Here is a 102,672-nt window from a genome sequence, read left to right on the forward strand (position 1 = left end):
GGCGTGGCTTTGCCGTGGTCGCCGACGAGGTGCGCGGCCTGGCGCAACGTACCGCGCAATCGACCGGCGAAATCCAGCGGATGATCCATGTCTTGCAGAACGGCGCCCGCGATGCGGTGCAGGCCATGCAGCAGAGCAGTGCCCATGCCGGGCAGAGCGTCGAGCAGGCGCAACGCGCTGCCAGTGCGCTGGACGGCATCAGCCAGCGGGTCAACCAGATCAGCGAGATGAGTTTGCAGATTGCTGCGGCGGTCGAGCAGCAGAGTCTGGTCAGCGAGGACATCAACCGCAATATCATCAGTATTCGTCAGGCCAGCGAGTTCAGCGTCAGTGCTGGCCAGCAGGGGCATTCCAGCGCCAGCGATGTCGCCGGGCTGGCCGAGGATCTGCGCCGCCTGGCCGAGGAGTTCTGGCAGCGGCGTCAGGGGTGAGCGGGCTCAGAAAGCAATAAAGGTGTAGTGCTCGGCGGCGCTGCTGTGGACTTGGGCGCCGGCGGCCTGCAACTGTTCGACCAGGCTCGGTTCAACCACGTGCAGGGTCCAGGGGGCCAGTGTCGCCTCGGGCTGTGCGGCGGTTTCGTCGATGACCCTCAGCAGCGCCTCGCCCAGCGGCAGATAGGCGGTGAAACCGTTGCCCTTGAGCGCGCTGGTGGTGATGCCCAGGCGTTGGCAGATCAGCGTTTTGCTGCGGATGTCTTCGCGATCGGCACGGCGCGACTGCTCGATCAGTTCGGCCAGGTGCGGGTCGACCAGTTGCCGGCCGTGGATCAATTGCGGGCCGTTGTCCCAGGCTTCGCTCGGGCAGTCCTTGGTCTCGGGGCGCAATGGGATGTGCGGGTTGATTTCCATGGGGTAGATGCGACACACCAGCGGCCGGCGTTCATAGATGCCGCAGAGGTTGTCGGCATTGAGGTTGCGGCAGGCGCCGGGGTTGAATGCGGCGAAGGTGATCGCGACAAAGGCTTCGCTGCTGCCACACGGTACGGCGCAGGAGCGGCGCAGGGCATGCTCGCGCTGTTCGGCGGGGAGGCCCAGGCCGTTGGCGAGGAAGGCCTCGACCAGGACGATGACCTGGCCGCCGTCGGCGGTCCACTGCCGCGCTTCGTGGAGGGTCAGCGGCACGTGGTGGCCGTTGCAGCATTTGCCGCAGCCGGTGCAGTTGAACTGGAGGTGCTCGGGGGCTGGGTTGCTCACGGTCGGGCGGGTGTCCATTCGGTGACGAAGGCAGCCTGGCGCTGTTTGTCGAACAGGCAGAGTTCGGTGCCTTTGCGGTTGTTCATGTGTTTTTCTGGGTAGCGGCCCTGGATGAGCAGGGCGGAGTAGCCGACCCGGTCGTCGAATTCGGCGGGCTTGCCCAGGGGCTTGGCGTCCTTGAGCTGGCTGGCGGCGACGCAGGCACGGCTCAGGCTTTTCTCGTGCTCGGCCCAGGCCTGTTCGCTGGAGGCATGGGCCGCGCTGCCGAGCAGCAGGCAGCTAAGCAGGCTGAAGGTCAGGGGTTTCATGGCAGGGGCCTCGGGCATGGGATGGGTTGAAAGGTGCCGCAACATACAAGGAGCAGGCAAGCCAGCTCCTACAGGGTGAGTGTCGTTTTAGTGCTCGGCGTACGCCACTGCGCGTGCCGCGACGATCAGGCAGTCGGTCAGTTCCGGCGAGGAGAACTTGGTCAGCACCGCATTCGCCCCCGCTGCCTTGGCCTTCTCGCTGTTCATCGCGCTGTCCAGCGAGGTGTGCAGCAATACATACAAATGCTTGAAGTCCGGCGTCTCGCGCAGCGTTCGGGTGAACGCATAGCCGTCCATCTCCGACATCTCGATGTCCGACACGACTACGTTGATTTCCTGTGCCGTGCCCTGCAGCTCCAGCAAGGTATTGATCGCATCCTTGGCACTGCGCGCGGTATGGCACTCGATGCCCAGGTTACGCAAGGTATGTACCGACTGCTGCAACGCCACCTGGCTGTCATCGACCACCAGGATATTGGTCGCCGCCAGCACCGCGGCATCCTCGCTGTTCAATTCGTTGGCCGGCACTTCATGCGCCGGCGGCGCAATGCCGTGGATCACTTTCTCGATGTCCAGCACCTGCACCAGGTTGTTGTCCACCCGCGTCACGCCGGTAATGAACGACTTGGTCCCGGCCCCATACGGTGGCGGTTTGATGTCGGTGCTCAGGCAGTGCACGATCTTGCTCACCGCCTGCACATGCAGGCCCTGCTTGGAGCGGCTGATGTCGGTAACGATCAGGCAACCGCCGGCCGGGTCGGCCAACGGCATCTCGCCAATCGCCCGCGACAGGTCGATGACCGACAGCGAATTGCCACGCAAGGTGGCCACGCCTTTGACGTGCGGGTGCGACTCGGGCAGCCGGGTAAGGGGCGGGCAAGGGATGATTTCACTGACCTTGAGCAGGTTGATCGCCATCAGCTTGCCGCTGCGCAGGGTGAAGAGCAGCAGGGACAGCGAGTCCGCGCGAGCGTTTTGCGAGGCCATAAGCAACCTTCGAGGCAAATGTATTTAGGGGAGATGCCGGGTTATCGACCCCGGCGCCCCGGTCTTTAATCGCCAACTGCAATCAGCGTAGACCGAGGCGTCGCGCCAGGCGACTGAGGTTGGCGCGGTCCAGGCCCAGCTCGCGGGCGGCACTGGCCCAGTTCTGCCCATGCCGGGCCAGGCTCGCCTCGATCAGTTGGCGCTGGTACAGGTCCAGCGCCTGGCGCAGGTCGCCGCCCGCCTCGGGCAACGTCGGCGCCGGGCTGACCGCTGGCGCCTGCGGCGTGCTGCCGGGGGCGGGCAGGTCGAGGTCGTGGGCTTCCAGGCTGAGAATCTTCGGCCGTTGCCGGTGCTGACCAAGCGCCTTGAGCGACGAACGGCCAATCAGGTGTTCCAGCTCCCGGACGTTGCCCGGCCAGTCGTAGGCGAGCAGTGCGGCCTGCGCTTCGGGGCTCAGGCGCAAGCTGTTCAGGCCCATCCGCGAACGGTTCTGTTCGAGGAAGTAACCGCTGAGCAGCAATACGTCGCGGCCACGCTCGCGTAACGCTGGCACCAGCAGCGGGTATACGCTCAGGCGATGGTAGACGTCGGCGCGGTAGCGTCCGGCGCGCACTTCTTCGGCCAGGTCGCGGTTGGTCGCGGCAATCAGGCGTACGTCGACGCGGTGTTCCTGGTCCGAGCCCAGGCGTTGCAGTTGGCCGCTTTGCAGCACCCGCAGGAGCTTGGCCTGCACGGTCAGCGACAGCTCGCCGACTTCGTCGAGGAACAGCGTGCCGCCGTTGGCCAGCTCGAACTTGCCGCGCCGCTCGCCGACTGCGCCGGTGAAGGCGCCGCGCACATGGCCGAACAGCTCGCTTTCGACCAGGGTGTCGGGCAGCGCCGCGCAGTTCAGGCTGATCATCGGCTGGTCGGCGCGGGCCGAGGCCTGATGGATGGCCTGGGCCACCAGTTCCTTGCCAACCCCGGTTTCACCGGTAATCAGTACGGTCAGGTCGCTGCTGCCAACCAGGCGGATCTCTTCCAGCAGGCGTTTGTGCACCGGGCTCTGGCCGATCAGTTCCTTATGCTGCTGGCCGCTGGCCTGGCGGTAGATCTCGGCGCGCTGGTGTTCGTCCTCGGCGCGCAGGGCCAGGTGCTCGATGCGCGCGGCCACGGTGACAGTGGCTGCCGCCAGGCTGGCAAACGCCTGCAGGGCATCCAGTTCGGCCGGCTGGAACTGCTCGGGGTCGAGCGCGTCGAGGGTAATCAGGCCCCACGGGCGCTCGTCGACGAACAGCGGGCAGCCCATGCAGTCGTGTACTTCCAGTTGCTGGTGCAGGCCTTCGACCAGGCCGTCGTAAGGGTCGGGCAGGTCGCTGTCGCTGGCGAAGCGAGTCGGCCCGGGGCGGCTGAGGATGGCAGCAAAACGCGGGTGGTCGCTGACCTTGAAACGGCGGCCGAGGGTGTCGGCGCTCAGGCCGTCGACCGCCAGCGGCACCAGCCACTCGCCGTCCAGGCGCAACAGCGCGGCGGCGTCGCACGGCAACAGGGCACGCATCGCTTCGAGCAGACGCCGATATCGCTCACGCTCTGGCAGATCGCGTGACAGATCTTTTACCAGTGCAAGTAGGGCATTGAGCAGTGTTTGTGTAGTCATAATGACCTCTTCATGTCGTTATGACTCTATCAGGTCTGTAGTCATTATGACTTTTAAAATTATAAGTTATTGATTTATATAGGTTTAATAGTTGGCACGAAAGCTGAAGTGCATAAGCCAGTCATTCAAGAAGCCGCAGGCTCTGGAGTTCGTAATGCTTAATGCCCAAGACCGTGCCATCGTCAAAGCCACTGTGCCGCTGCTGGAAAGCGGTGGTGAAGCGCTGACCACGCATTTCTACACGATGATGCTCAGCGAGTACCCAGAAGTGCGTCCGCTGTTCAACCAGGCCCACCAGGCCAGCGGTGACCAGCCCCGCGCACTGGCCAACGGCGTGCTGATGTACGCCCGGCACATCGACCAGCTGGAGCAACTCGGCGGGCTGGTCAGCACCATCATCAACAAGCATGTGGCCTTGCAGATCCTGCCGGAGCATTACCCGATCGTCGGTCGCTGCCTGCTGCGGGCCATCGAGGAGGTGCTGGGCAAGGACATCGCCACCGCTGAAGTGCTGGCGGCCTGGGGGGCTGCCTATCAGCAACTGGCCGATATCCTGATTGGTGCCGAAGAGGGCATGTACCAGCAGAAGGCCGAGGCCGTTGGTGGCTGGCGCGGGGCGCGGGCGTTCAAGCTGGCCAAGCGGGTCGAGGAGAGCAGCGAGATCGTCTCGTTCTACTTCACGCCGGTCGACGGCGAGGCGATCCTCCAGGCCGAACCGGGCCAGTACATCGGTTTGCAGCTGTTTATCGACGGTGTCGAGCAGCGCCGCAACTATTCGCTGTCGGCCCTGAGCGACGGTGGCGAGTACCGCATCAGCGTCAAGCGCGAGCCGCAAGGCCAAGTGTCCAACTACCTGCATGAGCAGTTGCAGGTCGGCGACACGCTGAACCTGTTCCCGCCTTCGGGTGAGTTCACCCTGGCGGCCAGCAGCAAGCCACTGGTGCTGATCAGCGGCGGCGTGGGGATCACGCCGACCCTGGCGATGGCCGAGGCGGCACTGGCGAGCGGGCGGCTGGTGCACTTCATCCATTGTGCGCGCAACGGTGCGGTGCATGCGTTCCGCGACTGGGCCGACGGGGTGGCGGCGCGCAACCCGCGATTCAAGCGCTTCTATTGCTACGCCGAGGATGACGGCGTAAGCCCGGCGGCCGATGCGCTGGGCATGCTCAGCCGCGACCAGCTCGGCCAGTGGCTGCCGCAAGAGCGCGATGTGGATGCTTACTTCCTCGGGCCGAAAGGCTTCATGGCCGCGGTCAAGAAGCACCTGAAGGGGCTGGGCGTGCCGGAAGGGCAGAGCCGCTATGAGTTCTTCGGCCCGGCCGCGGCACTCGAATAAGGCTGGGCGGCGACGCTGTTAATGCTCTTTTAATGGTCCTGGCCTTCACTGCCTGCTTTGGGCAACGTGTAAACTGCGCCCGATCACTATCGGCGGTTGTTTACCACTAGACGAAGGACACAGGAATGAATGAGCAAACACAGCGCCTGAACAGGGAACGGCGCTTTCTGGTACTGCTGGGCATCATCTGCCTGGCACTGATCGGCGGCGCGCTGTACATGCAGATCGTTCTCGGCGAGGCGCCATGCCCGCTGTGTATCCTGCAACGTTATGCGCTGCTGCTGATCGCCGTGTTTGCCTTCATCGGTGCGGCCATGCCCGGCAAGCGCAGCCTGACTGTGCTCGAAGGCCTGGTGGTGCTCAGCGCTATCGGTGGTATTGCCGCTGCCGGCAACCATGTCTATATCCTCGCCAACCCCGCGATAAGCTGCGGTATCGACACCTTGCAACCGATTGTCGACGGCCTGCCGCTGGCCTCGGTGTTGCCGCTGGTGTTCCAGGTCGACGGGTTCTGCTCGACGCCCTACCCACCGGTACTCGGGCTGTCGCTGGCGCAATGGGCGCTGCTGGCCTTTATAATGACCGCCGTTCTGGTACCGCTGGGTATCTGGCGCAACCGTCGTCAGCCTTAGACAAAAGTCCTGCGTCAATGCAAGCCAATGGGGTAACGGAATTTTCACATCGGCTCGCACCGAGACCTCTTCGGGAATGCTCGCAGCCCTTGTAGTACGTGCGTTCCAGGGGGGTGGCAAAGGGTGCGACAAACTGTCGCGAAATTGATTTTCAGCGGCTTATTGTTACCGATCCTGTAAAGGACTGTTGCGCAATAAGTCATAGTCAATGGGGGGCGACCTATCTACAATCGCCCCCAATTTCCGCTCGGCGCCGCTTGTGAGTCGCAGGATAAAAGGAGCTTCTGGCTCTTTTCGCTGACTTTGACGAGCATCGCCTGCGGCGATGCCGGGCTGACCCCCCTCCGTGATTTCCCGCACCAAATGGAATTGGTCTGAACGCAGGCCTGTTGCCTACTGAAATCAAAACAATAAACACCGCATGACCGGTTTTGCCGAGCAGCCCAGCTGGACGCAAGGCACGACCGCATTCGATCCCAAAATGCTAACGCTTGGCAGGACGAAGTGTTGGCGACCAAAACACAAATTGCATTGAAGCAAGCTGCTCTAGAGGTCGTGAGATGAGTAAAAAGCGTTACCCCAGACTGTTTGGCATTCTGCCCTTTTTAGGCATGCTTTTACTCAGTGGGTGCAACTGGACCCTGATCGACGCGAAGGGCCAAGTCGGCATTGAGCAAAAGAACCTGATCCTGATCGCTACCGGCCTGATGTTGCTGGTGGTGATTCCTGTCATTTTCATGACCATCGCGTTCGCCTGGAAGTATCGCGCCTCCAACAAGGCCGCTACCTACACGCCTGACTGGTCGCACTCGACCAAGATCGAAGTCGCGGTCTGGACCATTCCAGTACTCATCATCATTGCCCTGGGCTGGGTCACCTACAAGACCACCCACGAGCTGGATCCGTATCGTCCGCTGGTGTCCGACGTGAAGCCGGTGCAGATCGACGTGGTCGCGCTGGACTGGAAATGGCTGTTCATCTACCCGGAACAAGGCATTGCCACGGTCAACAAGATCGTCTTCCCGGCCAACACCCCGGTTAACTTCCGTGTTACCTCCGACGCTGTGATGAACTCGTTCTTCATCCCGGGTCTGGGCGGGCAGATCTACGCAATGGCTGGCATGACCACCAAACTGCACCTGATCGCCAACGAGAACGGTGAGTTCGACGGTATCTCCGCGAACTACAGCGGCGCCGGTTTCACCGGTATGAAGTTCAAGGCAATTGCTACGTCCCAGGCCGATTTCGAGGCGTGGGTCAGTGAAGTCAAACAGGCCCCGAAACAGCTCGACAAAGCCGAGTACGACGCCTTGGCCAAACCTAGCGAAAACAACCCGGTTGCGCTCTACAGCGTCGCCCCGGAAAACCTGTTCCAGACCATCGTCGACAAGTACGAAGGGATGAACCGTGGCAAGCCGGTGGTGCACGAGAAGAAAGAGCACAAAGAAGAAGCGGCCGGTACCGAAGGGATGGACGTGAGTATGCATTCAGCTGCTGGGGCAGAGGAGTAAAAGATGTTCGGTAAATTAACGCTGGATGCGATTCCGTATCACGAGCCGATTGTCATGGTGACGCTTGCCATGATCGCGCTCGGCGGTATCGCATTGGTTGGTCTGATCACCTATTTCCGCAAGTGGACCTACTTGTGGACCGAGTGGTTGACTTCGGTCGACCACAAGAAAATCGGGGTGATGTACATCATCGTCGCGATGATCATGCTGCTGCGCGGCTTTGCCGACGCCATCATGATGCGTACCCAGCTGGCTGCGGCCACTGGCGGCGCCGAAGGCTACCTGCCGCCTGAACACTATGACCAGATCTTCACCGCTCACGGTGTGATCATGATCATCTTCATGGCGATGCCGTTCTTCACCGGCCTGATGAACCTTGCGGTTCCGCTGCAGATCGGTGCACGTGACGTTGCCTTCCCGTTCCTGAACTCCCTGAGCTTCTGGCTGCTGGTTTCCGGCGTGGTGCTGGTGAACGTGTCCCTGGGTGTTGGTGAATTCGCCAAGACCGGCTGGGTTGCGTATCCACCGCTGTCGGGTATTCAGTACAGCCCTGGCGTAGGTATGGACTACTACATCTGGGCGCTACAGATCTCCGGTCTGGGTACAACGCTGACCGGCGTCAACTTCCTTGCCACCGTGCTGAAAATGCGCGCGCCAGGCATGAAGCTGATGGACATGCCGATCTTCACCTGGACCTGCACCTGGGCAAACGTTCTGATCGTGGCGTCGTTCCCGATCCTGACCGCTACCCTGGCGCTGCTGACTGTTGACCGTTATCTGGACTTCCACATCTTCACCAACGAGCTTGGTGGGAACCCGATGATGTACGTCAACCTGTTCTGGGCCTGGGGTCACCCTGAGGTTTACATCCTGATCCTGCCGGCCTTCGGTGTGTTCTCGGAAGTCACCTCGACCTTCACCGGCAAGCGCCTGTTCGGTCACAACTCGATGATCTACGCATCGGGTGCGATCGCGGTACTGGGCTTTGCGGTATGGCTGCACCACTTCTTCACCATGGGTTCTGGCGCCAGCGTCAACACCTTCTTCGGTCTGGCAACGATGCTGATTTCGATCCCGACCGGGGTAAAGCTATTCAACTGGCTGTTCACGATCTACCAGGGCCGTCTGCGCTTCACCGCGCCGATCATGTGGACCCTGGGCTTCATGGTTACCTTCTCGATCGGTGGTATGACCGGCGTTCTGCTGGCTGTTCCAGGTGCTGACTTCGTTCTGCACAACAGCCTGTTCGTGATTGCCCACTTCCACAACGTGATCATCGGTGGTGCGGTGTTCGGCTACATCGCCGGCTTCGCCTTCTGGTTCCCGAAAGCCTTCGGTTTCACCCTGAACGAGAAGTGGGGCAAAGCTGCCTTCTGGTTCTGGATCTCCGGCTTCTATGTGGCCTTCATGCCGCTGTACGCGCTGGGCTTCATGGGTATGACCCGTCGTCTGAACCACTCGGACAACCCGGCCTGGGAACCGTACCTGTACGTTGCCGTCGTCGGCGCCGTGCTGATCCTGTTCGGTATCGCTTGCCAGCTGATCCAGCTGTACGTTTCGATCCGCGACCGCGAGCAGAACCGCGACGTGACCGGCGACCCATGGGGCGGCCGTACCCTGGAATGGTCGACTTCGTCGCCACCACCGTTCTACAACTTCGCCACCATGCCGGAAAAAGTCGGCCTGGACGCCTGGCACGAAGCTAAAGAAGCCGGTGTTGCGTACAAGGTTCCGGCCAAGTACTCGGCGATCCACATGCCTAACAACACTGCCACTGGCGTGTACATGGGCGCACTGATCACCGTGTTCGGCTTCGCTTTCATCTGGCACATCTGGTGGCTGGTAGCTGTCGGCCTGATTGGCACCATCGCGGTCTTCGTTGCTCACGCTGCGCGTGACGACCAGGGCTACATGGTTCCTGCCGAGGAAGTGGCGCGCATCGAAGGTGAGCGCATGAAGTCCCTCGGTCTGGCCACCGGCTCGCCAACTGGCGCGCGTGTCGAATCGTTTGAACGGGTTTAATCAATGTCCAGTCATGTAATTAATGCTGATGCTGCTCATGGTCACGACCATGGGCACGAGGAACACCACGACGCCGGCGAGATGACCGTATTCGGTTTCTGGCTGTACCTGATGACCGACTGCATCCTGTTTGCATCGATCTTCGCAGCCTACGCGGTGCTGTCCGGCAACTTTGCCGGCGGCCCGTCGGGTCACGACATCTTCGAACTGAACTACGTACTGGCCGAGACGGCGCTGCTGCTGTTCTCCAGTATCACCTTCGGCTTCGCCATGCTGCAGATGTACAAGGGCAACAAGAAGGGTGTACTGGCCTGGCTGGCAGTCACCTTCCTGTTGGGCGCCGGCTTTATCGCGATGGAGGTCAACGAGTTCCATCTGCTGATCTCCGAGGGCTACGGCCCTCAGCGTAGCGGCTTCCTCTCGGCCTTCTTCGCCCTGGTCGGCACCCACGGTCTGCACGTGACCGGCGGTCTGATCTGGATGGCGGTGATGATGTACCAGATCAACAAGCACGGCATCACCGGGACTGCCAAGACCCGCATGAGCTGCCTGAGCCTGTTCTGGCACTTCCTGGACGTGGTCTGGATCTGCGTGTTCACCGTTGTTTACCTGCTGGGGGTTCTGTAAATGGCAAACGCTCATAACGGCCACGCCGAAGCCAACCACGGCAGCGTGAAGTCCTACGCGATCGGTTTCATCCTGTCGGTAATCCTGACGGTGATCCCGTTCGGCCTGGTGATGTTCCCAACCCTGCCGAAGGACACCACGATCATGATCGTGGTTGCCTTCGCGGTTATCCAGGTCATGGTTCACCTGTACTACTTCCTGCACCTCGACACTTCGCCTGCACAACGGTCGAACGTCAGTGCAGGTCTGTTCACCGCAGTGGTTATCGCCCTGCTGGTCGGCCTGTCGCTGTGGATCATGTTCAGCATCCACACCAACATGATGGCGAAGTGAGGTAAGTCTGCATGTCCGTTAAGCACTTTATCCAAATCACCAAACCGGGGATCATTTTCGGTAACGTGCTTTCTGTGGCAGGCGGTTTCTTCCTTGCCGCGCAAGGGCATGTCGACTTCCTGCTGTTCCTGGCCACGGTCATTGGTACTTCGCTGGTGGTGGCGTCCGGTTGCGTGTTCAACAACTGCATCGACCGCGACATCGACATCAAGATGGAGCGCACCAAGAACCGTGCGATGGTGCAGGGGCAGATCTCGCTGAACGTCGCGCTGGTCTACGCCACCCTGCTCGGGGTGGCCGGGCTTGGCCTGCTGTATGTGCAGGCCAATGCCCTGGCGGCGTTGTTCGGCCTGATCGGCTTTGTCATCTACGTCGGTTTCTACAGCCTGTACCTGAAGCGTAAATCGGTGCACGGCACCCTGGTTGGCAGCCTGTCCGGTGCCATGCCTCCGGTGATCGGTTATTGTGCCGTGAGCGGTACCTTCGACCTGGCTGCACTGACCCTGCTGGTGATGTTCAGCCTGTGGCAGATGCCGCATTCCTACGCCATTGCGATCTTCCGCTTCAACGATTACCTGGCGGCATCGATTCCGGTGCTGCCGGTGAAGCGCGGGATCCTGGTGGCCAAGAAGCATATCCTCTGGTACATCGTGGCCTTCCTCGTGGCGACCCTGATGCTCACCTTCGGCGGTTACGCCGGCATGAGCTACCTGGCCGTTGCTGCGGCGATGGGCATGTACTGGCTGTACATGGCCTGGACCGGCTACAAGGCAGTGGACGATCGTCTGTGGGCACGCAAGCTGTTCGTGTTCTCGATCTTTACCATCACCGCGCTGAGCGTGATGATGTCGCTGGACACCAAGGTGCCCGCCGAGCTGCTGCTGACCTACGCACACTGAGTGTGACGGTCTGACGAAAACGCCCCGCGCCGCAAGGTTCGGGGCGTTTTTGTTTGTGTGCAGGTAGCGCTCCCCTCTGATCCCGAGCGTGCTGGCGCTTGTAGCGTGACGCCCTTCACTGAGCAAGGGAGAGCGCCATGAGCGTATTGACGGTTTATTTCTGTGGCACCGGTTCGCACCGCTTCGACGTTCGCAACCCCAACTTCTGGAACGGCGAACTGATCTCGACGCTGGCCGATAACGACCAGGGCAAGGAGTTCGCCGACTGGGTGGCCATCGATGGCCCTGGCAGCGGCAACCTGCAGGCCGACGAGCTGTTCGTGCGCAGTGCGGTGTATGGCTTGATGGGCACGCTGTTCGGCACGGGCTGGGAAGAGAACGTCAGTCATGCGCTGCACATGATCAAGGGGCGCTGCGACTGGCAGCGCATCGAGTTGAGCGAACAGGCGTACAACCGCCTCAAGGACGCCGGGGTGCCGATTGCCGACCTGGAGCAATCTGGCAGTTGGCTGTGGCGGCGCTACAGCTACGGCAAGCGCGGGGTCACGCCGCAGCAGTTGCAGGAGCAGATCATCAAGATCTTCCGCAAGGACGGCGTGATTCCGACGCAGGTCAATATCGTTGGCTGGAGCCGGGGCGGGATCAGTTGCCACATGCTCGCCAATGCGATGTTCAAGGACCCGCAGCTCAAGCACATTCCGGTGAATATCTTTGTTGTGGATCCGGTGCCGGGGGTGCTGAACCTGCAGCAGCATCGGGTTGAGTTGGCAGCGAACGTCAAGGAATACGTTGGCTTCTATTCGCGTGACGAGCGTTCCAAGGGGTTTGCCTGTGTGGTTCCGCGAACGCAGGCCAGCACCCGCGTGCATGTGTATCCGCTGCCGGGGCGGCATGCCACGCTGGTGGGCAACGCGTCGCTGGACGGGGCCGGGGAGGGCCAGGCGCTGACCCACCCAGGTCTGCTTGTGCGGCACTTTGCCGAGGTGTGCTTGAGTCGCTGGGGGGTGAAGCTGGAGAAGAAGTTGAACCTGAGCGACAAGCAACTGATGGAATATCACCTGGCAATGTCGCGTGATGACGGGCGCTATCAGGCGATGCGCGGGCAGTCGTATACGCTGCTGACCGAAGGTGAGCCCTCCGAGCGCTTTGTTCATCAGGGGAGCCAGGGGACTGGGTTTGGCCAAGTGAAGGGCACGCGGTTTCAGCCTGAGGCCGGGCTGGCGCTGAATGCCTGGGATGTAGGGTCGTATCGGCACCTTCGGTAGTCGAGGGCCGGGGCCGGACTTGGGGACTGACATGTTTCTCTGGGGGCCGGCTCCCGCACGCTCCAAGCAGAACCCCGGCCAATCGGGGTTGCCTCTTTACAGCCCGCCCCGCAAAGCACTATCTTCTGCTTCGGCCACCGCAGTGGCCAACGTCGCTCGGACGGTTCCGGGCGCTTACGTCTTCGAGGAAGCCATGGCTGACCAAGGTTCGCCGCGCCGCTTTGCGCGCATTGATCGTCTCCCCCCTTACGTCTTCAACATCACCGCCGAACTCAAGATGGCCGCGCGCCGTCGTGGCGAGGACATCATCGACCTGAGCATGGGCAACCCCGACGGGGCCACCCCACCGCACATCGTCGAAAAACTGGTGCAGGTCGCCCAGCGTGAAGACACCCACGGCTACTCCACCTCGCGCGGCATCCCACGCCTGCGTCGGGCCATCTCGCGTTGGTACAAGGAGCGCTACGAGGTCGACATCGACCCGGAAAGCGAAGCCATCGTCACCATCGGCTCCAAAGAGGGCCTGGCCCACCTGATGCTCGCCACCCTCGACCACGGCGACACCGTGCTGGTACCCAACCCGAGCTACCCGATCCATATCTACGGCGCCGTCATCGCCGGTGCCCAGGTGCGTTCGGTGCCACTGGTACCCGGCGTGGACTTCTTCAACGAGCTGGAGCGGGCGATCCGCGAGTCGATTCCCAAGCCGAAAATGATGATCCTCGGCTTCCCGTCGAACCCGACCGCACAGTGCGTGGAACTCGACTTCTTCGAGCGCGTCGTGGCCCTGGCCAAGCAATACGACGTGCTGGTCATCCACGACCTGGCCTACGCCGACATTGTCTACGACGGCTGGAAAGCCCCGTCAATCATGCAGGTGCCGGGCGCCAAGGACATTGCGGTGGAGTTTTTCACCCTGTCCAAGAGCTACAACATGGCCGGCTGGCGGATCGGTTTCATGGTCGGCAACCCGGAGCTGGTCAGTGCCCTGGCACGGATCAAGAGCTACCACGACTACGGCACCTTCACCCCGTTGCAGGTCGCGGCGATTGCCGCGCTGGAGGGCGACCAGCAGTGTGTGCGCGACATCGCCGAGCAGTACCGGCAACGCCGTAACGTACTGGTCAAGGGCCTGCATGAGTTGGGCTGGATGGTCGAGAATCCGAAAGCATCGATGTATGTCTGGGCAAAAATTCCCGAGCAGTACGCACACCTTGGCTCGCTGGAGTTCGCCAAGAAGATGCTGGCCGAGGCCAAGGTCTGTGTGTCGCCGGGGATCGGTTTCGGCGATTACGGCGACGACCATGTGCGCTTCGCCCTGATCGAGAACCAGGACCGGATCCGCCAGGCCGTACGTGGCATTCGCCAGATGTTCCGGGCGGATGGCATCGGCAAAGGCCAGTGAATGCCATCGCGGGACCAGCCCGCTCCCACAAGGCGTAGTGCAACACCTGTGGGCGTGGGCTGGTCCCGCGATGAGGCCTGTGGCCGGTGCAGGTCATGGTTTACATGCAGGAGTGATACCCGGCGCCGGGAATCCGCCCGGTGACTTTGTCGGCCTGGGCGTAGCTCACCGTATGCGAATCCTCGTTCGCGTCCAGGATGCGGAAGCTATCTTGCGTCCCCCAGCTACCGGCGCCAGTGCCTGCCGCGTCCCAGCCGAACAATAGGCAGATGCCACTCCGACCGTCGGCCTCATTAAATTTCGCGCGGGCATCTTTCATGGCCTGGTCAGCGGGTTCGCCGCGATCATTCTTGCCAATTGGCAGCAATGAACAGTCGTAACCTTCAATCAGGGTTCGGCCGCCATTGCAAATTTGCCCATTGGGCGTCGCTGCGGCCAGGGTCTGGCCGACGAAGCAGGCAGCCAGCAGGCCAATAGCCAGTTTTTTCTTCATGCTTTCACCTTTGCTGATATTGAGTGGGAGAGTCAGGTGACGTTGCCCTGAGCACTACAGCTAGATGGTGATGCAGGCCTTAAAAGCTGACTACTGGCAGAAATATCAGGTCGCCCCTGCACGCTGCAGTGGACCCTGGCGTTGCTGCTATCCGCGATATGCCGCACACGCTCTAGGTGAGTGCTGCCGGGGGCGTCGGCCCAGACGCCTGACACAACTCCTTCCGTCGCCGCCCCGATTTTTCTTTCTTTCCCCCTCTTCTCAATACCCGGCGCTTGCATAAGAATAGCCACCGGGTTCTCCCAATAACGATAACTCCCCCCTCCCTCCCTAGATCCCCGTAGATCATGTCTGATAACAATCCGTGTATGAGTTGTGGCGCCTGCTGCGCGCATTTTCGTGTGTCTTTTTTCTGGGGTGAATGCACATCGTCCGGGGGAATTGTGCCCGATGACCTGGTGGTGCAGATCAATCCGACCCGCGTGGCGATGATCGGCACCGATGCCAAGCCAGCGCGCTGCATCGCCCTGGCCGGCGAAGTCGGTAGCTGCGTCAGTTGCACTATTTATGAACAACGCAGCTCGCCGTGCCGCGAGTTCGACGCCGCCTGGGTCAATGGCCAGCCCAACCCCAGCTGCGACGCCGCACGCGCCGCCCACGGGCTCCCGCCGCTGGAGGCCAACGAGCCGTTGTGGCCGTTGGAGGAGGACAACGCGGTCGCCTGAAAAAGATCGTTCGGCGGCCCCCCTCAGCAACCAGCTGTTCCTCAGCTCGCAACTGAACCAGGCGCCAAGGATGTCAGCCTGTCGCTGGGGCGCAGTCAGTTGGCCTTTGCCGATGCCGCGAGCCTCCGCACCCGGCGCGGTGTGACGGTGTTCGACGCATCGCCGGCAAGGCCGACGATAGGGCCCTTGCAGACACACCGCAGCCCATACGGTATCGTCGCCACCTCATCCGCCCCGAGGTCGCCGCATGGCGCGTTACTACGTTTCCATCACCCTGTTGGTCTACCTGCTGGCCCTGTGTTTCGTTGGGGTCCGGCTGGAGGGCGATGGCAGCATGCTGGCCTTGCAGATCTTGCTGCTGGGCCCATGGGGCATCGTCATGGGGCTGTTTGGCTGGTTCGCCAACCCCTTGCTCGGCCTGGCCGTGCTGTTGCGTCGGCGGCTGCGCTGGTTATCCCTGGCACTCGGCGGCTGGGCGCTGTACCTGGCCCTGGCCTGCCTGAACATCGATACCCTGCCGGACAACCACAGCTACAACTTCCTTGCCGTAACCCGCTTCGACGTCGGCTACTACCTGTGGGCGCTGGCCATCGCCATTTTCTGCGCCGGCCAGGCCTGGTGGTGCGGCCGTGGGCGCAGCGTCGAGATACCGCGCTGGCAATGGCCCGATGCAGGGCTGGGGCTGTTGCTGGTGGCCGTGGTGGTGATTGCCAGCCAGCAGGAAAGCCTGCACTTCAAGGTCGAGCGGGTTTTTGAAATGCCGCCGCCGATCGAGGCCCCGCGCCACGACGAGGCGATCTAGCGTTGGCTGCGGGTGCCCCATTGCACCACCAGCATGCCGACCACGATCAGTACCACCCCGCTCACCCGCAAGCCGTTGACCGGGCGTACCGGCAAGCCCATCAGCCCCCACTGGTCGATCAGCAGCGACGACAGCACCTGCCCGGCAATCACGCAGACGATGAAGCCGGCTGCGCCCAGGCGTGGGGTGAGGATCAGCGCGGCGGTGATATACGCGACCCCGGCCACCCCACCAAACCATACCCACCACGGCGCCTGTCCGAGGTTCGAGAGTTGTGGCGCCGGCGCGCGCATCAGCAGCAGGGCCGGCAGCACCATCAGTACGCTGACGCTGAGCGAGACCAGCGTCGCCCATAACGGGTGACCCAGCAGCCGGCCCAGCGCAGCATTGCTGCCGGCCTGGAAGGGCACGGCAGCGCCGGCCAGCAGGGCGACGATCAGCGGCAGGACAACGGCGGGGGCGAGGCTCAGGTTCATGACAACTCCTTGCAGTGAATGACGCACCGGTGCAGTCTTGGCTATTCGCTGGGATGATGGAAATTCAAACTCTGCACATGGGCTATTCGTCTGATGGATGATCTGCGCCGTATCGATCTCAACCTGCTGCTGACCTTGCACGCCTTGCTGGCCGAGCAGCACGTGTCGCGCGCGGCGGTGCGCCTGCACCGCAGCCAGCCGGCCGTGAGCCATGCGCTGGCGCAGTTGCGCGAGCTGTTCGGCGACCCGTTGCTGGTGCGTCGGGGCGGGCGCCTGCAGCCGACCAGCCGGGCGCTGGAATTGGTGCAGCCGCTGCAGGAGGCATTGCAGCAACTGGATGCCCTGCTCAGCAGCCCCGGCTTCGATCCGGTGCGGGCGCAGCGCAGTTTTCGTCTGGCCATGTCCGACTATGGCGCGCGTGTTGTGCTGCCGGGCTTGCTGCGCGGTTTGCGCGAGGAGGCGCCGGGGGTGGATCTGGTGGTGACCCAGGGCAGCCGCGAGGCGATGCTCAGCCAGCTGTTCGACGGTGAGATCGACCTGGCCCTGGGGGTGTTTCCCAGCCTGGCCGGGCCGTTGCGCGCCGATGCGTTGTTCGAGGAGCGCTTCGCCTGCCTGGCCGACCGCGACAGCCTGCCGCCCAGCGGTGTCCTGAACCTGGCGCAGTGGCTGGCGCGACCGCATGTGCTGGTGGCCGTGCGTCCGGGGGCCGACAACGAGATCGACCTCGCCTTGAGCGCGCTGGGGCAGGTGCGGCGGGTCGCCTTGGCGCTGCCACACTGGACCGCAGCGACCGAGGTGATTGCGGGCACCGATCTGGTATTGACGGTGGCCCGGCGCAGTTTGCCGGGGCTGGCGCAGTTGCCGCAGCTACGCTGCTTCGAGCCGCCCCTGGCGATCCGGCCTTTCGAGTTTCAGCAGGCCTGGCACGAGCGCCGCGAGGGCGATGCGGCGCATCGCTGGTTGCGTGGGCGGGTGATGCAGGCGTGCCGTCATGAACAATCAATAGAGGGAGAGTGCTGATGAAGGTTGCAATGAGTGGCTTGCTGTTGCTGTTGGGTTCGACGCTGGTGCACGCCGAATCGGCGGCGTTCGGTAGTTGCATGAAAGCGGCGCAGACCACGGCGAGCATGAGCGAATGTTCGCAGGCCGAGCTCAAGCGCGAGGACGCGCGCTTGAACCAGGCCTACAAGCAGGCCATGGCCAGCCTGGAGCCGGCGCAGCAGGGCAAGCTGCGCGATGCACAGCGGCTGTGGCTGAAATACCGCGATGCCAACTGCGCGCTGTATTACACGCTGACCGGTGGGACCCTGGACATCCTCAATGGCGGTGCCTGCACCCTGGACATGACCAAGGCGCGGGCCGACGAACTGGCAGGCTTGCCGGAGCACTGAGCCGGCGATGCGCCGCCGCGGATCGGGAACACGCCTACCAAGCCTGTCGATATTCTCCGGCATTACTGACGATCAGGCTTGCCCATCGTATCCAGCCAGCCTTCCGGGGGGGCTGGTTTACCGACCAGGCTGCAAGCGGTTACCCGTCATCTGCCGCTTGCCAGTCTGTATCTCAAAGGATACAGTGAGCGCGTCCTATGACTTGCACCACCGAGCCAACGCCCAGCTTCAGGCGCTGGCTTGGGTCGATGCTAGCGGGGTTGTCGGGGTTGTCATCATCTTGTTGGCAGGCGCTGACACGTCGTCCCAGGCGGTCGATAGTCGACAGGCCAGGCAGTTGGCCAAAGAGGTTTGAACATGAGCGAAGTACTTATCCCCTTCGACATGGCCGCACTGCTCGATAGCGACGCGGCCATCAGCGCGTACCTGTCCCAGGTGCTCGAAGACGGTGACACCGAAGAACTCCTGCGTGCCATTGGTCATGTGGCCCGGGCCCGTGGCATGGGCCAGGTGGCCCGCGACACCGGGCTGGGCCGTGAAAGCCTGTACAAGGCCTTCGCCCCCGGCGCCAAACCGCGTTTCGATACCGTGCTCAAAGTGCTTCGCGCGCTCGGCATCGGCTTGCGTGCGCAGCCTCACGCCACTGCCCATGCGCCCGCCTGAGCCGGCGCCTTCATGATCGCTCACGTTCTGCTGTTTCTCGGCACCCTGGTTGCCATGGAAGGTGTCGGCTACCTGGCGCACAGGTATGTGATGCACGGCTGGGGCTGGTTCCTGCACCGTTCGCACCATGAGCCGCAACTAGGGGTGGTAGAAACCAACGACGTGTACCTGCTGGTGCTGGCGCTGGTCGCGATCTGCCTGATCGTGCTGGGTAACGCTGGGCATGATCCGTTGCAGTGGGTCGGCGCCGGGGTAGCGGCATTCGGCATCATCTATGTGTTCGTCCACGACGGCATCGTGCACCGGCACTGGCCGCTGCGCCCCAAGCCGCGCAACCCTTACCTGCGGCGTCTGTATCAGGCGCATTTGCTGCATCACGCGGTGAAGGGGCGGCGCAACAGTGTGTCGTTCGGCTTTCTGTATGCGCCGCCGATCTGGGTATTGAAGCGGCAACTGAAGGCCAGGCGTGCGCCGGTAAAGGCCGCGGTGGAGCACGCTGTGGAAGCTGGCCTGGCGGGTGATGGGGCCGCGTGATCGTTAGCCGGTCAATTGTCGGCATTCCGGCACCCGCAGGCTATTTCCGTTGTACACCGGCAAATGTCGACTCGTTGCGTGCCTCCTCCTGTGGTGGCGCCACCGCCCCGACCCTTCCGCGTCGGGCCGTGTGACATGGCATGCGCTCTTCGCGTGGTGGAATGCCGAAGTGCTCCCGATAACATTTGGAAAAATGCGGCGTCGACACAAACCCGCACACCGCTGCCAGCTCGACGATCGACATCGACGTCTCTTTAAGCAACTGCCGCGCCCGCGTCAGCCGCAGCTTCAGGTGATAATGCGAGGGCGAACACTGCAGGTATTTCTGGAATAGTCGCTCCAGCTGACACCGCGGCACCGCCACCTGCAATACCAGTTCGTCCAGGTCCAGCGGCTCTTCCAGGTTCGCCGCCATCAACGCCAACAGTGCCTGCAGCGGGGGCAGCATTCTGTCCAGCGGTGCCGTACCGCCGGAGCGGGGCGGGCGCTTACGCACCAGCAGCAGAATGCCCATGGGCTGCGGCGCAGCGGTGTCATCTTGAGCCATCGCGGAGTCTCCCTATACCAGGTGCAGGTGCCTAACCGAGGGTGTGGGCCCGTGCCGGTTGACCCTTCGAATCCCTGGCGATCCCCTCGATCATGCTGCTTGTTCTCATGGTTTGGCGGGTGGCCACCTCACCTTACTCGGGGTCGTACCCGAACAAATTGCTTGAGAACGTCCTCCCTTCGCTTCAATGCGACAGGTGACCGAGCACGAATTGGCCCTTAAATCGAATCAGTGATTCCGTATTTTGCCGGATTGTCTGGTTTTAGGGCTCGCTCCAAAATGGCCCCATACCGCGACAACAACGCAAACCCACACACACATACACGTCAAAAGGAAATGACCATGTCCAGGCGCGAACTGCTGAACCCGAGCAACGCCGCCCTGGTCCTCATCGACCACCGGCCCCTGAAGAACAACACCGTCAAACAGCTGGGAAGACGCCAAGCTGGTCGAGGCGGTGAAGGCCACCGGGCGCAAGAAGCTGATTATTGCCGCCCTGTGGACCGAGCTCTGCCTGACCTTCCCGGCGCTGGAAGCGATGGACGAAGGCTTCGAGGTGTACATCGTCACCGACGCCTCGGGCGGTACCACCCAGCAAGCGCACGACATGGCCGTGCAGCGTATGGTGCAGGTCGGCGCGATTCCGGTCACCTGGCAGCAAGTGCTGCTCGAGTTCCAGCGCGACTGGGCGCACAAGGACACCTACGAGGCGGTGATGGGCCAGGTGCTGGAACACAGTGGCGTCTATGGCATGGGGAGTGGATTACGCTTGCACCATGCTGCACAAGGCGCCGCAACGCACCCTGGCGTGAATGCCTGAACGCTTCAGGCTGTGAACAAGCCGGCCTGGCGCACGTCTGGCGGGCTTTGTGATGTGCAAACTGCTTTCAGTATGTATGGAGAATGAGCGATGCCAGATGAAGGCAGTCTGCTACAAAGCGCGGTGATATTTCTCTGCGCCGCAGTGTTTGCCGTGCCACTGGCCAAGCGCCTGAAGCTGGGCGCGGTGCTCGGTTATCTACTCGCCGGTGTGCTGATCGGGCCACAGGTGCGTGTTCGTATGCACGGTTGCCTGATGCAATGTCTTGCCCAGGTATGACGGCTTCTTCTGTGGGCTGAGCGCACTGCCAAGTACGTGTCGATGGCCCTGGGCATGGCGGCGGCCAAGGTCTCTAGTGCCAGTCTGGCGAGCCTGGTTTTCTGGGTAACAGGCTTCGAGGCAAACCATGGAGATTCGGCCGATCCTTCACCGCTCAGTTTCGCAGCAGGTGTACAGTCAGGCCGAGCAGCGCGCAGCCCACCAGCACCTGGATCACGCCACGTTTGAAGCGAAACAGGGCGATGGCAGCCGCCAGTGCGATCAGCGCCGATGGCCAGTCGAAATGATCATTGAAGCCTTGCGGCCAGAGCACGTGATAGCCGAAGAACAGCGCCAGGTTGAGGATCACCCCGACCACCGCTGCCGTGATGGCGGTCAGCGGTGCAGTGAACTTCACCTCGTTGTGGGTCGATTCCACCAGCGGGCCGCCGGCCAGAATGAACAAAAACGACGGTAGGAAGGTGAACCAGGTGACCAGGCTGGCCGCAACCGCGCCGGCCAGGAAGGCCTGGTCGGCACCGAATACGTGCTGTACATAGCCGCCGACAAAGCCAACGAAGGCAACCACCATGATCAACGGCCCTGGTGTGGTCTCGCCCAAGGCCAGGCCATCAATCATCTGCGTAGGGGTCAGCCAGCCATAGTGGCCGACTGCGCCCTGGTAGACATAGGGCAGCACCGCATAGGCTCCGCCAAAGGTCATCAGCGCGGCTTTGGTGAAGAACCAGCCCATCTGCGTCAGTGTGCCTTCCCAGCCGAACAGGGCGGTCAGCAAGCCCATCGGCAATGCCCACAGCGCCACGCCGATCAGCGCCAGCAAGGGCAGGCGCAGCCAGCGCAAGCGCGCATGCTCCGGTGTCGGGGTGTCGTCATCGATCAGCGCCGGGCCGAAGGACGGCGTGGCGGCGCTGTGGCCGCCACCGACACTGAATTTCTCTGGAGCGAATCGTCCACCGAAGTAACCGATCACCGCTGCGCCCAGCACGATCAGCGGGAATGGCAGGTTGAGAGCGAAGATGGCCACGAAGGAGGCAGCGGCAATTGCCCACAGCCAGTTGTTTTTCAGCGCACGTGAGCCGATGCGGTGCGCGGCCTGGACCACAATGGCGGTCACGGCGGGCTTGATTCCGTAGAACAGTCCGGCCACCACCGGCACCTCGCCGAAGGCGATATACAACCAGGACAAGCCGATCAGGATGAACAGCGACGGCAGCACGAACAGCACACCAGCAACCACCCCACCCCACGTGCGATGTAGCAGCCAGCCAATGTAGGTGGCCAACTGCTGGGCCTCTGGGCCGGGCAGCAGCATGCAGTAGTTGAGCGCATGCAGAAAGCGTCGCTCAGAGATCCAGCGCCGCCGCTCCACCAACTCCTGGTGCATGATCGAAATTTGCCCGGCCGGGCCGCCGAAACTGATAAAGCCCAATTTGAGCCAGAAGGCGAAGGCCTGCCAGAAGCTGATCGGCTGTGGCGCTTTCGCCGGTGTTTCCGCATTCGGTTCGGCGGTTTGCGTCACGTCGTTGGTACTCCTTTGTCGAAGCTGTACAGCAAGCCGTCGAAAATGACGGAAGCGGCGGTCGGTCGTTGATCGTCCTGGCTCAGGTGGGGGCGCAGGCCGGCGATGGCGTGAGACTCATCCGGGGAAAGGGCCCGGGTGCGGGCCGGCTCCCGTGCTTGCACGGCTTCATTCTGTAGCGATTCATTCAGTTGTGAATAAGTGTCTACATATTGGTCGTCGGGTAAGGCGATCGCAAGCGTTTACGCGGCACGGGCGTTTTTGGGGGGAAGTACTTCGCTGAAGGTAGAACACAGGCGCCCGTTCGTTGCATGCAAACCCATTCGGTTCTTATGGGAATAGTCAAGCGTCTTGTTAATTCAAGCGCTAATGGGTATTTATTGAAGACAAGCAAAGGCGAGGAGTATGAAACAAAATCAAAAGGCTTGGGTAATCAGTTCTCGACTTTCAAAACAGCGCTGGGCGTTGATGAATGATGTGTTTTCCATCGCATACGGAAAACTGTAATCACTACATTAGCGCGTGCAGACGTGAAGAGCCTTGTTGTTTTTCCTTGATAGGCCATAAAGCAGATGGCTTTTTGCGGATGACTTTTGATGGGTATCCCGCAGGGCCGGCCCCAGTGGCAAAGTTGAAAGCATTTGAAGGGCTTACGTATAATTTACAGTTTGAATGCCGTGCTCTCTGGAGGTTGGAGTGATGAGGTTTAACTGTTGCTGGTGTTGTGATAGCATTTTGCCTTGGTGGCAGGACTTGGCTCCCGCGATTTAACTGAATGGATAAGTAAAAATGGATAAAATTAAAAGCGTTGTGCTTGCATCGTTGATTGCCGCTTTTTCGTTCGCAGCATCAGCAGAAACCTTTGAGCACGTCGAGCTTGATAAGGACAGAAGAAGTGTTGAGTATTCTGGTCCTATCAATAAGACAATCAATGCTATTAAGGAACGTAAATGGCTAGGTCAAACCAAGGACATGAATGGTGGAGTCGTATTCACCCCTTATGTGAACCCCCAGTTTGGTAAGAATAATACTGAATCCGGTGGTGCTATTATGGTAACTGCTACATTCTATCTCTATGACAAACCTGTAAAAGAAGCTTTGATGGTTGCACGTCAAAGTCAAATTCCCGGTTTTGTTGAATTTTATGGTTATGATTCAAGAGAGCTTCAGTTGCACATAAGAATGATTGATGATGATACGTTTCAAGCTTTCTCAAGTGATAAGCAGTATCGGTCTCCTGAGGAGTTGAATACTTACAGGAAGGTTGAAGGTTTCAGTGAAAACCCATATAAAAGTCAATTGAAGTCGGCTAGTGATAGCGGGATGGTGTTCTAAGACTTTTAAAATTCAAAAGGGCTGTTTAGGTGGTCTTTTTGTTTTGTTGTGGGTTGAGTTGTGGGGGAGCAATGAAAAAAGTTATCGGTTTGGCATGTTCATTAGTGTTGGCTGCTTCCGCTATGGTTGCTAGTGCGGAAGTTTTTAATCATGTTGATTTGGATAAAGATAGGCGAAGTGTTGAGTATTCTGGCCCTATCAATAAGACAATCAGTGCGATTAAAGAGCGTAAGTGGTTAGGCCAAACCAAGGATATGAATGGTGGCGTTGTATTTACGCCTTATGTAAACCCCCAGTTTGGTAAGAACAATACTGAATCAGGTGGGGCGATTATGGTCACTGCTACATTCTATCTCTATGATGAACCAGTCAAAGAAGCTTTGATGGTTGCACGCCAAAGTGAAATTCCTGGATTTGTTGAATTTTATGGCTATGATTCAAGAGAGCTTCAAATGCATATAAGAGTGATAGATGATGAAACATTTCAATCTTTCACAAGCGATAAGCAATATAGGTCTCCTGAAGAGCTGAATACTTACAAAATCGTTAAAGATTTTAATAAGGGCAGTTATAAGAGTGAATTGAAGTCTGCGCTAGATGATGGCACCGTTTTTTGATGGGTGTAAGCGGCAATAAGGATGCGTCAGTGTTTTTATTTTGAGGTCAATGAGGAAGTGATAGACCGCGTTCGTAGCATGTATTGGTGAATGTCAGGCTGCCTTCAGGGTGGCCTTTTTAATGCCTGCTATACACTGTTGTACGTTGCAGCACAACGTTGCCGCTTGCTTGCTATGCCGTTACCAGGCTTGTTGTTTTTGCTCGTTTTTTCGCACTGCGTTTGAAAGGCTAAAGTCAACAGCCATGAGGCGTGTATGGGTGATAATAAAAGCCAGGGTGGATGTAAGTGTGTTCTGGCGTGGTTGCGAAAAAATGAGCGCTAAAGAAAGGTGGTGCACAAAAGCCCGTCTGGCTTTCTTTTTCATATTATCAATGATGGCATCAGTTCAATTATTGAAATCACCAATCCTAAGCTTGGATAAGACATTGTTAAATCAGGTCTCGTAACGGCCTTTATCGTGCCGTGAGGCACCCTTTGTGAATATCTTCTGCCCATTAGCCCCATCACTAAAATGGTGCCAAGGATCGTTTGCAATGAAGTCTTGAACATTAGAAGGGACGGCAGCTAACGCTAGGGGGGAAGCGGCAGCCATGATGAGTGTAAACCTTATTTGGTTAGCAGTTCCCCGACCTCTTTTTTCAATTGTTCAACCACCACGTCAAGCAGTTGTGGGAACGTTTCACCGTAGAATTTCGCTTCGGTCTTGAATGGGTGACCCCTTGATGCTTTGTTGACACCGAAGGCTTCACCCTGCTCGGTAAGTTTTCTGAACGACTTCATCACACCATTACCCGTGGTGCTCGCATACTCAAAATTCTCTGCATAACCAGCTTTCAAGAGAGCATTCATGATGGTGCTTGCCTCGAATGAGACGCCATGGTCAGCAATCAAGGCTTTTAGCGATTTGGCTTGCAGGGGGGCTTTCCTTGCGTGATGGCTATGTGCTTAGGCTGATGGTCGCCTGAGCAACGCACGCTATGCAAGGGATGGTTGGCCTTCGGTCGCAGTGCAACGAACGGTCAGGGTCAACAAGGATGGCTTGAACGGAAAGCAAGGCCGGTGTTAGAGGCCGCTGTTCGCGCCAAAAATGGGCGCGGGAGGGTAGATGTTCTGAATAGAAAAAGGGGTAGAAATTTCTTTCTACCCCTTTTCTAAATCCTTGGTTTACAAGGAAAATTTTGGTGCCCGAGGGAGACTGAAACACATGTAATATGGGGCAATGGTTATGGGGTTTCAGTGGTTTGTGGTTTTTTATCTACTCACAAATCTACTCGCTTTTTCTCGCGTGACTCCCATAGACGGCTCCAGATTAGGTAAATCGGCCCAGCCTCCTAGAGGTGGCAGGTATGCCGCTTCAGGTGGTGCGATGACAGCAATCCCTTTGTTTAGGTTGCCTGAGGATCGATGGCGTAGCACCATAGTTACGACCCTAGCACTCGTTAGTACAGATATATCGTGCTGGACAACTTTTGACGGCGATGTAGTAAAACTTGAGCTGCAATCGGTCAAGCGCTACCCTATTTCGGGTAGCACTCCTATGAACCGTTAAAGGCACTCATATTTTAATTGAAATTTCAGGCATGCGCTTAGTCTAAGACGCCGATTCAATCTCCCTCTGAAGTGCAAGCAATAGCCTATCTAAAAGGCGCTGCTGCAAGAGAAAATATGGCTCCGATATTTGTGAAAACTGCTTACCCTCAAAATCCGAATCCAAGAACTCAAAAAAATTCTTGGTAGTAGCATTGTTCAAGTGGAGATGATCAACGTCATTCCTATAAACCTTAATTCTATGCAAAACAGGCCACAAGCTTTCATAGGCAGCTTTAACATCATTCCAAAAATACTGTTTATTGCCCAAGTCAACCCCGTATTTTTCGACTGACTCGACGAAACACCTGTTCAAGGTGTTGATGAACACTGAAAAACTATCCTTGTCCCGAACAACTTTCGACTCGTGAAGTCTAACACCCTCAGGGAAGGAATTAGCCCCGAAAAGTTTGCATGACTTTGCACCTTGGCTTATCAGTCGCTCTAGCACGCCAAAGTCTGTTGAAATTTCCTCGATCCTACGCTGCAACCAACTGTTTCGATTAGGAATATCAATCAGAGGGTAAAGGAGTTCTCGGCCATCTTTTTTCATGGAATCGAGCGCCACTCTCTGAGCGATCACTGGGATATTCACCTCATAGCCGTACTCGCTCTTCCTAATTAGCTGATAACTGCAAAGATGAGAAATGAAAGCAGATTCCCTGGAAAGCTCTTTGAACTCTAGCTCCCTGCCTGTTGCCAGCAACTCAAACAAATAGTACTCATCGGGGTAGAATTCGCGTATTTCGGAAATCGCGTGATTACTGTAAAAAGTTAATTCTTGATCGATTCGTGACTTTAACCCTTCAAAGGACTGAACATCCACCTTGAATGGATGATCCATATTTTCTGCCATGAATGAGTTCAAAGTGCTGCAAGCTTGACGAATGAGCAGCGGATGCCCACCGTACCAGTCACGAATGTAGTTGCATGCATCAAACTCAAAAGCCATACCCATCCGCTTGCCAAGTTTGCGAAGCATCATTCGCGATTCTTCTTGACTAAAGCCGGTGAGATACTTGTGAGGTACAATTCCAAACAGTGGATTCTGAACTCCATCAACCAAGTCTGATTCAACGACACTGGGGTTCACACCTGCTATTATAAAACTCAAGCACTTGAATTGGCTTTGCGAGGACCACAAAGTCTGCCAGAGCTCTATGTAATCATCTCTCCAGTGCTTATCTCTCGGCGATATAAACGAAATATACTCAATTTCGTCGAACATTATAGAGATTCTATGACCAGCATCTTTACAGCTTTTTATTAAGTCCACGAAACTTCTGGAGGCATGCCGCTCAGTATAATTACTTGCAGTTAGAGCGTTAAGTTTTTGAGATATCTCTGCAGCCAAGTCCTCAAGCAATTCAAACCAGCGCGCCTTTCGGATATGAGGCTGTTTACAGTCTACGTAAAAAACCGCTGCTACTTTTTCTGATTCACACAATCGCTTTATTTTAAACAGAAGCGAAGTCTTACCAGTTTTTCGAAGCCCGAATATCGCTTTGTTCTCACTACGTCTGATGGAGTCGTAATACTCCATCACTGTACTCTGGCGTCCAAAAAAGTAAGTATCCTCAACGAGGGGTAGTGAATAGTTGAACAGGTCTCTCCCGAAAAATTTTTGATTAAGCCGATTCCTTACAAACCAGTTATCTCCCTTTGCAGCATCCAGTTCGGAAATTGAAAAAGGTACAATTATTCGAGCTTCTTGCCGTGACGATAGGAAGGAGTCAAGCCATTCGGCGACATTTTCATCGTCTGATACTAGAAAATAGTTTAATGTTTCAACTCTTCCTTTGGCTGGAGCAGCAGAAAATATCTGCTCTACCGCCTGAAGCGTTCTAGGCTCCATAGTTTGGAATGGGGAGTAGATAAGTAATATTTCATTTTCAAAACCATAAGACTCTTTGTAGTGGGGCTCTGGTGAAAGGAAGAAAATCGAGACCTCTGTATTGAATCCCCTAGTTCTTCTTCCCCATGTAACATCAAATCCATCTAGAAAAGGCAGTAGAATATCTTTTTCTTTAGGATGACTTTTCAAATGCTGCTCTAGCACTTCAGTGCGTATGACCCCCACAGTACCTCCTTGTAAACCGCTTTGTTAAAAGCTACATGAGCCTAACCTGTTTATTGACGTTAGGGTCTCCCCCAGCCTTAAGACTGTAAATATACAGTGGATTCTCAAGTTGGAAAGCGGTATTGGCCGCTACCAGCGGCGGGCCGAGGCGGTGAGTACCCTTGGAGATGTAATCTCACAGTGGATCGTGTCGAGTCTATCGACATTGGTAGATTCGCCAAGGCTGGCCGGACTAATCTACAGGGCTATCGGATGCTCGCCGCCACCAATTCCGCGATGCCCTGTCGCACGGCGTCGATGTTGTCATCCATGGTCGCCAACGCGCCATTGACGTTACCCACCACCGCATCCGATCCGCGCTCGCCAACCCACTTGGCCAGTTCCTCTACTGAGGCCCGCAGTGCCTCCTGGTTGTGACTGAGGCGCTCAAGTACCTCCGCGACGGTCCGTAGCTCTTTCATCCATGCCTCTCCGTTGGTTTGTCGATGAACCATAGTCGGCCGGCAGCGGCTGGCAAATGCACTGGGAATCTCCGCCGCAATGGTGTGGTGATCTTCACCATTCCCCGTGCGTGGTGGTGACCCAAGTTCGCACTTCCACGGGATACGCCCTCGGATTGAGGGCGGGTCACTTTGGTCACCCCCTTCCAGGCTTTCCATGTCAGGTTTTGTCAGGTCCAGAGCGCCCGAATTTCCCTTGACGAGCCTGCGCGGAAATTTTTGACGGCGGCCGCTCCCACAGAGCCACCAGACCTCGCGTCAGCCCTTGTACAGCAAGGCTTACAGCCGATCATGCTCAAGCGCCAGCGGTCCAATCCGTCAAGAAGGGTCAAGAATTTCTGTCAAGGATGGTCAAGGGCAGGTCAAGGCTGGCGCCATTCTGGACGGGCATTCGCTCGACGCTCGACCCCACCGACCCGCACCCCGCTCTCGACGTGCTCCCCAGCCCGGCTGGCCACCTGCTGGCGCCCTGAATCCGTCCAGAGCCTGTCCAGAATAGGCGGCCGGCAATATTTGACGAGGCGTAGCCATGTTTATGCAACGGAAAGAGCTGTAGCCCAGGCCTGCTGAGGGATTCATCGATTGAGCCGCCAGGCGACCTGTCTGATTTCGTCTAATGCCTGTCTAATATTTTCGCGGATTCTTGACGGCAATCAGACCGAAGCATGCTCGGCACCAGGCTGAATGTTCAACACCGCCAGGCTTCGCCGCAATAGTCCCTATCCACTGCTGCCGCTCGACCCGTCTAGTGCCTGTCTAGAATCCGTCAGGGGTCTGTCAGGGGTATGAGACGGCAAAAGCCCTTACTTTGACGGCCTCCCGCATAGGCCGGGCCTCTGACGCCCACCCGGTGCTGGTTCCGTATCATGCCTGTCTCACATTCCGTCAAAGCGTGGTCAAAGTGCTGGCTGGCGCTGGGCAGCGAGCACTGTGGTTTTCATGTGGTCGTTCGATGCTCGGAGCACTGGACCGGTTGCCACTGGCAAGGCTCCATTACCGTGGAAACCAGGGTGGAAACCGCCGGCTGGCAACCTCAACATTTCTCACCAGGCGGGCCGCCCAGGTTCGCACGGAAGGTTCGCGCATAGGGGGTTGCGAACCCCGCGTGCGAACCACCGATATGAACTTGCAGCGCCAGCTACATAATCGACTTGAGCAGGCGTTGGCATCGGATTTGACCAATAAACTGGGCAGTCATGACCGGGAAAGCGCTGAAGGTGGTGGACGATAATCGGGGTGCCCCTCAGTGCGCTCACCGTGGGCAGACGCCCAGAAGAATTTTGCGTGATGCTTGTAGACATTGGCGGCTTCCGATAGATCGTAGGCCATGCCATTAACCACGCTCAACAGCAGACATATTATTTCGAGATTGTCTTGATAAAACGCTTCGATCTCATCATCGGTCGCCCAGACTGCTGACTCACCTTCAACGTTTTTCTGCGCCTGCGTATCCGACCCTGCCACAGCCGCTGGGGCATCTGGCAGTTGTCGGTGAGCCAGATGCTGGTGACGCAACGTCTTCAGTTTCTTCAGAACGTCAAAGGCAACCCCACCCGCGCTATACTTTCCAATCAAATCCAATATCTGATCACGCCTAGGAATCAGCTCTTCCCTCATACGATCCGGGACGAATACTGAGCTGAGACCTAGCCGCCTAGCCCTGAACTGTACCAGTGCTTCAAAAAAATTCTTATCACGCAGACGGTCCGCAATCAGGCTCATCCTCACAGCTTGGGTGTTCGTATCCCATAAGCGCGTCAGAGCTAGAAGCAGCTCGCGACGCAGAGACAATCGGATGATCTGAAAAGTATGAGTAGCATAAGAAGTGCCTATACGTGAATGAAGATCCGCATCATATGCAGTAGGTCGCCATGTTTCGTGGAACATGATCGCCAACTCGATCTCCTGTCGAGCCGTCTCAACCATATTTCGTATTTTCTCGATCTCTTGTCGGAGGTTTTCCATTTATGCCGCCTATTAACCAAGTTGACTCTGTAATCCGCAGATATCAATGGGGCCGAGAGGTTCGCGCATTGGAGGTTGCGAACCTGTACGGTGCGAACTGGACCAGCACCAGCGCCATAATGCGTACCGGCAGCGCGTACCTGGCTTCGTAACGCGCGGCGGGTTCACGCACTCCAACTGCGTGACGATAGTGCGTGAAGCGCTGCGCGAAGCTCTGTTACACCCGCTAGCAGGCTGGAATGATGGCAAACCGTGGATACCGTAGTGGATACCGAGCAATCTGGTCAGCGCTCCAGCCGGTTAACAATTATCAAGGTTGGGCGCTGGCGCTGGGAGTATCGGCACCGCGGCCAGTTGGTTACCAAGCGCGGTTACCACCAATGGTTACCACTACGCATGGCCAGCTCAACGAGACAGACGATATGGTCTGAGTCAGACGTTTAGGTCTTTCTCGCGCCACGATTTCGTGAGGTCGCATTTCGTGGCACGGTGTAGAGGGAGGCCATGGCAGGCTAGAACGCTGTCGGCGAGAGGTCCATGCTCATGCTGGTATCAATAGAGATCCGATATTTTTTGGTTGCGCCAGCATCCATCACAAACGACCTCTCCTTAAGCCCGCCTCCGCATAAGGACGTTGAGTTAACTCCGATAATGCGCTCACCAGCAGGCAGGTAAAACTTCGCGGTCTCTCCAGAACCAATTTCTGCAGATTGTTTGCCATCGATGTAAACCAGCGTATTGCATGCAGACCCCGTAAACCCGGTATCCCTGGTAACAACTAGCGTTCCATGACCAGTCGTTGGCTTGACCTGATATCCAGTCAACCTGGAAGTTGGTACTGGGTCAGCCTGGTTAGAAGGGATCGGGGAGGTGGCGCAACCGGCCAGCGAAGTAGCGGCAGCCAAAATTAATCCTGCAAGACGCATCATGCTTCATCCATTCTTAGCGCGGAAAGGAGCATGAAATTATCACGCTCCCGCCGCGAATGAACACCCGCTACATTTGGTCTTCAGCGTAAATACCAGCACTGATGATAGCTCCGCCCCATCGCCTACGGCCGATGCAGATAGGCACCGGGTTTCCGCTAGCGGTGGTGTTTTTTGCACTACCAAACGCGTAGCTCGGGGTGTTTTCTGGGGCAGCGCTGTTGCTCAAGCCTCTTACCTGTGGGCTGAGCATCTGTACAACCCCACCAGCCGCCAATGCGATACCTGGTGCCATTGTGGCACCTCCGGTGAACGGGCTCGCGATAATCAAGGCGATCCCGATGATGGTCTGAAGGAGGCCGGCGCGCTTGCTTCCATGGATGACTGGCACAAACTTGAGCTCTTTCGCTCCGCCCAGATCGAGCTCGTCCTCGCCGATGTTTTTACCATTCTTGAAAACCGCGAATCGAAGCCCCTTTAGTTGGGCATCGGCAATGTCTTTGGCGAGCCCGGGGAAGTTCGCATCTAGCGCGCGTACGGCCTCCCTTGGGTCGCCTCGTCCGAGAAGCAAGTTGTACTCTTTGCCATATTTTTTACCCAAAAAACCGCCGAGTATGATTCTTGTTTTTGGGGTGTAGTTGATAGCTAAAGTAGACATTAGACAGCCTCCTGAGCTGGGTTAGTGGGAGACGGAACATTGAGCCGGCAAGCCAGCAGAGAGCGCGACATGCGAGCTTGGTCGCGGATCAGTTGCTCCCGCTTCGGATCTGGATTCCATGTCGCGCAGTGGCAGACGGAATAGGCCCTAGCGCCGCTGAATGTGCCGCGGAGCAAATCAGCAGAAATTCGGGCTTCGTCCTCGGTGAAGAAGGGACCGTCGATTTCGACGTGCTTACCATCCCGGACATAGCGCACATCCCACACGTCGTAACCGCTGATGGCCTTCGAATTGTCGGCGAAGTCGGTGGCCTTGCAGGCCTCTGTGAATCGTTCTTGGAACGTGGTCATAGATTGCTTTCTCCTTGGTATTGATCGTTCATGGATATCTCTTTCGCATGGGCGCCACTGGCGCTGGTCATGGGCTGGTGCCCGGTGGGGTTGCTCTATGTCGCGCCACGTTTTCGCGCAGTTGCGTTTCGTGGCGCGGCTTATCCAATCAGGTTGCAAAGAATTGCCTCAGACTCCGCCATGTCATCGCGCTGGCTGGCGATCAGGTAACGGAACACGGCCAGCGCTTCGGCCTTGTCGCGGGGCCGGATCTGCGCCAGCAGGCCGAACACGAACCAGTCACGCGCCGTCGCTTCTGGCGGCCCCTCGCTGGCGTCCCGGTCCACGGCGTTGCGCAGCCGGTAGAGCTGGTCCCAGTAGCCCAACTCGTATAGGCAATCCGCCAAGGTGTGAGGCAGCAGGTCAGGGTGTGTGTTGAATCGGGCAGCTATCTGGGCCTTGTCGAAGTCCAGCAGGGGGCCGCTTTGCTCCAGGCCGCGCAACGCCTCGATGCAGAACGATTCCGCCTCGGTGTCGGCCAGCAGGTCGTCACCGAAGCGGGCGGCACCCTCCTGTCGTAGGTGGTGCTGCTCGATGGCCCGGCTGGCCAGCGCCTCGAGGTCAGCGAAGCCGAACGACGACATGGCAGCGAACAGGTGACCGGGGTTGGCGGCCACCAGGTAATCGCGGTAACGCTTCTCCAGCACATCGAGCGGCGTCCTGATCTTCTTGGCGCCCTCCATGGCCCGGTCAATCAGAGCGGTTTGGCCGGTACTGATGATCGAACGCAGCCAGAGCACCGCATCCACCTCCTTGTCCCCGGTCACGACCTCCTGCGGCGGCAGCTCGGGCACGCTCGGCAGGGTCTCGGTGCTGGCGCTAATCAGTGGCAGGGTGAACATGGCGCGGTGCTGCTCGTTATCGCGGAATATCCCGGAGCGTGAAACCAGGGTCTTCACCGTTCCCAGCGGCAGGCCGGTCGCTTCGGCCACTTCGCGCAGCGAGTGACGGCGGCGCAACTCCAGCACCAGGTGCCGCTGCTCGTCTGAAACCCGTTGTTTCGTCTTGGCGGCTGAATCCGCCTGTTTCATTGGCGTGGTCATGGCTCACACCACGCTCAGCTTGGGTGGCAGCTTCGGCCCGAACGGTGCCCCGGGTGCGAAGGGATCGGGCAGCAGATGCTTGGGGCACTCTCTGATGAAGTTCGCCATCGCCGCATGGCAGGCGTTGAACAGCGGCGCGTCATTCCACCCTTGCTCCCGGCGTTCTGCGCTGTCCTCCAGGGCATGGGTGAACACCAGGCAATCCAAGCTGGTGGAGCAATCCCGCCTGGCCCGTTCGCGCTCCACCGTGTTTACACTCAGCAGGTCGCACAAGCGATCGAACCCCAGGGTTTGGGCCAGTCCTTCATGGTCGAACAGCAGCGACCGGCCAAACCCGGCCAGCGCCACCAGCGCCTTGGCGCGCTCAAGCGATCGGTGCTTCTGCGCCTGCTGCTCCAGATCGGCAATGGCCTTGAGCGTGAACGGCAGGAACGCTTTCAGCTTGCCCGCCTGGCGGCGCATGGCACGTCGCTCAGCGTGGATCGCATCGAGGTTGCGGCTGATGTTGCGGCAGATGCGCCGGGTGGTGATGAGTTGCGTGCTGGCGCTGATACCCGGCTTCGAGGCGATATCGCACAGGCGCATGGTCGGGGTGAGCGTCATGGGTGGGCCTCCATGGGCGTGTTGTCGTAGGTGGCGCGCAGCTCGGCACCGATCAGGCAATGGCGACCACCAGGCGCATAGCAGCCCCGGCAGGTCATAACGTGGTTGATGTACCGGTCACGGGCCTGGCGCCACTCGGGCGTGGCATTGGCGGCGTTGGTGTAAGGGCTGAACGGCAATTGCGCAGGCTCAACCAGCATCAGGCGTGGGCGATCCTGGGCGCGTTTCGCCACGGATGATTTGCCAGCGCCAGCAACGTTCGGCGGCATGTGATTGAGCAGGTCAGCAAGGAGGCTCATGGCGTCACCTCTCCCTGATTTCCATAACTCCCAAATGTGTCTGTGAAAAAAAATCGGGGGAACGGGGGAACGCGGGGAACACCCAGTGTTTCCGGGGCCTCCAGCGGGGGTACGTGTTCCCCACGCGAAAAACGGGGGAACAGTGATAACCAAACATCAGGAAAGGCACAGGCGCTTATATTCAAAAACATGTTTGTGTTCCCCCTGTTCCCCAACACTTCAATAAGGGGGAACGGCTACAGCCCGCGTATTTACTGGCTGTTCCCCCGTTCCCCCTGTTCCCCACGTTTTTAGGTTCCTGTGGATTCGGGCATTGGCGTTGGATGGTGATGACGGTCATAGGCCACCGCCTTCGCTATCCATGGCGTCGGGATCGATCACATACAGGCGGGCAGACCCACCAGCAGGCAGGCGGTATTTCTTGGTTCTGCGGCTGTCACGGTCGGTATCGTGCTTGGCGAGAGCGGCAGCGCCTTCCAGCGCCTTCACGACACGCGCCAGCCCGTGCCCATGAGCGGCCTCAGTCAGTGCGGACTTGTTGAACAGGTACAGGCGCTTGGCGCCCACCACCTCCCAGTACCCGGCCCGGTTGAACACCTTGGTGTCCGGTGTCTGGTCTTCTACGTCCGAAAACCGGCTGGTGCCGTGCTTGTCGATGAAGTCGAGGATGCCGGCCAAGATCTGGCGGTCCTCGGCATTACCACCGCCCACCCGACTCAGCCACTCGCCGTACAGCAGTTGGCAGTCGGCCAGAGCGGCGCCCGGCGTCCACGGCAAGAGGCCGTAGGCAATGGCCATTTCGCCGGCCAGGGCAATCACCGCGAAGCGATCGGCCACCCGCCCGGCTTGGGCGTTGTCCTCAGCAAACTGGGCGCGGATACCGGCGAAGTCCTCGAGTAGGCCGGGGCGGTCATCGCTGGCCAGCAGCTTCTCCACGAATGCCGGCCCGATATGCCCATGGTTTGCTCCCACGGCTACAGTGAGCTGGCGGTGGAAGTCGGCGCCCTCCAGTCCGTGCAATTCATCGAAGGCCCGGTGCGTGCGGGTGCCGGCGTTCACGTCCACCATGCGTAGCTCGGCGCCAGCGTGGGCAGCGTTACCACTGATGGCCGCGTGCTCAGATAGGGAGCGCTCGCCGCTGGAAAGCGCCAGCAGGCGCCAGCTCAGTTTCCCGCGGGCCTCCCGGTCACGGGTCATGGTGCCCTTGCCCTGGCCGTTGGCGAGCGAGTAGGCCATCTCCTGTACGCGCTTGGGGTCGGCCCGCTTGATTTCGTCCAAGGGCAGCATGGTGTCGTTACGGCTGGATGCCTCGATCTCCAGGCCGCCTTTGGTCATGTCCCACGACGCGGCGAATATGCCTGGGTCACCCCATACGGACGAGCCGATCAGCTGCGCCAGCGACTTGCCGCTGGAACTGTCGCCGACCAGGTGAACACCACCACCCAGCACGCCCACCAGGCTCAGCAGCGGGCCAGCGAGGGCGCAGCCAATGGCCAAGGTCAATACTGGGTTGCCCTCGCACTTGGCCGCTACTTCGGCCTTCCAGCCCTCTAGGCTGCCGCGCACGCTGAACAGGTTCTGCCCCTTGGCGCTGGCCTGATAGCGCACCTTGTCGCTGCCGATGGTGCGCCCTGGCAGCACAAAGGCACCTGACTCGTGCCAGCCGGGCCGGCAGGTGGTGGCGAACACCTCTGCAGGACGCTGGTCCAGCAGGTACTCCATGAACTGGCCGCGCTTCTTCAACGCGATGATGACGCCCATGCCGAACAGCGTCCGCCTGGCGTCCTCTCCGCTACCGCCGAACACCTCCATGGGAATGATCCACTCCTTGGGCCCGCTGTCGGTGAGCAGGCGCAGAAACCGGCCCTCGCTGCCGTCGTCGCTGTTGGTGGTGCGAGCGGCGACAGTCACGGGCGTGGATATCCACTCGTCAGTGATCGGGCGGTCGGCCTTGTCGTCGTCGCCGTCATCGTCGCTGGCGCTGCGCTTAAAGCCGTGCCAGTACACGCCAGGCTTGAGCCTGCGGCCTTTCTCGTTCGTGACCCAGTGCTCGTATACGCCCCAGCTCGGGCGATCAGGCTCGACCTTGGGCGCCTCTGGGCGCAGGTTGATGACGTTGGTATCAGGCGGGCGCATGGCGGCACCTCCAGGCGGCGAGGTCGTTGAAGTCGGAAAGGGTCAGCGGCGCATCGGCTGGCCACTCGGGGGAGGTCACCAGGCCACCGCATGCGGCTGCGGCGTCATGGGCTGCGGCGCGCCCCGGGTTGCCCTTGCCTTCGGCTTCGGTCTGGCGGTCGTCGTCGCCGGCGATGATGATTTCGGTGTTGGGGTAGTCGGCCCGTAGCGCCAGCGCCACCGGTTTGAGGTTTCCGGCGTTCATCGCGCAGGCGACGGTGTAACCGCTTTCGTGAAGCGTGGCGCCCGTTGCCCAGCCTTCGCAGATGCAAAGCGGCTTGCCCGGTGTAATGCGCCCCAGTGGCGAGTAGACGCCCTTGATCCGCCCGCCATACAGGAAGCGCTTGTCGCCGTCCGCAGCGATCCGTTGCAGGTTCACCAACACACCACGGGCATACAGCGGGATCAGCAGGTCGTCACCGCGCTGGCGCAGGCCGTGAGCACGAATGCCCTTGGCGACCAGGTAGGGGTGGGCCGGGTCAGCACGGCGAGCGTCACGCCACCAGCGTTGTGCCAGGCCCGCGGCCTTGAGCTGGCGCCGTTGCCGTTCGGCCTCCCGCTGGCGCCGGGCCTGCTCGATGCGCTGGCGCACCTGCTCGGCTTCGCGGGCGTCCACCGGTTCGCGGCTACACCATGTACTGGTGCCGCCCGTCTTCCAGCTCCCGAACGCGCCTGAGGCGATGCCATCGGCAAACAGGCAGTACCAGCCATTGAACGTGCCGGACTTGTCGCCGGGGATGTGGAAGCGGTGAATGTCGCCATCGTCCAAGGGCAGCCAGTCGAGCGGCCCATAGACCGACTGGAGCGCGTCACGGAAAAGGATCGTGGCATCGGTCATGCGTCCTCCTTGTCGAAGAAATCGATGACTTGCTCGGCACTGAGCTCGTAACGCTCGCCGGCCTCAACGCAGTTGGTCGAGACCTCCACCAGCATGAAGCCACCGCGGTTGTCGGCAGACAGGCTGCGCTTGCGACTCTTGGTGGCCAGGAAGCCATGGCGGGCCGCCACGCGCCGGGCGCGGGCCTCCAGGGCGCTATGCTTCACCGGTGACAAACTGTTCATGGGCTTAGCCATTTGTTGAAGGTGAGTCATGCGGCCCCCTGTGGTGGCGTAAAGCGCTTGGCCAGCCCTTCCAGTTGATTGGTCAGGCGCTCCAATTCGGGGCAGTGGCGGCCCGCGTCGCCCTCGGCAATGCGTAGTTCGAGAAAGCCCACCAGGGTTTGCACCAGCAGCGCATAGCTGGCGCTGTCGATGTAGGCGCCAGCAGTCGGCGGGCCACCGGCGCACTTGCGGCGAATGGGCGTGACCTTACTCATGGTCCACCCCTTGGCGATCAGCGCCAGCAAAGGCCCGGCTAACCTGGCCGTTGTTCACTGCGTGCCAGTAGGTCAGCTCGTCCAGCGACTCAACGAGGCAGGCCGTCACCACCGCATCAGCGCTACGCAAAACTACGCGCCCGCACTCGGCGTCGGACTGGCTTAGGAAAGGCCCCAGCAAGGCCCGCTTGGCCTTCGGATGGCTCACGTAAAACAACTCGGTGGCTTTCTTCGGGCAAGCCGATCCCGTCAGCGCTTGCGCACTGTTTTGAAGTTTCATCGTCTTTATCCTTAGGCTATTGGCTTACGCCGGGATGCCTAGATCGGTTGCAAGGTCGCAAAAATCGCTATGGGCCATTCGAGCAATGATGTTGATTGCAGACTGAATACCTGACTCACCACGGTCATTGATCTGAGCAGGAACATCCCCACTATCCGGGTCGCCTTTGTACCCGCCGTTGTTCAGCAGAACCTCAGCCAGGATTCCAATGGCATCCAGCGATTCCTCGACGCGCTTGGCGATCAGTTTGTGATTCAGCTGGTTGGCTTTCAGATTGGCGCTCACAGGTCACCCCCTTGTTCGGCGATCACGCCGTCCAGCATTTCGGCCCAGGCCATGGCGGTGTGCTGCGCCATCACGGCGGTGACGCGGGCGACGATGACTGGCGTAGTGGGTGCGGCGATCAGCGCCAGAGCCATGCTCAGTAGTACCAGCACGCCTTGTACGTCGCGCAGATCGTCTTGGGTGTCCTCAGCCATGTGAGTAAGGGAAGTCATACAAGACCTCCATCAGCAGCGGGCTGCCCAACAATTCCGTGTGAGGCGCCAAGGTGACGGTGGCGCCAGCAGTAATTGCCACTGAACGACTGGATTTGCTCGAGGTGCCGGGCAATGTCGCAGGCCAGCTCGTTGTCATATCCGCCCATCGCAGGGATCACCAGCGTCAGCAGGATTTTCTCCAGCTTCTTGTGCTCTTCGCGGGCGAAATTCATGTAGCACATCTCGCGAGCATCCAGCACTGCCTCAGACAGAACCTCACCATCAAGAGCCGCTACTGCCAGGAAGCTAGTCATTGGGCACCTCCGACTTGGGCTGCGGCCTTGAAATGCTCCACCAGCGCAGCGCCTGGGCGCAGCTGGCGCTGGCATTCCACAAACGTGGTGTGGACCTCATCAGACATGCGCAAGGCGTCGTCCAAGCCTGCCAGGGAGTCACGACAACGACCTTGAATGCTGATCGAAGCGTGCGGGAACTCGGTTCTCACCAAGGTGGCGATGCCACCGGCAAGGCTGCGACCGACCACCGGAGGAAGGCAGATCGATTGCTGGCCGGGGATGGTGAGCACGACCTGAGATTGGATGAAGCCCTGTACCGCTTCGGCGTTGCGTTGAGCCGGAGTCATTGAGCACCGCCTTGCCCTTCCAGGGCGCGGGCGATATCGGTGTTATGGTTGTAGCGGGCGAGGCGGACGGACAGGGAAGAGTTTGCGCGAAGAGCGGCCAGGGCCAGGCGCCTGTGAGCGTATGCGCGAACTTTGGACGGATTGAGGGCGTGCATGGGTGTAGCTCCTAACGTAATGAGGGAGCTACCACGTTCGTTACCAAGCGAATGGGTGGTAGCTGTGCGCAGGTTGGTAAACCGGGACGTTAGGAACCCGGCAGGCACGAGTGCCTCCCACGCACAGCCACCATAAAACGGATTTGCGGGCGTAAAAAAAGCGCCTGCAATCGTAATGGGGGCGCTGTTGCGCCTAACGTTCAGCGGGTTACCAAGCCCGGTCGCTGAATTTGCAGCGACGGGCGAACCATACCGAGCATCACGATTGCCTGCAACCAGAAATATCGACCGTTCATCGTCGGTCTTGAGCGCCAGCGTCATTGGCCGCCCCCTTCCAGATCGAGCGGGAGTTTCAACTGCTCCCGCAAGTGGGCGACGTGCTGGTAAGCACCTGGCTTGTCATAGCGCCAGTGGGCCAAGCGACGGCCGCATTCGCTGACCTGCTGCTGGCGAACTTCCAGAGCCTGGCGGGCGTACCCGTACCGGGCTTCGCGGAATGCCATTATGAGGTCGGCTTTCAGACCGACCACGCGGTCACTGTTGCGGGACAGCGCCAGCAGGAAAAACGCCTGGTCCTCATTCAGTAGGGCGAAGCGCTCCGGCCTACCGCCAGTAGTGCCGGCCAAGGGTTTCTCCGTTTGAAACGGAACAACCCCTAACTCTTCGAACTTGGCCAGGTAGCGGTCGATCAGCGCCATGGAGTTCTTGTGCTTGTTCTCCAGCTGTTCAGCCAGCAGGCGGCTATCCACGCGCGGCTCACCGTTGTACTGGGTCAGGGTAACAGGGAGCTTGTCGTTGCCAGGCTCTGCCGGTGGCATAGTCGTCTTTTTCATGCGGCCACCCGCTGGCGCTGCTTCAAGGGCGAGCACAATATCTCCAGCACGGCGCTGGCGCGGTGGCGTTCGCCGGCAGGAAGTGTGTACCGGGTCACGGTGCAAGGCTCACCCCAGTGATTCGGCACGCGCTCGAGCTGGCGCTGGAATTTCAAGCCGTAGCCGTTGGCCAGACTGCTGATAGTCGAATGCAGGCAGTGGTCGCCCAGGCGCTCTGCCTCGAAGCGTTGCAAGCTGCCATCATTGAGCATGTACGCCAGCACTCGGGCGATCTTGCTTGGTGGCTTGCCGGTGGTAGTATCGCCTTGCGACTGGCTGCGTTTCTCTTCGGGGATCGTGGCCTTTTTCATTTCAGGCCACCGCTCGGCATTCGGCGATGCGGGCGTCCATCCAAGCGATAATTTCGCTCTCGTCCCACACCACGGATTTAGGGCCAAGCGTGATTTGGGGTGGGAAACGCCCATCGGCAATACGGCGGTAAATTTCTGTGGTGGAAAGACCGGTACGGTCTTTAACTTTGGGGAGTTTGATGAAGCGGCGGGGGGGCTGGGTTGGGCTGGTTTGCATTGCCATCGTCGGCGCCTCCTAGGGCGGTTTGGGTAATCGACGATGAAAAGGTTGGCAGGGAGTGCGCGCAGTTAAAATTGCTGAGCGGCGCCGGATATTCTGTTATCCGGTCGGATGTGTGATTTATTCTTTTATTTTTCATTACGAGGGCGACCAGGCCGCCTTGCAAACTCCGGCGCAGAACTTGAAATCCACCTGGCTAGCACCGCATCATTTTTCGGCAAATTCCAATCGGGTTCCGAGTCAGCAAGTCGCCTGATAACGTTAACCATATCCGTGGTTCTATGCTTGGCGTAATCGTCATGCAGCCATAGGGATGTAGCCCGCTCCTTTACCTGCGCCTGGCACGCCCTGGCTTTTTCGTTTCGCACCTCCACATTGGATAGCTTTCTGGGCTTAGTGTCTGGCCTTCTGGTCGCGATAGACGCTGGGGGTAACTGCGTGCTGGACCGCTCCTTACGTAGCTGGTCGTTCTCGCGGGTGAGTATTTTTATCGCTTTGTCGGACGCGTCGACTGTAGCAGCAAGGTATTTTTCCCTCACAGAAGACGCATCCAATTGGATTCGTAGGCGCTCAATTTCGGCGTCTCGCTCGTCGTCTGGGCGTATTACCAAGCTCCGCTCTATGCGGATATTTAGTTTGCGAAGCTCTGCGCGTGCCGCTTTCGGGTCTTGATCCTCAAGCTGTCGCTGAATAGGGCTAACAGTTGCGCCTTTCGATACGCGGTATCGCATGGCTATTTCTTTAGCCACCTCTGGCTGCCGTACTGCGTGCTCGCGTTGGCGAGCCAACCAATCTCGGTTGACGACTACATAGGCAGATTCAACTACGCCCATTTCGGTTTCGATGAGGACGGAAGCGTACTTGCTCACAGCTAGGTTCAGGTAAGCGCCAAGCTGCCCATAAGTGATAGCGAAGCCAGGAATACTGTCTCCGTGCTTTGAGGCGGTGATTGTTTCGCGGTTGAACTCGGCGTTAGGATCGGCCGAGTTGATGGTGTTGGCGATGCCCTTCAGTACTTCCGGGGATTCGCGCCTGAGCGATGCTATGGCGCCCTCAAGCGATACGTATTCTCCCTTTGAAATCATTAGTCAGTTCCGTCCGCTCATTCTTGGGGGAGGCGGTCTGGAAGGGAAGCCGCCTTGCTGGAACACCCGGTGGATACGCAGGCTGTATGAATATCCAGCGATGAGGCGATGTTACCAGCAGGAACCAGCAATAACCAAGCGCACAAATCTGTGGATAACTCTTAGGCGTGACGTTTGATAGTCGCCACGTTCACGCCAGCACACAGGGCGTCTACCGAGTCTGCCCACGTTTGCATCATTTCCCGGCGTTGCTCCAGGTAGTGCGCGTGGTTGTAGGTATGGCGGATCGAGTCTTGATCGCCGTGGGCAAGCTGTCGCTCGATCCAGTCGCGGTTGTAACCCCGGCTGTTGAGGCTGGTGCTCAGCAAGTGGCGGAACCCGTGGCCCGTCTGGCGTCCCTCGTAGCCAATCGTGGACAGGGCCTTGTTCACGGTGTTCTCGCTCATCGGCCTGGATCGATCATTGCGACCAGGGAAGGCGAGGGGGTACGTGCCGGTAAGCTCATACAGGGTGCGCAGCAGCACCACGGCCTGACGTGGTAGCGGGACGATGTGAGGGCGCCGTGCCTTCATCCGTGCTGCTGGGATCGTCCAGGTCGCGGCATCCAGGTCGAACTCATCCCAGGGCGCCAGTCGTAGTTCACCAGGGCGTACCGCTGTCAGCAGCAGCAGACGAATGGCGATCTTGCTGGTGATATCGCATTGCGCTGCCTCCAGCCTTTCCAGCAGTCCGGGTAGCTCGGCTTCGGATACGTGCGGGTGATGGCGAGTGCGCGGGGCGTGCGCGGCAACCACGTCCAGATCGGTGGCGGGGTTGCCCGGCACCACACCCTTGGCCAGCCCGAAGCGGAATATCTGGCTCAGCCATTGGCGAACCTTACGGGCGACGTTGAATGCCTCACGCCGTTCGATCTTGCGCACCAAGTCTACCAGTTCGGGGCGCTGGACTTCGGCGGCAGGCCGCTTGCCAATCACTGGAAAAATGTCCGACTCCAGGTACTGCAATGCCTTCGACGCAGTGGCCGGCGCCCATCGTGGTTGGTTGTAGGAGTACCACTCCCGCGCCAGAGATTCGACCGTCAGTGCCTGGATCGCAGCCGCTACCTTTTCCTGCTGTTTATAGGCGCTTGGGTCTACCCCCTGTGCCAGCAGCTTCTGTGCGGCATCACGGCGCTCGCGGGCCTGGGCGAGCGTGACTGAGGGGTAGGCACCCGCGGCCAGCATCTTCGCCTTCCCTTCGAATCGGTAGCGCACGCGCCACAGCTTGCTGCCGGTAGTGGTCACCTCGAGGCATAAGCCGTGAGCGTCAGCCAGGCGATACAGCTTGTCCCGGGGTTTGGCGGTACGGATGGCAGTGTCGGTTAGCGCCACGGCGTTTCCCTTGCGGTTGCCTGAGCACGCTGGAATGCGGTCAGTGTGTGAGTAGATTTCTGGACCTAACTCGTCCTACTCACAAATCTACTCACATACTTTCGGGCTTACAAGGGAATCACTGGGAACGGTGGGCACAAAAAAACCGGCTCAGTGGCCGGTTTCTCTGGTGTTCCGGGTCTTGTAGGGACCGCTTGGAACTATATGATGGTGCCCCGAGGGAGACTCGAACTCCCACTCCTTTCGAAAACGGATTTTGAATCCGCCGCGTCTACCAATTCCGCCATCAGGGCTTGTGGGCGCGAAGTATAGAGACGTGCCTACCGTTGGTCAATCAGCTTTCATGGTCAATTTTCGCGGTTTCCGCTAAACTTTCCGGCCCTGTCGAACCGAACACCATCATGCGCGTCGCCGATTTCTCCTTTGAGCTCCCAGATTCCCTGATCGCCCGCCATCCTCTGGCCGAACGGCGCAGCAGCCGGCTGCTGACCCTGGACGGACCGAGCGGCACGCTGGGCCATCGCCAGTTCACCGACCTGCTCGAGCACCTACGCCCGGGCGACCTGATGGTGTTCAACAATACCCGGGTGATTCCCGCCCGCCTGTTCGGCCAGAAGGCCAGCGGCGGCAAGCTGGAGATCCTCGTTGAGCGCGTGCTGGACAGCCATCGCGTACTCGCCCACGTGCGCTCCAGCAAGGCCCCGAAGCCCGGCTCGCAGATTCTGCTCGACGGCGGTGGCGAAGCCGAAATGGTTGTCCGTCACGACACCCTGTTCGAACTGCGCTTCAACGAAGAGGTGCTGCCGCTGCTCGACCGTGTCGGGCATATGCCGTTGCCTCCTTATATAGACCGCCCCGACGAAGGCGCCGACCGCGAGCGCTATCAGACGGTCTATGCCGACCGCGCCGGCGCCGTGGCGGCGCCTACCGCCGGCCTGCACTTCGATGAAGAACTGCTGGCAAAAATTGCCGAGAAGGGCGTCAGCACTGCCTTCGTGACCCTGCACGTCGGCGCCGGCACCTTCCAGCCGGTGCGCGTGGAGCGCATCGAAGACCACCACATGCATAAAGAGTGGCTCGAAGTGGGCCAGGACGTGGTCGATGCCGTTGCCGCCTGCCGCGCACGCGGCGGCCGGGTAATCGCCGTCGGCACCACCAGCGTGCGTTCGCTGGAAAGCGCAGCGCGCGACGGTACGCTCAAGCCGTTCAGCGGCGACACCGACATCTTTATCTTCCCGGGCCGGCCGTTCCACGTGGTCGACGCCCTGGTCACCAACTTCCACCTGCCCGAATCCACGCTGCTGATGCTGGTTTCGGCGTTCGCCGGTTACCCGGAAACCATGGCCGCCTACGCCGCCGCGGTCGCCAACGGTTACCGCTTCTTCAGTTACGGTGATGCCATGTTCATCACCCGCAATCCGGCGCCACGCGGGCCCGAGGATCAAGCATGAGTCGCACCTGTCGTATGTCCTTCGAGTTGCTGGCCACCGACGGCAAGGCCCGTCGCGGCCGCCTGACCTTCCCCCGTGGCGTGGTCGAAACCCCGGCATTTATGCCCGTCGGCACCTATGGCACGGTCAAGGGCATGCTCCCGCGTGACATCGAAGCCATCGGCGCGCACATGATCCTGGGCAACACCTTCCACCTGTGGCTGCGCCCAGGCACCGAGGTGATCAAGGCCCACGGCGACCTGCACGATTTCATGAAGTGGCAAGGCCCGATCCTCACCGACTCCGGTGGTTTCCAGGTGTTCAGCCTGGGCGCCATGCGCAAGATCAAGGAAGAGGGCGTGACCTTCGCCTCGCCGGTCGACGGCTCGAAAGTGTTCATGGGCCCGGAAGAGTCGATGCAGGTCCAGCGCGACCTGGGCTCCGACGTGGTGATGATCTTCGACGAATGCACCCCGTACCCGGCCGACGAAGATGTCGCGCGGATCTCCATGGAGCTGTCGCTGCGCTGGGCCCAGCGTTCGAAGAACGCCCACGGCGACAACACCGCCGCACTGTTCGGTATCGTTCAGGGCGGCATGCACCGTGACCTGCGCATGCGCTCGCTGGAAGGCCTGGACAAGATCGGCTTCGACGGCCTGGCCATCGGCGGCCTGTCGGTCGGCGAACCGAAGCACGAAATGATCAAGGTGCTCGATTACCTGCCAGGGCAGATGCCGGCTGACAAACCTCGTTACCTTATGGGGGTAGGCAAGCCGGAAGATCTCGTTGAGGGTGTGCGCCGCGGCGTCGACATGTTCGATTGCGTGATGCCTACGCGTAATGCGCGTAACGGCCATCTGTTCATCGATACCGGTGTGATCAAAATCCGTAACGCGTTCCATCGTCACGATGATTCGCCACTGGACCCCACCTGCGACTGCTACACCTGCCAGAACTTCTCCCGTGCTTATCTGCACCACCTGGATAAGTGCGGCGAAATGTTGGGTGCCATGTTGAATACGATCCATAACTTGCGTCATTACCAGCGCTTGATGGCTGGTTTACGCGAGGCTATTCAACAAGGTACATTGGCCGCCTTTGTCGACGCCTTTTACGCCAAGCGCGGGCTGCCTGTGCCGCCCTTGGACTGATGTTCTGTCGATCCTGACAAGTAAAATTGCAACCTGGAGTGCTAAATGAGCTTTCTGATTCCTGCCGCCTACGCGGACGCCGCTGCCCCTGCTGCTGCCGGCCCTGCCGGTACCGGCTTTGAATGGATCTTCCTGGTCGGTTTCCTGGTCATCTTCTACCTGATGATCTGGCGTCCACAGGCCAAACGTGCCAAAGAACAGAAGAACCTGCTGAGTAACCTGCAAAAAGGTGACGAAGTTGTCACCAACGGCGGTATCGCCGGCAAGATCGTCAAAGTTGCCGACGACTTCGTCGTGCTGGAAGTGTCCGACAACGTTGAGCTGAAGTTCCAGAAGGGCGCCGTTGCCGCGACCCTGCCTAAAGGCACGCTCAAAGCGATCTAAGTTTCAGTTTTTTTAATCGACGGGGCGCGCAAGGCGCCCCGCGTCTTGAACGGGCGGCGTGATGCTGAACAAATACCCTCTGTGGAAATACGCACTGATCCTGGCGGTACTGGCGATCGGTTTTATTTATTCCGCTCCCAACCTCTACCCTGATGATCCGGCGGTCCAGATCAGCGGTGCCAGCACGGCCCTGCAGGTCAATCAGGCCGATCTCGATCGCGTCAGCAAAGCGCTGGTCGATGCCGGGATCACCGTCAAGGGTGCAAGCCTGGGTGAGAAAGGCAAAGGCGCACTGGTGCGTCTGAGCAAGCAGGAAGACCAACTCCCTGCCAAGGACGTGGTGCGCAAGGCACTGGGCGACGACTATGTAGTAGCGCTGAACCTGGCCCCGACTACCCCGCAATGGCTGCGCAATTTGGGCGCAAGCCCGATGAAACTTGGTCTCGACCTGTCCGGTGGTGTGCACTTCCTGCTTGAAGTGGACATGGACAAGGCCATGGCTGCGCGCCTGAAAGTCTACGAAGGCGAAGTCAAATCCCTGCTGCGCAAGGAGCGTGTTCGCTACCGCAGCCTGCCGCAACTCGACGGCGGCATCCAGCTGGGCTTCTCCGATGACGAATCGCGCGAACAGGCACGTGCCCTGATCCGCAAGAATTTCAACGATTTCGAGTTGACCACCACCGAGCGTAACGGCCTGTCCGTACTGCGCCTGGCGATTACCCCGGCCAAGGTCGCGGAAATCCGTGAATACTCGATCAAGCAGAACCTGACCACGGTGCGTAACCGGGTCAACGAGCTGGGCGTTGCCGAGCCGCTGGTTCAGCGCCAGGGTGCCAACCGCATCGTGGTCGAGCTGCCAGGCGTGCAGGATACCGCCGAAGCCAAACGTATCCTCGGCAAGACCGCGAGCCTGGAGTTCCGCCTCGGCGCCGAGCCGGGTGCTTCCAAGGCGACCACCGAATCCTTCGAATTCCGTGAGGGCAACCGTCCGGCCGCCGCCGTTGAACGTGGCCTGATCATCACCGGTGACCAGGTCACCGACGCCCAGGCCAGCTTCGACGAACACGGCCGCCCACAGGTGAACATTCGCCTCGACGGCCATGGTGGCGAGCTGATGAGCCGCGCTACCCGCAGCAACGTCGGGCGCAGCATGGCGGTGATCTTCATCGAGCAGAAGCCGGTGACTCGCTACGAGAAGAAGCTGGTCAATGGCGTCGAAAAAGACGTGCCGGTACAGACCTTCAAGGAAGAGAAGCAGATCATCAGCCTGGCGACCATTCAGTCGCCACTGGGTAGCCAGTTCCGCATCACCGGCCTGAACGGCCAGGGCGAATCGTCCGAACTGGCCCTGCTGCTGCGTGCCGGTGGTCTGGCCGCGCCAATGTACTTCGCCGAAGAACGTACCATTGGCCCAAGCCTGGGTGCTGACAACATCACCAAGGGTATCGACGCGTCGCTGTGGGGCATGCTGTTCGTCTCGCTGTTCATCATGGCCATCTACCGTGCCTTCGGCCTGATCGCCACGGTCGCGCTGGCGGGCAATATGGTGCTGCTGCTGGCCTTGATGTCGCTGCTGGGGGCCACGCTGACCCTGCCGGGTATCGCCGGTATCGTACTGACCATGGGTATGGCGGTAGACGCCAACGTACTGATCTTCTCGCGGATCCGTGAGGAGCTGAATGCCGGGATGTCGGTACAACGCGCCATTCACGAAGGTTTCAACCGTGCCTATACCGCGATCATCGACGCCAACCTGACCAGCTTGCTGGTGGGCGGCATCCTGTTCGCCATGGGTACCGGTCCGGTGAAGGGCTTCGCGGTTACCATGTCCCTCGGGATTTTCACTTCGATGTTCACCGCCGTCATGGTGACCCGCGCTATGGTCAACCTGACCTGTGGTGGGCGTGACATCAAGAAGCTGTGGGTTTAAGGGGCTGCCATGTTACGTACCATCAACTTCATGGGCGTTCGCAACGTTGCGTTCGCCGTTACTGTGCTCCTTACCGTACTGGCGCTGTTCAGCTGGTTCCAGAAAGGGCTGAACTTCGGTCTGGATTTCACCGGCGGTACGCTCATCGAGCTGACCTACGAGCGTCCGGCCAACCTGGAAAACGTGCGTGAGGAACTGGCCAAGGCCGGTTTCCACGATGCCATCGTGCAGAGTTTCGGTGCGACCACCGACCTGCTGGTGCGTATGCCGGGCGACGACCCGCTGCTCGGCAATAAGGTCGCCGATGCGCTGAAACAGGTCGGTGGCGACAACCCGGCGGTGATCAAGCGCGTCGAGTTCGTCGGCCCGCAGGTGGGTGAAGAGCTGCGCGACCAGGGCGGCCTCGGCATGCTCCTGGCGCTGGGCGGTATCCTCATTTACCTGGCCTTCCGCTTCCAGTGGAAGTTCGCTGTCGGTGCGATCATCTCGCTGATCCACGACGTGGTGGTGACCCTGGGGATCCTGTCGTTCTTCCAGATCACCTTCGACCTGACCGTGCTGGCGGCAGTTCTGGCGATCATCGGCTACTCGCTCAACGACACCATCGTTGTGTTCGACCGGGTGCGTGAGAACTTCCGGGTACTGCGCAAGGCCTCGCTGATCGAGAACATCAACATCTCGACCACCCAGACCCTGCTGCGGACCATCGCCACTTCGGTATCGACCTTGCTGGCCATTGCCGCTCTGCTGTTCTTCGGTGGTGACAACCTGTTCGGCTTCTCCCTGGCGCTGTTCATCGGCGTTATGGCGGGTACCTACTCGTCGATCTACATCGCCAACGTGGTGCTGATCTGGCTGAACCTGAGCAGTGAAGACCTGATTCCACCGGTCAAGGCGGAAGGTGTGGACGACCGTCCGTAAGGGCTTTTCCTACGCATCTGGCTGAACAAAAGGGCGTGAGTATTGAACTCACGCCTTTTTTTTTGCTCCAAGGCTGGGAGAAGCGCGGGCATGACCCGCAGGTAAATCAGGAGGTTCACGTGAACAAGTCGATGCTGGTGGGGGCGGTACTGGGTGCTGTCGGTGTAACTGCCGGAGGTGCTGTCGCAACCTACAGCCTGGTTAAAAGCGGACCGGAGTACGCACAGGTAACTGACGTGCAACCGATCAAGCAAACCGTCAAGACGCCACGGGAAGTCTGCAAGGATGTCACGGTCACCCGGCAGAAGCCGGTGCAGGACCAGCACCAGATCGCCGGTACCGTGCTGGGCGCGGTGGCAGGCGGTTTGCTCGGTAATCAGATTGGTGGTGGTACCGGCAAGAAGATTGCCACGGTGGCCGGTGCGGTCGGCGGTGGTTATGCCGGCAACAAGGTGCAGGAGAACATGCAGAACAACGACACGTACACCACCACGCAAACTCGCTGCAATACCGTCAATGACCTGAGCGAGAAGGTGGTTGGTTACAACGTGACGTATTCGATCGGTGATCAGGTCGGCAAGGTCAAGATGGACCGCGACCCGGGCTCGCAGATCCCGCTGGACAAGGAAGGCAAGCTGATTTTGTCGCAAGCGCAGCCTGGTCAGTAAGCCGGCGCCCACAAAAAAGCACCCGAATGGGTGCTTTTTTGTGGGCGCGAATCAGCGATTACAGGTCGGAGATGGTCCGTACCTGATCTTTGTTGATGCGCGTGCGTTTGCCGTCGAGCTGTTCGAACTCGTAGAAGCCGGCGGCGCGGTCGTATTTCGGCGCATCGATGGCCTGGATCTCGCGGCCGTCGTTCAGGGTGATCAGCGAGGGGGTGGAGCAGCCGGCCAGGGTGGCGAAAGCGCCGATCAGCAGGGCGGACAGCAGGCCGTTTTTCATTGCGGTATTCCTAGGGTTGAGAAAGCGGTGGATTTATCGCGGGACGGCAGCCGCCATCAGTCGATGTACTCGAACAGCTTGACGATCTTCTGCACGCCCGACACGCCCTGCACCAGGTTGGTGGCGCGCTGGGCTTCCTGTTGGGTCAGCAGGCCAAGCAGGTAGACGATACCGTTCTCGGTGATCACCTTGATCCGCGAGCCCGGAATAGTGCTGTCGGTGAGCATCTGGGTCTTGATTTTGGTGGTCAGCCAGGCGTCGTTGTTGCGCGCCAGAATCGACGACGGCTGCAGTACCTGCAGCTCGTTATGCACTTTCTTCACCCGCTGAACCTGGCCAGCAGCCTGTTCGGCCAGGCTCTTCAGGTCGGCGCGCGGCGTTTGCCCGGCGAGTAGCACGATGCCGTTGAAGCTGCTGACGACGATGTGCGAGTTCTGGTCCAGATCCGGGCTGGCCTTGGCTACGTTGACCGCGACCTTGGTTTCGATCAGCGAATCGTCGATCTTGCTGCCGAAGGTGCGGGTGCCGCGGTCGTCCTCAATCGGCTTGTCGCGCGTGGCGGTAATCACCGAACTGCAACCGGTCAGGCTCAGGCACAGGGTGAGGGCCATCAGGCCGAGGCGATGTGGGGTCATTCTTCACTCCCGAACAATTGGCTGTCGATCAGATCACAAAGGCAATGAATCGACAGCAGGTGGACTTCCTGGATACGTGCGGTGACGTTTGCCGGTACACGAATCTCGACGTCTTCTGGCAGCAGTAGCGAGGCCATGCCACCGCCATCGCGACCGGTCAGAGCTACGACAATCATTTCGCGATCATGTGCGGCCTGGATCGCTTGAATAATGTTCGCCGAGTTGCCACTGGTGGAAATCGCCAGCAATACATCGCCCGGTTGGCCCAGGGCGCGGATCTGCTTGGAGAAGATCTCGTTGTAGCTGTAGTCGTTGGCAATCGAGGTGATGGTCGAGCTGTCGGTGGTCAGCGCAATGGCCGGCAGGCTCGGCCGCTCGCGTTCGAAGCGGTTGAGCAACTCGGAAGAGAAGTGCTGGGCATCGCCGGCCGAACCGCCGTTGCCGCAGGCGAGCATCTTGCCCTCGTTGAGCAGCGCATTGACCATCACCTGACTGGCTTGCTCGATGTGTGGTGCAAGGACTTCCATCGCCTGTTGCTTGGTGTTGATGCTGGCCTGGAAAAGCTGGCGAATTCGGGATTGCATGTCCATCTGTGTGACCTTAAGTGGGGCGGCTGGTCGGGCGTGTCGGGAGCGTGTCGAAAAGGTCCCGGCACATGACTGTGCAGCCCGCGAAGCAAAGAGCAAAAAAGTTCAAAGGGTAAAGGTGCATCAGGGCGGGGTCAGCTATCGAAGGCGTTTTTCAGCCAGTCCAAGGGTTGACCCGCATGGCCATTGCCTTGCAGGGCGATCACGTCGAAACGGCAGGGATGGTTGGCCCACTGCGGTTCGTTCTGAAGGAAAGTCTGCGCGGCGAGCGCGAGTTTTTCCTGCTTGCGTGCATCGATACTGCCAAGTGCGCCACCAAAGCCCGGGTGCAGCCGGTATCGGACTTCGACGAATACTACTGTATCGCTGTCGAGCATGACCAGATCAAGCTCGCCGCGGGTGCATCGCCAGTTCTGCGCCAGCAGGCTCAGGCCCTGCCCCTGAAGGTAGCGCAGGGCCTGAGCCTCGGCGGCCTTGCCGGCCGCCTGGCGCGAACTGTCGGGCATCAGCGCGGGGTGTCCGGCAGGCGTTTGACCTGACCGCCGGCAAACTCGGCCCACGGCAACTGCCGCTCGACGCGCTGGTTGGGGTTCATGCTCAGGCTGCCGGAGAGGCCTTCGATACGGTTGTCCGGCAGCGTCTTGAGCTGACCCAGGCGTGGCGCCAGGCTGTAGGCGTCGACACCCATGGCGTACAGGCGGCCTAGGCTGCCGGCCGCTTGTGGCCACTGGCGTACTACCTGCTGACGCAGCGAGTTGCCACTGTCGAGCAGCCACGGGGTTTCGCAGAAGCGGATACCGGTCATGTCGTTGTACTGGTTAACGTCACCACTAGCGCTGTACACATTGGAGGTAGCGTAGACCGGCACGTCGCCGGCGTACTGGAAGTTCAGCGTCGGTTTGATCTGCTGGGCCTGCTGCGGGGTGGCGGCGAGGAAGATGAAATCGATGTCCTGGCGACGCGACGGCTGCGCGGCGACGTTGCCGCCGACGGTGCTTTGCAGGCTCTTGGCGCGGCCTTCGCTTTGGCGCAGCTGGAACAGGTCGGCGATCTGCTGGGCCAGGGCCACCGGCTGGGCAACATGCTCGGCGGCGATCAGGGTGCCGCCATTGGCTTCCCAGTCCTGGCGGAAGGCTTTCAGTACGCGGTCGCCCCACTCGCCGCTCGGCACCAGGGCCACGGCACGGCGCATGCCGTCGGCACGGGCGCGGCGCGAGACTTCGCGGGCTTCGTCTTCGGCCGCGAGGCCGAACTGGAACAGCTGCGCCGGGCCGCTCTGGCCTGCGTCGCTGTAGTTCAGTGCGAGGGTGGTAATCGGCAGTTGCGGGCGCGCGGCCAGTTGCTTGACCAGCGGTTTTTCCAGCGGGCCGACGACCAGTTGCACGCCAGCGGCTTGCGCCTGACGATAGAAGTCATCAAGCGAGGTCAGGCGCGAGCTGTCGAACACCTGCACCTGAGGCGGCTTCTGGCCGGCCTGCTGGGCCTGGAAATGGGCGGCCATGAAGCCATCGCGCAGGGCACGGGCGACACCGGCCAGCGGGCCTTCCTGAGGCAGTAGCAGGGCAATCTTGGTCAGCGGCTGGCTGGCCAGCTCCTTGAGCTTGATCAATGGCAGCGGCAGTTGCACTGCGGCCGGGTGATCGGCGTGCTGGCTGCGCCAGGTTTCGATGGCTGCTTGCTGCTGTTCCAGGGTGCCGGCGCTTTTCACGGCCAGGGCCAGGCTGGTCCAGCCGGCCATCACGTCGGTACCGGCACCTTGCAGTTGCTCGCTCGGCAGGGCGGCGACCAGGCTCCAGATGGCTTCGTGGTTGGCGCTGGCGGCCGGGCCGCTGAGCAGCGGTGCCAGGGCAACGCGCTCCTGGGCGGCTGCCAGGATCTGGCCATCGGCTTCGAGGGCGGCGGCGCGCACGCTACGGGTGCGTGCCTGAAGGTCTGCCGGCAGCTCGTTCAGGCGCGCCAGGCTCGGGTGGCCGAGGGCGCTGAGGGCGGCTTTGGGTTGGTTGCGGATCATCGCCAGTTCTGCTGCCAGGGTGCTGGCGTAGACCTGCTGGGCTGGCTTGAGGGTGTCCAGCTGGACCTGCTCGAGAATGCGCGCGGCGCGTACGTTGTCCTTCTGCCGATAGGCCAGGTCAGCCGCGCTCAGGCGCAGCAGTGCGGCTTTTTCAGGTGTCTTGCTGGTGGCGGCCTGGTCGAGCAGTTGCTCGATGCTGGCATCCGGTGTGCGTGGCAGTTCACCCAGGCTGGACGAAGGCGAACTGGCGCAAGCTGCCAGCAGGGCAGCGAGACAGAGGGCTGAGAGCAGCCGCAGGCAAGCGATCATGTAAGAATCCTGTTACTCGATCAAATTAACCTGCAATTGTACCCAAGCGCTGGCCGGGGCGCGATCTTGCTGGCGTTAATCCTTCAATATAGGTGCTCTCGGCCACCGCGAGCCCCCGCGCGGTTACGCATTGTTGCCGGCGATCGGGCTACAATGGCGCTTTGATCAAATTGACAGGTGTGTGCTGTGACCGATGCTCCAGGTGCTTCCAATTCCGCTGCCGGTACTCTTTACGTGGTGGCCACGCCGATCGGCAACCTGGATGACATGAGTGCACGGGCGCTGAAGGTGTTGAGCGATGTGGCGCTGATTGCGGCCGAAGACACCCGCCATTCCATCCGGCTGATGCAGCATTTTGGCATCAATACGCCGCTGGCCGCTTGCCATGAGCACAACGAACGTGAGGAGGGCAGCAGCCGCTTCATCGCCCGCCTGCTGGCCGGCGACAACGTTGCACTGATTTCCGATGCTGGCACGCCGTTGATTTCCGATCCGGGGTATCACCTGGTGCGTCAGGCGCGGGCTGCTGGCATTGCGGTGGTTCCGGTGCCGGGCGCCTGCGCGCTGATTGCCGCGCTGTCGGCGGCCGGCCTGCCGTCGGACCGGTTCATTTTCGAGGGCTTCCTGCCGGCCAAGTCGGTCGGTCGGCGTTCGCGTCTGAGCCTGCTCAAGGAAGAGCCGCGCACCCTGATCTTCTACGAAGCGCCGCACCGCATCCTTGAGTGCCTGCAGGACATGGAGTCGATCTTTGGTGCCGAGCGCCCGGCCTTGCTCGCCCGCGAGCTGACGAAAACCTTCGAAACCCTCAAGGGCCTGCCGCTGGCCGAGTTGCGCGCGTTCGTCGAAGCCGACAGCAATCAGCAGCGCGGTGAGTGCGTGGTGCTGGTGGCTGGCTGGACTGCACCGGCCGATGAAGACGCGGTGGGGAGCGAAGCGATGCGTGTGCTCGATCTGCTGCTGGCGGAGATGCCACTTAAACGCGCGGCGGCGTTGGCAGCAGAAATTACCGGCGTTCGTAAGAATGTTCTGTATCAAGCGGCGCTGGATAAACAGAAAGACCACTGATGTCACATTGATATTAATTGTTTTATCGCTTGTTCTCCGAGGCCTCTACCGTTAACCTTTGCAGCGGAGAGTCGATCGGACAGTCGCTGCCTTCTTTTGTTCCGCAAAAGTAGGGGGAGGAAAGTCCGGGCTCCATAGGGCAGAGTGCCAGGTAACGCCTGGGAGGCGCGAGCCTACGGAAAGTGCCACAGAAAATAACCGCCTAAGCACTTCGGTGCCGGTAAGGGTGAAAAGGTGCGGTAAGAGCGCACCGCACGTCTGGCAACAGTTCGTGGCTAGGTAAACCCCACTCGGAGCAAGACCAAATAGGGTTCCATATGGCGCGGCCCGCGTTGGAACCGGGTAGGTTGCTAGAGGCGTCCAGTGATGGCCGTCGTAGAGGAATGACTGTCCTCGACAAAACCCGGCTTACAGATCGACTCTCCACCTCTTTTCCCTCCTGCTTGAATCGATAGCAGATGCGGCGTGGTAATACCGAAAAATTCTTACTCTTAATAAATCACTTTAACTTCGCGCTCTATCTGTTTGAGTGAGTTTGCTTTTTCCTGTCAAAAATCCCTCCGAATAGTCCATTCCTGTTGCGATGTTGAGCTAAATCTCCGTTCTGTAAGGGTTTTCCTTATAACCGCGCCTTGACGGTGTGGTAGGCGGATTCCTATAGTGTGCGCAAGTGGCAGAAAGTGGCATGAAGTGGGTTTTCAGAGACAAAAAAGCTAACATTTAGGGATGAGCAGCCGTGTTCCGCGGAGCCAACGCAATCAACCTCGACGCAAAAGGCCGCCTCGCTATGCCGAGCCGGTATCGTGACGAGCTCGATTCGCGCAGTTCCGGGCAGTTGATCGTGACGATCGATGCGGTTGATCCCTGTTTGTGTGTCTACCCACTCGATGAATGGGAACTGATCGAGGCCAAGTTGAGAGCCTTGCCGTCGTTACGCGAAGAGAACCGTCGCCTGCAGCGTTTGCTGATCGGCAATGCGGTGGATCTGGAGCTCGATGGCAGTGGGCGCTTTCTGGTGCCGCCACGCTTGCGCGAATACGCCAAGCTCGACAAGCGGGCAATGCTTGTGGGGCAACTGAACAAATTCCAATTGTGGGACGAGGATGCCTGGAATGCTGTTTCCGCAGCGGACCTGGCAGCCATACAACAACCGGGCGCCATGCCTGATGAACTGCGTGATTTGATCCTGTGACTATAGATAGCGGCTTTAACCACATCACCGTACTGCTTGACGAAGCCGTCGAGGCTCTCGCGGTGCGCGCCGATGGCTGCTACCTGGATGGCACCTTCGGTCGCGGTGGGCACAGCCGGTTGATCCTCCGGCATCTCGGTCCGGATGGCCGGCTGCTTGGCTTCGATAAAGATCCTCAAGCGATTGCCAACGGGCAAGCGCTGGCGGCCGAAGACGGCCGCTTTGTCATTGTGCAGCGCAGTTTTGCCGAGTTGGGTGAAGAGGTTGCAGCACGCGGCCTGGCCGGCAAGGTCAACGGTATTCTGCTCGACCTCGGTGTGTCGTCGCCGCAGCTCGATGACCCGGAGCGCGGCTTCAGCTTCATGAACGACGGCCCGCTGGACATGCGCATGGACCCGAGTCGTGGCGTCAGTGCTGCCGAGTTCATCGCTACTGCGCCGGCCGAAGAAATCGCCCGGGTGTTCAAGGAATACGGTGAAGAGCGTTTTGCCAAGCGCATGGCCAATGCCGTTGTCGCCCGCCGTGAAATCACCCCATTTACCCGCACCGCCGATCTGGCCGAAGTGCTCAAGGTCGCCAATCCGGCATGGGAAAAAGGCAAGAACCCGGCAACCCGTGCATTCCAGGGCCTGCGGATTCACGTCAACAACGAGCTGGGCGATCTGGAAGCCGGCCTGCAAGCCGCCCTCGATACACTGGAAATCGGTGGCCGGCTGGTGGTGATCAGCTTCCACTCCCTGGAAGACCGCATCGTCAAACTGTTCATGCGCAAGCTGGCCAAGGGTGAGGCAGATAATCTGCCGCGCAACCTGCCGGTTCAGCACAAACCGTTCGAGCCGAAAATCAAAGTGCATGGCAAGGCCCAGTTCGCTTCCGAAGCCGAGCTCAAGGCCAACCCGCGTTCGCGCAGCGCGGTCATGCGTGTGGCGGAGAAGCTTCGGTGAGCAGGCTCTTTGCCAAGCCATTACCAGGCGGAAGCTTCCTGATGCTTCTGCTGTTCCTCGGCGTGCTGGTTTCGGCGATTGCCGTGTCCTACAGTGCGCACTGGAACCGTCAATTGCTCAACACCCTGTACGGCGAACTCAGCGAGCGCGACAAGGCACAGGCCGAGTGGGGTCGGCTGATCCTCGAGCAAAGCACCTGGACCGCGCATAGCCGGATCGAGCTGCTGGCCAGCGAGCAACTGAAGATGCGTATCCCGGCCGCCGATGAAGTGCGGATGGTGGCGCCATGATGAAGCTTGAAGGCGCACTCTACCCGTGGCGGTTTCGCGTGGTCGTTGCGCTGCTGGCGGTGATGGTCGGCGCGATTGTCTGGCGTATCGTCGACCTGCAAGTGGTCGACCGTGACTTCCTCAAGGGGCAGGGCGACGCCCGCAGCCTGCGGCATATTCCAATTCCTGCGCACCGCGGGTTGATCACCGACCGTAATGGCGAGCCGCTGGCAGTCAGTACCCCGGTGACCACCCTGTGGGCCAACCCTAAGGAAATGCAGGCTTCAAAAGACCGCTGGCCGGCACTTGCCGTTGCGCTCAAGCAGAATCCGCAGCAGCTTGCCGAGCGCCTTGAGCAGCAAGCCGGTAAAGAGTTCATCTACCTGGTCCGTGGTCTCACTCCGGAGCAGGGCCAGGTCGTGCTCGACCTGAAAGTGCCGGGCGTCTACGGCATCGAGGAGTTCCGTCGCTTCTATCCGGCGGGCGATGTCGCCGCCCACATGGTCGGCTTCACCGACCTCGACGACCACGGTCGCGAGGGGGTCGAGCTGGCCTATGACGAATGGCTGGCCGGCGTACCCGGCAAGCGCCAGGTGATCAAGGACCGGCGCGGCCGCCTGATCAAGGACATCCAGGTTACCAAGAACGCCAAGGCCGGTAAGACCTTGGCGTTGTCCATCGACCTGCGCCTGCAATACCTGGCCACCCGCGAACTGCGCAACGCCATTGCCGAGCAGGAAGCCAAGGCCGGCAGCCTGGTGATCATGGACGTTAAGACCGGCGAAGTGCTGGCCATGGTCAACCAGCCGACCTACAACCCGAACAACCGTCGCAGCATGTTCCCGGCGGCGATGCGAAACCGCGCGATCATCGACGTGTTTGAGCCGGGCTCGACGGTCAAGCCGCTGTCGATGAGCGCCGCGCTGCAAAGCGGTCGCTGGAAGATCACCGACAAGGTCGAAGTGTACCCAGGCACGCTGCAGTTGGGGCGCTATACCATTCGCGACGTTTCCAAGAGCGAAGGACCGATCCTCGATCTCACCGGCATCCTGATCAACTCCAGTAACGTCGGCATGAGCAAGATCGCCTTCGATATCGGTGGCGAATCGATCTACCGGGTCATGTCCCAACTGGGACTTGGCCAGTACACCGGCCTCGGCTTCCCGGGCGAGCGGGTCGGCAACCTGCCGAACCACCGCGAGTGGCGCAAGGCCGAGACCGCAACGCTGTCCTACGGCTACGGCCTGTCGGTGACCGCGTTGCAGCTGGTGCATGCCTACGCGGCGCTGGCCAACGACGGCAAGATGGTCCCGTTGAGCATTCTCAAGGTCGACAGGACGCCTGAGTCCACCCAAGTGGTGCCGAAAGAAACCGCCGAAACCGTGCAGGGCATGCTGCAACAGGTCATCGAGGCGCCGCGTGGTGTGTTCCGTGCCCAGGTGCCGTCGTACCACGTCGGCGGCAAGAGTGGTACGGCCCGTAAGGCTACCATCGGTTCCAAGGGCTACACCGAAAACGCCTACCGCTCGCTGTTCGCCGGCTTCGGCCCGATGAGCGACCCGCGTTACGCGATCGTCGTGGTGATCGACGAGCCGAGCAAGGGCGGTTACTTCGGTGGTCTGGTTTCGGCCCCTGTATTCAGCAAGGTGATGTCCGGCACGCTGCGGTTGATGAACGTACCGCCAGATAACCTGCCGCCACCGGTTCCTCAGCAGCAGGTTGATGCTGCGCCCGCCAAAGGAGGGCGCGGTTGATGACGATGCCATTGAGTAAACTGTTTGCCCTGAGCGGCAACAACGACCCGTTGATCCGCGAGCTGACCCTCGACAGTCGCAGCGTGCGCGCCGGCGACCTGTTCCTGGCAGTGCCGGGCGCCAAGGTCGACGGTCGCGATCACATTGCCGACGCGCTCAAGCGCGGCGCGGCAGCCGTTGCCTATGAAACGGCCGGCGCCACCGTGCTGCCGATCACCGACGTGCCGCTGATTCCGGTCAAGGGCCTGATCGCCCAGTTGTCCGACATTGCCGGGCGCTTCTACGGTGAGCCGAGCCGTCAACTGGACCTGGTCGGCGTCACCGGCACCAACGGCAAAACCAGCGTGACCCAACTGGTGGCTCAGGCACTGGACATTCTGGGTCAGCATTGCGGCCTGATCGGCACCCTCGGCACTGGTTTCTACGGCGAACTGCAAAGCGGCCGTCTGACCACGCCCGACCCGATCGCCGTGCAGTCGACTCTTAACGACCTGAAGAAGGCCGGAGCCAAGGCGGTCGCCATGGAAGTTTCGTCCCATGCGCTGGAGCAGGGCCGGGTGGCAGCGTTGGCATTCGACATCGTGGTGATGACCAACCTGTCCCGCGATCACCTCGATTACCACGGCAGCATGGAAGCCTACAAAGCCGCCAAGGCGCGCCTGTTCGCCTGGCCGAACCTGCGTTGCCGGGTGGTCAACCTGGACGACGATTTCGGCCGTGAGCTGGCTGCCGAGTCAGGCGAGTCGCGCTTGATCAGTTACAGCCTGAAAGACGCCGGCGCTTTGTTGTACTGCCGCGAAGCGCGCTTCACCGACGATGGCGTCGACGCGGTACTGGTCACCGCCCAGGGTGAGCGCCGCCTGCGTAGCCGTCTGCTTGGCCGCTTCAACCTGAGCAACATGCTGGCCGCGGTCGGCACCCTGATGGCCATGGACTACCCGCTAGACGACATTCTCAAGGCAACCCCGCAGCTTGAAGGGCCGGTCGGGCGCATGCAGCGTCTGGGTGGTGGTCATAAGCCATTGGTGGTGGTCGATTATGCGCACACACCGGATGCGCTGGAAAAGGTCCTCGAAGCCCTGCGTCCGCATGCACAAGGCAAGCTGCTGTGCCTGTTCGGCTGCGGCGGCGATCGTGATCGCGGCAAGCGCCCACTGATGGCCGAGGTGGCCGAGCGCCTGGCTGATGGCGTGCTGGTCACCGACGACAACCCGCGCAGCGAAGACCCCCAGCAGATTTTCGCCGACATCCGTCCGGGCTTCGCCCAGGCCGATGCCGTGCCGTTCGTTGCCGGGCGCGGCACCGCCATTGCCCAACTGATCGCCAGCGCCCACGCAGACGATGTCGTGGTTCTGGCGGGCAAGGGCCACGAGGATTATCAGGAGATCAATGGCGAGCGCCATGACTTCTCCGACCTGGTCGAAGCCGAAAAGGCTCTGGCTGCCTGGGAGGCCGAAAATGCTTAAGCCATTGACCCTCAGCCAGCTCAGCAGCGCCTTGCGGGGCACCCTGGTGGGCGCCGACGCAACCTTTACCGGGGTCAGCATCGACAGCCGCGCCATCGTTGCCGGGCAGCTGTTCGTGGCCCTGGCCGGGCCGCGCTTCGATGGTCACGATTACCTCAATGAAGTTGCTGGCAAAGGCGCAGTTGCCGCCCTGGTCGAACGTGAAGTACCGAACTCGACGCTGCCGCAACTGGTGGTAGCCGATTGCCGCCTGGCCCTTGGCCAGTTGGGCGCCCTGAACCGTGCGGGCTTCAGCCAGCCGGTGGCGGCCATCACCGGCTCCAGCGGCAAAACCACGGTCAAGGAAATGCTCGCGAGCATCCTGCGCACCCGTGGTCCGGTGCTGGCCACCTGTGGCAACCTGAACAACGACCTCGGCGCACCGCTGACCCTGCTGGAGATCGCTCCGGAACACAGCGCAGCGGTGATCGAGCTGGGGGCTTCGCGGGTAGGCGAAATTCGCTACACCGTTGGCCTGACCCAGCCGCAAGTGGTGTTGATCAACAACGCTGGCACCGCCCACGTCGGTGAGTTCGGCGGACCGGAAAAGATCGTCGAAGCCAAGGGTGAAATCCTCGAAGGCCTGGGCGAAGGCGGTGTTGCCGTGCTCAACCTGGACGACAAGGCCTTTGCCATCTGGCACAAGCGCGCCGGCCAGCACCCAGTGCTGACCTTCGCCCTGAACAATGCTGCCGCCGACTTCCATGCCAGCAATATCGGTCATGACCGCCGTGGTTGCCCAGCCTTCGACCTGCACAGTCCGTTGGGTTGCGAGCGGGTGCAGTTGAACCTGCTCGGCATTCATAACGTCAGCAACGCCCTGGCAGCGGCAGCCGCTGCGCATGCCTTTGGTCTGACACTGCCGGGCATCGTCGCCGGCCTCAATGCCGTGCAACCGGTCAAGGGCCGTACTGTGGTGCAGATGGCCCCGAACGGGGTGCGGGTGATCGACGACAGTTACAACGCAAACCCCACCTCCATGTGCGCTGCCGTTGATATACTCGCCGGCTTTTCCGGGCGCACCGTTCTGGTGCTCGGGGATATCGGCGAATTGGGCCAGTGGGCCGAGGAAGGGCATCGCCAGGTTGGCGAGTACGCCAAAGGTAAGGTTGCGGCGCTGTATGCCGTGGGTCCGATGATGGCCCACGCGGTCAAGGCGTTCGGTAACGATGCTCGCCATTTCGTCAATCAAGCTGACCTGATCGACGCCGTTCGCGCCGAGCAGGCCACCAACACCACTATTTTGATCAAGGGTTCGCGCAGCGCTGCGATGGAAAACGTCGTAGTGGCACTGTGTGGTTCCAGCGGGGAGAAACATTAATGCTGCTGCTGCTGGCTGAGTATCTGCAACAGTTCTACAAAGGCTTCGCGGTCTTTCAGTACCTGACCCTGCGCGGGATTCTCGGTGTACTGACCGCGTTGTCGCTGGCCCTGTGCCTGGGCCCCTGGATGATCCGTACCCTGCAGATTCGCCAGATTGGTCAAGCGGTTCGTAACGACGGCCCGCAATCGCACCTGTCCAAGTCCGGCACCCCGACCATGGGCGGCGCACTGATTCTTTCTGCTATCGGCATCAGCACCTTGCTCTGGGCTGATCTGACCAACCGCTATGTCTGGGTGGTGCTGATCGTCACCCTGTTGTTCGGCGCTATCGGCTGGGTCGATGACTACCGCAAGGTGATCGAGAAGAACTCGCGTGGCCTGCCGAGCCGCTGGAAATACTTCTGGCAGTCGGTGTTCGGCCTGGGCGCGGCGATCTTCCTTTATATGACCGCACCCACCAGCGTCGAAACCACGCTGATCGTACCAATGGTCAAGGACGTTACCATTCCGCTGGGTATCGGCTTCGTGGTGCTGACCTATTTCGTGATCGTCGGTTCGAGCAACGCGGTCAACCTGACCGACGGTCTCGATGGCCTGGCGATCATGCCGACGGTGATGGTCGGTGGTGCTCTGGGCATCTTCTGCTACCTGTCGGGCAACGTGAAATTTGCCGAATACCTGCTGATCCCGTACGTACCGGGCGCCGGCGAGCTGATCGTGTTCTGCGGCGCCCTGATCGGTGCCGGGCTGGGCTTCCTCTGGTTCAACACCTACCCGGCACAAGTGTTCATGGGCGACGTCGGCGCACTGGCGCTGGGCGCTGCACTGGGCACCATTGCGGTAATCGTCCGTCAGGAAATCGTCCTGTTCATCATGGGCGGCGTGTTCGTCATGGAAACCCTCTCGGTGGTGATCCAGGTGGCTTCCTTCAAGTTGACCGGCAAGCGCGTGTTCCGCATGGCGCCGATCCATCACCACTTTGAACTCAAGGGTTGGCCCGAGCCGCGGGTGATCGTCCGTTTCTGGATCATCACCGTGATTCTCGTGCTGATTGGCCTTGCCACCCTGAAACTGAGGTAGAAACGCGTGTCCTTGATCGCATCTGACCACTTCCGCATCGTTGTCGGCCTCGGCAAGAGCGGCATGTCCCTGGTTCGCTTCCTGGCGAACCGGGGCGTTGCCTTTGCGGTGGCCGACACGCGCGAAAACCCGCCGGAGCTGGCGACCCTGCGTCGCGACTACCCGCAGGTGGAAGTGCGCTGCGGCGAGCTGGACATCGAGTTCCTCTGCCGCGCCGACGAGCTGTACGTGAGCCCCGGCCTGGCCCTGGCCACCCCCGCCTTGCAACAGGCCGCGGCCCGCGGCGTGAAGCTGTCCGGCGACATCGAGCTGTTCGCACGTAACGCCAGGGCGCCGATCGTCGCCATCAGCGGGTCCAATGCCAAGAGCACCGTTACCACCCTGGTCGGCGAGATGGCCGCAGCGGCAGGCAAGCGTGTGGCAGTGGGCGGCAACCTTGGTACGCCGGCGCTCGACCTGCTCAGCGACGATGTCGAGCTGTACGTGATGGAGCTGTCCAGCTTCCAGTTGGAGACCACCGATCAGCTCAACGCCGAAGTGGCCACCGTGCTCAACGTCAGCGAAGACCACATGGACCGTTACAGCGGCCTGCCGGCGTATCACCTGGCCAAGCACCGGATCTTCCGTGGCGCGCGGCAGGTGGTGGTGAACCGTCAGGACGCACTCAGCCGTCCGCTGCTGCTGGAGGGCCAGCCATGCTGGACCTTCGGCCTGAACACCCCGGATTTCAAAGCGTTCGGCCTGCGCGAAGAGCACGGCGAGAAGTACCTGGCGTTCGAATTCCAGAACCTCATGCCGGTGCGTGAACTGAAGATTCGCGGCGCGCACAACCAGGCCAACGCCCTCGCGGCGCTGGCCCTGGGCCATGCGGTGGGCCTGCCATTCGACGCGATGCTCAGTAGCCTGCGCAGCTTTGCCGGCCTGGCGCACCGTTGCCAGTGGGTCCGCGAGCGTAACGGCGTGAACTGGTACGACGATTCCAAAGCCACCAACGTTGGTGCCGCACTGGCTGCCATCGAGGGCCTGGGCGCGGACATCGACGGCAAGCTGGTGCTGGTTGCCGGCGGCGATGGCAAGGGTGCCGACTTCTCTGCGTTGCGTGCACCAGTAGCGGCACACTGCCGCGCCGTGGTGCTGCTCGGCCGCGATGCCGAGCGCCTGGCCGAGACCTTCGGCGATAGCGTGCCGCTGGTGCGCGTGCAGAGCCTCGACGACGCCGTGCAGCAATGTGCCGCACTGGCCCAGCCGGGCGACGCGGTGCTGCTGTCGCCAGCGTGCGCGAGCCTGGACATGTTCAAGAACTTCGAAGAGCGTGGGCGCCTGTTCGCCCAGGCGGCGGAGGGCCTGGCATGATCTTCGGCATCATCAAGCCTTACCCGTCGCCGCTGATCAGCGGCCGTGGCATCGACCTTGACTTCGCCTTCCTTGCCGGTTGCCTGGCGTTGCTCGGCCTGGGCCTGGTGATGATCACCTCGGCCTCGTCGGAAGTGGCTGCGGTGCAGTCGGGTAACCCGCTGTATCACATGTTCCGCCACCTGGTGTACGTCGGCCTGGGCGTTGCGGCCTGCGTGGTCACCATGATGGTGCCGATTGCCACTTGGCAGCGCATGGGCTTCATGATGCTGGTCGGCGCCTTTGCCTTGCTGGTGATGGTGCTGGTACCGGGCATCGGCCGGGAAGTGAACGGTTCGATGCGCTGGATCGGCTTCAGTTTCTTCAACGTCCAGCCTTCGGAAATCGCCAAGGTCTTCGTGGTGATCTACCTCGCCGGTTACCTGGTGCGGCGCCAGACCGAAGTGCGTGAAAGCTGGATGGGCTTCTTCAAGCCGTTCATCGTGCTGCTGCCCATGGCCGGCCTGCTGCTGATGGAGCCAGACTTCGGCGCCACCGTGGTGATGATGGGCGCGGCTGCGGCCATGCTGTTCCTCGGTGGGGTGGGGCTGTTCCGCTTCAGCCTGATGGTGGTGCTGGCGGTGGTGGCGGTGTTCGTTCTGGTACAGGCACAACCGTACCGGATGGCGCGTCTGATTACCTTTACCGACCCGTGGTCCGATCAGTTCGGCTCCGGCTACCAGTTGACCCAGGCACTGATCGCCTTCGGGCGTGGCGAATGGCTTGGCGTGGGCCTGGGCAACAGCGTGCAGAAGCAGTTCTACCTGCCTGAAGCGCACACCGACTTCGTGTTCTCGGTACTCGCCGAAGAGCTCGGCGTGGTTGGCTCGCTGGCCACGGTCGCACTGTTCGTGTTCGTCACCGTGCGCGCGTTGTACATCGGCCTGTGGGCAGAAAAAGCCAAGCAGTTCTTTGCCGCCTATGTGGCGTTCGGCCTGGCATTCCTGTGGATCGGCCAGTTCCTGATCAACATCGGGGTGAACGTCGGTCTGCTGCCGACCAAGGGCCTGACCCTGCCGTTCCTCAGCTACGGCGGCAGCTCGCTGGTGATCTGCTGCGCCTGCGTGGGCTTGTTGCTGCGTATCGAGTGGGAGAGTCGCACCCACCTGGGCAGTGAGGAACATGAATTCAATGAAAGCGATTTTGCCGAGGAGCCGAATCATGGCCGCTAACGGCAAGAACGTTTTGATCATGGCTGGCGGTACCGGCGGGCACGTGTTCCCGGCCCTGGCCTGTGCCCGTGAATTCCAGAGTCGCGGTTACAGCGTGCACTGGCTCGGGACCCCGCGCGGCATCGAGAACGAACTGGTGCCGCAGGCGGGCTTGCCGCTGCACCTGATCAACGTCAGCGGCCTGCGTGGCAAGGGCAAGCTGTCGCTGCTCAAGGCGCCGTTCACCTTGTTCAAGGCTGTGCTGCAGGCGCGTCGGATCATCCGTCGGCTCGATCCGGTCTGCGTGGTCGGCTTCGGTGGCTATGTCACCGGCCCTGGCGGTGTTGCGGCAAAACTGTGCGGCGTGCCGGTGGTGATTCACGAACAGAATGCCAAGGCCGGTACCGCCAATCGGCTGCTGGTGCCACTGGCCGGGCGTGTTTGCGAAGCGTTCCCTGATACGTTCGAGGCCAGCGACAAGCGCCGCACTACCGGTAACCCGGTCCGTGGCGAGCTGTTCCTGGAACCGCTTCGCGCACCGCTGGCCGGGCGCCGCGCGCGCCTGCTGGTATTGGGGGGCAGCCTCGGCGCCGAGCCGCTGAACAAGCTCTTGCCTCAAGCCCTGGCCCTGGTGCCGGAGGCGCTGCGCCCGGAAGTGTTCCATCAGGCCGGGAAAAATCACGACCAGGTCACCGCCGAGCGCTATCGCGACGCCGGGATCGAGGCTCAGGTAGAGCCGTTCATCAAGGACATGGCCCACGCCTATGGCTGGGCCGACCTGGTGGTCTGCCGGGCCGGTGCGCTGACTGTCAGCGAGCTGGCGGCGGCAGGCCTGCCGTCGATGCTGGTGCCATTACCGCACGCCATCGACGACCACCAGACCCACAACGCCCATTATCTGGCTCGCGAAGGTGCTGCCTTCCTGATGCCACAAGCGACAACTGGCGCAGCGCAGCTCGCTGAACGCCTGAACGAGGTGCTGATGCAACCGGAAAAACTCGACAGCATGGCCCGCACTGCGCGGCGCCTGGCCAAACCCGCTGCCACCAGCAACGTGGTCGATATCTGCCTGGAGGTGGCCCATGGTTGAGAATCAGAAAGCCATGCCACAGCCTGAAATGCGCCGTATCCGTCGCATCCACTTCGTCGGTATCGGCGGCGTGGGCATGTGCGGTATCGCCGAAGTGCTGCTGAATCTGGGCTACCAGGTGTCCGGCTCCGACCTCAAGATCTCGCCGGTCACCGAGCGTCTGGAGTCGTTCGGCGCCGAGATTTTCATCGGCCACCGTGCCGAGAACGCCGCCCGCGCCGATGTGCTGGTGGTATCCAGCGCCATCAACACCGCCAACCCGGAAGTCGCCAACGCGCTTGAGCGGCGTATTCCGGTGGTTCCGCGGGCCGAGATGCTCGCCGAACTGATGCGCTATCGCCACGGCATCGCCGTTGCCGGTACCCACGGCAAAACCACCACCACCAGCCTGCTGGCTTCAGTGTTCGCTGCCGGCGGCCTCGATCCGACCTTCGTCATCGGTGGCCGGTTGAACGCGGCGGGCACCAATGCCCAGCTCGGCACCAGCCGTTACCTGATTGCCGAGGCCGACGAAAGCGACGCCAGCTTCCTGCACCTGCAGCCGCTGGTGGCCGTGGTCACCAACATCGATGCCGACCACATGGCGACTTACGAAGGTGACTTCAACAAGCTGAAGAAAACCTTCGTCGAGTTCCTGCACAACCTGCCGTTCTATGGCCTGGCGGTGATGTGCCTGGACGATCCGGTGGTGCGTGAGATCCTGCCGCTGGTCAAGCGTCCGGCGGTTACCTATGGCTTCAGCGAAGAAGCCGACGTGCGTGCTATCAACGTGCGCCAGTCGGGCATGCAAACCCACTTTACCGTGCTGCGTCGCGACCGCGAGCCACTCGATGTGTCGGTGAACATGCCGGGCAACCACAACGTACTCAATGCGTTGGCAACCATTGCCATCGCCACCGATGAAGGCATTAGCGACGAGGCCATCGTCCAGGGGCTGTCGGGCTTCCAGGGGGTCGGTCGACGTTTCCAGGTGTACGGCGAGCTGCCGGTCGAAGGTGGTCAGGTCATGCTGGTCGACGACTACGGTCACCACCCGACCGAAGTGGCGGCAGTGATCAAGGCCGTGCGCGGTGGCTGGCCGGAGCGCCGCCTGGTGATGGTTTACCAGCCGCACCGCTACAGCCGTACCCGTGACCTGTACGACGATTTCGTCCAGGTCCTGGCCGATGCCAACGTGCTGTTGCTGATGGAAGTCTACCCGGCCGGCGAAGAGCCGATTCCGGGGGCCGACAGCCGCCAGCTGTGCCACAGCATCCGTCAGCGCGGCCAGCTCGACCCGATCTATATCGAACGTGGCGTGGAGCTCGCGCCGCTGGTCAAGCCGCTGCTGCGCGCCGGCGACATCCTGCTCTGCCAGGGGGCCGGTGACATCGGCGGGCTGGCCCCGCAACTGCTGAAGAGCCCGTTGTTCGCGGGTGCCGTTACCAGTCAGGAGAAGTCGAAATGACTGCTAGCCAGTACGCCACGCTGTACTCGGACATCGACCCGAAAGCCTTCGGCCGGGTTGCTGTGCTGTACGGCGGCAAGAGCGCCGAGCGCGAGGTTTCACTGAAGTCCGGCGCTGCGGTGATCGCTGCGTTGACGGCCGGCGGTGTCGACGTGGTCGGCATCGACGTTGGCGACGATCTGCTCAGCCGTCTGCAGAGCGAGAAAATCGACCGCGCGTTCATCATCCTCCACGGCCGTGGCGGCGAAGACGGCAGCATGCAGGGCTTGCTGGAGTGCCTGGGCATTCCTTACACCGGCAGCGGCATCCTCGCGTCGGCGCTGGCCATGGACAAGCTGCGCACCAAGCAGGTGTGGAAAAGCCTGGGTATTCCAACCCCGCACCACGCCGTGCTGGCCAGCGAAGCCGATTGTATTTCTGCGGGCGCGGAACTGGGCTTCCCTTTGATCGTCAAACCGGCCCATGAAGGCTCCAGTATCGGTATGGCGAAAGTGAGCAGCGTTGAAGAATTGATCGTTGCCTGGAAGGACGCCGCTCACTACGACTCGCAAGTGCTGGTCGAGCAATGGATCAAGGGGCCGGAGTTCACCATCGCGGTACTGCGTGGCCAAGTGTTGCCGCCGATTGCCCTGGGTACCCCGCACACGTTCTACGACTACGACGCCAAGTACATCGCCAACGATACCCAGTACCGCATTCCGTGCGGCCTGGAGGCGGCCAAGGAACAAGAACTGATCGACCTGACTGCGCGCGCGTGCGAGGCCATCGGCATTGCCGGTTGGGGCCGCCTGGACGTGATGCAGGACGAGCAGGGCAATTTCTGGCCACTGGAAGTCAACACCGCACCGGGTATGACCGACCACAGCCTGGTGCCTATGGCAGCCCGCGCGGCGGGCCTGGACTTCCAGCAACTGGTGCTGGCGATCCTGGCCGATAGCGTTCAGGCGCGAGGTTAAGCCCATGCAAGGCGCGATGGTACGTCATCAGCAACCCGCCACCGGCCGCAAGCCGGTGCCGCGCGGTGCCAGCCGGATGGTGGCCAAGGAGCCACTGTCGGCGCGCCTGCCCAAGGCCAATTTCAGTGTTTTCAAACGCCTGCTGTGGCCGGTGGTGCTGGTAGTCGCCGGGTTCGGCGCTTACGAAGGCGCGCAGCGGCTGATGCCGTATGCCGACCGTCCGATCACCAAGATCGCGGTGCAGGGCGACCTCAGCTACATCAGCCAGCAGGCGGTACAGCAACGGATTGCGCCCTATGTGGCAGCGAGTTTTTTCACCGTCGACCTGGCGAGCATGCGCGCCGAGCTTGAGCAGATGCCGTGGATCGCTCATGCCGAAGTGCGTCGCGTGTGGCCGGACGAAGTGGTGATTCGCCTGGAAGAACAGTTGCCGGTCGCGCGTTGGGGCGACGAAGCCTTGCTCAATAACCAGGGCCAGGCTTTCACCCCACGCGAGCTGGCCAACTATGAGCACCTGCCGCAGCTGTTCGGGCCGCAGCGGGCGCAGCAACAAGTGATGCAGCAATATCAGGTACTGAGCCAGATGCTGCGTCCGTTGGGCTTCTCGATTGCCCGTCTGGAACTGCGCGAGCGTGGCAGCTGGTTCCTGACCACCGGCGCCGGCAGTGCCGGTCCGGGCATCGAGTTGCTGCTCGGGCGTGACCACCTGGTGGAAAAGATGCGCCGCTTCATTGCCATTTACGACAAGACGCTCAAAGAACAGATCACGAACATCGCCCGCATCGATCTGCGTTATGCCAATGGCCTGGCCGTTGGCTGGCGGGAACCGATTGCACCGACGACGGCCAAACCCGCCGTTGCGAAGAATTAGAGAGAGGCAGGACCCATGGCAAATGCGCATAGCGGCAAAATGATCGTCGGGCTGGATATCGGCACCTCCAAGGTGGTTGCACTGGTGGGCGAAGTCGCCGCCGACGGCACCCTGGAAATCGTCGGCATCGGCACTCATCCCTCGCGCGGGTTGAAAAAAGGCGTGGTGGTGAACATCGAGTCCACCGTGCAGTCGATCCAGCGGGCCGTCGAAGAAGCCCAGCTGATGGCCGGTTGCCGGATTCACTCGGCGTTCGTCGGCGTGGCCGGCAATCATATTCGCAGCCTGAACTCGCACGGCATCGTCGCCATCCGCGACCGTGAAGTCAGCGCCGCCGACCTCGAACGCGTGCTCGACGCCGCCCAGGCCGTGGCCATCCCGGCGGATCAACGGGTCCTGCACACCCTGCCGCAAGATTACGTGATCGATAACCAGGAAGGCGTGCGTGAGCCACTGGGCATGTCCGGCGTCCGTCTGGAAGCCAAGGTGCACGTGGTGACCTGCGCGGTGAATGCGGCGCAGAACATCGAAAAATGCGTGCGTCGCTGCGGCCTGGAAATCGACGACATCATCCTTGAGCAACTGGCGTCGGCCTACTCGGTACTGACCGACGACGAGAAAGAGCTGGGCGTGTGCCTGGTCGACATCGGCGGTGGCACTACCGATATCGCGATCTTCACCGAAGGCGCGATCCGCCACACTGCGGTGATCCCGATTGCCGGCGACCAGGTCACCAACGACATCGCCATGGCGCTGCGTACCCCGACCCAGTACGCCGAAGAAATCAAGATCCGCTACGCCTGCGCCCTGGCCAAGCTGGCCGGTGCCGGCGAAACCATCAAGGTGCCGAGCGTTGGTGACCGTCCACCCCGCGAGCTGTCGCGTCAGGCCCTGGCCGAGGTGGTCGAGCCACGCTACGACGAGCTGTTCACCCTGATCCAGGCTGAGCTGCGCCGCAGCGGCTACGAGGACCTGGTGCCTGCCGGCATCGTCCTTACTGGCGGTACCTCGAAGATGGAAGGGGCGGTGGAACTGGCCGAAGAGATCTTCCACATGCCGGTGCGCCTGGGCGTGCCGCATAGCGTCAAAGGGCTGAGCGATGTCGTGCGCAACCCGATTTATTCCACCGGTGTGGGCTTGCTCACCTACGGCCTGCAGAAGCAGACCGACGGCGTGACCCTGCCCGGTATCAGCAGCAACAGCTATGGCGATGAACCGAAGGCCCCTGCGTTCGAGCGGTTCAAACGTTGGGTTCAGGGCAACTTTTAACGTTTCAAAGCAGTAGTAGTAGGCGCAAAAACTAGAGAACTGAAAGGAGAGGGAAAATGTTCGAGCTCGTAGACAACGTCCCGCAAAGTCCGGTCATCAAAGTGATCGGCGTCGGTGGCGGCGGTGGCAACGCCGTCAATCACATGGTCAAGAGCAACATCGAAGGCGTCGAGTTCATCTGCGCCAACACCGATGCTCAAGCGCTGAAAAACATCGGCGCGCGGACCATCCTGCAACTGGGTACCGGTGTGACCAAGGGCCTGGGCGCTGGCGCCAACCCGGAAGTCGGCCGCCAGGCTGCACTGGAAGACCGTGAGCGCATCGCCGAAGTGCTGCAGGGCACCAACATGGTCTTCATCACCACCGGCATGGGCGGCGGTACCGGTACCGGTGCTGCGCCGATCATTGCCGAAGTGGCCAAGGAAATGGGCATCCTCACCGTTGCGGTGGTGACGCGTCCGTTCCCGTTCGAAGGTCGCAAGCGCATGCAGATTGCCGACGAGGGTATCCGTGCACTGGCTGACAGCGTCGACTCGCTGATCACCATTCCGAACGAAAAACTGCTGACCATCCTCGGCAAAGACGCCAGCCTGCTGTCGGCCTTCGCCAAGGCCGACGACGTTTTGGCCGGTGCCGTTCGCGGTATCTCCGACATCATCAAGCGTCCGGGCATGATCAACGTCGACTTTGCCGACGTACGGACCGTGATGAGCGAAATGGGCATGGCAATGATGGGCACTGGCTGCGCCAGCGGTCCGAACCGTGCGCGTGAAGCGACCGAAGCGGCCATCCGCAACCCGCTGCTCGAAGACGTCAACCTGCAGGGCGCTCGCGGCATCCTGGTGAACATCACCGCCGGTCCGGACCTGTCGCTGGGTGAATACTCCGACGTCGGTAGCATCATCGAAGCGTTCGCTTCCGATCACGCGATGGTCAAAGTCGGTACCGTTATCGATCCAGACATGCGCGACGAGCTGCACGTTACCGTGGTGGCCACTGGCCTTGGTGCGAAGATCGAGAAGCCGGTCAAGGTGATCGACAACACCCTGCAAAGCGCTTCGCTGCAGCAGCAAACTCCGGCTCCGGCCCCTGTGCGCAACGAGCAGTCGTCGGTGAACTACCGTGACCTGGAACGCCCGACAGTAATGCGCAACCAGGCTCACGCCGGTGCAGCAGCGGCGGCCAAGCTTAATCCGCAAGACGATCTGGATTACCTGGACATCCCGGCTTTCCTGCGTCGCCAGGCTGATTAATGAAATTTATCAGGGGTATAGGGGTGATTGGTATTCAGCAAAGGCCGGGTCTGCTATTATCCCCAGCCTTTGTTGATACCAGTTCGCAATTTGCGCTGAAGCGGCCAATGCCATGATTAAACAACGCACCCTGAAGAATATTATCCGTGCCACAGGTGTCGGCCTGCACTCTGGGGAAAAGGTTTACCTGACCCTCAAACCGGCTCCTGTGGATACCGGCATCGTATTTTGCCGCGCCGACCTCGACCCTGTCGTGCAGATCCCTGCACGTGCAGAGAACGTCGGTGAGACCACAATGTCGACCACGCTGGTCAACGGCGATACCAAGGTAGACACGGTAGAGCACCTGCTCTCGGCCATGGCTGGCCTGGGCATCGATAACGCCTACGTCGAGCTCTCCGCGTCCGAAGTGCCGATTATGGACGGCAGCGCAGGGCCCTTTGTATTCCTGATTCAATCTGCCGGCCTGGAAGAACAGGACGCAGCCAAGAAGTTCATCCGCATCCTGCGCGAAGTGACAGTGGAAGACGGCGACAAGCGCGCTACTTTCCTGCCGTTCGACGGGTTCAAGGTGAGTTTCGAGATCGATTTCGATCACCCGGTGTTCCGTAACCGGACTCAAAGTGCCAGCGTGGACTTTTCCAGCACCTCGTTCGTGAAGGAAGTCAGCCGCGCCCGTACCTTCGGGTTCATGAGCGACATCGAGTACCTGCGCAAGCATAACCTCGCCCTCGGCGGTAGTGTGGAGAACGCTATCGTGGTGGACAAGGATGGCGTGTTGAACGAAGACGGCCTTCGCTACGAAGACGAATTCGTCAAGCACAAGATCCTCGATGCTATCGGCGACCTCTATCTGCTGGGCAACAGCTTGATCGGCGAGTTCAAGGGCTACAAGTCCGGGCACGCGCTGAACAACCAGCTGCTGCGTAAGCTGATGGACGAAAAAGATGCTTGGGAAGTGGTGACTTTCGAAGATGCCAGTACGGCACCGATCTCTTACATGCGTCCGGTTGCGGCAGTGTAAGTACGAACACTCTCTTCTTTAGTTTTTGAGGCCACCTCCGGGTGGCCTTTTTTATGGGCGTTGGCGCGGCTGGCGGGGCTGGCCTATTCCTGTTCAGGCGGCGCCTCTTTGGCCTTCCCATGACTGGCCAAGCGTTCCAGGGCAGCCCTCAGCTTGGGGTCGCTGATCCCCTCGGCCGTCGCCTGGATGTTCTGTGCCGACTCGCTGGAAATATCCATCGGGTGCCCACCCACCCGTGGTGTAGTCGCCGTCGGCTGCACCTTGAACAGGATCCGGTTCAGGCTGGCAAACGCTTCAAGTGCCTGCAGTTGGCGCTGGAGGCGCTTCTGCTGATAGCGCAGGCGCGTTGCCCAATGCCCGTCGGTGACGATCAGCAACAGTGTGCCCTCACGCCATGACGCTACATGACAATGCTCGCGCGCGGCCGGCTGCAATTGGCTTTCGAGCAGGCGCTGCAACTGGGCCAGGCGCTGGGCCTGACTGAACAGGGCCTTGAGTGGCCGGGCTTCACGCAGCAGGACAGCCGGAGCACGAGCGGGCAGGGGGCGAAAGGCCATGTAGGGACACCAGAAGTTACAGTGCCGCCATCTTAACAGATTGCCCGCCGGGTACCTGTCGCGGCGGTCCCTGCGTGAAACTTCACCCGGGTGGGTTGAAGTTGACGAAAAAGCCCTTATTGTAAAAAAGCCCCGTCAAAGCGCTGTGCCAGCATCGTGGACATCCGCCACTTTCCTCACCATCGTTTCCGGGTAGAATGCTCGTTCGCATGCGGCCATAAGGGCTGCACGGGCGACTCACGGGGCCGCCCTCCATCCCTACGTGTGGAAGATCCTGCCGATATGTTTGCGCCTTTGTTAAAAAAACTTTTTGGAAGCAAGAACGAGCGTGAAGTAAAACGCATGCTCAAGACGGTGCAGTCCGTCAATGCCTTCGAAGAGAAGATGGTCGCCCTCTCGGACGAACAGCTGCGGGCGAAAACCGCAGAGTTCAAAGAGCGCCTGGCCAAAGGCGAGACCCTCGACCAGTTGCTGCCGGAGGCCTTCGCTGTCGCGCGCGAGGCCGGCAAGCGGGTCATGGGCATGCGCCACTTCGACGTCCAGCTGATCGGCGGCATGACCTTGCACGAAGGCATGATCGCAGAAATGCGTACCGGTGAAGGCAAGACCTTGGTCGCAACCCTGGGCGTGTACCTCAATGCACTGTCCGGCAAAGGGGTGCACGTGGTCACGGTCAACGACTACCTGGCCCGCCGCGACGCCAACTGGATGCGCCCGCTGTATGAATTCCTCGGCCTGACCGTCGGCGTTGTCACGCCGTTCCAGCCGCCCGAAGAGAAGCGCGCGGCCTACGCTGCCGACATCACCTACGGCACCAACAACGAATTCGGTTTCGACTACCTGCGCGACAACATGGCCTTCAGCATGGAAGAGAAATTCCAGCGCGAGCTGAATTTCGCCGTGATCGACGAAGTCGACTCCATCCTGATCGACGAAGCGCGGACCCCGCTGATCATCTCTGGCCAGGCCGAAGACAGCTCCAAGCTGTACATCGAGATCAACAAGCTGATCCCGCGCCTGCGCCAGCACATCGAAGAAGTCGAAGGCCAGGTCACCCAGGAAGGCCACTTCAGCATCGATGAGAAGACCCGTCAGGTCGAACTCAACGAAGCCGGTCACCAGTTCATCGAAGAGATGCTCACCCAGGTCGGTCTGCTGGCCGAAGGCGAGAGCCTCTATTCGGCGCATAACCTGGGCCTGCTGACTCATGTCTACGCTGGCCTGCGTGCGCACAAGCTGTTCCATCGCAACGTCGAATACATCGTCCAGGACGGTCAGGTATTGCTGATCGACGAACACACCGGGCGGACCATGCCGGGTCGTCGTCTGTCCGAGGGCCTGCACCAGGCCATCGAAGCTAAGGAAAACCTGAATATCCAGGCCGAAAGCCAGACTCTGGCTTCGACCACCTTCCAGAACTACTTCCGTCTGTACAACAAGCTGTCCGGCATGACCGGTACCGCCGACACCGAAGCGTTCGAATTCGCCCAGATCTACCAGCTCAACGTGATGGTGATACCACCGAACAAGCCGCTGGCCCGTAAGGACTTCAACGACCTGGTCTACCTGACCGCCGAAGAGAAGTACCAGGCGATCATTGCCGACATCAAGGAAAGCATGGCCCAGGGCCGTCCGGTCCTGGTCGGCACCGCGACCATCGAAACCTCCGAGCACATGGCCAACCTGCTGCAGAAGGAAGGCATCGAGCACAAGGTTCTGAACGCCAAGTACCACGAAAAAGAAGCCGAGATCATTGCCCAGGCCGGTCGTCCGGGGGCGCTGACCATCGCCACCAACATGGCCGGTCGGGGTACCGACATCCTCCTGGGGGGTAACTGGGAAGTCGAAGTCGCGGCCATGGACAACCCGACGCCGGAGCAGATCGCTCAGATCAAGGCCGATTGGCAGAAGCGTCACCAGCAGGTGATCGAGTCCGGCGGCCTGCACGTGATCGCCTCCGAACGTCACGAATCGCGCCGTATCGACAACCAGTTGCGGGGCCGTTCCGGCCGTCAGGGCGACCCGGGTTCGAGCCGCTTCTACCTGTCGCTGGAAGACAGCCTGATGCGCATCTTCGCCTCCGACCGGGTGAAAAACTTCATGAAGGCCCTGGGCATGCAGTCCGGCGAAGCCATCGAGCACCGCATGGTCACCAACGCCATCGAAAAAGCCCAGCGCAAGGTCGAAGGTCGCAACTTCGACATCCGTAAGCAACTGCTCGAATTCGACGACGTGGCCAACGAGCAACGTAAAGTCATCTACCACATGCGTAACAGCCTGCTGGCCGCTGACAATATCGGTGACACCATCGCCGACTTCCGTCAGGAAGTGCTCGACGCCACCGTGGCCCAGCACATTCCGCCACAGTCGCTGCCCGAACAGTGGGACGTGGCCGGTCTGGAAGCCTCGCTGGCCAGCGACTTCGGCGTGAAACTGCCGATTCAGCAATGGCTCGACGAAGACGATCACCTGTACGAAGAAACCCTGCGCGAGAAGCTGCTCAACGAGCTGCTGGCGGCCTACAACGAGAAGGAAGAGCAGGCCAGTGCCGATGCCCTGCGCACCTTCGAGAAGCAGATCCTGCTGCGCGTACTGGACGACCTGTGGAAAGACCACCTGTCGACCATGGACCATCTGCGTCACGGTATCCATCTGCGCGGCTACGCCCAGAAGAACCCGAAGCAGGAGTACAAGCGCGAGTCCTTCAACCTGTTCCAGGAACTGCTCGATTCGATCAAGCGCGACACCATCCGCGTGCTCTCGCACGTTCAGGTACGCCGCGAAGACCCGATCGAAGAAGAAGCCCGCCTGCGTCGCGAAGCCGAAGAACTGGCTCAGCGCATGCAGTTCCAGCACGCCGAGGCCCCTGGCCTCGAAGCGGCAGAACTGCAGGAAGAAGGCGCCGATGTGGCTGTCGCCGCTGCGCCCGTGCGCAACGAGCAGAAGCTTGGCCGCAACGAGCCTTGCTGGTGCGGTTCGGGCAAGAAGTTCAAGCAGTGCCACGGCAAGATCGACTGATCACACCGCCGTTGCTTCACGCTGACATCTGAACACCGCGCCGCGACTGGTTCCCACCGTCGCGGCGTTGTTCCATCTCAAGCGCCGTCGTTGTCGACGCGGCGCACATTTTCTAGGAGCGCTTACATGGCTGTTGGTCTTGGTCCGTTGCCGACGTTGCACCCGGTTCCCGGTTTCGAACTCGGTATTGCCTCTGCGGGCATCAAGCGTCCCGGGCGCAAGGATGTGGTAGTGATGCGCTGTGCCGAAGGTTCCAGCGTTGCCGGTGTGTTCACCCTGAACGCCTTCTGTGCCGCCCCGGTGATCCTCGCCAAGCAGCGCGTACAGGGCCCGGTACGCTACCTGCTGACCAATACCGGCAATGCCAACGCCGGTACCGGCGCCCCTGGCCTGGCTGCTGCCGAGCGCACCTGCGCCAAGCTGGCCGAGCTGACCGGCGTCGACGCCAGCGCCGTGCTGCCGTTCTCCACCGGGGTGATCGGTGAGCCGCTGCCGGTCGAGAAGATCGAAGGCGCATTGCAGGCGGCCCTCGACGACCTGTCGGAAAACAACTGGGCGGCTGCCGCCACCGGCATCATGACCACCGACACCCTGCCCAAGGGGGCCAGCCGCCAGTTCCAGCATGACGGCGTGACCATCACCGTTACCGGCATCAGCAAGGGCGCCGGGATGATCCGGCCGAACATGGCGACCATGCTCGGCTACATCGCCACCGACGCCAAAGTGGCCCCGGCGGTGCTCAAGGACCTGCTACTGGACGGCGCAAACAAGTCGTTCAACCGCATCACCATCGACGGCGACACCTCGACCAACGACTGCTGCATGCTGATCGCCACCGGTAAAGCTGCCGTGGCCGAAGTCCGCGAAGCCAGCGGCGCACTGTTCGAAGCGCTGAAAAAAGCCGTGTTCGAGGTGTGCATGGAGGTCGCCCAGGCCATTGTCCGCGACGGCGAAGGCGCGACCAAGTTCGTCACCGTGCAGGTCAATGGGGGGGCTAACCACCAGGAATGCCTGGATGTCGGCTATGCCGTGGCGCATTCGCCGCTGATCAAGACCGCGCTGTTCGCATCCGACCCGAACTGGGGGCGGATTCTGGCTGCCGTCGGCCGTGCCGGCGTACCGGAACTGGATGTCAGCCTGATCGATGTGTACCTGGACAACGTCTGTATCGCCAGCCAGGGTGGGCGCAGTGCGACTTACACCGAAGCGCAGGGTTCGGCGGTGATGGCTCAGGAGGAGATCACCATCCGTATCGAACTCGGCCGTGGCCAGTGCAGCGAGACTATCTGGACCACCGACCTGTCCCACGAGTACGTGAAGATCAACGCCGAATACCGGACGTGATGTGCTGCGGCCGCTGAAGCGGCCGATCGCCGGCCAGGCCGGCTCCTGCAGGAGCCGCGCCAGCCGGTCTCTTCTCAGAAATCGACGGAGCGACCTGCATGAGCTACCACCTGATCATCGGCGACAAACTGTATTCCTCCTGGTCGTTGCGTGGCGCCCTGGCCCTCGAACTGGCGGGCCAGGCCTATAGCGAGACCCTGATCAAACTCAACCAGGCGGACACCCGCGCCCGCCTGCTCGCGTTCTCCGCCACCGGCAAGGTGCCGCTGCTGCAGTGCGAGCACGGGATCATTGCCGACTCGCTGGCGATTGCCGAATACCTCAACGAGCGTCACCCCGAAGCCAATCTCTGGCCGACCGACGTTGCCGCGCGTGCCCAGGCACGTTCGGCCTGTGCGCAGATGCACAGCGGCTTCTTTGCCCTGCGCGGTGCCATGCCGTTCGACCTGTCCCGCGACGAAGCGCTGGCAAGCCTGCCGCTCGACGTGCAGCAAGACATCGACCGGATCGTCGCCCTATGGGCCGAATGCCGCCTGGCAGCCAAGGTCAGCGGACCGTTCCTGTTCGGTGCGCCGAGCCTGGCTGATGCCTTCTTCGCCCCGGTGGCGGTGCGCCTGCGTACCTACCGGGTAGCGGTGCCGGCAGAGGCTGCGGCGTATATCGAGACGATCTATCAGTGGCCGGCCTTCCAGGCCTGGCAGAAAGCCGGTCTGGCGGAGCGTGCAGGGTGAAACGGATACATGTAGCCGCGGCGGTTATTCGCGGCGTCGACGGACGCATCCTGATCGCGCGCCGCGCCGACAGTCAGCATCAGGGCGGCTTGTGGGAATTTCCGGGCGGCAAGGTCGAGCTTGGCGAGGCGGTCGAGCACGCACTGGCCCGCGAGCTGCAGGAAGAGCTGGGCATCGTGGTGACGGCCGCCCGACCGCTGATTCAGGTCAAGCATGACTACCCGGACAAGCAGGTATTGCTGGATGTCTGGGAGGTCAGTGGGTTTACCGGCGAACCGCATGGTGCCGAAGGCCAGCCACTGGCCTGGGTGAGCACGCGCGAGCTGCCGCAGTATGACTTCCCTGAAGCCAACCGGCCGATCGTCGCGGCGGCGCGTTTGCCCGGTGAGTACCTGATTACCCCGGATGGACTGGAGACGCCGCAGTTGTTGCGCGGTATCCAGAAGGCCGTGGCCAGCGGGATCAAGCTGGTGCAGTTGCGCGCGCCGAACATGTACGACCCCAAGTACCGCGACATTGCGGTGGATGCGGTCGGCCTGTGCGCCGGCAAGGCGCAGTTGATGCTCAAGGGGCCGCTGGAGTGGTTGGGTGACTTCCCTTCGGCGGGCTGGCACCTGACTTCCGAGCAGTTACGCAAGTACGCCAGCAAGGGCCGGCCGTTTCCGCAGGAGCGCTGGTTGGCGGCGTCGTGCCACAATGCCGAAGAGCTGGTGTTGGCCGAGCAGATGGGGGTGGATTTTGTCACCCTGTCGCCGGTGCAGGCGACCCAGACCCATCCCGAGGCCACGCCGCTGGGGTGGGAACAGGCCACGGGGCTGATCGAGGGCTTCAGCAAGCCGGTGTATCTGTTGGGCGGTGTCGGTGCCGCCGAGCGGGAGAAGGCCTGGCAGGCAGGGGCGCAGGGCGTTGCCGGGATTCGGGCGTTCTGGCCTGAGGTCTGAGGCGTCTGCGGTTGCGGGACGACCACTCCCACAGTGGATCGGTGCATGCTGTGGGAGCGGGCTCGTCCCGCGATGAGCTCCTCAAGGTCTGGCCGCAGCCTCCCACAACACCTCCGCCACACCCTGGCGCCGGCCAATCAGCCGTGCCGCTACAAACAGCAAGTCCGACAAGCGGTTGATATACGCCAACCCTACCCCGGCCAGCGGCTCCAGCGCATTCAAGTGCTGGCAGCGGCGCTCCGCACTCCGGGCCAGGCTGCGACACACATGCGCCTGTGCCACCAACGCCGAGCCCCCCGGCAGAATGAAGTTCTCCAGCGGCCCCAGCTCCTCGTTCCAGCAATCGATCACCGTTTCCAGGCGGGTCACCTCGGCCGCATTCAGCGCCTGGTAACTCGGCATCGCCAACTCGCCACCGAGGTCGAACAGCCGATGCTGGCAAGGCGCCAATACCGCCACCAGCTCGTTCAAGCCTGCTGCCGCCAGCCCCGCCAGTAACACGCCAAGCTGGCTGTTCAGCGTATCCACCTCGCCAATCGCCTCGATGCGCGGGTGGTCCTTGGGCACCCGGCGACCATCGCCCAGGCCGGTTTCGCCCTTGTCGCCGGTGCGGGTGTAAATCTTCGACAGCCGAAAGCCCATGTTCATGACTCCGTAAGGGAGGAAGGTAGCGCCGGGTTGCTCAGCGGCAGCCGCAGGGTAAAGCAGGTGCCCTGACCCGGCGCCGACTGCACTTCCATCTGGCCCTTGTGATTGTTGGTAATGATGAAGTATGAAACCGACAGGCCAAGGCCGGTGCCCTGGCCGATTTCCTTGGTGGTGAAGAACGGTTCGAAGGTGCGCTTGCGCACCGCCTCGGGCATGCCGATGCCGTTGTCTTCGACCTGAATTTCCGCCCATGGCGGGTTGAGCCGCGTACGCAGGGTAATGCGCCCCGGCTCGCTGTCGTCCTCGCGCAGGTGAATGGCCTGGGCAGCGTTCTTCAGCAGGTTCAGCAACACCTGCTCCAGCTCGTTGGCCGTGCCCGGCACCGGTCCCAGTTGCGGGTCGAACTGGCGGACGATGGCCTGGCCCTTGAAGTCGAAGCCGAGGGTCAGGTCGAAGTCGTTGCCGGCAATCTCCACCGCCTGGTCGATCAGCGCCGGCAGGTCGCAGGGTGCCATCTGGCGGTTACTGCGGCGGCTGAAACTGAGCATGTGGGTGACAATCTTCGCCGCCCGCGTGCCTGCCTGCTGGATGCCGTCGAGCAATTGCGGGACCTGGCGTCCTTCGAGGTAGCGGTTGACCGTGTTCAGGTCGATACCGGCCTCGTCGGCCTGCTCGACGTTTTTTGGCAGGTCCGGCGACAGCCGCCGACGGATGTTCTGCACGTTGTGCAGGATCGCCCCCAGCGGGTTGTTGATCTCGTGGGCCATGCCCGCAGCCAGGCCGCCGACTGAGAGCATTTTCTCCGACTGCACCATCATTTCCTCCAGCGACAGGCGCTGGGTAATGTCGTCGATACGGATCACCACGCCGCGCCCGCCACCGCCCATCAGCGGGTAGAAGGTCAAGGCGTAGTGGCGGGGGTCCTCGCCACGGGTCCAGGTCACCCGCTCGATCTTCGCCACGCGGTGTTTCTCGACGCTCTCCTTGAGCTGCGGCAGGAACGGCTTGAGCGGCTCGAATGCGAGGAAGATCGGCTGGTTCAGCGCCTCGTCCAGCGGCGTCCCGGAGAGTGCACTGGCCTCCTGGTTCCATTGGGTGACATACAGTTGCTCGTCGAGCGCGATCAAGGCCGAGGGCATCGAGTCGATGATGCTGTTGAGGTAGTTCTGGAAGCCGGTGAGCTTTTTCTCGATCTTGCTTCGAACCTGGACTTCCAGCTCCAGCTTGCGATTGGTATGGCGGGTTTCCTCGGCCAGACCCTGGGCCTGGTCGTAGGCGTCCTGAAATTCGTCGCGGGTGCGTTTGAGCTGCTGTTCGCGGGCTTCGATGCGCGACAGCATGGTATTGAAGGCCTCGGCCAGGCTGCCGATCTCGTCGCGGTTGCCGGGGCGCGCGCGCAGGGCGTAGTTCTCCTCGCGGGTCACCTGGCGCGACAGCTGTTCCAGCTGGTAGATCGGCTGGGTGATCAGGCGCTTGATCTGCCGGGCGATGACCATCCACAGCAGCACGCTGAACACCAGGATACCCAGGCTGGCGGTCAGCGTACCGGTGTAGAACGCCATCGGCAGCTCGCTGCTGGCCATCAGCAGCAGATGCCCCGGCGGGCTGCCTGGGCGCGGCACGGGTACCAGTTGGGTGCTGCGGAATTCGGTCAGGCGCCAGTTCTCGATGTTGCGGTAGCGTTTGGGCAGCGGTAGCGGTTCGCCATGCTGCAACTGCGCCAGTAGCTTGCCATCCGAGCCATACACCGCCGCAGCGCGCAGCGGCGTGTAGCTGTCGAGCTCCTTGAGCAGGCTGTTGGCAGCCTCCGGCGAGTTGATCGCCTGCTGCGCCAGTTGCGGGTTGGACACCAGCCGGCCGATGGTCTGCAACGCCTGCGGCGCCATGGCTTCCTGGGAGATCCAGTAGGCGGCGCTGATGAAGGTCAGGTTGGCGACCAGCAGGATAGTGATCAACAACACCAGCAGGGCCGCCAGCAGCTTCTGGCCGACCGGCAGGTTTTCCAGGCGTTCGCGCAAGGGCATGTGAAGACGGGATCCTGTGGGTGGAAGGGCAGGGTAACGCCGCGTTCAGTCGCTGGGCAATCCGCGTGCGTTCAGCTGTTCGACCAGGCGCCGGTACAGCCGTTCCAGGTGCGGCACCGGCTGGCCATGGCGGGCGGCAGTCCGGCAGGCGTGGCCGAGCAGGTAGTGGATCTCGGTGCGCCGGCCCTGGCGAACGTCCTGGTACATGGAAGAGTAGTTGGCCGACGTGGCCTGGATCACCCGCTCGACTTCCTCGCCAAGTGCCTGCGCCGCCTCGGGCTGGCCGCAGACCTTGAGCAGGTCGGCCAGCTCGGCACACAGCGTGGCGACTTCGCAGCGATGTTCCAGCAAGCCGCCGTTGCGGCATTCGTGCAGCACGGTCAGCGGGTTGATTGCACAATTGAGCGCCAGCTTGCGCCACAGTCGGGTGAGGATGTCCGGCGTCCACTGGTGCGGGATGCCGGCATCGACCAGTTCGTCGAGCCACGCCGGCGGTGCCGGGTTGGCCGGGTCACCGAGCCAGTTGAAGCCATGCCCGGCGAAATTCACCTGCCAGTCGCTTTCCCGGAAGGCGCCTTCGGTGCTCGACGCCGACAGGCAGCGCACGTGCGGGACCAGGGTGGCCACCGCATCCTGGCTGCCAAGGCCATTCTGCAGCAGGATCAGGTCGGCATCCCTGGCCAGCCGCGGGGCGATGCTGGCGACGGCGCGTTCGGCGTCATAGGCCTTGCACGCCAGCAGCAGGCGGTGGATTGGCCCGCTGGCAGCCGCAGTTTCCGCTGGAATGGCGTGCTGCTGGGCCTGGCCCTGTTCGACCAGGGTCAGGCCGCCGGCGGCCTGGTAGGCGGCCAGTCGTTGTGGGTCGCGCAGGATCAAGCGGACCGCCTTGCCGGCGCGGGCCAGCCGGCAGGCCCAGAGGCTGCCCAGACTGCCAGCGCCGAGAATATGCCAAGTGCTGCTCATCAGCGTTTCGCAACCGTTATAATGAGCCCGCATTTTAACCGTCAAACCCGGCGCGCTCCATCGTCCACTGTCATCGGGGCAGCGAGCGGGCCTTTTATTTTTTGGAGAAGGGATATGCCGTCGTTCGACGTGGTATCGGAACTGGACAAGCACGAAGTCACCAACGCGGTGGAAAACGCCATCAAGGAGCTTGACCGCCGCTACGACCTCAAGGGCAAGGGCAGCTTCGAGTTCAAGGAAAAGGACCTGGCCGTCACCCTGACTGCCGAGGCCGAATTCCAGCTGGAAGCGATGATCGAGATCCTCAAGCTGGCACTGGTCAAGCGCAAGATCGACGTGCAGTGCCTTGAGGTCAAGGACGCCTTCGCCTCGGGCAAGGTCATGAAGCAGGAAGCCACCCTGAAAGAAGGCATCGACAAGGAGCTGGCGAAGAAGATCGTCGCGCACATCAAGGACGCCAAGCTCAAGGTCCAGGCCGCCATCCAGGGTGAGCAGGTTCGGGTTACCGGCAAGAAGCGCGACGACCTGCAGGAAGCCATCGCGGCCCTGCGCGCCAAAGAGTTCGGCATGCCGCTGCAATTCAACAACTTCCGCGATTGATCGCGGGGCTCCGGAACCTTGGCGCCGTTTTGGCGTCCGAGGTCTCTGGTGCCGCTGAAACGATTGCGGTAACAGCTTTTCTACGTTTTTGCCGCTCGGCATCAGGAGAACATTATGGATTTGAACGCTGAAGTCGATCAGCTCGTCAAACAATCGCAAACCTGGATTCCGTTGATCATGGAATACGGTAGCCGCCTGTTGCTGGCGCTGCTGACCTTGGCCATTGGCTGGTGGGTGATCAACAAGGTGACCTACCGCCTGGGCAAACTGTTGGCTCTGCGCAACGCTGACCTGGCGCTGCAAGGCTTCATCAGCAGCCTGGCGAACATCATTCTGAAAATTCTGCTGGTGGTCAGCGTCGCCTCGATGATCGGCATCGAGACCACCTCGTTCGTCGCCGCTATCGGCGCTGCCGGTCTGGCTATCGGCCTGGCGCTGCAGGGCAGCCTGGCGAACTTTGCCGGCGGCGTGCTGATTCTACTGTTCCGTCCGTTCCGCCTGGGCGACTGGATCGAAGCGCAGGGCGTTGCCGGTACCGTCGACAGCATCCAGATTTTCCACACTGTGCTGCGTACTGGAGACAACAAGACGGTGATCCTGCCCAACGGCAGCCTGTCCAACGGCATCATCACCAACACCAACCGTCAGCCGACCCGCAAGGTGGTGTTCGACGTGGGGGTGGATTACGAGGCCGACCTGCAGAAGGCCCGTCAGGTGCTGCTGGACCTGGCCAAGGACCCGCGTATCCACCAGGACCCGGCGCCGCAGGCGGTGATTTCGACCCTGGGCGACAGCGCGATTACGGTGTCCCTGCGGGTATGGGTGAACACGGCCGACTACTGGGACGTGATGTTCATGCTCAACGAGCATGCGCGCGACCGTCTGAAGGACGAGGGTATCGATATTCCCTTCCCGCAGCGGGTTGTCCGGGTAGTGCAGGAAGTCGCGGCGCAATAACCCAGACCGCGGCTATCGCGGGCAAGACCAGCTCCCACAGCGCTTCCCCCCTAACGGTGTGAGGCCCTTGTGGTAGCCGGCCTTGCCGGCGATGGGGCCGCTAGGCCCCCATTACACTTGTTCACGCCTGCAAACTACCTATAAGGTGGCTTTTCTGGCATACAGGCTGGTCTGATTCCCTTGCCCGATGCCTGTCATGACCCCGCTTATCAATATCACGCCGCGGCGTGCCTTCCTCTTTGCGCTGACCCTGGCGCTGTTCGAGTTGCTGACCTACCTCGCCAGCGATGTCGTCATGCCGGCCATGCCCGGCGTGGTCACCGACCTCAATGCCAGCCCCGAGTACATCCCGCACGCGCTTAACCTCTACTTGCTCGGTGGTGTCGTGCTGCAATGGCTGATCGGCCCGCTGGCCGACCGTTATGGTCGCCGTCGCCTGCTGCTGGGCGGGTGTGCGTTCTTCGGCCTGGCGTGCCTGGCGACCTTCTGGGTGCAAGGCATCGAGCTGTTCAACCTGCTGCGCCTGTTGCAGGGCATTGGCCTGGGCTTTGTGGTCACGGTCAGCTACCCGGCGCTCAACGAAGCGTTCAGCGAAGCGGACGCCGTGCGCATGATGGCCCTGCTGGCGAACATCGCCCTGCTGTCGCCGCTGCTCGGCCCGCTGGTTGGTACGCTGTTGCTGGAGTGGGTGTCGTGGCGCTGGCTGTTCGTGCTGATTGGCGGTGCCGCCGTGCTGGCCTGGCTGGCGCTGTACCGCAACATGCCGGAAACCCTTGGCGTCGAGCGCCGCGACGGCACCCGTCTGGCGTTCCAGCCGATCCACCTGCTGCCGTTGCTGGCCGGTTATGCGCAACTGCTTGGCAACCGGCGCTTTGTTGCTGGCAGTGCGGCGCTGGGCCTGGTCGGCCTGCCGCTGATTGGCTGGATCGGCTTGTCGCCGGTGCTGCTGATTCATGACGAGGGCCTGAGCACCCTGGACTACGCGCTGTGGCAACTGCCGGTCTTCGGCGGGCTGATCCTCGGTAACCTGATCATCAACCGCATTGCCGACCGCTACGTGCTCCGTGTGCTGGTGCAACGGGCCCTGTGGCCGTACCTGATCGGGCTGCTGGGCGGCATGCTCGGCACCTGGTTGTTCCCCGGCGTGCTGGCGCTGGTGCTCGGGCTGTCGGTGTATGCGCTGGGCCTGGGCATCGCCAACGCCGTGCTGTATCGCATGACGCTGTTTGCCAGCGAGCAGAGCAAGGGCTTGGTCTCGGCGATGCTGGGGATGATCACGATTGCCTTGCTGGGCTTGGGGGGAGCGCTGCTGGCCATGCTCGGTGCTGGGGCCAGCCTGCTGCACTTTGCGCTGGCTGCCGGTTGTGCCGGCTTGCTGGCGCTATGGCCGCTGGCGGTGGTGCTACGCGCGCGCGGCGACGATCAGGACGACCTGCTCGACGCTACGCCGCCGTAACACGCGAGGCACCCTTCAGGGGCGCTCGGCAGCCTGGTTGGGGTCTTGCGCCTCCTGCTTGCCGCGACGCAGTTCCTGATGCCAATGCAAGGCAATCAGGATCAGTGTCGGCACGCCGAGCAGGGCGGTGATCAGGAAGAAATCGTGGTAGCCCCACTTTTCCACCATCACCCCCGAGTAACCGCCGATCAGTCGTGGCAACAGCAGCATGATCGAGCTGAGCAGTGCGTACTGGGTGGCCGAGAACTTCAGGTTGGTCAGGCTCGACAGGTAGGCGACGAACGCCGAGGTGGCCAGGCCCGAACTGAAGTTATCCAGCGAAATGGTCACTACCAGCATCTGCAGGTTGGCGCCCATGTCGGCGAGCATCAGGAACAGGATGTTGGTGCCCGCCGAGGCGACACCGCCGATAAACAGGATCGGCAGGATGCCGAACCGCACGATCAGCAGGCCGCCAAAGCCGGCACCGACCAGGGTCATGACCAGGCCGAAGATCTTGCTGACGCTGGCGATCTGGTCCTTGCTGAAGCCCTGGTCGATATAGAACACGTTGGCCATCACGCCCATCACCGTGTCCGACATCCGGTAGGTCGCGATCAGGCCGAGCAGCAGCAGCGCCTGCCAGCGATAGCGGGTGATGAAGTCGTTGACCGGGGTCAGTACCGGGGCCAGGCCGCGACGACCGAACGACGACAGGCACAGACACGTGAGGGTGATGTAGAGAATGGCGCGCAGGAACGCACGGTCTTCGAGCAGCAGGTCGAGCAGGCTCATGCCTTCGAACAGCACGCTGGCGAAATCGGTGTTGTACAGCTGGGTGAACATGGCCGGTACCGACACCAGCAGGATGATCAGCACGAACACCGAAATCAGCTGGTGGGCCAGGCCATAGCGCGCGGCGGACAGCTGGGTACGCAGCGGCACCGGCGGCTCGCGCATCAACAGGGTGGTAATCAGGGCCGGAATCATCAGCACACCGAACAGCACGTAGGTGCCAGTCCAGGCCTTGTGCAGGTAGCTGAAGCCGGTGGAGCCGAAGCCTTCGGCGAAGAACAGCGCGCCGGCCGTGGCCAGCAGGGCGGCAACCCGGTAGCCGGCCATGTAGCTGGCGGCAAGCGCGGCCTGACGCTGGTCGTCGGCAATTTCCAGGCGGTAGGCGTCGACGGCGATATCCTGGGTGGCCGAGGCGAAGGCCACCAGCACCGCCAGCGCGATCAACCAGGACAGGTGTTTTTGCGGATCGCAGAAGCCCATGCCGATCAGCCCGATCACCACCAGGATTTGCGACAGCACCAGCCATGAGCGGCGTCGGCCAAGTTTACCGAGCAGCGGCAGGCGCCATTGGTCGAGCAACGGCGACCACACCCATTTGAAGGCGTAGGCCAGGCCGATCAGGCTCGCATAGCCGATGGTTTCGCGGGCGACCCCGGCCTCGCGTAACCACACCGACAGGGTTGAAAACACCAGCATATACGGCAAGCCGGCGGCGAAGCCGAGCAGCAACAGCACCAAAGTAGACGGGCTGGCATAGGCAGCGAGCGCAGCGCGCCAGGTTTTACGGGGCATTGGCCAACATCTGCCTCAAGTTTACGAAAACAAAGCGCGCACTCTAACCGCTGTGCTCCATTGGACGCCAGCCATGGCGCGACATATCGACGCGATTATTCACCAGGCAAATGCCCTCGGCGCGTAATCGCGCGCGTTGCTCGTCGCCCGATGGCGTACCCAGTGCCAGGCTCAGGCGCCCGCCGGCGCCCAGCACGCGATGCCAGGGTAGGCGGGTGTCGCTCGGCAACTGGCTGAGAGTACGCCCGACCCAGCGCGCGGCGCGACCCAGGCCGGCGAGGTCGGCCAGCTCGCCGTAGCTCACCACCTTGCCCGCGGGCACCTGGCCGAGCACCAGATAAAGCGCCGTTCGTCGATCTTCTGCACGCTGCTGGATGTCGGCGGACGCCTTGCTCATCACGTAGTACCTGGATTAAACGATTTATCTGACTAGAAAATAGGAATTGAACTCATCGAGCTCTGCTCGGTCAGTGCTTGTTCAACTGCCGGGTATCTGGATAATGCCCGACTTTTTTCGCCAACCCGAGCGCTTGTACTGCTTATGTATTCTAGATTCTTGCTGTGTCTCACTGTGATGGGGGCCTGTTCTCCGGCTGTCGCCGATACCGTCTGGATGAAGAACGGGGACAGGCTTAGCGGCAAGATCAAGGTCTTTGACGGCGGCAAGTTGGTGCTGCAGACCGAGTACGGCGGCTCGATCGCGCTGGACTGGAAGAAGGTCAAGACCCTGGAGAGTGACCAGGAACTGCTGGTCAAGCAGGATGCCTACAGCGGGGAGAGAGCCAGATCGCTGCACGCCGGCGAACCCGGGCAGGTGATTCTGGCCAACGGCGAGGCGCCCAAGGCGGTGGAACTGGCCAGTATTCAGCAGATCATGAAACCCAAGCCGGTGGTCGAAGACCTTATATGGAAGGGTAACGTCGACCTGGCCCTTGACTACAAGCGTGCCGAGAGCGACAGCGACGACTACGACGTCGACTTCAAGACCACTGCCCGGCATGGTCGCTGGCGGCACAGCGCCGAAGGCGAGTACAACCGCGAGAGCAAGAACGAGACCACCACCACCAACAACTGGAGCGCCGAGTATGCGCTGGACCGCTTCATTACCGAACAGTGGTTCTGGCAGGGGCGTCTGGAATACAAGCGCGACCATGTCGAGGACCTGGCGCGCCAGCGCACCGTGGGCACCGGCCCGGGTTACCAGTTCTGGGACGATGAACTGGGGGCGTTCTCCCTGGGCTCGCTGCTCAACCGCACCGACTATGAATATGCCGACGGCGGCAAGGAAAACTTCTACTCGGTGGGTATGAAGTGGGACTACAACCGTTACCTGATCGGCAAGACCGTCGAGCTGTTCAGCAACGGCGAGCTGGGCCGGCCGCTGAGTGGCGTTGCCGATTACAGCCTGGATGCCGAGGTGGGCCTGCGCTACAAGGTGACCGAGTGGGCCTCGCTGAACCTCAAGGCCGAGAAGGACATCATCAGTGGCACCGCCGACAGCGACCTGAGCAAGACGCGCTACACCGCCGGCTTCGGCGTCGCCTGGTAAACCACACCCTCTGCGGGCGCCGGCCTTGCCGGCTGCCCTTGGCATTCCGCGCGCTTACCGATTACCTTGTGCTAATTCCCCCTTTTGCCCCAGGAGTCAAACCGTGAGTGCCAACGCTGCCCGGCCCGCAAGAGAGCTGTTGCTCAAAGAGTACCGCGGTGTGCTCTCCACTCACTCCAAATCGATGCCGGGTTTCCCCTTCGGCTCGGTAGTGCCGTACTGCCTGGACGCCGAAGGTCGGCCGCTGATTCTCATCAGCCGCATCGCCCAGCACACCCACAACCTGCAGAAAGATCCGAAGTGCTCGCTGCTGGTGGGCGAGCGTGGCGCCGAAGACGTCCAGGCGGTCGGTCGCCTGACCATGCTCGCCGAAGCGGAAAAACTCGGCGACAGCGCTGCCATCGCCGCAGCTGCCGAGCGCTACTACCGTTATTTTCCCGAGTCGAGCCAGTATCACAGCGCCCACGACTTCGACTTCTGGGTGCTCAAGCCGGTACGCAACCGCTACATCGGCGGTTTCGGCGCCATCCACTGGGTCGATCAGGTGAGCCTGGCCAACCCGTTTGCCGGCAAGGTCGAAATCAGCATGGTCGAGCACATGAACAGCGATCACGCCAACGCCATCGAGCACTATGTCGAACTCAGCGGCCTGCCGAAAACCGCGCCGGCGAAGCTGGTCGGCATCGACAGCGAAGGCATGCACCTGCGTATCGGCGACGGCATCCACTGGTTGGCCTTCCCCGAGCCTTGCAACACATCGACACAAGTCCGCGAAGCCCTGGTTTTGCTGGCGCATGCGCAGGAATGGCCAACCGTCGAGCAGGCCAAGGGTTGAAAACGGTGTAGTCCGCAACCATTTGAGGTTTACTGCAAGGTGAACTTGCGCAGAGGAACCTTTGATGCGTGCTTTTCTACTGCTGTTTCTGCTTTTTCCGGTGCTGGAGTTGTATGTCTTCTTCAAGGTCAGCACCGCTATCGGGTTCTTCCCGGCGTTACTGCTGATCATTGCCGGCTCCGCACTGGGTGTTCTGGTGGTCCGTGTGGCCGGCCTGGCCACCGCCTTGCGTGCGCGTGCGAGCATGCAGCGCGGCGAGCTGCCGGCTCAGGAGATGATGCAAGGCATGATGCTGGCGCTGGGCGGCGGCTTGCTGCTGATCCCCGGTTTCATCAGCGACGTGTTTGGCTTGATCTGCCTGCTGCCCTTCACCCGCCGCCTGCTGGCGCGCAAGCTGAGCGAGCGCGCCGAAGCCCAGGCCATGCGTCAGCGTGCCTTCGCCGACGACCTGTACAGCGCGCGTCCGGGCGGGCAGGGCGGCCAGCCCCGTCAGCCGAATGTGATCGAAGGCGAGTACGAGCATCGCGACAAATAAATGTTGCCCTTTACCGACAGCGGCCCCTAGTGGGCCGTTGTCGTTTCTGGGCGCTGGCCTTGCCGGTGTTGCAAGGTCATACCGGCGGCCACAGGGCTGTGAGTTATTTGCGGCGTGCGTAAAAAATTTTTGTCGGCGGCCTTGTATTTGAATTGGCCGGCCTCATGTATGGGTCACCGCAAGGTTTCTGGGCGTTAACCCCAGACATTACAATGCGTGGCCCGCCTGGCGAGCCATGAGCGGCAACGCCGCTAGCATCAACCCGCCGGTGTCGATACCGGCCGATGAAAACCACAATTAGGAGAGATCGACAATGAAGCTTCGTCCTCTGCATGACCGCGTCGTTATCCGTCGCAGCGAAGAAGAATCGAAAACCGCTGGCGGTATCGTTCTGCCAGGTTCGGCCGCTGAGAAACCTAACCGTGGCGAAATCGTCGCTGTAGGTACCGGCCGCGTGCTGGACAACGGTGAAGTACGTGCGCTGGCCGTGAAAGTGGGTGACAAGGTCGTGTTCGGCCCCTACTCCGGTAGCAACACTGTGAAAGTTGACGGCGAAGACCTGCTGGTAATGAGCGAGAACGAAATCCTCGCCGTTATCGAAGGCTGAGTCCGCTGGTTTCCCGTTACTCCAAAGTATTCAAGGATTAAACGATCATGGCTGCTAAAGACGTAAAATTCGGCGATTCCGCCCGTAAAAAAATGCTGGTTGGCGTCAACGTTCTGGCTGACGCGGTAAAAGCGACCCTGGGCCCTAAAGGCCGTAACGTGGTCCTGGCCAAGAGCTTCGGCGCGCCGACCATCACCAAGGACGGCGTTTCCGTCGCCAAAGAAATCGAGCTGAAAGACGCCTTCGAAAACATGGGCGCCCAGCTGGTCAAGGAAGTTGCTTCCAAGGCCAACGATGCTGCCGGTGACGGCACCACCACCGCTACCGTTCTGGCTCAAGCCATCGTCAACGAAGGCCTGAAAGCCGTCGCTGCCGGCATGAACCCGATGGACCTGAAGCGCGGTATCGACAAGGCCACTGCTGCCGTTGTTGCCGAACTGAAAAACCTCTCCAAGCCATGCGCTGACTCCAAGGCCATCGCTCAGGTAGGCACCATCTCCGCCAACTCCGACAACTCCATCGGCGACATCATTGCCGAAGCCATGGAAAAAGTCGGTAAAGAAGGCGTGATCACCGTTGAAGAAGGCTCGGGCCTGGAAAACGAACTGTCGGTGGTAGAAGGCATGCAGTTCGACCGTGGCTACCTGTCGCCATACTTCGTCAACAAGCCGGACACCATGGTGGCCGAGCTGGACGGCCCGCTGCTGCTGCTGGTCGACAAGAAGATCTCCAACATCCGCGAACTGCTGCCAGTTCTGGAAGCCGTTGCCAAAGCTGGCCGTCCGCTGCTGATCGTGGCTGAAGACGTCGAAGGCGAAGCGCTGGCGACCCTGGTGGTCAACAACATGCGCGGCATCGTCAAGGTTGCTGCGGTCAAGGCACCTGGCTTCGGCGACCGCCGCAAGGCCATGCTGCAGGACATCGCTGTCCTGACCGGCGGTACCGTGATCTCCGAAGAAATCGGCCTGAGCCTGGAGTCCGCTACCCTGGAGCACCTGGGTAACGCCAAGCGTGTGACCCTGTCCAAGGAAAACACCACCATCATCGACGGTGCGGGTGTTGAAGCCGACATCGAAGCACGCGTCAAGCAGATCCGTGCCCAGATCGAAGAGACTTCCTCGGACTACGACCGTGAAAAACTGCAAGAGCGTCTGGCCAAGCTGGCTGGCGGTGTTGCCGTGATCAAGGTCGGTGCTGGCACCGAAGTTGAAATGAAAGAGAAGAAAGCCCGCGTTGAAGACGCCCTGCACGCTACCCGTGCAGCCGTTGAAGAAGGCGTGGTGCCTGGCGGTGGTGTTGCCCTGGTGCGCGCCCTGAACGCGATCGTTGACCTGAAAGGCGACAACGAAGAGCAGAACGTTGGTATCGCTCTGCTGCGCCGTGCTGTCGAAGCGCCGCTGCGTCAGATCGTGGCCAACGCCGGCGACGAGCCAAGCGTTGTGGCCGACAAGGTCAAGCAGGGTTCGGGTAACTTCGGTTACAACGCTGCCACCGGCGAATACGGCGACATGATCGACATGGGTATCCTCGACCCAGCGAAAGTGACCCGTTCGGCACTGCAAGCTGCAGCTTCGATCGGCGGTCTGATGATCACCACCGAAGCGATGATTGCCGATGCGCCTCAGGAAGCTGCTGCTGGCGGCATGCCAGACATGGGCGGCATGGGCGGCATGGGTGGTATGGGCGGCATGATGTAAGCCAGCCTCACCTGCTGCAAAAAAGAGCCCCGCTTAGTGCGGGGCTTTTTTATGGCTTGCAGGAAAGCGGATCACCCTCTGTGGGAGCCGGCAAGGCCAGCGTCCACAGGCCGAGCCGCTGCTAGGGCGGGCTTCCGGTACAGCACCAGGTAATAACAACCCAGGCTGATCAGCCAGCAGAACACTGCCGTCCAGACGTTGTGCGAGAAGAAGTGCGCCCCCTGCAACATGCGCCCAACCGAGAACACCATACCCAGCCCGAACGCTACCGTCAGCGCTATCCGCGCCAGCCGCGGGCGCCGGTCGCGCAAGACGAAGAACAGCGCGAACAGGGTAAACCCGGTGGCGGCATGCCCACCTGGCCAGCAGCGCCCAGGCTTGGCGGTTTCCGGTCGTGGCTGGAGCAGCTTGCTGTAGGTTTCCTGGCCGCCGAAGTCACTCAGGCTCCACGGGCATTGCACAGCGGTCACCGCCTTGAGCGGTGTGACAAAGCTGGTGGATAGGGCCATTGCCAGCACCAGGCAACCGAACTCGCGACGCCATGGCATCAGGCGCTTGATAAAGAAACTTCCGGCAAAGCCGACAATCGCCAGTAGCGAAAAGCCAATTACCACCTGTTTGGCCCGGTCATGCAGGATGTCTTCAAGGAAGTAACTATGGCGGCCGATGAACTGGCCCGCGGTCGGATCGAATGCCATTCGAGCCAGTACCATGTCGAGGTCGGTCAGCTCCAGCAGGATCAGGATCAGGGCAGTGAGGACAGGAATGCCCAGGGCAACCCAGAGGTTGAGCGGTCGAGAAGGGGCAAGATCGTTGGCTAGCGGCATGGCGAATCCCGGTAATACGATGAACGGGCCCGGCCTCTGGGCCCAACGGCCGGCAATTGTCTGCCGCGTTGCATCGGCTGTCCGTGAATGACGTGTGAAAAAAACGTTAAGTGCCGTATTTCGTGGGCTGTGCTGGCAGGGCGTGGCCGATGGCCTTAAGCTGCGCGTGCCAAGCAGGCAAATAGCAGCAGCGGAGGGGGAGAGTTCCATGCGCATACTACTGGTTGAAGACAACCGCGATATTCTGGCCAACCTGGCCGATTACCTGGGCCTGAAAGGCTACACCGTCGATTGCGCCCAGGACGGCCTGTCCGGTTTGCACCTGGCCGCTACCGAACACTATGACCTGATCGTACTCGACATCATGCTCCCCGGCATCGACGGCTATACCCTGTGCAAACGCCTGCGCGAAGACGCCCGCCGCGATACGCCGGTGATCATGCTGACCGCCCGCGACCAGCTCGACGACCGCCTGCAAGGCTTCCGCTCCGGCGCCGATGACTACCTGCTCAAGCCCTTTGCGCTCTCCGAACTGGCTGCGCGCATCGAAGCGGTGCTGCGCCGCGCCCAGGGCGGCGGGCGGCGCACGCTGCAGGTCGCCGACCTGATCTATGACCTCGATACCCTGGAAGTCACCCGCCAGGGCAAACACCTGAAGCTCAACCCGGTCGGTCTCAAGCTGCTGGCCGTGCTGATGCAGAAAAGCCCGCATGTGCTGCGTCGTGAGGTGCTCGAAGAAGCCCTGTGGGGCGACGACTGCCCGGACAGTGATAGCCTGCGCAGCCACGTTCACCAATTGCGCCAGGTAATCGACAAGCCGTTCGAAAAACCGCTGCTGCATACCGTCCATGGTGTTGGCTACCGCTTGGCCGAGGGGCGTGATGGAGTTTAAGCAGAGCCTCGCGCAGCGGATCATCATCGCCTTTGCGCTGATGAGCGCGCTGGTGGCCGGGGCCTTCGCCTTCGGCATCGTGGCCACCGTGCATCTGGTGGAAGAGCGGCTGATTTCCTCGGTGCTGGGCGGCGACCTGCAGCGCCTGCTGCTGATGGACAATGTTGCCGAGTGGAGCCATCGCCCGCGTCCCGACCAGCTGTTCTACTACAGCGGCGGGCCGGACGATTTCGACCTGCCCAAGGACCTGCGTCACCTCGACCCGGGGTTTCACGAAGTGTTCCGTGAACACCTGTCGTACCACGCCATGGTCGAGGTGGTAGACGGGCGTCGCTACGTGTTGCTGCAGGACCAGAGCGATTTCGAGGAGCGCGAGCGAGTGCTGTTCGCCGTGGTCGTGGTCGGTTTCGTACTCAGCCTGGCGCTGGCGGTGTTTCTCGGCTGGGTGCTGGCGCGCCGCGTGATGGCGCCGGTGATTCGCCTGGCCCGCCAGGTGCGTCATCGCGACCAACTGTTGGGGCTGGCACCGCCGTTGGCGCCGGACTACGCCGCCGACGAGGTCGGTCAGCTGGCCGTGGCTTTCGACGCCACCCTGGGGCGCCTGCGCGATGCCCTGACCCGCGAACGACTGTTCACCAGCGACGTTAGCCATGAACTGCGCACACCGCTGATGGTGCTGGCCAGCTCCTGCGAGCTTTTGGGCGAGAACCCGGCTCTGGATGCTCGCGCGCGTTCGCAGGTGGAGCGGATCGCCCGTGCCACTGAAGAAATGCGTGAACTGGTGCAGACTTTCCTGATGCTCGCCCGTGCCCAGCGCGACGAGGGCGCCGTGGCCTCACAGGCGACCCTCAAGGAAGTCGGTGACGAACTGGTCGGGGTCTGGCGCGACACCATTGAGCAGAAGGGTCTCAAGCTCAGCTACCACACCAGCCATACATCGCCGGCCTTGTACAACGCCACCTTCCTGCAATCGGTGATGGGCAACCTGCTGCGCAACGCGGCGCACTACACCGACCGTGGCTTCATTCGCCTGACCCTCGGGCAAACCGGCTTTACCGTCGAAGACAGCGGTGTGGGCATCCCCGAGGAACAGCGCGATGCGATGTTCCAGCCGTTCGTACGTGGTGGTGAAAAGCGCGGCGAGGGCCTTGGCCTGGGCCTGTCGCTGGTGCAGCGGATCTGCGACGACCAGGGCTGGGTGGTCAGCCTGACGGCCAACGAGCCGCATGGCTGCCGCTTCCATGTCGAGCTTGGGGTGCCGCGGGATGTGGGTGAAACGTTAATTGGATGAAGCAATTTGTAAAATTTGTTGGGTGTAGCTAACAAATTTTTCACCTGCGCATGACCTGACACCAACGCTTGCCTGCCTAAGGTGGGCGCATTGGAGTCAGGAGATGCACCATGCGCAGTCCCATCAAGCTTGAATTTTCCGACAAGTACGATCAGAAGCACGCCCAGGATTACTTCCACAAGCACCAGGCGGGCTTCGCCCGGCGTTTGTCGCACCAGCGTGACGAGCAGCTCGCACGGCGTGCGCTGGCCTTGGCCGGTGAGCCGGGCCTGGTCCTCGACCTGCCGTGCGGCGCCGGTCGGTTCTGGCCGCTGCTGGCGGAAAAAGCCAACCGGGTGATCATCGGCGCGGACAACTCCGAAGCCATGCTCGAAACCGCCATGCGTTCGCAACCGGCCGACATCGTCAAACGGGTACGGCCCTTGCAGACCTCTGCCTTCTCTATCGATCTGCCGGACAACGCCGTCGACAGCATTTTCTGCATGCGTTTGTTCCATCACATCGGTGAAGCCGCGCACCGCAAAGCAATTTTGTCTGAATTTCAACGGGTTAGCCGCGACAGCGTGATTCTCTCGCTGTGGGTTGACGGCAACTTCAAGGCCTGGCGCCGGCGCAAGCTCGAACAGCGACGTAACGCCGAGGGCGACCAGGGCAGTTACCAGAACCGCTTTGTGTTACCGGCGAACACGGTAGAGCAGGAGTTTGTACAAGCGGGTTTCCGCATTCAGGAACGAATGGACTTTTTGCCGTTCTACGCCATGTGGCGAGTGTACGTACTGCGCAAGGGGTGACTTAAACATGGCTGTAATGGAAATGACCGACACTGGTGGAAGCAATCGCTTCGATTATTTTTGGAAACGTCAGGGTGAATGGGTAGAAGAGCCTAACCAGCGGCGCGGCGGCGAAAGCGGTGTGCAGCGGTTATGCGACGAAACTGGGCAACTGCTGTATGCCAAACGTCAGATCGGCCATATCTATCGCAGCGTGTTGCACCCGTTCGGGCGCCCCACGGTGTTGCGCGAATACGATGCGCTGCACAGCTTCGAGCAATTGGGCGTGCGTGTACCGCACATCGTCTACTGCGGCGTGGAGCGGGATGCCGACCATCAATGGCGTGCGCTGCTGGTCAGCGAGGCGCTCGCCGGCTTCGAGGAAATCGACAGCTGGTATGCAAAGGGTGAGCGCGAACGTCATGGCGAAGCGCTGCATGACCGTATCCTGCAGGACCTTGCGCGCAACCTGGCGCGGATGCACCGCGGGCACTGGCAACATGGCTGCCTGTACAGCAAACACATTTTTGTTCGGGTGCTGGGCGAGGGCGCGGATGCCCAGGCCGAAGTCGCCCTGCTGGACCTGGAGAAGTGCCGACGGCGCCTCAGCTGTCAGCGTGCCGCCAGCAACGACCTCAAACAGTTGCGCCGCCATTCGTCGTGGAATGAGGCGGACTGGAACAAGCTGCTCTACTTTTACCAGATGGCGTTTGGCAGCGCTGTCAAAGGTTTAGGGTAATGAAACTAGAAATCGCTCGAACTTTGTTTGTCCTGGCGGCCCTGGCGACCGCAACCGTGGCCTTTGCTGCCTGGGAAGAGCCGCGTCCGGAGGTGCTCAGCGCCGCGGCGCAGGGCGCGCAGTGCCCGTTGCCCCGGGTAGTCAAGGCGCAGGTGACGGCTCAACCCGATCGCGACCTGCTGCTGTTCCTGTTTGGCATGAGCCAGGGGTTGCGCAGTAGCGGTTGAACCCTTCGGCTAGCCAAAAGGCCTCGTCAGTGACGGGGCCTTTTTTGTTGGGGCTCGGTACCTACTCCTGTGGCGCTTTCAGGCGGGTTCGCTCACGGCCTCTGGCGCATCGCGCTTGGCCAGCAAGGTGTACACGCACGGCAGCACGAACAGGGTAAACAGCGTGCCCACCGACATCCCGGTCGCGATTACCGTGCCGATGTCGAAGCGGCTTACTGCGCCGGCGCCGCTGGCCAGGATCAGCGGCACCATGCCGAACACCATCGCTGCCGTGGTCATCAGCACTGGACGCAGGCGGATCGAGGCGGCTTCCTCTACCGCCTCGCGCGCCGACAGCCCCTTCTGCTCCCGCAGCTGGTTGGCAAACTCGACGATCAGGATGCCGTGCTTGCTGATCAGCCCGATCAGCGTCACCAGCCCCACCTGGGTATAGATGTTCATGCTCGACAGGCCGAGGAACAGCGGAATCAGCGCGCCGCAAATCGACAGGGGCACGGTGACCAGAATTACCAGCGGGTCGCGGAAGCTCTCGAACTGTGCCGCCAACACCAGGAAGATGATCGCCAGGGCCAGACCGAAGGTTACCCACAGCGCATTGCCTTCCTGCACGAACTGGCGCGCGGCACCGGAATAGTCGAAGGCGAAGCCGGCCGGAGCCTCCTCCTGGGCAATCGTGTGCACGGTGTCGATGGCCTCACCCATGCTTACCAGCGGGAAGCCCTGGATGATCGCCGAGTTCAACTGCTGGAACTGGTTGAGCTGGCGTGGCCGCGCGCGGTCGCTGACGCTGATCAGGGTCGACAGCGGTAGCATCTGTCCTTGTTCGTTCTTGACGTAGTAGTTGTTCAGCCAGTCGGGGTTATCCCGGTAGGCCCGTTCGACCTGGGCGATCACCTTGTAGCTGCGGCCTTCGATGGTAAAACGGTTGATTTCTGCTTCGCCGAGCAGGGTGGCCAGGGTGCCGCCGAGGGCGTCCATCGACACGCCCATTTGCGCGGCCTTGGCCCGGTCGATGTTGACCACCACCTCGGGTTTGTCGAAGGCCAGGTCGATGTCGAGGAAGGCGAATTTGCCCGACGCCTCGGCGCGGGTCTTGACCCGTTCGGCCACCTCCAGCAGCGACTCGTAGTCATTTGGCGTGTTGATCACGAAGGCGAACGGCAGGCCCTCGCCGGTGCCGGGCAACGAAGGTAGGTTGAAGCCGAAGATCTGCAGGCCGCTGATGCCGTTGAGCTTGGCCTGGACCTCGGGCAGCAGTTGCATCTGCGTGCGCTCGCGCTCGCTCCAGGGTTTGAGCAGGAAGCCGCCGATGCCCGATTGCACGCCGTTGAAACCGTTGATCTGGAACGACGAGTAGTACTCCGGGAAGGCCTTGAAGATCTTGGTGAACTCATCGGTGTAGGCATTCAGGTAGTCGAGGTTGGTCGGCTGAGGCGCGGTGGCGATCATGAAGATGATGCCCTGGTCCTCGTCTGGGGCCAGTTCCGATTTGCTGAACATGAGGAACAGCGGAATCAGGCACAGCACGATCAGGGCGAACACGATCACCACCGGGCGGGTATTCAGGGTGCCGTGCAGGATCTTCTGATAGCGCTGCTTGAGCCGCTCGAACAGCAGGTCCAGGCGGTGCGCCAGGCCGCTGGGGTTCTGTTCGTGGCGCAGCAGCAGGGCGCACATCATGGGCGACAGGGTCAGAGCGACAATCCCGGAGATCACCACCGCGCCGGCCAGGGTCAGGGCGAACTCCTTGAACAGCGCCCCGGTAAGGCCTTCGAGGAAGCCGATCGGCGCGTATACCGCGGCCAGGGTAATGGTCATCGACACCACCGGCATGGCGATTTCGCGGGCGCCCTCGATGGCCGCGTCGAACGGCGTCTTGCCCTCCTCGATATGCCGGTGGATGTTTTCCACCACGACGATGGCGTCGTCTACCACCAGGCCGATGGCCAGTACCATCGCCAGCAGGGTCAGCAGGTTCAGCGAATAGCCCATCAGTTGCATGAAGAACAGCACGCCGATCATCGACAGCGGAATGGTCACCACGGGAATCAATACCGAGCGCAGTGCGCCGAGGAACAGGAACACCACGACGATGACGATCAGCACCGCCTCGACCAGGGTTTTCACCACCTCATCGATCGAGGCCTGAATGAACAGGGTGGCGTCGTAGGCAATCGAGGCCTTGAGGTTGGGCGGCAACTGGCTTTCCAGCTCAGGCATCAGCTTGCGGACTTCCTTGATCACGTCCAGCGGGTTGGCGCCCGGGGTGGCCTTGATGCCGATGTACACCGACGGCGTGCCATCGAAGGAACTGACCGTGTCGTAGTTCTCCGCGCCCATCTCGACCCGTGCCACATCGCCGAGCAGCACGCGGTTGTCGCCGCTGGTTTTCAGCGGGATGGCGGCGAAGGCCTCGGCCGACTTCAGCTCGGTGTTGGCGTTGATGCTGGTGACCACGTACTGGCCTTTGACTTCGCCGGCGGCCGAGAGGAAGTTGTAGCGGCGCACGGCGGCCGTTACATCGTTGGCGCTGAGGCCGTAGCCGGCGAGTTTCACCGGGTCGATCCACAGGCGCATGGCGAACAGCTGGTTGCCGAGAATCTCCGCTTCGGCCATGCCCGGCAAGGTCGCCAGCTTGGGTTGGATCACCCGCGACAGGTAGTCGGTGATCTGCGGGTTACTCAGTTCGCTGCTGTAGAAGCTGATGTACATCAGCGCGGAAGCGTCGGCGGCTTCCTTGCTCAGCACTGGGTCTTCGGCGTCCTGCGGCAGTTTGTTCTTGACCTCGTTGGCCTTGGCCAGCAGCTCGGTGAACAGCCGGTCGCTATCGGCGCCGATGCGCGCGTAGATCGAAATCACCGAGAAGTTCTGGCGGCTGACCGAGGTCATGTAGTCGATGCCTTCGGCGCTTGCCAGGCTTTGCTGCATCGGCTGGGTAATGTAGCCCTGGATGGTTTCGGCGTTGGCCCCGGGGTAGGCGGTGGTCACCGTGATCAAGGCGTTTTCCATCTGCGGGTATTGGCGGATGGGCAGTTTGCTCCAGGCCTGAAAGCCGAGCAGTACGATCAGCAGGCTGACCACGCTGGCGAGCACCGGGCGGCGGATGAACGGGTCGGTAAAAGCCATGACGGTTCCTTGATCAGTCGGCGCTTGGCTGGCTGTTCGGTTCGGCTTGCAGGGTCTTGTCCGGGCTGATGGTGATCGCCGCGCCCTGGGTGAGTTTCAACTGGCCGGCGGTGACCACCTGCTCGCCGGCTTTCAGGCCCTTGTGCACCACGACCAGGCCATCGCGGCGTTCGCCGGTTTCGACGAAGCGGCGTTCGGCGATCAGTTCGGCCTGGCCGTTGGTGGTTTTCGGTGGCTGACCGTCTTCGGCCTTTTTCGGCGTGGCGATGTAGACCGAGTTGCCGTAGAGGGTGTACGTGACGGCACTTTGCGGTACCACCACTTCATTGCGCGGGTTCGGCAGCAGCACCTGGACGTTGGCGAACATGCCGGGCAGCAGTTTGCGCTCGGGGTTGGCCAGGGTGGCGCGGATCAGTACGTTGCGGGTGGCCTCGTCGACCTTGGGGTTGATGGCGCTGAGGCTGGCGGTAAAGGTTTGTTCGGGGTAGGCGGCAACCGAGATCAGTGCCTGCTGGCCGAGACTGAGCTTGGGCAGAGCTTGCTCGGGCACCGAGAAGTCGGCGTAGAGGCTGCTGAGGTCTTGCAGGGTGGCGATCACCGCGCCGCTGGCGAGGTAGTCGCCAACGTCGACCTGGCGGATGCCGATGGTGCCGTCGAAGGGCGCGACGATGCTCTTTTTCGCTAGCGAGCCTTTCAGCTGGGCGACCACGGCCTTGCTGCGCAGGTACTGGGCGTTGAGGCGGTCGAATTCGCCTTTGGAAATAGCTTGGCTGCCGACCAGTTGGCTGCCGCGGTTGAAGTCGACCTGGGCCAGGCCAAGGTCGGCCAGGGCGGTGCCGAGCAGGGCGGTTTCGACATCGCTGTCGAGCTCCAGCAAGGGTTGGCCGCGTTTGACGGTTTGCCCGGATTCGAACTTCAGGGTTTTGACCGTGCCGGCGGTTTCCAGGCTCAGGTCGACGCCTTGCAGGGCCTTGAGGCTGCCGACAGCGGCGAGGCGGCTTTGCCAGCTGAGTTCGCGGGCCTGGGTGGCGGCGACACTGATGGCGGGTTTGGGGGCGGAGAATTGCTGGACCTGCCGATAGATGGCGAAGGCCTTGTAGCCTCCCAGGATCAGCACGATCAGCAAGACAACACCTAACATGATCAGCATGCGGCGGCGCAGCATATTCCAGGTCCTTGGAAGCAGGGTTTTTATTCGATGGACACGAATACGGGCAGTCTTGCCCCTGTGCGTTGTTTGCCGATCTTACTCGTTAAGAGGGCTGGTGGAATAGCCCGGCGCGGCGGTCGGATTTTGAACTCGAGTGAGCCAACCACTCCGTCTGGGGCCGGCCTTGCCGACGACGCTTTTGATTTTTTGGTCTTGGTCTTGGTCTTGGCTTTGGCCTTGGTGGACATATCCATTGTGGATGGCGGCTCTGCCGGCCCCTTCCGCCCTTACGGCGGTCAACTTTTGACGGCGCAAAAGTTGGCAAAACGCCCCGGCCCTGCATACGGCCCCTGCGCTGCGCTCCGGGGTTCCCTCGCTCCGCACCTGCTCCGCGGGGACCGCGCTGATGGCCCATCCATGG

General features: G+C 61.1%; 102 protein-coding genes, 1 tRNA gene, 1 other RNA gene and 4 pseudogenes (1 of these 108 only partly in view). 61 read left to right on the plus strand and 47 right to left on the minus strand.

Annotated elements, in window-relative coordinates:
• Positions 1 to 431, plus strand: a pseudogene (locus DCO48_RS23215) (methyl-accepting chemotaxis protein); its annotated part reaches 568 nt to the left of the window's first position; the annotation flags it as partial.
• 6 nt (positions 432 to 437) lie between these two features.
• Here DCO48_RS23215 and DCO48_RS08655 read toward each other — a convergent pair.
• From DCO48_RS08655 to norR, 4 genes are all read right to left on the minus strand, one after another.
• Entirely contained in the window at positions 438 to 1,211 is a 774-nt protein-coding gene (locus DCO48_RS08655; RefSeq protein ID WP_116550190.1) for a YkgJ family cysteine cluster protein, read from the minus strand.
• Complete coding sequence (locus DCO48_RS08660; RefSeq protein ID WP_116550191.1) at positions 1,190 to 1,501, minus strand: hypothetical protein; 312 nt, start codon at positions 1,499 to 1,501, stop codon at positions 1,190 to 1,192. Before DCO48_RS08660 ends, DCO48_RS08655 begins: the two co-directional genes overlap by 22 nt.
• A gap of 87 nt (positions 1,502 to 1,588) precedes the next feature.
• Positions 1,589 to 2,488, minus strand: a complete 900-nt coding sequence (locus tag DCO48_RS08665) for a chemotaxis protein (protein ID WP_116550192.1) — start codon at positions 2,486 to 2,488, stop codon at positions 1,589 to 1,591.
• An 82-nt stretch (positions 2,489 to 2,570) separates the two neighbouring features.
• On the minus strand, positions 2,571 to 4,124 hold the full coding sequence (gene norR / locus DCO48_RS08670) for a nitric oxide reductase transcriptional regulator NorR (protein WP_116550193.1): 1,554 nt from the start codon (positions 4,122 to 4,124) through the stop codon (positions 2,571 to 2,573).
• A gap of 154 nt (positions 4,125 to 4,278) precedes the next feature.
• On the opposite strand from norR, the gene hmpA reads away from it, so the two are divergent.
• From hmpA to alaC, 9 genes are all read left to right on the plus strand, one after another.
• Positions 4,279 to 5,460: an NO-inducible flavohemoprotein gene (hmpA, locus tag DCO48_RS08675; protein ID WP_116550194.1), complete on the plus strand. Its 1,182-nt coding sequence runs from the start codon at positions 4,279 to 4,281 to the stop codon at positions 5,458 to 5,460.
• 125 nt (positions 5,461 to 5,585) lie between these two features.
• Complete coding sequence (locus DCO48_RS08680) at positions 5,586 to 6,092, plus strand: disulfide bond formation protein B (RefSeq protein ID WP_116550195.1); 507 nt, start codon at positions 5,586 to 5,588, stop codon at positions 6,090 to 6,092.
• A gap of 560 nt (positions 6,093 to 6,652) precedes the next feature.
• Positions 6,653 to 7,603: a ubiquinol oxidase subunit II gene (cyoA, locus tag DCO48_RS08685; RefSeq protein ID WP_116550196.1), complete on the plus strand. Its 951-nt coding sequence runs from the start codon at positions 6,653 to 6,655 to the stop codon at positions 7,601 to 7,603.
• Between the two features lie 3 nt (positions 7,604 to 7,606).
• Complete coding sequence (gene cyoB, locus DCO48_RS08690; protein WP_116550197.1) at positions 7,607 to 9,625, plus strand: cytochrome o ubiquinol oxidase subunit I; 2,019 nt, start codon at positions 7,607 to 7,609, stop codon at positions 9,623 to 9,625.
• A 3-nt stretch (positions 9,626 to 9,628) separates the two neighbouring features.
• On the plus strand, positions 9,629 to 10,252 hold the full coding sequence (cyoC, locus tag DCO48_RS08695; RefSeq protein ID WP_116550198.1) for a cytochrome o ubiquinol oxidase subunit III: 624 nt from the start codon (positions 9,629 to 9,631) through the stop codon (positions 10,250 to 10,252).
• Positions 10,253 to 10,585, plus strand: coding sequence for a cytochrome o ubiquinol oxidase subunit IV (gene cyoD / locus DCO48_RS08700; RefSeq protein WP_116550199.1), 333 nt, complete (start codon positions 10,253 to 10,255; stop codon positions 10,583 to 10,585). It abuts the gene before it with no gap.
• An 11-nt stretch (positions 10,586 to 10,596) separates the two neighbouring features.
• On the plus strand, positions 10,597 to 11,484 hold the full coding sequence (gene cyoE / locus DCO48_RS08705; RefSeq protein WP_116550200.1) for a heme o synthase: 888 nt from the start codon (positions 10,597 to 10,599) through the stop codon (positions 11,482 to 11,484).
• A gap of 137 nt (positions 11,485 to 11,621) precedes the next feature.
• Positions 11,622 to 12,749 carry a hypothetical protein gene (locus DCO48_RS08710; protein ID WP_116550201.1) on the plus strand — a complete coding sequence of 376 codons (1,128 nt, stop codon included), beginning with the start codon at positions 11,622 to 11,624 and terminating at the stop codon, positions 12,747 to 12,749.
• Between the two features lie 193 nt (positions 12,750 to 12,942).
• Positions 12,943 to 14,154: an alanine transaminase gene (alaC, locus tag DCO48_RS08715; protein WP_116550202.1), complete on the plus strand. Its 1,212-nt coding sequence runs from the start codon at positions 12,943 to 12,945 to the stop codon at positions 14,152 to 14,154.
• 100 nt (positions 14,155 to 14,254) lie between these two features.
• Here the strand turns inward: alaC and DCO48_RS08720 are convergent, their stop codons facing one another.
• On the minus strand, positions 14,255 to 14,647 hold the full coding sequence (locus DCO48_RS08720) for a hypothetical protein (protein WP_116550203.1): 393 nt from the start codon (positions 14,645 to 14,647) through the stop codon (positions 14,255 to 14,257).
• A 347-nt stretch (positions 14,648 to 14,994) separates the two neighbouring features.
• On the opposite strand from DCO48_RS08720, the gene DCO48_RS08725 reads away from it, so the two are divergent.
• Together DCO48_RS08725 and DCO48_RS08730 are read left to right on the plus strand one after the other, a co-directional pair.
• Positions 14,995 to 15,372 (plus strand): YkgJ family cysteine cluster protein, encoded by a 378-nt coding sequence (locus DCO48_RS08725; protein ID WP_116550204.1) that lies wholly within the window; start codon positions 14,995 to 14,997, stop codon positions 15,370 to 15,372.
• Positions 15,373 to 15,619: 247 nt separating this feature from the next.
• Positions 15,620 to 16,174: a hypothetical protein gene (locus tag DCO48_RS08730; RefSeq protein ID WP_116550205.1), complete on the plus strand. Its 555-nt coding sequence runs from the start codon at positions 15,620 to 15,622 to the stop codon at positions 16,172 to 16,174.
• Here DCO48_RS08730 and DCO48_RS08735 read toward each other — a convergent pair.
• Positions 16,171 to 16,650: a DMT family transporter gene (locus DCO48_RS08735; protein WP_116550206.1), complete on the minus strand. Its 480-nt coding sequence runs from the start codon at positions 16,648 to 16,650 to the stop codon at positions 16,171 to 16,173. The genes DCO48_RS08730 and DCO48_RS08735 overlap by 4 nt on opposite strands.
• Before the next feature lie 93 nt (positions 16,651 to 16,743).
• Here DCO48_RS08735 and DCO48_RS08740 point away from each other — a divergent pair, with 93 nt between their 5' ends.
• From DCO48_RS08740 to DCO48_RS08755, 4 genes are all read left to right on the plus strand, one after another.
• Positions 16,744 to 17,670 (plus strand): LysR family transcriptional regulator, encoded by a 927-nt coding sequence (locus DCO48_RS08740; RefSeq protein ID WP_116550207.1) that lies wholly within the window; start codon positions 16,744 to 16,746, stop codon positions 17,668 to 17,670.
• A complete protein-coding gene (locus DCO48_RS08745; protein ID WP_116550208.1) occupies positions 17,670 to 18,041 on the plus strand; it encodes a lysozyme inhibitor LprI family protein in 372 nt (123 codons plus the stop codon). Before DCO48_RS08740 ends, DCO48_RS08745 begins: the two co-directional genes overlap by 1 nt.
• 357 nt (positions 18,042 to 18,398) lie before the next feature.
• A complete protein-coding gene (locus tag DCO48_RS08750; RefSeq protein WP_116550209.1) occupies positions 18,399 to 18,704 on the plus strand; it encodes an addiction module antidote protein in 306 nt (101 codons plus the stop codon).
• Between the two features lie 12 nt (positions 18,705 to 18,716).
• Positions 18,717 to 19,238, plus strand: coding sequence for a sterol desaturase family protein (locus DCO48_RS08755; RefSeq protein ID WP_116550210.1), 522 nt, complete (start codon positions 18,717 to 18,719; stop codon positions 19,236 to 19,238).
• Positions 19,239 to 19,278: 40 nt separating this feature from the next.
• On the opposite strand, the pseudogene DCO48_RS22945 reads toward DCO48_RS08755, so the two are convergent.
• Positions 19,279 to 19,680 (minus strand): annotated as a pseudogene (locus tag DCO48_RS22945) (helix-turn-helix domain-containing protein); the annotation flags it as partial.
• A gap of 447 nt (positions 19,681 to 20,127) precedes the next feature.
• Here DCO48_RS22945 and DCO48_RS08765 point away from each other — a divergent pair.
• Positions 20,128 to 20,597 (plus strand): annotated as a pseudogene (locus DCO48_RS08765) (isochorismatase family protein).
• Between the two features lie 98 nt (positions 20,598 to 20,695).
• Positions 20,696 to 20,836, plus strand: a pseudogene (locus DCO48_RS08770) (hypothetical protein); the annotation flags it as partial.
• 202 nt (positions 20,837 to 21,038) lie between these two features.
• On the opposite strand, the gene chrA reads toward DCO48_RS08770, so the two are convergent.
• Positions 21,039 to 22,349: a chromate efflux transporter gene (gene chrA / locus DCO48_RS08775; protein ID WP_256584043.1), complete on the minus strand. Its 1,311-nt coding sequence runs from the start codon at positions 22,347 to 22,349 to the stop codon at positions 21,039 to 21,041.
• A gap of 843 nt (positions 22,350 to 23,192) precedes the next feature.
• On the opposite strand from chrA, the gene DCO48_RS08780 reads away from it, so the two are divergent.
• Together DCO48_RS08780 and DCO48_RS22595 are read left to right on the plus strand one after the other, a co-directional pair.
• Positions 23,193 to 23,738, plus strand: a complete 546-nt coding sequence (locus tag DCO48_RS08780) for a hypothetical protein (protein WP_116550214.1) — start codon at positions 23,193 to 23,195, stop codon at positions 23,736 to 23,738.
• 71 nt (positions 23,739 to 23,809) lie between these two features.
• Entirely contained in the window at positions 23,810 to 24,355 is a 546-nt protein-coding gene (locus DCO48_RS22595; RefSeq protein WP_133247603.1) for a hypothetical protein, read from the plus strand.
• Between the two features lie 608 nt (positions 24,356 to 24,963).
• Here DCO48_RS22595 and DCO48_RS08785 read toward each other — a convergent pair.
• The 25 genes from DCO48_RS08785 to DCO48_RS08905 all read right to left on the minus strand — a co-directional run bounded on the left by DCO48_RS08785 (position 24,964) and on the right by DCO48_RS08905 (position 43,606).
• Positions 24,964 to 25,206 (minus strand): hypothetical protein, encoded by a 243-nt coding sequence (locus DCO48_RS08785; RefSeq protein ID WP_133247604.1) that lies wholly within the window; start codon positions 25,204 to 25,206, stop codon positions 24,964 to 24,966.
• Positions 25,207 to 25,948: 742 nt separating this feature from the next.
• Positions 25,949 to 28,024, minus strand: coding sequence for an ATP-binding protein (locus DCO48_RS08790; protein ID WP_133247605.1), 2,076 nt, complete (start codon positions 28,022 to 28,024; stop codon positions 25,949 to 25,951).
• A gap of 245 nt (positions 28,025 to 28,269) precedes the next feature.
• Positions 28,270 to 28,485, minus strand: coding sequence for a hypothetical protein (locus DCO48_RS08795; protein ID WP_116550217.1), 216 nt, complete (start codon positions 28,483 to 28,485; stop codon positions 28,270 to 28,272).
• A gap of 1,233 nt (positions 28,486 to 29,718) precedes the next feature.
• Positions 29,719 to 30,489, minus strand: a complete 771-nt coding sequence (locus DCO48_RS08800; protein ID WP_116550218.1) for a hypothetical protein — start codon at positions 30,487 to 30,489, stop codon at positions 29,719 to 29,721.
• Positions 30,490 to 31,001: 512 nt separating this feature from the next.
• Positions 31,002 to 31,418 (minus strand): DUF2846 domain-containing protein, encoded by a 417-nt coding sequence (locus tag DCO48_RS08805; protein WP_236066296.1) that lies wholly within the window; start codon positions 31,416 to 31,418, stop codon positions 31,002 to 31,004.
• A gap of 67 nt (positions 31,419 to 31,485) precedes the next feature.
• Complete coding sequence (locus DCO48_RS08810; RefSeq protein ID WP_116550219.1) at positions 31,486 to 32,073, minus strand: tail assembly protein; 588 nt, start codon at positions 32,071 to 32,073, stop codon at positions 31,486 to 31,488.
• Positions 32,073 to 32,423 carry a hypothetical protein gene (locus DCO48_RS08815; RefSeq protein WP_116550220.1) on the minus strand — a complete coding sequence of 117 codons (351 nt, stop codon included), beginning with the start codon at positions 32,421 to 32,423 and terminating at the stop codon, positions 32,073 to 32,075. The genes DCO48_RS08810 and DCO48_RS08815 overlap by 1 nt, the downstream gene beginning before the upstream one ends.
• Positions 32,424 to 32,563: 140 nt before the next feature.
• Complete coding sequence (locus tag DCO48_RS08820; RefSeq protein WP_256584032.1) at positions 32,564 to 33,505, minus strand: hypothetical protein; 942 nt, start codon at positions 33,503 to 33,505, stop codon at positions 32,564 to 32,566.
• Positions 33,506 to 33,508: 3 nt separating this feature from the next.
• Positions 33,509 to 34,108: a hypothetical protein gene (locus DCO48_RS08825; protein ID WP_116550222.1), complete on the minus strand. Its 600-nt coding sequence runs from the start codon at positions 34,106 to 34,108 to the stop codon at positions 33,509 to 33,511.
• Positions 34,105 to 34,407, minus strand: coding sequence for a hypothetical protein (locus DCO48_RS08830; protein ID WP_116550223.1), 303 nt, complete (start codon positions 34,405 to 34,407; stop codon positions 34,105 to 34,107). Before DCO48_RS08830 ends, DCO48_RS08825 begins: the two co-directional genes overlap by 4 nt.
• 336 nt (positions 34,408 to 34,743) lie before the next feature.
• Positions 34,744 to 36,543, minus strand: coding sequence for a DUF927 domain-containing protein (locus tag DCO48_RS08835; protein WP_116550224.1), 1,800 nt, complete (start codon positions 36,541 to 36,543; stop codon positions 34,744 to 34,746).
• A complete protein-coding gene (locus DCO48_RS08840; protein ID WP_116550225.1) occupies positions 36,530 to 37,420 on the minus strand; it encodes a toprim domain-containing protein in 891 nt (296 codons plus the stop codon). The genes DCO48_RS08835 and DCO48_RS08840 overlap by 14 nt, the downstream gene beginning before the upstream one ends.
• Positions 37,417 to 37,644: a hypothetical protein gene (locus DCO48_RS08845; protein ID WP_116550226.1), complete on the minus strand. Its 228-nt coding sequence runs from the start codon at positions 37,642 to 37,644 to the stop codon at positions 37,417 to 37,419. The genes DCO48_RS08840 and DCO48_RS08845 overlap by 4 nt, the downstream gene beginning before the upstream one ends.
• Before the next feature lie 26 nt (positions 37,645 to 37,670).
• On the minus strand, positions 37,671 to 37,898 hold the full coding sequence (locus DCO48_RS08850) for a hypothetical protein (RefSeq protein WP_054916616.1): 228 nt from the start codon (positions 37,896 to 37,898) through the stop codon (positions 37,671 to 37,673).
• The gene (locus DCO48_RS08855; protein WP_116550227.1) at positions 37,891 to 38,178 is read right to left on the minus strand and encodes a hypothetical protein; all 288 of its coding nucleotides are present in this window, start codon (positions 38,176 to 38,178) and stop codon (positions 37,891 to 37,893) included. Before DCO48_RS08855 ends, DCO48_RS08850 begins: the two co-directional genes overlap by 8 nt.
• Before the next feature lie 24 nt (positions 38,179 to 38,202).
• A complete protein-coding gene (locus DCO48_RS08860) occupies positions 38,203 to 38,463 on the minus strand; it encodes a hypothetical protein (protein WP_256584034.1) in 261 nt (86 codons plus the stop codon).
• The gene (locus DCO48_RS08865; protein ID WP_116550228.1) at positions 38,460 to 38,675 is read right to left on the minus strand and encodes a hypothetical protein; all 216 of its coding nucleotides are present in this window, start codon (positions 38,673 to 38,675) and stop codon (positions 38,460 to 38,462) included. The genes DCO48_RS08860 and DCO48_RS08865 overlap by 4 nt, the downstream gene beginning before the upstream one ends.
• Positions 38,672 to 38,971 carry a hypothetical protein gene (locus DCO48_RS08870; protein ID WP_116550229.1) on the minus strand — a complete coding sequence of 100 codons (300 nt, stop codon included), beginning with the start codon at positions 38,969 to 38,971 and terminating at the stop codon, positions 38,672 to 38,674. Before DCO48_RS08870 ends, DCO48_RS08865 begins: the two co-directional genes overlap by 4 nt.
• On the minus strand, positions 38,968 to 39,300 hold the full coding sequence (locus DCO48_RS08875; protein WP_116550230.1) for a hypothetical protein: 333 nt from the start codon (positions 39,298 to 39,300) through the stop codon (positions 38,968 to 38,970). Before DCO48_RS08875 ends, DCO48_RS08870 begins: the two co-directional genes overlap by 4 nt.
• A gap of 472 nt (positions 39,301 to 39,772) precedes the next feature.
• Complete coding sequence (locus DCO48_RS08880) at positions 39,773 to 40,288, minus strand: Rha family transcriptional regulator (RefSeq protein WP_256584035.1); 516 nt, start codon at positions 40,286 to 40,288, stop codon at positions 39,773 to 39,775.
• Positions 40,285 to 40,638, minus strand: a complete 354-nt coding sequence (locus DCO48_RS08885; RefSeq protein WP_116550232.1) for a hypothetical protein — start codon at positions 40,636 to 40,638, stop codon at positions 40,285 to 40,287. Before DCO48_RS08885 ends, DCO48_RS08880 begins: the two co-directional genes overlap by 4 nt.
• A 1-nt stretch (position 40,639) precedes the next feature.
• Positions 40,640 to 40,861 (minus strand): AlpA family transcriptional regulator, encoded by a 222-nt coding sequence (locus DCO48_RS08890; RefSeq protein WP_116550233.1) that lies wholly within the window; start codon positions 40,859 to 40,861, stop codon positions 40,640 to 40,642.
• 125 nt (positions 40,862 to 40,986) lie between these two features.
• The gene (locus DCO48_RS08895; RefSeq protein ID WP_116550234.1) at positions 40,987 to 41,943 is read right to left on the minus strand and encodes a hypothetical protein; all 957 of its coding nucleotides are present in this window, start codon (positions 41,941 to 41,943) and stop codon (positions 40,987 to 40,989) included.
• Positions 41,944 to 42,104: 161 nt separating this feature from the next.
• A complete protein-coding gene (locus tag DCO48_RS08900; RefSeq protein WP_116550235.1) occupies positions 42,105 to 43,313 on the minus strand; it encodes an integrase arm-type DNA-binding domain-containing protein in 1,209 nt (402 codons plus the stop codon).
• 208 nt (positions 43,314 to 43,521) lie between these two features.
• Positions 43,522 to 43,606, minus strand: a tRNA-Leu gene (locus DCO48_RS08905).
• 108 nt (positions 43,607 to 43,714) lie between these two features.
• Here DCO48_RS08905 and queA point away from each other — a divergent pair.
• The 6 genes from queA to DCO48_RS08935 all read left to right on the plus strand — a co-directional run bounded on the left by queA (position 43,715) and on the right by DCO48_RS08935 (position 49,797).
• The gene (gene queA / locus DCO48_RS08910; RefSeq protein WP_116550236.1) at positions 43,715 to 44,764 is read left to right on the plus strand and encodes a tRNA preQ1(34) S-adenosylmethionine ribosyltransferase-isomerase QueA; all 1,050 of its coding nucleotides are present in this window, start codon (positions 43,715 to 43,717) and stop codon (positions 44,762 to 44,764) included.
• Positions 44,765 to 44,778: 14 nt separating this feature from the next.
• Positions 44,779 to 45,894 carry a tRNA guanosine(34) transglycosylase Tgt gene (gene tgt, locus DCO48_RS08915; protein ID WP_165840754.1) on the plus strand — a complete coding sequence of 372 codons (1,116 nt, stop codon included), beginning with the start codon at positions 44,779 to 44,781 and terminating at the stop codon, positions 45,892 to 45,894.
• A 45-nt stretch (positions 45,895 to 45,939) separates the two neighbouring features.
• Positions 45,940 to 46,278, plus strand: coding sequence for a preprotein translocase subunit YajC (gene yajC, locus DCO48_RS08920; RefSeq protein WP_116550238.1), 339 nt, complete (start codon positions 45,940 to 45,942; stop codon positions 46,276 to 46,278).
• A gap of 61 nt (positions 46,279 to 46,339) precedes the next feature.
• Positions 46,340 to 48,208, plus strand: a complete 1,869-nt coding sequence (secD, locus tag DCO48_RS08925) for a protein translocase subunit SecD (RefSeq protein ID WP_116550239.1) — start codon at positions 46,340 to 46,342, stop codon at positions 48,206 to 48,208.
• A 9-nt stretch (positions 48,209 to 48,217) separates the two neighbouring features.
• Positions 48,218 to 49,129, plus strand: a complete 912-nt coding sequence (gene secF / locus DCO48_RS08930) for a protein translocase subunit SecF (RefSeq protein ID WP_116550240.1) — start codon at positions 48,218 to 48,220, stop codon at positions 49,127 to 49,129.
• 119 nt (positions 49,130 to 49,248) lie between these two features.
• The gene (locus DCO48_RS08935) at positions 49,249 to 49,797 is read left to right on the plus strand and encodes a glycine zipper 2TM domain-containing protein (protein WP_116550241.1); all 549 of its coding nucleotides are present in this window, start codon (positions 49,249 to 49,251) and stop codon (positions 49,795 to 49,797) included.
• A gap of 58 nt (positions 49,798 to 49,855) precedes the next feature.
• Here the strand turns inward: DCO48_RS08935 and DCO48_RS08940 are convergent, their stop codons facing one another.
• The 5 genes from DCO48_RS08940 to DCO48_RS08960 all read right to left on the minus strand — a co-directional run bounded on the left by DCO48_RS08940 (position 49,856) and on the right by DCO48_RS08960 (position 53,616).
• Positions 49,856 to 50,074 carry a YgdI/YgdR family lipoprotein gene (locus tag DCO48_RS08940; RefSeq protein WP_116550242.1) on the minus strand — a complete coding sequence of 73 codons (219 nt, stop codon included), beginning with the start codon at positions 50,072 to 50,074 and terminating at the stop codon, positions 49,856 to 49,858.
• A 56-nt stretch (positions 50,075 to 50,130) separates the two neighbouring features.
• Positions 50,131 to 50,709, minus strand: a complete 579-nt coding sequence (locus DCO48_RS08945; RefSeq protein WP_116550243.1) for a BON domain-containing protein — start codon at positions 50,707 to 50,709, stop codon at positions 50,131 to 50,133.
• Entirely contained in the window at positions 50,706 to 51,299 is a 594-nt protein-coding gene (locus DCO48_RS08950; protein WP_116550244.1) for a phosphoheptose isomerase, read from the minus strand. Before DCO48_RS08950 ends, DCO48_RS08945 begins: the two co-directional genes overlap by 4 nt.
• A 131-nt stretch (positions 51,300 to 51,430) precedes the next feature.
• A complete protein-coding gene (locus tag DCO48_RS08955; RefSeq protein ID WP_116550245.1) occupies positions 51,431 to 51,802 on the minus strand; it encodes a YraN family protein in 372 nt (123 codons plus the stop codon).
• A complete protein-coding gene (locus DCO48_RS08960; RefSeq protein ID WP_116550246.1) occupies positions 51,802 to 53,616 on the minus strand; it encodes a penicillin-binding protein activator in 1,815 nt (604 codons plus the stop codon). The genes DCO48_RS08955 and DCO48_RS08960 overlap by 1 nt, the downstream gene beginning before the upstream one ends.
• Before the next feature lie 186 nt (positions 53,617 to 53,802).
• Between DCO48_RS08960 and rsmI the strand changes: the two genes are divergently transcribed.
• The 18 genes from rsmI (at position 53,803) to lpxC (ending at position 73,201) form a co-directional block, all read left to right on the plus strand.
• Positions 53,803 to 54,681 (plus strand): 16S rRNA (cytidine(1402)-2'-O)-methyltransferase, encoded by an 879-nt coding sequence (gene rsmI / locus DCO48_RS08965; protein ID WP_256584037.1) that lies wholly within the window; start codon positions 53,803 to 53,805, stop codon positions 54,679 to 54,681.
• A gap of 67 nt (positions 54,682 to 54,748) precedes the next feature.
• Positions 54,749 to 55,108: RNase P RNA component class A (gene rnpB, locus DCO48_RS08970), an RNA gene on the plus strand.
• Positions 55,109 to 55,417: 309 nt separating this feature from the next.
• The gene (gene mraZ / locus DCO48_RS08975) at positions 55,418 to 55,873 is read left to right on the plus strand and encodes a division/cell wall cluster transcriptional repressor MraZ (RefSeq protein ID WP_009396653.1); all 456 of its coding nucleotides are present in this window, start codon (positions 55,418 to 55,420) and stop codon (positions 55,871 to 55,873) included.
• Complete coding sequence (gene rsmH / locus DCO48_RS08980) at positions 55,870 to 56,817, plus strand: 16S rRNA (cytosine(1402)-N(4))-methyltransferase RsmH (protein ID WP_165840753.1); 948 nt, start codon at positions 55,870 to 55,872, stop codon at positions 56,815 to 56,817. Before mraZ ends, rsmH begins: the two co-directional genes overlap by 4 nt.
• A complete protein-coding gene (gene ftsL, locus DCO48_RS08985) occupies positions 56,814 to 57,107 on the plus strand; it encodes a cell division protein FtsL (RefSeq protein WP_116550248.1) in 294 nt (97 codons plus the stop codon). The genes rsmH and ftsL overlap by 4 nt, the downstream gene beginning before the upstream one ends.
• Positions 57,107 to 58,840, plus strand: coding sequence for a penicillin-binding protein 2 (locus DCO48_RS08990; RefSeq protein WP_165840755.1), 1,734 nt, complete (start codon positions 57,107 to 57,109; stop codon positions 58,838 to 58,840). Before ftsL ends, DCO48_RS08990 begins: the two co-directional genes overlap by 1 nt.
• Positions 58,840 to 60,306, plus strand: a complete 1,467-nt coding sequence (locus tag DCO48_RS08995; RefSeq protein WP_116550250.1) for a UDP-N-acetylmuramoyl-L-alanyl-D-glutamate--2,6-diaminopimelate ligase — start codon at positions 58,840 to 58,842, stop codon at positions 60,304 to 60,306. Before DCO48_RS08990 ends, DCO48_RS08995 begins: the two co-directional genes overlap by 1 nt.
• A complete protein-coding gene (murF, locus tag DCO48_RS09000; RefSeq protein WP_116550251.1) occupies positions 60,299 to 61,666 on the plus strand; it encodes a UDP-N-acetylmuramoyl-tripeptide--D-alanyl-D-alanine ligase in 1,368 nt (455 codons plus the stop codon). The genes DCO48_RS08995 and murF overlap by 8 nt, the downstream gene beginning before the upstream one ends.
• Positions 61,666 to 62,748, plus strand: coding sequence for a phospho-N-acetylmuramoyl-pentapeptide-transferase (mraY, locus tag DCO48_RS09005; protein WP_116550252.1), 1,083 nt, complete (start codon positions 61,666 to 61,668; stop codon positions 62,746 to 62,748). Before murF ends, mraY begins: the two co-directional genes overlap by 1 nt.
• A gap of 6 nt (positions 62,749 to 62,754) precedes the next feature.
• Positions 62,755 to 64,101: a UDP-N-acetylmuramoyl-L-alanine--D-glutamate ligase gene (murD, locus tag DCO48_RS09010; protein WP_116550253.1), complete on the plus strand. Its 1,347-nt coding sequence runs from the start codon at positions 62,755 to 62,757 to the stop codon at positions 64,099 to 64,101.
• Positions 64,098 to 65,312, plus strand: coding sequence for a putative lipid II flippase FtsW (gene ftsW / locus DCO48_RS09015; protein WP_116550254.1), 1,215 nt, complete (start codon positions 64,098 to 64,100; stop codon positions 65,310 to 65,312). Before murD ends, ftsW begins: the two co-directional genes overlap by 4 nt.
• Positions 65,302 to 66,381, plus strand: a complete 1,080-nt coding sequence (gene murG / locus DCO48_RS09020) for an undecaprenyldiphospho-muramoylpentapeptide beta-N-acetylglucosaminyltransferase (protein ID WP_116550255.1) — start codon at positions 65,302 to 65,304, stop codon at positions 66,379 to 66,381. The genes ftsW and murG overlap by 11 nt, the downstream gene beginning before the upstream one ends.
• A complete protein-coding gene (gene murC, locus DCO48_RS09025) occupies positions 66,374 to 67,828 on the plus strand; it encodes a UDP-N-acetylmuramate--L-alanine ligase (protein WP_116550256.1) in 1,455 nt (484 codons plus the stop codon). The genes murG and murC overlap by 8 nt, the downstream gene beginning before the upstream one ends.
• Entirely contained in the window at positions 67,825 to 68,784 is a 960-nt protein-coding gene (locus DCO48_RS09030) for a D-alanine--D-alanine ligase (protein ID WP_116550257.1), read from the plus strand. The genes murC and DCO48_RS09030 overlap by 4 nt, the downstream gene beginning before the upstream one ends.
• A gap of 4 nt (positions 68,785 to 68,788) precedes the next feature.
• Positions 68,789 to 69,655, plus strand: coding sequence for a cell division protein FtsQ/DivIB (locus tag DCO48_RS09035; RefSeq protein ID WP_116550258.1), 867 nt, complete (start codon positions 68,789 to 68,791; stop codon positions 69,653 to 69,655).
• A 15-nt stretch (positions 69,656 to 69,670) separates the two neighbouring features.
• The gene (ftsA, locus tag DCO48_RS09040; RefSeq protein ID WP_116550259.1) at positions 69,671 to 70,924 is read left to right on the plus strand and encodes a cell division protein FtsA; all 1,254 of its coding nucleotides are present in this window, start codon (positions 69,671 to 69,673) and stop codon (positions 70,922 to 70,924) included.
• A gap of 56 nt (positions 70,925 to 70,980) precedes the next feature.
• Entirely contained in the window at positions 70,981 to 72,177 is a 1,197-nt protein-coding gene (gene ftsZ / locus DCO48_RS09045) for a cell division protein FtsZ (RefSeq protein WP_116550260.1), read from the plus strand.
• A gap of 112 nt (positions 72,178 to 72,289) precedes the next feature.
• A complete protein-coding gene (lpxC, locus tag DCO48_RS09050) occupies positions 72,290 to 73,201 on the plus strand; it encodes a UDP-3-O-acyl-N-acetylglucosamine deacetylase (RefSeq protein WP_116550261.1) in 912 nt (303 codons plus the stop codon).
• Between the two features lie 83 nt (positions 73,202 to 73,284).
• Here lpxC and DCO48_RS09055 read toward each other — a convergent pair whose 3' ends face one another.
• Positions 73,285 to 73,758 carry a DUF721 domain-containing protein gene (locus DCO48_RS09055; RefSeq protein WP_116550262.1) on the minus strand — a complete coding sequence of 158 codons (474 nt, stop codon included), beginning with the start codon at positions 73,756 to 73,758 and terminating at the stop codon, positions 73,285 to 73,287.
• 282 nt (positions 73,759 to 74,040) lie between these two features.
• Here DCO48_RS09055 and secA point away from each other — a divergent pair, with 282 nt between their 5' ends.
• The 4 genes from secA (at position 74,041) to DCO48_RS09075 (ending at position 79,792) form a co-directional block, all read left to right on the plus strand.
• Positions 74,041 to 76,776 (plus strand): preprotein translocase subunit SecA, encoded by a 2,736-nt coding sequence (gene secA / locus DCO48_RS09060; protein WP_116550263.1) that lies wholly within the window; start codon positions 74,041 to 74,043, stop codon positions 76,774 to 76,776.
• A gap of 126 nt (positions 76,777 to 76,902) precedes the next feature.
• Positions 76,903 to 78,120 (plus strand): bifunctional glutamate N-acetyltransferase/amino-acid acetyltransferase ArgJ, encoded by a 1,218-nt coding sequence (gene argJ / locus DCO48_RS09065; protein ID WP_116550264.1) that lies wholly within the window; start codon positions 76,903 to 76,905, stop codon positions 78,118 to 78,120.
• A 98-nt stretch (positions 78,121 to 78,218) separates the two neighbouring features.
• On the plus strand, positions 78,219 to 78,851 hold the full coding sequence (locus DCO48_RS09070; RefSeq protein WP_116550265.1) for a glutathione S-transferase family protein: 633 nt from the start codon (positions 78,219 to 78,221) through the stop codon (positions 78,849 to 78,851).
• On the plus strand, positions 78,848 to 79,792 hold the full coding sequence (locus tag DCO48_RS09075; protein ID WP_116550266.1) for a Nudix family hydrolase: 945 nt from the start codon (positions 78,848 to 78,850) through the stop codon (positions 79,790 to 79,792). The genes DCO48_RS09070 and DCO48_RS09075 overlap by 4 nt, the downstream gene beginning before the upstream one ends.
• An 81-nt stretch (positions 79,793 to 79,873) precedes the next feature.
• Here the strand turns inward: DCO48_RS09075 and DCO48_RS09080 are convergent, their stop codons facing one another.
• The 3 genes from DCO48_RS09080 to DCO48_RS09090 are packed head-to-tail and all read right to left on the minus strand — an operon-like array spanning position 79,874 to position 83,427.
• Positions 79,874 to 80,434 carry a cob(I)yrinic acid a,c-diamide adenosyltransferase gene (locus tag DCO48_RS09080; RefSeq protein ID WP_116550267.1) on the minus strand — a complete coding sequence of 187 codons (561 nt, stop codon included), beginning with the start codon at positions 80,432 to 80,434 and terminating at the stop codon, positions 79,874 to 79,876.
• Between the two features lie 2 nt (positions 80,435 to 80,436).
• Complete coding sequence (locus tag DCO48_RS09085; RefSeq protein ID WP_116550268.1) at positions 80,437 to 82,464, minus strand: ATP-binding protein; 2,028 nt, start codon at positions 82,462 to 82,464, stop codon at positions 80,437 to 80,439.
• Between the two features lie 45 nt (positions 82,465 to 82,509).
• Positions 82,510 to 83,427, minus strand: coding sequence for a putative 2-dehydropantoate 2-reductase (locus tag DCO48_RS09090; RefSeq protein WP_116550290.1), 918 nt, complete (start codon positions 83,425 to 83,427; stop codon positions 82,510 to 82,512).
• 114 nt (positions 83,428 to 83,541) lie between these two features.
• Between DCO48_RS09090 and DCO48_RS09095 the strand changes: the two genes are divergently transcribed.
• The 3 genes from DCO48_RS09095 to DCO48_RS09105 all read left to right on the plus strand — a co-directional run bounded on the left by DCO48_RS09095 (position 83,542) and on the right by DCO48_RS09105 (position 86,440).
• Complete coding sequence (locus DCO48_RS09095) at positions 83,542 to 84,027, plus strand: YajQ family cyclic di-GMP-binding protein (RefSeq protein ID WP_116550269.1); 486 nt, start codon at positions 83,542 to 83,544, stop codon at positions 84,025 to 84,027.
• 114 nt (positions 84,028 to 84,141) lie between these two features.
• The gene (locus DCO48_RS09100) at positions 84,142 to 84,984 is read left to right on the plus strand and encodes a mechanosensitive ion channel family protein (RefSeq protein WP_116550270.1); all 843 of its coding nucleotides are present in this window, start codon (positions 84,142 to 84,144) and stop codon (positions 84,982 to 84,984) included.
• Positions 84,985 to 85,180: 196 nt separating this feature from the next.
• Positions 85,181 to 86,440 (plus strand): MFS transporter, encoded by a 1,260-nt coding sequence (locus DCO48_RS09105; RefSeq protein WP_116550271.1) that lies wholly within the window; start codon positions 85,181 to 85,183, stop codon positions 86,438 to 86,440.
• A 15-nt stretch (positions 86,441 to 86,455) separates the two neighbouring features.
• Here DCO48_RS09105 and DCO48_RS09110 read toward each other — a convergent pair whose 3' ends face one another.
• A complete protein-coding gene (locus tag DCO48_RS09110; protein ID WP_116550272.1) occupies positions 86,456 to 88,006 on the minus strand; it encodes an AmpG family muropeptide MFS transporter in 1,551 nt (516 codons plus the stop codon).
• A 43-nt stretch (positions 88,007 to 88,049) separates the two neighbouring features.
• Positions 88,050 to 88,403, minus strand: a complete 354-nt coding sequence (locus tag DCO48_RS09115) for an MGMT family protein (protein ID WP_116550273.1) — start codon at positions 88,401 to 88,403, stop codon at positions 88,050 to 88,052.
• 144 nt (positions 88,404 to 88,547) lie between these two features.
• Here DCO48_RS09115 and DCO48_RS09120 point away from each other — a divergent pair, with 144 nt between their 5' ends.
• The 5 genes from DCO48_RS09120 to groL all read left to right on the plus strand — a co-directional run bounded on the left by DCO48_RS09120 (position 88,548) and on the right by groL (position 93,229).
• Entirely contained in the window at positions 88,548 to 89,555 is a 1,008-nt protein-coding gene (locus DCO48_RS09120) for a DUF481 domain-containing protein (RefSeq protein WP_116550274.1), read from the plus strand.
• A 103-nt stretch (positions 89,556 to 89,658) separates the two neighbouring features.
• Positions 89,659 to 90,390, plus strand: a complete 732-nt coding sequence (locus tag DCO48_RS09125; protein WP_116550275.1) for a HugZ family protein — start codon at positions 89,659 to 89,661, stop codon at positions 90,388 to 90,390.
• A 64-nt stretch (positions 90,391 to 90,454) separates the two neighbouring features.
• Positions 90,455 to 90,925, plus strand: a complete 471-nt coding sequence (locus tag DCO48_RS09130; protein ID WP_116550276.1) for an FxsA family protein — start codon at positions 90,455 to 90,457, stop codon at positions 90,923 to 90,925.
• Positions 90,926 to 91,238: 313 nt separating this feature from the next.
• Positions 91,239 to 91,532, plus strand: coding sequence for a co-chaperone GroES (locus DCO48_RS09135; RefSeq protein WP_116550277.1), 294 nt, complete (start codon positions 91,239 to 91,241; stop codon positions 91,530 to 91,532).
• 47 nt (positions 91,533 to 91,579) lie between these two features.
• Complete coding sequence (gene groL / locus DCO48_RS09140; RefSeq protein WP_116550278.1) at positions 91,580 to 93,229, plus strand: chaperonin GroEL; 1,650 nt, start codon at positions 91,580 to 91,582, stop codon at positions 93,227 to 93,229.
• Positions 93,230 to 93,300: 71 nt separating this feature from the next.
• Here groL and DCO48_RS09145 read toward each other — a convergent pair whose 3' ends face one another.
• Positions 93,301 to 94,056: a phosphatase PAP2 family protein gene (locus DCO48_RS09145; RefSeq protein ID WP_116550279.1), complete on the minus strand. Its 756-nt coding sequence runs from the start codon at positions 94,054 to 94,056 to the stop codon at positions 93,301 to 93,303.
• A gap of 208 nt (positions 94,057 to 94,264) precedes the next feature.
• Between DCO48_RS09145 and colR the strand changes: the two genes are divergently transcribed.
• The 5 genes from colR (at position 94,265) to DCO48_RS09170 (ending at position 97,975) form a co-directional block, all read left to right on the plus strand.
• Entirely contained in the window at positions 94,265 to 94,948 is a 684-nt protein-coding gene (colR, locus tag DCO48_RS09150) for a two-component system response regulator ColR (protein ID WP_116550280.1), read from the plus strand.
• Complete coding sequence (locus DCO48_RS09155) at positions 94,938 to 96,239, plus strand: HAMP domain-containing sensor histidine kinase (RefSeq protein ID WP_116550281.1); 1,302 nt, start codon at positions 94,938 to 94,940, stop codon at positions 96,237 to 96,239. The genes colR and DCO48_RS09155 overlap by 11 nt, the downstream gene beginning before the upstream one ends.
• A 110-nt stretch (positions 96,240 to 96,349) precedes the next feature.
• Complete coding sequence (locus tag DCO48_RS09160; RefSeq protein ID WP_116550282.1) at positions 96,350 to 97,030, plus strand: class I SAM-dependent methyltransferase; 681 nt, start codon at positions 96,350 to 96,352, stop codon at positions 97,028 to 97,030.
• 16 nt (positions 97,031 to 97,046) lie between these two features.
• Complete coding sequence (locus DCO48_RS09165; RefSeq protein WP_371919495.1) at positions 97,047 to 97,748, plus strand: lipopolysaccharide kinase InaA family protein; 702 nt, start codon at positions 97,047 to 97,049, stop codon at positions 97,746 to 97,748.
• Positions 97,748 to 97,975: a hypothetical protein gene (locus DCO48_RS09170; protein WP_116550284.1), complete on the plus strand. Its 228-nt coding sequence runs from the start codon at positions 97,748 to 97,750 to the stop codon at positions 97,973 to 97,975. Before DCO48_RS09165 ends, DCO48_RS09170 begins: the two co-directional genes overlap by 1 nt.
• Positions 97,976 to 98,053: 78 nt before the next feature.
• Here the strand turns inward: DCO48_RS09170 and DCO48_RS09175 are convergent, their stop codons facing one another.
• On the minus strand, positions 98,054 to 101,101 hold the full coding sequence (locus DCO48_RS09175) for a multidrug efflux RND transporter permease subunit (protein WP_116550285.1): 3,048 nt from the start codon (positions 101,099 to 101,101) through the stop codon (positions 98,054 to 98,056).
• A 13-nt stretch (positions 101,102 to 101,114) separates the two neighbouring features.
• Complete coding sequence (locus DCO48_RS09180; RefSeq protein ID WP_116550286.1) at positions 101,115 to 102,266, minus strand: efflux RND transporter periplasmic adaptor subunit; 1,152 nt, start codon at positions 102,264 to 102,266, stop codon at positions 101,115 to 101,117.
• Positions 102,267 to 102,672: the final 406 nt, after the last annotated feature.

It is taken from the genome of Pseudomonas sp. SDI (genome assembly GCF_003105155.1).
Lineage (GTDB): Bacteria > Pseudomonadota > Gammaproteobacteria > Pseudomonadales > Pseudomonadaceae > Aquipseudomonas.

Excerpts from the sequence above, each read along its gene's own strand:
- DCO48_RS09135 (WP_116550277.1), top strand. The coding sequence starts at position 91,239 with ATGAAGCTTCGTCCTCTGCATGACCGCGTCGTTATCCGTCGCAGCGAA.
- secD (WP_116550239.1), top strand. The coding sequence starts at position 46,340 with ATGCTGAACAAATACCCTCTGTGGAAATACGCACTGATCCTGGCGGTA.
- DCO48_RS08815 (WP_116550220.1), bottom strand. The coding sequence starts at position 32,423 with ATGACCACGTTCCAAGAACGATTCACAGAGGCCTGCAAGGCCACCGAC.
- DCO48_RS08735 (WP_116550206.1), bottom strand. The coding sequence starts at position 16,650 with ATGAACCTGAGCCTCGCCCCCGCCGTTGTCCTGCCGCTGATCGTCGCC.
- DCO48_RS08950 (WP_116550244.1), bottom strand. The coding sequence starts at position 51,299 with ATGGACATGCAATCCCGAATTCGCCAGCTTTTCCAGGCCAGCATCAAC.
- colR (WP_116550280.1), top strand. The coding sequence starts at position 94,265 with ATGCGCATACTACTGGTTGAAGACAACCGCGATATTCTGGCCAACCTG.
- DCO48_RS08840 (WP_116550225.1), bottom strand. The coding sequence starts at position 37,420 with ATGACCGATGCCACGATCCTTTTCCGTGACGCGCTCCAGTCGGTCTAT.
- DCO48_RS09080 (WP_116550267.1), bottom strand. The coding sequence starts at position 80,434 with ATGGGCTTTCGGCTGTCGAAGATTTACACCCGCACCGGCGACAAGGGC.
- cyoB (WP_116550197.1), top strand. The coding sequence starts at position 7,607 with ATGTTCGGTAAATTAACGCTGGATGCGATTCCGTATCACGAGCCGATT.
- DCO48_RS09120 (WP_116550274.1), top strand. The coding sequence starts at position 88,548 with ATGTATTCTAGATTCTTGCTGTGTCTCACTGTGATGGGGGCCTGTTCT.
- queA (WP_116550236.1), top strand. The coding sequence starts at position 43,715 with ATGCGCGTCGCCGATTTCTCCTTTGAGCTCCCAGATTCCCTGATCGCC.
- DCO48_RS09170 (WP_116550284.1), top strand. The coding sequence starts at position 97,748 with ATGAAACTAGAAATCGCTCGAACTTTGTTTGTCCTGGCGGCCCTGGCG.
- DCO48_RS08885 (WP_116550232.1), bottom strand. The coding sequence starts at position 40,638 with ATGAAAAAGGCCACGATCCCCGAAGAGAAACGCAGCCAGTCGCAAGGC.
- groL (WP_116550278.1), top strand. The coding sequence starts at position 91,580 with ATGGCTGCTAAAGACGTAAAATTCGGCGATTCCGCCCGTAAAAAAATG.
- DCO48_RS08940 (WP_116550242.1), bottom strand. The coding sequence starts at position 50,074 with ATGAAAAACGGCCTGCTGTCCGCCCTGCTGATCGGCGCTTTCGCCACC.
- DCO48_RS08800 (WP_116550218.1), bottom strand. The coding sequence starts at position 30,489 with ATGGAAAACCTCCGACAAGAGATCGAGAAAATACGAAATATGGTTGAG.
- DCO48_RS08880 (WP_256584035.1), bottom strand. The coding sequence starts at position 40,288 with ATGAAAAAGACGACTATGCCACCGGCAGAGCCTGGCAACGACAAGCTC.
- ftsA (WP_116550259.1), top strand. The coding sequence starts at position 69,671 with ATGGCAAATGCGCATAGCGGCAAAATGATCGTCGGGCTGGATATCGGC.
- DCO48_RS08660 (WP_116550191.1), bottom strand. The coding sequence starts at position 1,501 with ATGAAACCCCTGACCTTCAGCCTGCTTAGCTGCCTGCTGCTCGGCAGC.
- DCO48_RS08740 (WP_116550207.1), top strand. The coding sequence starts at position 16,744 with ATGGATGATCTGCGCCGTATCGATCTCAACCTGCTGCTGACCTTGCAC.
- DCO48_RS08805 (WP_236066296.1), bottom strand. The coding sequence starts at position 31,418 with ATGATGCGTCTTGCAGGATTAATTTTGGCTGCCGCTACTTCGCTGGCC.
- yajC (WP_116550238.1), top strand. The coding sequence starts at position 45,940 with ATGAGCTTTCTGATTCCTGCCGCCTACGCGGACGCCGCTGCCCCTGCT.
- DCO48_RS08835 (WP_116550224.1), bottom strand. The coding sequence starts at position 36,543 with ATGCGCCCGCCTGATACCAACGTCATCAACCTGCGCCCAGAGGCGCCC.
- DCO48_RS08665 (WP_116550192.1), bottom strand. The coding sequence starts at position 2,488 with ATGGCCTCGCAAAACGCTCGCGCGGACTCGCTGTCCCTGCTGCTCTTC.
- DCO48_RS09130 (WP_116550276.1), top strand. The coding sequence starts at position 90,455 with ATGCGTGCTTTTCTACTGCTGTTTCTGCTTTTTCCGGTGCTGGAGTTG.
- cyoE (WP_116550200.1), top strand. The coding sequence starts at position 10,597 with ATGTCCGTTAAGCACTTTATCCAAATCACCAAACCGGGGATCATTTTC.
- DCO48_RS09155 (WP_116550281.1), top strand. The coding sequence starts at position 94,938 with ATGGAGTTTAAGCAGAGCCTCGCGCAGCGGATCATCATCGCCTTTGCG.
- DCO48_RS09055 (WP_116550262.1), bottom strand. The coding sequence starts at position 73,758 with ATGGCCTTTCGCCCCCTGCCCGCTCGTGCTCCGGCTGTCCTGCTGCGT.
- DCO48_RS08875 (WP_116550230.1), bottom strand. The coding sequence starts at position 39,300 with ATGACTCCGGCTCAACGCAACGCCGAAGCGGTACAGGGCTTCATCCAA.
- DCO48_RS09115 (WP_116550273.1), bottom strand. The coding sequence starts at position 88,403 with ATGAGCAAGGCGTCCGCCGACATCCAGCAGCGTGCAGAAGATCGACGA.
- DCO48_RS08745 (WP_116550208.1), top strand. The coding sequence starts at position 17,670 with ATGAAGGTTGCAATGAGTGGCTTGCTGTTGCTGTTGGGTTCGACGCTG.
- DCO48_RS08780 (WP_116550214.1), top strand. The coding sequence starts at position 23,193 with ATGGATAAAATTAAAAGCGTTGTGCTTGCATCGTTGATTGCCGCTTTT.
- DCO48_RS08810 (WP_116550219.1), bottom strand. The coding sequence starts at position 32,073 with ATGTCTACTTTAGCTATCAACTACACCCCAAAAACAAGAATCATACTC.
- mraY (WP_116550252.1), top strand. The coding sequence starts at position 61,666 with ATGCTGCTGCTGCTGGCTGAGTATCTGCAACAGTTCTACAAAGGCTTC.
- tgt (WP_165840754.1), top strand. The coding sequence starts at position 44,779 with ATGTCCTTCGAGTTGCTGGCCACCGACGGCAAGGCCCGTCGCGGCCGC.
- DCO48_RS09160 (WP_116550282.1), top strand. The coding sequence starts at position 96,350 with ATGCGCAGTCCCATCAAGCTTGAATTTTCCGACAAGTACGATCAGAAG.
- DCO48_RS08795 (WP_116550217.1), bottom strand. The coding sequence starts at position 28,485 with ATGAAAGAGCTACGGACCGTCGCGGAGGTACTTGAGCGCCTCAGTCAC.
- DCO48_RS08680 (WP_116550195.1), top strand. The coding sequence starts at position 5,586 with ATGAATGAGCAAACACAGCGCCTGAACAGGGAACGGCGCTTTCTGGTA.
- DCO48_RS22595 (WP_133247603.1), top strand. The coding sequence starts at position 23,810 with ATGAAAAAAGTTATCGGTTTGGCATGTTCATTAGTGTTGGCTGCTTCC.
- DCO48_RS08890 (WP_116550233.1), bottom strand. The coding sequence starts at position 40,861 with ATGGCAATGCAAACCAGCCCAACCCAGCCCCCCCGCCGCTTCATCAAA.
- DCO48_RS09035 (WP_116550258.1), top strand. The coding sequence starts at position 68,789 with ATGCAAGGCGCGATGGTACGTCATCAGCAACCCGCCACCGGCCGCAAG.
- murF (WP_116550251.1), top strand. The coding sequence starts at position 60,299 with ATGCTTAAGCCATTGACCCTCAGCCAGCTCAGCAGCGCCTTGCGGGGC.
- DCO48_RS09085 (WP_116550268.1), bottom strand. The coding sequence starts at position 82,464 with ATGCCCTTGCGCGAACGCCTGGAAAACCTGCCGGTCGGCCAGAAGCTG.
- argJ (WP_116550264.1), top strand. The coding sequence starts at position 76,903 with ATGGCTGTTGGTCTTGGTCCGTTGCCGACGTTGCACCCGGTTCCCGGT.
- DCO48_RS08820 (WP_256584032.1), bottom strand. The coding sequence starts at position 33,505 with ATGACCACGCCAATGAAACAGGCGGATTCAGCCGCCAAGACGAAACAA.
- DCO48_RS09030 (WP_116550257.1), top strand. The coding sequence starts at position 67,825 with ATGACTGCTAGCCAGTACGCCACGCTGTACTCGGACATCGACCCGAAA.
- DCO48_RS08870 (WP_116550229.1), bottom strand. The coding sequence starts at position 38,971 with ATGACTAGCTTCCTGGCAGTAGCGGCTCTTGATGGTGAGGTTCTGTCT.
- DCO48_RS08945 (WP_116550243.1), bottom strand. The coding sequence starts at position 50,709 with ATGACCCCACATCGCCTCGGCCTGATGGCCCTCACCCTGTGCCTGAGC.
- DCO48_RS08990 (WP_165840755.1), top strand. The coding sequence starts at position 57,107 with ATGAAGCTTGAAGGCGCACTCTACCCGTGGCGGTTTCGCGTGGTCGTT.
- DCO48_RS08960 (WP_116550246.1), bottom strand. The coding sequence starts at position 53,616 with ATGATCGCTTGCCTGCGGCTGCTCTCAGCCCTCTGTCTCGCTGCCCTG.
- DCO48_RS08850 (WP_054916616.1), bottom strand. The coding sequence starts at position 37,898 with ATGAGTAAGGTCACGCCCATTCGCCGCAAGTGCGCCGGTGGCCCGCCG.
- DCO48_RS08755 (WP_116550210.1), top strand. The coding sequence starts at position 18,717 with ATGATCGCTCACGTTCTGCTGTTTCTCGGCACCCTGGTTGCCATGGAA.
- DCO48_RS08995 (WP_116550250.1), top strand. The coding sequence starts at position 58,840 with ATGACGATGCCATTGAGTAAACTGTTTGCCCTGAGCGGCAACAACGAC.
- murG (WP_116550255.1), top strand. The coding sequence starts at position 65,302 with ATGGCCGCTAACGGCAAGAACGTTTTGATCATGGCTGGCGGTACCGGC.
- ftsW (WP_116550254.1), top strand. The coding sequence starts at position 64,098 with ATGATCTTCGGCATCATCAAGCCTTACCCGTCGCCGCTGATCAGCGGC.
- alaC (WP_116550202.1), top strand. The coding sequence starts at position 12,943 with ATGGCTGACCAAGGTTCGCCGCGCCGCTTTGCGCGCATTGATCGTCTC.
- secF (WP_116550240.1), top strand. The coding sequence starts at position 48,218 with ATGTTACGTACCATCAACTTCATGGGCGTTCGCAACGTTGCGTTCGCC.
- ftsZ (WP_116550260.1), top strand. The coding sequence starts at position 70,981 with ATGTTCGAGCTCGTAGACAACGTCCCGCAAAGTCCGGTCATCAAAGTG.
- DCO48_RS09070 (WP_116550265.1), top strand. The coding sequence starts at position 78,219 with ATGAGCTACCACCTGATCATCGGCGACAAACTGTATTCCTCCTGGTCG.
- DCO48_RS08730 (WP_116550205.1), top strand. The coding sequence starts at position 15,620 with ATGGCGCGTTACTACGTTTCCATCACCCTGTTGGTCTACCTGCTGGCC.
- murC (WP_116550256.1), top strand. The coding sequence starts at position 66,374 with ATGGTTGAGAATCAGAAAGCCATGCCACAGCCTGAAATGCGCCGTATC.
- DCO48_RS09165 (WP_371919495.1), top strand. The coding sequence starts at position 97,047 with ATGGAAATGACCGACACTGGTGGAAGCAATCGCTTCGATTATTTTTGG.
- DCO48_RS08865 (WP_116550228.1), bottom strand. The coding sequence starts at position 38,675 with ATGACTTCCCTTACTCACATGGCTGAGGACACCCAAGACGATCTGCGC.
- DCO48_RS09145 (WP_116550279.1), bottom strand. The coding sequence starts at position 94,056 with ATGCCGCTAGCCAACGATCTTGCCCCTTCTCGACCGCTCAACCTCTGG.
- cyoD (WP_116550199.1), top strand. The coding sequence starts at position 10,253 with ATGGCAAACGCTCATAACGGCCACGCCGAAGCCAACCACGGCAGCGTG.
- cyoA (WP_116550196.1), top strand. The coding sequence starts at position 6,653 with ATGAGTAAAAAGCGTTACCCCAGACTGTTTGGCATTCTGCCCTTTTTA.
- DCO48_RS08845 (WP_116550226.1), bottom strand. The coding sequence starts at position 37,644 with ATGAACAGTTTGTCACCGGTGAAGCATAGCGCCCTGGAGGCCCGCGCC.
- DCO48_RS09100 (WP_116550270.1), top strand. The coding sequence starts at position 84,142 with ATGGATTTGAACGCTGAAGTCGATCAGCTCGTCAAACAATCGCAAACC.
- DCO48_RS08710 (WP_116550201.1), top strand. The coding sequence starts at position 11,622 with ATGAGCGTATTGACGGTTTATTTCTGTGGCACCGGTTCGCACCGCTTC.
- DCO48_RS08655 (WP_116550190.1), bottom strand. The coding sequence starts at position 1,211 with ATGGACACCCGCCCGACCGTGAGCAACCCAGCCCCCGAGCACCTCCAG.
- secA (WP_116550263.1), top strand. The coding sequence starts at position 74,041 with ATGTTTGCGCCTTTGTTAAAAAAACTTTTTGGAAGCAAGAACGAGCGT.
- DCO48_RS08895 (WP_116550234.1), bottom strand. The coding sequence starts at position 41,943 with ATGATTTCAAAGGGAGAATACGTATCGCTTGAGGGCGCCATAGCATCG.
- DCO48_RS09090 (WP_116550290.1), bottom strand. The coding sequence starts at position 83,427 with ATGAGCAGCACTTGGCATATTCTCGGCGCTGGCAGTCTGGGCAGCCTC.
- DCO48_RS08825 (WP_116550222.1), bottom strand. The coding sequence starts at position 34,108 with ATGACGCTCACCCCGACCATGCGCCTGTGCGATATCGCCTCGAAGCCG.
- DCO48_RS08720 (WP_116550203.1), bottom strand. The coding sequence starts at position 14,647 with ATGAAGAAAAAACTGGCTATTGGCCTGCTGGCTGCCTGCTTCGTCGGC.
- DCO48_RS08955 (WP_116550245.1), bottom strand. The coding sequence starts at position 51,802 with ATGCCCGACAGTTCGCGCCAGGCGGCCGGCAAGGCCGCCGAGGCTCAG.
- DCO48_RS09105 (WP_116550271.1), top strand. The coding sequence starts at position 85,181 with ATGACCCCGCTTATCAATATCACGCCGCGGCGTGCCTTCCTCTTTGCG.
- hmpA (WP_116550194.1), top strand. The coding sequence starts at position 4,279 with ATGCTTAATGCCCAAGACCGTGCCATCGTCAAAGCCACTGTGCCGCTG.
- DCO48_RS08785 (WP_133247604.1), bottom strand. The coding sequence starts at position 25,206 with ATGAATGCTCTCTTGAAAGCTGGTTATGCAGAGAATTTTGAGTATGCG.
- DCO48_RS08830 (WP_116550223.1), bottom strand. The coding sequence starts at position 34,407 with ATGAGCCTCCTTGCTGACCTGCTCAATCACATGCCGCCGAACGTTGCT.
- DCO48_RS09175 (WP_116550285.1), bottom strand. The coding sequence starts at position 101,101 with ATGGCTTTTACCGACCCGTTCATCCGCCGCCCGGTGCTCGCCAGCGTG.
- DCO48_RS09180 (WP_116550286.1), bottom strand. The coding sequence starts at position 102,266 with ATGCTGCGCCGCCGCATGCTGATCATGTTAGGTGTTGTCTTGCTGATC.
- DCO48_RS08855 (WP_116550227.1), bottom strand. The coding sequence starts at position 38,178 with ATGAAACTTCAAAACAGTGCGCAAGCGCTGACGGGATCGGCTTGCCCG.
- norR (WP_116550193.1), bottom strand. The coding sequence starts at position 4,124 with ATGACTACACAAACACTGCTCAATGCCCTACTTGCACTGGTAAAAGAT.
- DCO48_RS08750 (WP_116550209.1), top strand. The coding sequence starts at position 18,399 with ATGAGCGAAGTACTTATCCCCTTCGACATGGCCGCACTGCTCGATAGC.
- lpxC (WP_116550261.1), top strand. The coding sequence starts at position 72,290 with ATGATTAAACAACGCACCCTGAAGAATATTATCCGTGCCACAGGTGTC.
- DCO48_RS09110 (WP_116550272.1), bottom strand. The coding sequence starts at position 88,006 with ATGCCCCGTAAAACCTGGCGCGCTGCGCTCGCTGCCTATGCCAGCCCG.
- DCO48_RS09095 (WP_116550269.1), top strand. The coding sequence starts at position 83,542 with ATGCCGTCGTTCGACGTGGTATCGGAACTGGACAAGCACGAAGTCACC.
- cyoC (WP_116550198.1), top strand. The coding sequence starts at position 9,629 with ATGTCCAGTCATGTAATTAATGCTGATGCTGCTCATGGTCACGACCAT.
- DCO48_RS08725 (WP_116550204.1), top strand. The coding sequence starts at position 14,995 with ATGTCTGATAACAATCCGTGTATGAGTTGTGGCGCCTGCTGCGCGCAT.